The 109071-nt window shown below is 70.2% G+C and carries 115 protein-coding genes, 1 tRNA gene and 1 pseudogene (1 of these 117 only partly in view); 69 read left to right on the top strand and 48 right to left on the bottom strand.

The genetic code is table 11. The features are described 5' to 3' along the window. From pstA to pstS, 3 genes are all read right to left on the bottom strand, one after another. Nucleotides 1–1009 carry the 5' portion of a phosphate ABC transporter permease PstA gene (pstA, locus tag IEY79_RS29035; RefSeq protein ID WP_189110596.1) on the bottom strand. Its footprint begins 68 nt before the window's first position, so only the first 1009 of its 1077 coding nucleotides appear in the window; the start codon lies at nucleotides 1007–1009; the stop codon falls past the left edge of the window. Beyond that, entirely contained in the window at nucleotides 1006–2004 is a 999-nt protein-coding gene (pstC, locus tag IEY79_RS29030; protein WP_189110595.1) for a phosphate ABC transporter permease subunit PstC, read from the bottom strand. Before pstC ends, pstA begins: the two co-directional genes overlap by 4 nt. A gap of 100 nt (nucleotides 2005–2104) precedes the next feature. Then, nucleotides 2105–3238: a phosphate ABC transporter substrate-binding protein PstS gene (gene pstS / locus IEY79_RS29025; RefSeq protein ID WP_189110594.1), complete on the bottom strand. Its 1134-nt coding sequence runs from the start codon at nucleotides 3236–3238 to the stop codon at nucleotides 2105–2107. A 510-nt stretch (nucleotides 3239–3748) separates the two neighbouring features. Here pstS and IEY79_RS29020 point away from each other — a divergent pair. Both IEY79_RS29020 and IEY79_RS29015 read left to right on the top strand, forming a co-directional pair. Continuing rightward, a complete protein-coding gene (locus tag IEY79_RS29020; RefSeq protein ID WP_189110593.1) occupies nucleotides 3749–4195 on the top strand; it encodes a hypothetical protein in 447 nt (148 codons plus the stop codon). A 34-nt stretch (nucleotides 4196–4229) separates the two neighbouring features. After that, nucleotides 4230–4799, top strand: coding sequence for a hypothetical protein (locus IEY79_RS29015; RefSeq protein WP_189110592.1), 570 nt, complete (start codon nucleotides 4230–4232; stop codon nucleotides 4797–4799). A gap of 11 nt (nucleotides 4800–4810) precedes the next feature. Here IEY79_RS29015 and IEY79_RS29010 read toward each other — a convergent pair whose 3' ends face one another. The 7 genes from IEY79_RS29010 to mshD form a co-directional block, all read right to left on the bottom strand. Further along, complete coding sequence (locus tag IEY79_RS29010) at nucleotides 4811–5317, bottom strand: NUDIX hydrolase (RefSeq protein ID WP_189110591.1); 507 nt, start codon at nucleotides 5315–5317, stop codon at nucleotides 4811–4813. After that, nucleotides 5314–6435: a CHAD domain-containing protein gene (locus tag IEY79_RS29005; protein WP_189110590.1), complete on the bottom strand. Its 1122-nt coding sequence runs from the start codon at nucleotides 6433–6435 to the stop codon at nucleotides 5314–5316. The genes IEY79_RS29010 and IEY79_RS29005 overlap by 4 nt, the downstream gene beginning before the upstream one ends. Beyond that, nucleotides 6422–8647: an RNA degradosome polyphosphate kinase gene (locus IEY79_RS29000; protein ID WP_189110589.1), complete on the bottom strand. Its 2226-nt coding sequence runs from the start codon at nucleotides 8645–8647 to the stop codon at nucleotides 6422–6424. Before IEY79_RS29000 ends, IEY79_RS29005 begins: the two co-directional genes overlap by 14 nt. 303 nt (nucleotides 8648–8950) lie before the next feature. Then, the gene (locus IEY79_RS28995) at nucleotides 8951–9979 is read right to left on the bottom strand and encodes an ABC-2 membrane transporter-related protein (RefSeq protein ID WP_229701206.1); all 1029 of its coding nucleotides are present in this window, start codon (nucleotides 9977–9979) and stop codon (nucleotides 8951–8953) included. After that, nucleotides 9976–10875: an ABC transporter ATP-binding protein gene (locus tag IEY79_RS28990; RefSeq protein ID WP_189110588.1), complete on the bottom strand. Its 900-nt coding sequence runs from the start codon at nucleotides 10873–10875 to the stop codon at nucleotides 9976–9978. The genes IEY79_RS28995 and IEY79_RS28990 overlap by 4 nt, the downstream gene beginning before the upstream one ends. Beyond that, a complete protein-coding gene (locus tag IEY79_RS28985) occupies nucleotides 10872–11303 on the bottom strand; it encodes a GntR family transcriptional regulator (protein WP_189110587.1) in 432 nt (143 codons plus the stop codon). Before IEY79_RS28985 ends, IEY79_RS28990 begins: the two co-directional genes overlap by 4 nt. Before the next feature lie 99 nt (nucleotides 11304–11402). Next, on the bottom strand, nucleotides 11403–12323 hold the full coding sequence (gene mshD / locus IEY79_RS28980; protein ID WP_189110586.1) for a mycothiol synthase: 921 nt from the start codon (nucleotides 12321–12323) through the stop codon (nucleotides 11403–11405). Between the two features lie 299 nt (nucleotides 12324–12622). Between mshD and IEY79_RS28975 the strand changes: the two genes are divergently transcribed. Further along, a complete protein-coding gene (locus tag IEY79_RS28975) occupies nucleotides 12623–14443 on the top strand; it encodes a bifunctional metallophosphatase/5'-nucleotidase (RefSeq protein WP_189110585.1) in 1821 nt (606 codons plus the stop codon). 70 nt (nucleotides 14444–14513) lie between these two features. Here the strand turns inward: IEY79_RS28975 and IEY79_RS28970 are convergent, their stop codons facing one another. From IEY79_RS28970 to IEY79_RS28955, 4 genes are all read right to left on the bottom strand, one after another. Next, nucleotides 14514–14876 carry a DUF4180 domain-containing protein gene (locus IEY79_RS28970; RefSeq protein ID WP_189110584.1) on the bottom strand — a complete coding sequence of 121 codons (363 nt, stop codon included), beginning with the start codon at nucleotides 14874–14876 and terminating at the stop codon, nucleotides 14514–14516. Continuing rightward, nucleotides 14869–15354: a helix-turn-helix domain-containing protein gene (locus IEY79_RS28965; RefSeq protein ID WP_189110583.1), complete on the bottom strand. Its 486-nt coding sequence runs from the start codon at nucleotides 15352–15354 to the stop codon at nucleotides 14869–14871. The genes IEY79_RS28970 and IEY79_RS28965 overlap by 8 nt, the downstream gene beginning before the upstream one ends. A 99-nt stretch (nucleotides 15355–15453) precedes the next feature. After that, entirely contained in the window at nucleotides 15454–15891 is a 438-nt protein-coding gene (locus tag IEY79_RS28960; RefSeq protein ID WP_189110582.1) for a Cif family virulence factor, read from the bottom strand. A gap of 170 nt (nucleotides 15892–16061) precedes the next feature. Beyond that, nucleotides 16062–16523, bottom strand: coding sequence for an ATP-binding protein (locus tag IEY79_RS28955; protein ID WP_189110581.1), 462 nt, complete (start codon nucleotides 16521–16523; stop codon nucleotides 16062–16064). Between the two features lie 198 nt (nucleotides 16524–16721). Here IEY79_RS28955 and IEY79_RS28950 point away from each other — a divergent pair, with 198 nt between their 5' ends. The 5 genes from IEY79_RS28950 to IEY79_RS28935 all read left to right on the top strand — a co-directional run bounded on the left by IEY79_RS28950 (nucleotide 16722) and on the right by IEY79_RS28935 (nucleotide 19605). Further along, nucleotides 16722–17573, top strand: coding sequence for a Scr1 family TA system antitoxin-like transcriptional regulator (locus tag IEY79_RS28950; protein WP_189110580.1), 852 nt, complete (start codon nucleotides 16722–16724; stop codon nucleotides 17571–17573). Nucleotides 17574–17584: 11 nt separating this feature from the next. Further along, nucleotides 17585–17779 carry a DUF397 domain-containing protein gene (locus IEY79_RS28945; protein ID WP_189110579.1) on the top strand — a complete coding sequence of 65 codons (195 nt, stop codon included), beginning with the start codon at nucleotides 17585–17587 and terminating at the stop codon, nucleotides 17777–17779. 246 nt (nucleotides 17780–18025) lie between these two features. Continuing rightward, nucleotides 18026–18160 (top strand): hypothetical protein, encoded by a 135-nt coding sequence (locus IEY79_RS38080; protein ID WP_268240617.1) that lies wholly within the window; start codon nucleotides 18026–18028, stop codon nucleotides 18158–18160. Between the two features lie 163 nt (nucleotides 18161–18323). Further along, nucleotides 18324–18521, top strand: a complete 198-nt coding sequence (locus IEY79_RS28940; protein ID WP_189110578.1) for a hypothetical protein — start codon at nucleotides 18324–18326, stop codon at nucleotides 18519–18521. 148 nt (nucleotides 18522–18669) lie between these two features. Next, nucleotides 18670–19605 (top strand): phosphatidylinositol-specific phospholipase C, encoded by a 936-nt coding sequence (locus IEY79_RS28935; RefSeq protein ID WP_189110577.1) that lies wholly within the window; start codon nucleotides 18670–18672, stop codon nucleotides 19603–19605. A gap of 68 nt (nucleotides 19606–19673) precedes the next feature. Here IEY79_RS28935 and IEY79_RS28930 read toward each other — a convergent pair whose 3' ends face one another. Continuing rightward, entirely contained in the window at nucleotides 19674–20180 is a 507-nt protein-coding gene (locus tag IEY79_RS28930; protein WP_189110576.1) for an RrF2 family transcriptional regulator, read from the bottom strand. Between the two features lie 133 nt (nucleotides 20181–20313). On the opposite strand from IEY79_RS28930, the gene IEY79_RS28925 reads away from it, so the two are divergent. Further along, a complete protein-coding gene (locus IEY79_RS28925) occupies nucleotides 20314–21054 on the top strand; it encodes an SDR family oxidoreductase (protein ID WP_189110575.1) in 741 nt (246 codons plus the stop codon). 39 nt (nucleotides 21055–21093) lie between these two features. On the opposite strand, the gene IEY79_RS28920 is transcribed toward IEY79_RS28925, so the two are convergent. From IEY79_RS28920 to IEY79_RS28905, 4 genes are all read right to left on the bottom strand, one after another. Next, nucleotides 21094–22509, bottom strand: coding sequence for a sensor histidine kinase (locus tag IEY79_RS28920; protein WP_229701205.1), 1416 nt, complete (start codon nucleotides 22507–22509; stop codon nucleotides 21094–21096). Further along, on the bottom strand, nucleotides 22506–23264 hold the full coding sequence (locus IEY79_RS28915) for a response regulator transcription factor (protein ID WP_189110574.1): 759 nt from the start codon (nucleotides 23262–23264) through the stop codon (nucleotides 22506–22508). The genes IEY79_RS28920 and IEY79_RS28915 overlap by 4 nt, the downstream gene beginning before the upstream one ends. Before the next feature lie 76 nt (nucleotides 23265–23340). Then, the gene (locus tag IEY79_RS28910) at nucleotides 23341–24378 is read right to left on the bottom strand and encodes a S1C family serine protease (RefSeq protein ID WP_189110573.1); all 1038 of its coding nucleotides are present in this window, start codon (nucleotides 24376–24378) and stop codon (nucleotides 23341–23343) included. 105 nt (nucleotides 24379–24483) lie between these two features. Beyond that, the gene (locus IEY79_RS28905; protein WP_189110572.1) at nucleotides 24484–24924 is read right to left on the bottom strand and encodes an ATP-binding protein; all 441 of its coding nucleotides are present in this window, start codon (nucleotides 24922–24924) and stop codon (nucleotides 24484–24486) included. A gap of 154 nt (nucleotides 24925–25078) precedes the next feature. On the opposite strand from IEY79_RS28905, the gene IEY79_RS28900 reads away from it, so the two are divergent. Both IEY79_RS28900 and IEY79_RS28895 read left to right on the top strand, forming a co-directional pair. Then, complete coding sequence (locus tag IEY79_RS28900) at nucleotides 25079–25621, top strand: GntR family transcriptional regulator (protein WP_189110571.1); 543 nt, start codon at nucleotides 25079–25081, stop codon at nucleotides 25619–25621. Further along, a complete protein-coding gene (locus tag IEY79_RS28895) occupies nucleotides 25618–26403 on the top strand; it encodes a GntR family transcriptional regulator (protein ID WP_189110570.1) in 786 nt (261 codons plus the stop codon). Before IEY79_RS28900 ends, IEY79_RS28895 begins: the two co-directional genes overlap by 4 nt. Nucleotides 26404–26468: 65 nt before the next feature. Here the strand turns inward: IEY79_RS28895 and IEY79_RS28890 are convergent, their stop codons facing one another. Further along, nucleotides 26469–27374 (bottom strand): AraC family transcriptional regulator, encoded by a 906-nt coding sequence (locus IEY79_RS28890; RefSeq protein WP_189110569.1) that lies wholly within the window; start codon nucleotides 27372–27374, stop codon nucleotides 26469–26471. 143 nt (nucleotides 27375–27517) lie between these two features. Between IEY79_RS28890 and IEY79_RS28885 the strand changes: the two genes are divergently transcribed. Further along, nucleotides 27518–27835 (top strand): putative quinol monooxygenase, encoded by a 318-nt coding sequence (locus IEY79_RS28885; RefSeq protein WP_189110568.1) that lies wholly within the window; start codon nucleotides 27518–27520, stop codon nucleotides 27833–27835. A gap of 116 nt (nucleotides 27836–27951) precedes the next feature. Then, complete coding sequence (locus tag IEY79_RS28880) at nucleotides 27952–28911, top strand: alpha/beta hydrolase (RefSeq protein ID WP_189110567.1); 960 nt, start codon at nucleotides 27952–27954, stop codon at nucleotides 28909–28911. 43 nt (nucleotides 28912–28954) lie between these two features. Here the strand turns inward: IEY79_RS28880 and IEY79_RS28875 are convergent, their stop codons facing one another. Together IEY79_RS28875 and IEY79_RS28870 are read right to left on the bottom strand one after the other, a co-directional pair. Then, on the bottom strand, nucleotides 28955–29977 hold the full coding sequence (locus IEY79_RS28875) for a LacI family DNA-binding transcriptional regulator (protein WP_189110566.1): 1023 nt from the start codon (nucleotides 29975–29977) through the stop codon (nucleotides 28955–28957). 24 nt (nucleotides 29978–30001) lie between these two features. Continuing rightward, nucleotides 30002–30901 (bottom strand): response regulator transcription factor, encoded by a 900-nt coding sequence (locus IEY79_RS28870; RefSeq protein WP_229701204.1) that lies wholly within the window; start codon nucleotides 30899–30901, stop codon nucleotides 30002–30004. Between the two features lie 402 nt (nucleotides 30902–31303). Here IEY79_RS28870 and IEY79_RS28865 point away from each other — a divergent pair, with 402 nt between their 5' ends. The 7 genes from IEY79_RS28865 (at nucleotide 31304) to IEY79_RS28835 (ending at nucleotide 36017) form a co-directional block, all read left to right on the top strand. Continuing rightward, entirely contained in the window at nucleotides 31304–31558 is a 255-nt protein-coding gene (locus IEY79_RS28865) for a MoaD/ThiS family protein (RefSeq protein WP_189110565.1), read from the top strand. A 10-nt stretch (nucleotides 31559–31568) separates the two neighbouring features. Next, complete coding sequence (locus IEY79_RS28860; protein WP_189110564.1) at nucleotides 31569–32864, top strand: hypothetical protein; 1296 nt, start codon at nucleotides 31569–31571, stop codon at nucleotides 32862–32864. 253 nt (nucleotides 32865–33117) lie between these two features. After that, complete coding sequence (locus IEY79_RS28855; protein ID WP_189110563.1) at nucleotides 33118–33864, top strand: LmeA family phospholipid-binding protein; 747 nt, start codon at nucleotides 33118–33120, stop codon at nucleotides 33862–33864. Nucleotides 33865–34166: 302 nt separating this feature from the next. Then, on the top strand, nucleotides 34167–34274 hold the full coding sequence (locus tag IEY79_RS38465) for a putative leader peptide (protein WP_023540667.1): 108 nt from the start codon (nucleotides 34167–34169) through the stop codon (nucleotides 34272–34274). A gap of 144 nt (nucleotides 34275–34418) precedes the next feature. After that, nucleotides 34419–35258, top strand: a complete 840-nt coding sequence (locus tag IEY79_RS28845; RefSeq protein WP_189110562.1) for a sulfurtransferase — start codon at nucleotides 34419–34421, stop codon at nucleotides 35256–35258. An 84-nt stretch (nucleotides 35259–35342) separates the two neighbouring features. Continuing rightward, nucleotides 35343–35630 carry a DUF1416 domain-containing protein gene (locus IEY79_RS28840; protein ID WP_093800238.1) on the top strand — a complete coding sequence of 96 codons (288 nt, stop codon included), beginning with the start codon at nucleotides 35343–35345 and terminating at the stop codon, nucleotides 35628–35630. A 111-nt stretch (nucleotides 35631–35741) separates the two neighbouring features. Then, nucleotides 35742–36017, top strand: a complete 276-nt coding sequence (locus IEY79_RS28835) for a DUF3099 domain-containing protein (protein WP_189110561.1) — start codon at nucleotides 35742–35744, stop codon at nucleotides 36015–36017. A 46-nt stretch (nucleotides 36018–36063) separates the two neighbouring features. On the opposite strand, the gene IEY79_RS28830 is transcribed toward IEY79_RS28835, so the two are convergent. Further along, on the bottom strand, nucleotides 36064–36426 hold the full coding sequence (locus tag IEY79_RS28830; RefSeq protein ID WP_189110560.1) for a DsrE family protein: 363 nt from the start codon (nucleotides 36424–36426) through the stop codon (nucleotides 36064–36066). Nucleotides 36427–36717: 291 nt separating this feature from the next. Between IEY79_RS28830 and IEY79_RS28825 the strand changes: the two genes are divergently transcribed. The 3 genes from IEY79_RS28825 to ygfZ are packed head-to-tail and all read left to right on the top strand — an operon-like array spanning nucleotide 36718 to nucleotide 38773. Continuing rightward, nucleotides 36718–37290, top strand: a complete 573-nt coding sequence (locus tag IEY79_RS28825) for a heme-binding beta-barrel domain-containing protein (protein WP_189110559.1) — start codon at nucleotides 36718–36720, stop codon at nucleotides 37288–37290. Between the two features lie 43 nt (nucleotides 37291–37333). After that, nucleotides 37334–37771 (top strand): Fur family transcriptional regulator, encoded by a 438-nt coding sequence (locus IEY79_RS28820; RefSeq protein ID WP_189110558.1) that lies wholly within the window; start codon nucleotides 37334–37336, stop codon nucleotides 37769–37771. A gap of 21 nt (nucleotides 37772–37792) precedes the next feature. Next, complete coding sequence (gene ygfZ, locus IEY79_RS28815) at nucleotides 37793–38773, top strand: CAF17-like 4Fe-4S cluster assembly/insertion protein YgfZ (RefSeq protein WP_189110557.1); 981 nt, start codon at nucleotides 37793–37795, stop codon at nucleotides 38771–38773. A 60-nt stretch (nucleotides 38774–38833) separates the two neighbouring features. On the opposite strand, the gene dtd is transcribed toward ygfZ, so the two are convergent. Next, entirely contained in the window at nucleotides 38834–39271 is a 438-nt protein-coding gene (dtd, locus tag IEY79_RS28810; RefSeq protein ID WP_189110556.1) for a D-aminoacyl-tRNA deacylase, read from the bottom strand. Between the two features lie 124 nt (nucleotides 39272–39395). Between dtd and IEY79_RS28805 the strand changes: the two genes are divergently transcribed. The 3 genes from IEY79_RS28805 (at nucleotide 39396) to IEY79_RS28795 (ending at nucleotide 42390) form a co-directional block, all read left to right on the top strand. Continuing rightward, nucleotides 39396–40001, top strand: a complete 606-nt coding sequence (locus IEY79_RS28805) for an RsiG family protein (RefSeq protein WP_189110555.1) — start codon at nucleotides 39396–39398, stop codon at nucleotides 39999–40001. Between the two features lie 43 nt (nucleotides 40002–40044). Further along, the gene (locus IEY79_RS28800) at nucleotides 40045–41049 is read left to right on the top strand and encodes an asparaginase (RefSeq protein WP_373292642.1); all 1005 of its coding nucleotides are present in this window, start codon (nucleotides 40045–40047) and stop codon (nucleotides 41047–41049) included. Nucleotides 41050–41142: 93 nt separating this feature from the next. Beyond that, the gene (locus tag IEY79_RS28795; protein WP_189110554.1) at nucleotides 41143–42390 is read left to right on the top strand and encodes a GNAT family N-acetyltransferase; all 1248 of its coding nucleotides are present in this window, start codon (nucleotides 41143–41145) and stop codon (nucleotides 42388–42390) included. 42 nt (nucleotides 42391–42432) lie between these two features. Here IEY79_RS28795 and IEY79_RS28790 read toward each other — a convergent pair whose 3' ends face one another. Further along, on the bottom strand, nucleotides 42433–42603 hold the full coding sequence (locus tag IEY79_RS28790) for a hypothetical protein (protein ID WP_189110553.1): 171 nt from the start codon (nucleotides 42601–42603) through the stop codon (nucleotides 42433–42435). 245 nt (nucleotides 42604–42848) lie between these two features. Here IEY79_RS28790 and IEY79_RS28785 point away from each other — a divergent pair, with 245 nt between their 5' ends. The 4 genes from IEY79_RS28785 (at nucleotide 42849) to IEY79_RS28770 (ending at nucleotide 48017) form a co-directional block, all read left to right on the top strand. After that, the gene (locus IEY79_RS28785) at nucleotides 42849–43739 is read left to right on the top strand and encodes a GntR family transcriptional regulator (RefSeq protein ID WP_229701203.1); all 891 of its coding nucleotides are present in this window, start codon (nucleotides 42849–42851) and stop codon (nucleotides 43737–43739) included. A gap of 156 nt (nucleotides 43740–43895) precedes the next feature. Further along, the gene (locus IEY79_RS28780) at nucleotides 43896–44600 is read left to right on the top strand and encodes an HAD family hydrolase (RefSeq protein WP_229701202.1); all 705 of its coding nucleotides are present in this window, start codon (nucleotides 43896–43898) and stop codon (nucleotides 44598–44600) included. Between the two features lie 171 nt (nucleotides 44601–44771). After that, a complete protein-coding gene (locus IEY79_RS28775; RefSeq protein WP_189110552.1) occupies nucleotides 44772–45674 on the top strand; it encodes a GntR family transcriptional regulator in 903 nt (300 codons plus the stop codon). 201 nt (nucleotides 45675–45875) lie between these two features. Next, nucleotides 45876–48017 (top strand): aminoglycoside phosphotransferase family protein, encoded by a 2142-nt coding sequence (locus IEY79_RS28770; RefSeq protein ID WP_189110551.1) that lies wholly within the window; start codon nucleotides 45876–45878, stop codon nucleotides 48015–48017. Between the two features lie 3 nt (nucleotides 48018–48020). Here IEY79_RS28770 and IEY79_RS28765 read toward each other — a convergent pair whose 3' ends face one another. Together IEY79_RS28765 and IEY79_RS28760 are read right to left on the bottom strand one after the other, a co-directional pair. Then, entirely contained in the window at nucleotides 48021–48809 is a 789-nt protein-coding gene (locus IEY79_RS28765; protein ID WP_189110550.1) for an ABC transporter permease, read from the bottom strand. After that, complete coding sequence (locus tag IEY79_RS28760) at nucleotides 48802–49797, bottom strand: ATP-binding cassette domain-containing protein (protein ID WP_189110549.1); 996 nt, start codon at nucleotides 49795–49797, stop codon at nucleotides 48802–48804. The genes IEY79_RS28765 and IEY79_RS28760 overlap by 8 nt, the downstream gene beginning before the upstream one ends. Nucleotides 49798–49908: 111 nt before the next feature. Between IEY79_RS28760 and IEY79_RS28755 the strand changes: the two genes are divergently transcribed. Genes IEY79_RS28755 through IEY79_RS28745 form a run of 3 tightly spaced genes read left to right on the top strand, consistent with a single transcriptional unit; the run spans nucleotide 49909 to nucleotide 52820 of the window. Further along, complete coding sequence (locus IEY79_RS28755) at nucleotides 49909–50727, top strand: TetR/AcrR family transcriptional regulator (protein WP_189110548.1); 819 nt, start codon at nucleotides 49909–49911, stop codon at nucleotides 50725–50727. 16 nt (nucleotides 50728–50743) lie between these two features. Next, nucleotides 50744–52261, top strand: a complete 1518-nt coding sequence (locus IEY79_RS28750) for a carboxylesterase/lipase family protein (RefSeq protein WP_189110547.1) — start codon at nucleotides 50744–50746, stop codon at nucleotides 52259–52261. A 25-nt stretch (nucleotides 52262–52286) separates the two neighbouring features. After that, the gene (locus IEY79_RS28745; protein WP_189110546.1) at nucleotides 52287–52820 is read left to right on the top strand and encodes a GNAT family N-acetyltransferase; all 534 of its coding nucleotides are present in this window, start codon (nucleotides 52287–52289) and stop codon (nucleotides 52818–52820) included. Here IEY79_RS28745 and IEY79_RS28740 read toward each other — a convergent pair. Further along, nucleotides 52801–54234, bottom strand: a complete 1434-nt coding sequence (locus tag IEY79_RS28740) for an MFS transporter (protein WP_189110620.1) — start codon at nucleotides 54232–54234, stop codon at nucleotides 52801–52803. The genes IEY79_RS28745 and IEY79_RS28740 overlap by 20 nt on opposite strands. 292 nt (nucleotides 54235–54526) lie before the next feature. Here IEY79_RS28740 and IEY79_RS28735 point away from each other — a divergent pair, with 292 nt between their 5' ends. The 3 genes from IEY79_RS28735 to IEY79_RS28725 are packed head-to-tail and all read left to right on the top strand — an operon-like array spanning nucleotide 54527 to nucleotide 57853. Then, on the top strand, nucleotides 54527–55015 hold the full coding sequence (locus IEY79_RS28735; RefSeq protein WP_189110545.1) for a MarR family winged helix-turn-helix transcriptional regulator: 489 nt from the start codon (nucleotides 54527–54529) through the stop codon (nucleotides 55013–55015). A gap of 44 nt (nucleotides 55016–55059) precedes the next feature. Then, nucleotides 55060–55725, top strand: a complete 666-nt coding sequence (locus tag IEY79_RS28730) for a TetR/AcrR family transcriptional regulator (RefSeq protein ID WP_189110544.1) — start codon at nucleotides 55060–55062, stop codon at nucleotides 55723–55725. 43 nt (nucleotides 55726–55768) lie between these two features. Next, the gene (locus IEY79_RS28725; RefSeq protein ID WP_189110543.1) at nucleotides 55769–57853 is read left to right on the top strand and encodes a HelD family protein; all 2085 of its coding nucleotides are present in this window, start codon (nucleotides 55769–55771) and stop codon (nucleotides 57851–57853) included. Between the two features lie 39 nt (nucleotides 57854–57892). Here the strand turns inward: IEY79_RS28725 and IEY79_RS28720 are convergent, their stop codons facing one another. Together IEY79_RS28720 and IEY79_RS28715 are read right to left on the bottom strand one after the other, a co-directional pair. Then, on the bottom strand, nucleotides 57893–58789 hold the full coding sequence (locus IEY79_RS28720; protein ID WP_189110619.1) for an aminoglycoside phosphotransferase family protein: 897 nt from the start codon (nucleotides 58787–58789) through the stop codon (nucleotides 57893–57895). Continuing rightward, complete coding sequence (locus tag IEY79_RS28715) at nucleotides 58789–59235, bottom strand: cytidine deaminase family protein (RefSeq protein WP_189110542.1); 447 nt, start codon at nucleotides 59233–59235, stop codon at nucleotides 58789–58791. Before IEY79_RS28715 ends, IEY79_RS28720 begins: the two co-directional genes overlap by 1 nt. A gap of 137 nt (nucleotides 59236–59372) precedes the next feature. On the opposite strand from IEY79_RS28715, the gene IEY79_RS28710 reads away from it, so the two are divergent. Then, on the top strand, nucleotides 59373–59867 hold the full coding sequence (locus tag IEY79_RS28710; protein ID WP_189110541.1) for a GNAT family N-acetyltransferase: 495 nt from the start codon (nucleotides 59373–59375) through the stop codon (nucleotides 59865–59867). Here IEY79_RS28710 and IEY79_RS28705 read toward each other — a convergent pair. After that, nucleotides 59846–60544: a GNAT family N-acetyltransferase gene (locus IEY79_RS28705; RefSeq protein ID WP_189110540.1), complete on the bottom strand. Its 699-nt coding sequence runs from the start codon at nucleotides 60542–60544 to the stop codon at nucleotides 59846–59848. The genes IEY79_RS28710 and IEY79_RS28705 overlap by 22 nt on opposite strands. A 156-nt stretch (nucleotides 60545–60700) precedes the next feature. Here IEY79_RS28705 and IEY79_RS28700 point away from each other — a divergent pair, with 156 nt between their 5' ends. Beyond that, a complete protein-coding gene (locus IEY79_RS28700) occupies nucleotides 60701–61936 on the top strand; it encodes an epoxide hydrolase family protein (RefSeq protein ID WP_189110539.1) in 1236 nt (411 codons plus the stop codon). Nucleotides 61937–62058: 122 nt separating this feature from the next. Beyond that, nucleotides 62059–62415 (top strand): annotated as a pseudogene (locus tag IEY79_RS28695) (formylglycine-generating enzyme family protein); the annotation flags it as partial. A gap of 125 nt (nucleotides 62416–62540) precedes the next feature. Here the strand turns inward: IEY79_RS28695 and IEY79_RS28690 are convergent. Next, complete coding sequence (locus tag IEY79_RS28690) at nucleotides 62541–63320, bottom strand: SDR family oxidoreductase (protein ID WP_189110538.1); 780 nt, start codon at nucleotides 63318–63320, stop codon at nucleotides 62541–62543. Nucleotides 63321–63419: 99 nt separating this feature from the next. Between IEY79_RS28690 and IEY79_RS28685 the strand changes: the two genes are divergently transcribed. Further along, entirely contained in the window at nucleotides 63420–64355 is a 936-nt protein-coding gene (locus IEY79_RS28685; RefSeq protein WP_189110537.1) for a sigma-70 family RNA polymerase sigma factor, read from the top strand. 45 nt (nucleotides 64356–64400) lie between these two features. On the opposite strand, the gene IEY79_RS28680 is transcribed toward IEY79_RS28685, so the two are convergent. Both IEY79_RS28680 and IEY79_RS28675 read right to left on the bottom strand, forming a co-directional pair. Beyond that, nucleotides 64401–65234: a class I SAM-dependent methyltransferase gene (locus IEY79_RS28680; protein ID WP_189110536.1), complete on the bottom strand. Its 834-nt coding sequence runs from the start codon at nucleotides 65232–65234 to the stop codon at nucleotides 64401–64403. Nucleotides 65235–65363: 129 nt separating this feature from the next. Further along, the gene (locus tag IEY79_RS28675) at nucleotides 65364–65981 is read right to left on the bottom strand and encodes a helix-turn-helix transcriptional regulator (protein WP_189110535.1); all 618 of its coding nucleotides are present in this window, start codon (nucleotides 65979–65981) and stop codon (nucleotides 65364–65366) included. Nucleotides 65982–66099: 118 nt separating this feature from the next. Between IEY79_RS28675 and IEY79_RS28670 the strand changes: the two genes are divergently transcribed. Beyond that, the gene (locus tag IEY79_RS28670) at nucleotides 66100–67326 is read left to right on the top strand and encodes an MFS transporter (RefSeq protein ID WP_189110534.1); all 1227 of its coding nucleotides are present in this window, start codon (nucleotides 66100–66102) and stop codon (nucleotides 67324–67326) included. A 401-nt stretch (nucleotides 67327–67727) separates the two neighbouring features. On the opposite strand, the gene IEY79_RS28665 is transcribed toward IEY79_RS28670, so the two are convergent. Next, nucleotides 67728–68465: a hypothetical protein gene (locus tag IEY79_RS28665; protein ID WP_229701201.1), complete on the bottom strand. Its 738-nt coding sequence runs from the start codon at nucleotides 68463–68465 to the stop codon at nucleotides 67728–67730. A gap of 222 nt (nucleotides 68466–68687) precedes the next feature. Beyond that, nucleotides 68688–68957: a hypothetical protein gene (locus tag IEY79_RS28660; RefSeq protein WP_189110533.1), complete on the bottom strand. Its 270-nt coding sequence runs from the start codon at nucleotides 68955–68957 to the stop codon at nucleotides 68688–68690. A gap of 57 nt (nucleotides 68958–69014) precedes the next feature. Between IEY79_RS28660 and IEY79_RS28655 the strand changes: the two genes are divergently transcribed. From IEY79_RS28655 to IEY79_RS28635, 5 genes are all read left to right on the top strand, one after another. Further along, entirely contained in the window at nucleotides 69015–69770 is a 756-nt protein-coding gene (locus IEY79_RS28655) for a DUF4240 domain-containing protein (RefSeq protein WP_229701200.1), read from the top strand. A 125-nt stretch (nucleotides 69771–69895) separates the two neighbouring features. After that, nucleotides 69896–70936 (top strand): hypothetical protein, encoded by a 1041-nt coding sequence (locus tag IEY79_RS28650; protein ID WP_189110532.1) that lies wholly within the window; start codon nucleotides 69896–69898, stop codon nucleotides 70934–70936. Between the two features lie 900 nt (nucleotides 70937–71836). Further along, nucleotides 71837–72313 (top strand): helix-turn-helix domain-containing protein, encoded by a 477-nt coding sequence (locus IEY79_RS28645; RefSeq protein WP_189110531.1) that lies wholly within the window; start codon nucleotides 71837–71839, stop codon nucleotides 72311–72313. 17 nt (nucleotides 72314–72330) lie between these two features. After that, nucleotides 72331–73020 (top strand): hypothetical protein, encoded by a 690-nt coding sequence (locus tag IEY79_RS28640; RefSeq protein WP_189110530.1) that lies wholly within the window; start codon nucleotides 72331–72333, stop codon nucleotides 73018–73020. A 122-nt stretch (nucleotides 73021–73142) separates the two neighbouring features. Further along, complete coding sequence (locus tag IEY79_RS28635) at nucleotides 73143–73478, top strand: DUF2516 family protein (RefSeq protein ID WP_189110618.1); 336 nt, start codon at nucleotides 73143–73145, stop codon at nucleotides 73476–73478. A gap of 63 nt (nucleotides 73479–73541) precedes the next feature. Here the strand turns inward: IEY79_RS28635 and IEY79_RS28630 are convergent, their stop codons facing one another. From IEY79_RS28630 to IEY79_RS28620, 3 genes are all read right to left on the bottom strand, one after another. Beyond that, nucleotides 73542–74834 carry a PP2C family protein-serine/threonine phosphatase gene (locus IEY79_RS28630; RefSeq protein WP_189110529.1) on the bottom strand — a complete coding sequence of 431 codons (1293 nt, stop codon included), beginning with the start codon at nucleotides 74832–74834 and terminating at the stop codon, nucleotides 73542–73544. A gap of 348 nt (nucleotides 74835–75182) precedes the next feature. After that, nucleotides 75183–76331: a C40 family peptidase gene (locus IEY79_RS28625; RefSeq protein ID WP_189110528.1), complete on the bottom strand. Its 1149-nt coding sequence runs from the start codon at nucleotides 76329–76331 to the stop codon at nucleotides 75183–75185. A 202-nt stretch (nucleotides 76332–76533) separates the two neighbouring features. Next, nucleotides 76534–77406 (bottom strand): class I SAM-dependent methyltransferase, encoded by an 873-nt coding sequence (locus tag IEY79_RS28620; RefSeq protein ID WP_189110527.1) that lies wholly within the window; start codon nucleotides 77404–77406, stop codon nucleotides 76534–76536. 193 nt (nucleotides 77407–77599) lie between these two features. On the opposite strand from IEY79_RS28620, the gene mshA reads away from it, so the two are divergent. The 3 genes from mshA to IEY79_RS28605 all read left to right on the top strand — a co-directional run bounded on the left by mshA (nucleotide 77600) and on the right by IEY79_RS28605 (nucleotide 81321). Further along, nucleotides 77600–78943, top strand: coding sequence for a D-inositol-3-phosphate glycosyltransferase (gene mshA, locus IEY79_RS28615; RefSeq protein WP_189110526.1), 1344 nt, complete (start codon nucleotides 77600–77602; stop codon nucleotides 78941–78943). Then, nucleotides 78936–79496, top strand: coding sequence for a type III secretion system chaperone family protein (locus tag IEY79_RS28610; protein ID WP_189110525.1), 561 nt, complete (start codon nucleotides 78936–78938; stop codon nucleotides 79494–79496). Before mshA ends, IEY79_RS28610 begins: the two co-directional genes overlap by 8 nt. A 118-nt stretch (nucleotides 79497–79614) precedes the next feature. Then, nucleotides 79615–81321, top strand: a complete 1707-nt coding sequence (locus tag IEY79_RS28605) for a glycosyl hydrolase family 28-related protein (RefSeq protein WP_229701199.1) — start codon at nucleotides 79615–79617, stop codon at nucleotides 81319–81321. Nucleotides 81322–81325: 4 nt separating this feature from the next. Here the strand turns inward: IEY79_RS28605 and IEY79_RS28600 are convergent, their stop codons facing one another. Next, complete coding sequence (locus IEY79_RS28600) at nucleotides 81326–82759, bottom strand: MDR family MFS transporter (RefSeq protein WP_229701198.1); 1434 nt, start codon at nucleotides 82757–82759, stop codon at nucleotides 81326–81328. 157 nt (nucleotides 82760–82916) lie between these two features. Here IEY79_RS28600 and IEY79_RS28595 point away from each other — a divergent pair, with 157 nt between their 5' ends. Further along, nucleotides 82917–83678, top strand: a complete 762-nt coding sequence (locus tag IEY79_RS28595; RefSeq protein WP_189110523.1) for a phosphoglyceromutase — start codon at nucleotides 82917–82919, stop codon at nucleotides 83676–83678. Nucleotides 83679–83749: 71 nt separating this feature from the next. On the opposite strand, the gene IEY79_RS28590 is transcribed toward IEY79_RS28595, so the two are convergent. Together IEY79_RS28590 and phoU are read right to left on the bottom strand one after the other, a co-directional pair. Further along, nucleotides 83750–83899 (bottom strand): hypothetical protein, encoded by a 150-nt coding sequence (locus tag IEY79_RS28590; RefSeq protein WP_189110522.1) that lies wholly within the window; start codon nucleotides 83897–83899, stop codon nucleotides 83750–83752. Between the two features lie 185 nt (nucleotides 83900–84084). Beyond that, nucleotides 84085–84765 (bottom strand): phosphate signaling complex protein PhoU, encoded by a 681-nt coding sequence (phoU, locus tag IEY79_RS28585; protein ID WP_189110521.1) that lies wholly within the window; start codon nucleotides 84763–84765, stop codon nucleotides 84085–84087. Between the two features lie 282 nt (nucleotides 84766–85047). Between phoU and phoR the strand changes: the two genes are divergently transcribed. Continuing rightward, a complete protein-coding gene (phoR, locus tag IEY79_RS28580; protein ID WP_189110520.1) occupies nucleotides 85048–86307 on the top strand; it encodes a two-component system sensor histidine kinase PhoR in 1260 nt (419 codons plus the stop codon). Further along, nucleotides 86304–86984, top strand: coding sequence for a two-component system response regulator PhoP (gene phoP / locus IEY79_RS28575; protein WP_189110519.1), 681 nt, complete (start codon nucleotides 86304–86306; stop codon nucleotides 86982–86984). Before phoR ends, phoP begins: the two co-directional genes overlap by 4 nt. Before the next feature lie 209 nt (nucleotides 86985–87193). Here the strand turns inward: phoP and IEY79_RS28570 are convergent, their stop codons facing one another. Continuing rightward, nucleotides 87194–87964: a DUF461 domain-containing protein gene (locus IEY79_RS28570; RefSeq protein ID WP_189110518.1), complete on the bottom strand. Its 771-nt coding sequence runs from the start codon at nucleotides 87962–87964 to the stop codon at nucleotides 87194–87196. A 657-nt stretch (nucleotides 87965–88621) separates the two neighbouring features. On the opposite strand from IEY79_RS28570, the gene IEY79_RS28565 reads away from it, so the two are divergent. The 7 genes from IEY79_RS28565 (at nucleotide 88622) to IEY79_RS28535 (ending at nucleotide 96183) form a co-directional block, all read left to right on the top strand. Beyond that, nucleotides 88622–89104, top strand: coding sequence for a CarD family transcriptional regulator (locus tag IEY79_RS28565; RefSeq protein ID WP_003953493.1), 483 nt, complete (start codon nucleotides 88622–88624; stop codon nucleotides 89102–89104). 500 nt (nucleotides 89105–89604) lie between these two features. Continuing rightward, a complete protein-coding gene (gene ispD, locus IEY79_RS28560) occupies nucleotides 89605–90351 on the top strand; it encodes a 2-C-methyl-D-erythritol 4-phosphate cytidylyltransferase (RefSeq protein ID WP_189110517.1) in 747 nt (248 codons plus the stop codon). After that, complete coding sequence (gene ispF, locus IEY79_RS28555; protein WP_229701197.1) at nucleotides 90341–90886, top strand: 2-C-methyl-D-erythritol 2,4-cyclodiphosphate synthase; 546 nt, start codon at nucleotides 90341–90343, stop codon at nucleotides 90884–90886. Before ispD ends, ispF begins: the two co-directional genes overlap by 11 nt. A gap of 187 nt (nucleotides 90887–91073) precedes the next feature. Continuing rightward, on the top strand, nucleotides 91074–91481 hold the full coding sequence (locus tag IEY79_RS28550; RefSeq protein ID WP_189110516.1) for a PPOX class F420-dependent oxidoreductase: 408 nt from the start codon (nucleotides 91074–91076) through the stop codon (nucleotides 91479–91481). Nucleotides 91482–91665: 184 nt separating this feature from the next. After that, entirely contained in the window at nucleotides 91666–93087 is a 1422-nt protein-coding gene (gene cysS / locus IEY79_RS28545; protein ID WP_189110515.1) for a cysteine--tRNA ligase, read from the top strand. Nucleotides 93088–93245: 158 nt separating this feature from the next. Continuing rightward, entirely contained in the window at nucleotides 93246–94196 is a 951-nt protein-coding gene (gene rlmB / locus IEY79_RS28540; RefSeq protein WP_189110514.1) for a 23S rRNA (guanosine(2251)-2'-O)-methyltransferase RlmB, read from the top strand. 211 nt (nucleotides 94197–94407) lie between these two features. Continuing rightward, nucleotides 94408–96183, top strand: a complete 1776-nt coding sequence (locus IEY79_RS28535) for a DoxX family protein (RefSeq protein ID WP_189110513.1) — start codon at nucleotides 94408–94410, stop codon at nucleotides 96181–96183. Between the two features lie 220 nt (nucleotides 96184–96403). Here IEY79_RS28535 and IEY79_RS28530 read toward each other — a convergent pair whose 3' ends face one another. From IEY79_RS28530 to IEY79_RS28520, 3 genes are all read right to left on the bottom strand, one after another. Continuing rightward, a complete protein-coding gene (locus IEY79_RS28530; protein ID WP_189110512.1) occupies nucleotides 96404–97120 on the bottom strand; it encodes a nucleotidyltransferase family protein in 717 nt (238 codons plus the stop codon). Nucleotides 97121–97158: 38 nt separating this feature from the next. Continuing rightward, nucleotides 97159–97581 (bottom strand): hypothetical protein, encoded by a 423-nt coding sequence (locus tag IEY79_RS28525; protein ID WP_078076561.1) that lies wholly within the window; start codon nucleotides 97579–97581, stop codon nucleotides 97159–97161. 225 nt (nucleotides 97582–97806) lie between these two features. Then, nucleotides 97807–98946 carry an ABC transporter ATP-binding protein gene (locus IEY79_RS28520; RefSeq protein ID WP_189110511.1) on the bottom strand — a complete coding sequence of 380 codons (1140 nt, stop codon included), beginning with the start codon at nucleotides 98944–98946 and terminating at the stop codon, nucleotides 97807–97809. Between the two features lie 205 nt (nucleotides 98947–99151). Between IEY79_RS28520 and IEY79_RS28515 the strand changes: the two genes are divergently transcribed. Continuing rightward, a tRNA-Thr gene (locus IEY79_RS28515) sits at nucleotides 99152–99225 on the top strand. A 94-nt stretch (nucleotides 99226–99319) separates the two neighbouring features. On the opposite strand, the gene IEY79_RS28510 is transcribed toward IEY79_RS28515, so the two are convergent. Further along, a complete protein-coding gene (locus IEY79_RS28510) occupies nucleotides 99320–100522 on the bottom strand; it encodes a tyrosine-type recombinase/integrase (RefSeq protein ID WP_189110510.1) in 1203 nt (400 codons plus the stop codon). Beyond that, a complete protein-coding gene (locus IEY79_RS28505) occupies nucleotides 100522–101052 on the bottom strand; it encodes a helix-turn-helix domain-containing protein (RefSeq protein ID WP_189110509.1) in 531 nt (176 codons plus the stop codon). The genes IEY79_RS28510 and IEY79_RS28505 overlap by 1 nt, the downstream gene beginning before the upstream one ends. A 597-nt stretch (nucleotides 101053–101649) precedes the next feature. Between IEY79_RS28505 and IEY79_RS28500 the strand changes: the two genes are divergently transcribed. From IEY79_RS28500 to IEY79_RS28460, 9 genes are all read left to right on the top strand, one after another. After that, nucleotides 101650–102831 carry a hypothetical protein gene (locus IEY79_RS28500; RefSeq protein ID WP_189110508.1) on the top strand — a complete coding sequence of 394 codons (1182 nt, stop codon included), beginning with the start codon at nucleotides 101650–101652 and terminating at the stop codon, nucleotides 102829–102831. A gap of 205 nt (nucleotides 102832–103036) precedes the next feature. Next, a complete protein-coding gene (locus tag IEY79_RS28495; protein WP_189110507.1) occupies nucleotides 103037–103330 on the top strand; it encodes a hypothetical protein in 294 nt (97 codons plus the stop codon). Then, a complete protein-coding gene (locus IEY79_RS28490) occupies nucleotides 103327–103704 on the top strand; it encodes a hypothetical protein (RefSeq protein ID WP_189110506.1) in 378 nt (125 codons plus the stop codon). The genes IEY79_RS28495 and IEY79_RS28490 overlap by 4 nt, the downstream gene beginning before the upstream one ends. 66 nt (nucleotides 103705–103770) lie before the next feature. Further along, nucleotides 103771–104100: an HNH endonuclease gene (locus IEY79_RS28485; protein ID WP_229701196.1), complete on the top strand. Its 330-nt coding sequence runs from the start codon at nucleotides 103771–103773 to the stop codon at nucleotides 104098–104100. Between the two features lie 129 nt (nucleotides 104101–104229). After that, a complete protein-coding gene (locus IEY79_RS28480; protein ID WP_189110504.1) occupies nucleotides 104230–104475 on the top strand; it encodes a hypothetical protein in 246 nt (81 codons plus the stop codon). Further along, nucleotides 104475–104639 (top strand): hypothetical protein, encoded by a 165-nt coding sequence (locus tag IEY79_RS28475; RefSeq protein ID WP_189110503.1) that lies wholly within the window; start codon nucleotides 104475–104477, stop codon nucleotides 104637–104639. The genes IEY79_RS28480 and IEY79_RS28475 overlap by 1 nt, the downstream gene beginning before the upstream one ends. Then, nucleotides 104636–104914 (top strand): hypothetical protein, encoded by a 279-nt coding sequence (locus tag IEY79_RS28470; protein WP_189110502.1) that lies wholly within the window; start codon nucleotides 104636–104638, stop codon nucleotides 104912–104914. Before IEY79_RS28475 ends, IEY79_RS28470 begins: the two co-directional genes overlap by 4 nt. 293 nt (nucleotides 104915–105207) lie before the next feature. After that, nucleotides 105208–106410 carry a phage major capsid protein gene (locus tag IEY79_RS28465; RefSeq protein WP_189110501.1) on the top strand — a complete coding sequence of 401 codons (1203 nt, stop codon included), beginning with the start codon at nucleotides 105208–105210 and terminating at the stop codon, nucleotides 106408–106410. Between the two features lie 88 nt (nucleotides 106411–106498). After that, on the top strand, nucleotides 106499–109071 hold a 2573-nt coding region (locus tag IEY79_RS28460), incomplete at its 3' end, for a phage tail tape measure protein (protein WP_189110500.1).

Below are 109071 nucleotides of genomic sequence, written 5' to 3'. Positions count from 1 at the left end.
ACGCGATCAGTACGAGGGCCGCGCCCCAGGCGCGGTCGACCGCGGCGTCGGTGCCGACCGAGTACTGCTCGAACACGTACAGCGGCAGGGACGACTGGGCGCCTTCGAACGGGTTCGAGTTGATGAGCTTCGTACCGAAGACGAGCAGCAGCACGGGCGCGGTCTCGCCGGTGATACGGGCCACCGCTAGCATCACGCCTGTGGTGATGCCACCGATCGCCGTGGGCAGGACCACCTTGAGGATGGTGCGCCACTGGGGCACGCCCAGGGCCAAGGATGCCTCACGGAGCTCGTTCGGGACGAGCTTCAGCATCTCCTCGGTGGAGCGCACGATCACCGGCATCATCAGGATGGCGAGCGCCAGGGCGCCGGCGAATCCGGAGAAGCCGAAGTCGAGCATGACGATCCACGTCGAGAGGATGAACAGGCCGGCGACGATCGACGGGATGCCCGTCATCACGTCCACGAAGAAGGTGACGGCGCGGGAGAGCCTTCCGCGGCCGTACTCGACGAGGTAGACGGCGGTCAGCAGACCGATCGGCGTGGCGATCAGCGTGGCGATGGCGACCTGCTCGATGGTGCCGAGCAGCGCGTGGTAGATGCCACCGCCCTCGTCCGTGTCGAGGAGTCCGCTCATCGAGTGCGACAGGAAGTACCCGTCGACGACTCCGGCGCCCTTGCTGACGGTGGTCCAGGCGAGTGAGAGCAGCGGGACGACGGCCACGAGGAAGCAGACCCAGACGAGGCTGGTCGCCACCTGGTTCTTGGCCTGCCGGGGGCCCTCCACCTTGGCGGTGATCAGATAGGTGCCCGCGATGAAGATCAGCGCGGCCAGCAGGCCCCACTGGATCTTGCTGTCCAGCCCGGCCACCAGACCGATCAGGCAGCCCAGCACCGCGGAGCCGGCGGCGATGGCCAGGGGGGCCCAGCGGGGCATGCGCGCGTGGGAGAGCGAGCCTTGGGGGTCGTCGGCGACCGCGGGCCGCTTGTCCTGAAGCGTGTGGCTCATGCGTTGGCCCCCGAGTACTCCTTGCGGCGGGCGATGATCGCGCGGGCCGCGCCGTTGACCAGCAGTGTGATGATGAAGAGGACCAGGCCGGAGGCGATCAGCGCGTCCCGGCCGAACTCGTTCGCCTCGTTGAACTTGGCGGCGATGTTCTGCGCGAAGGTGCCGCCGCCCGCGTCGAGGATGTGGAAGTCGAGCAGGAAGCTCGGCGACAGGACGACCGCGACGGCCATCGTCTCGCCCAGCGCGCGTCCGAGCCCCAGCATCGAGGCGCTGATGATGCCGGAGCGGCCGAACGGGATCACGGACATGCGGATGACTTCCCAGCGCGTGGCACCGAGGGCCAGCGCGGCTTCCTCGTGCATCTTCGGCGACTGGAGGAAGACCTCGCGTATGACGTTGGTGATGATCGGGAGGATCATGATCGCCAGCAGGATGCCCACGGTGAACAGGTTGCGGGCGATTCCCTCGTTCGTTTTCTCGAAGATGTACGTCCAGGCGAAGTACTCGTTGAGCCATTTGTTGAGGCCGTCGAGGTACGGGACGAGGAAGACGGCGCCCCAGAGGCCGTAGATGATGCTCGGTACGGCCGCCAGCAGGTCGACCAGGTAGGCGATCGGGGAGGCGAGCCGGCGGGGCGCGAAGTGCGAGATGAAGAGCGCGATGCCGATGGCGATCGGGACCGCGATCACCATCGCGATGATCGAGCTGACGATGGTGCCGTAGACGAGGACGGCGATGCCGAAGGAGGACGGGTCTCCCTGCGGGTTCCACTCGAAGGTGGTGAGGAAGTTCGTCTCGTCCTTCGAGATCGCGAGGGCGGCGCGGTAGCTGAGGAACCCGGCGATGGCGGCCATGATGACCAGCAGGGTGATACCGGAGCCCCGGGACAGACCCAGGAAGATCCGGTCGCCGATCTGCTTCGGCCCCTTGCTCGCGCCGTGGTGCTCAAGGGTGGGGGGTGGTGGTGCGTCGTTGGGTGCGGCTTCTGTTTCCATCGGGTCTTCTCCGGTCTGCGGAGCCGGGGCGCGGCTCCTGGCGGCGGTGCACCGGAAGACGTGGCCGGTCCCTTTCACAGGGACCGGCCACGTCTTGGAGTCAGGACAGGGTGGGAACGATCTCGCGGACCTTGGCCGCGATCTCGGTCGGGAGCGGCGCGTAGCCGGCCTCGCTCAGGACCTTCTGGCCCTCTTCGCTGACGGTGTAGTTGAGGAACGCCTTGACGCTGGGCAGGGTCTCGGCCTTGTTGCCCTTGTCACAGGCGATCTCGTACGTCACCAGGATGATCGGGTAGGCACCCTCGGCCTTGGTGGCGTAGTCCAGTTCCAGGGCCAGGTCGCTGCCCGTGCCCTTGACCTTGGCCGCGGCGATCGCCTTGGAGGCGTTCTCCGTGGTGGCCTCGACCGGCGCGCCGGCGCCCGTGTCCACCTTGACGGTGGTCAGGTTGCTGGCGGTCGCGTAGGAGAGCTCGAAGTAGCCGATGGCACCTTCGGTGTCCTTGACGCTGGACGCGACGCCGGAGGAGCCGCTGGCGGCCTGGCCGCCCTTGGCCTCCCAGGACTTCGAGCTGTCGTCGTACTTCCACTCGGCCGGGGCCGCGGCCTTGAGGTACTTGTTCAGGTTCTGCGTCGTGCCCGACTCGTCCGAGCGGTGGAAGGCCTGGATCGCGGTGCTCGGGAGCTTGGCGTCCGGGTTGAGGTCGGCGATCGCCTTGTCGTCCCACTTCTTGATCTTCGAGTCGAAGATCTTGGCGAGGGTCGGGCCGTCCAGGACGAGGCTGTCGACACCGGGCACGTTGAAGCCGATGGCGACGGGGCCGCCGACCATCGGGAGGTTGATGCCCTTGCCGCCCTTGCAGACTTCCTCGGAGGCGGTGACTTCCTCGGGCTTCAGGGCGGAGTCGGAGCCCGCGAAGGCGACCTGGCCCTGAGTGAACTTGGTGATACCACCGCCGGAACCGATGGGCTGGTAGTTGATCTCGACGCCCGCACAGGCCTGCTGGAAGTTCTTGACCCAGAGGTCCATCGCGTTCTTCTGGGCACTCGATCCGGCGGCAAGGATCTGGCCCTTGGCGTCGTCACACTTGATGCTGGAGGCGGCCGCGGTCGTGTCGCCGCCGGCGGATTCCTTCGTGTTGTCGTCCGAGCCGCACGCCGAGAGAACCAGGGCGCCGGAGACGGCGAGGGCACCGAGCGCGGTGGCGCGCAGCCGGTTCTTGCGCTGAAGCTTCACTTCGGGTGTTCCTTCCAGAAGCCGCCTGTGTGCGTTTGTTCGCACTTCTACGGCGGCGTGCGTCGAGATGGTGGGTCCGGCGGTATGCCGGTCACCGTGTAAGGCCGAAATTAGGCAGATCAGGTGAAGTGGCTGACGGATGGGAGTGAACGGGAGGTGAACCGTGACAGTCAGCCTGGTGCGGCTCCGGCCCTGATAGCGGTTCGACACGGCGTAGCGCCCGAGAATGTGCGCCCCATGGCCTCGGGGGTCGTGAACCGGGCATTTCGCCTGGGTCCGGATCTCGTGCCGCGGGCCGCCGGGGTGATCGGCACGGAGGCCGCGCGGCCGGCTGCGTGGCTGGTTCGGCCGTCTTGCGGAGCGGATCCTTCGCGGGTCGCTCGCGCGGAGTGATTACATCCAGTTTCCAACTCCTTGCTATGGGTTGCCGGTTGAGGCGCGGCCAGACTCGGCGTAGCAGCGGCGTCTCGCGTCCGACGAGGCCGTCCGGCCAGGGAAAGAGGGAGTGCGATGGGAGTCAGGCACGAGGAAGCACGGCTCCGGGTGTGGATCGTGAGCTGCGTCGTCGGTCTGGCGCTCCTGACGGTGTTCGGCACATTCGTCTTCGGCGGCGCGGGGTGGATCACCGCCCCCTTCCGCGGTGCGGCGGAGGAGCGGGAGAACACCGTCGGGTCGGGCGCCTTCCGGCAGTCGAGCTACCAGGAGTTCTTCGATCTGTGCGAGGCCGCGCAGAACGCCGAGGGTTCGATCACGGCGCTCCAGGAGGAGCGGGACGCCGCGTCGGCCGCCCGCAGGAGCCAGATCGACCAGTCCGTCACCGCCTTGAAGGCGACGCGGACCGAGACGATCAACGAGTACAACTCCAAGGCCGCCCAGGAGCACCGCGCTCCCTTCCACGACAAGGACCTGCCGTACCGCCTGGACGCCCGTGCCGACAAGACGACGTGCGCCGACTGACCACCGTCCATCCGCGGAAATGGGGCAGCACAGCATGAAGACGATCACTCGTATCTCCGTGGCTTCGGCGGCGGCGCTCACCCTGGTGCTGGGTCTGACCGCCTGCGACGACGACTCCAGCCAGAGCAAGGAGACCGAGGCCAAGCAGAAGAGCTACGACCAGCTCGTGGCGAACCAGCCTGCCGGGAGGATGGCGTACTCGCCGACCCGCGAGGCCATCAACCAGTGGGTGAAGACCTGGGGCAAGAAGGGCAAGCTGAGTTACGTCTACATCCAGAACGCCAAGGGCGAGTACGGCTACTTCGTCATGAAGGGCATGCCGGTCGCGCGCTGCCAGATGCTCACCCCGACGGAGAAGGTGGACTCCTCGACCAACGGCAGGGTGGTCGTGGCGCTGCCGGGCATGGACGGCACGTACTCGTCGGGCTCGATGTGCGACGCGTACTACGGCTTCGACGCCACGACCGGCGTGTTCATGGAGTTCACGGTCGGGACGAACCAGTCGTTCTTCCTCTTCGACAGGCCCATGTCGATGCCGGAGTACGCCACCGCCAAGCAGCTGGGTCCGACCTCCGTGGAGGACGTCGCGGACGTGAAGGACTGACTGCCGCGGGCTCAGGCCTCCGGCTCGGTCCTCGGCGTACCCGGCCCGGTGCCCGGCACCGTTCGCGCGGGCAGTGTCTCCAGCAGCGCGTCCACCAGCAGGCGGTCGCGCGGCTGGGTCAGCCGGTCGCGGGCCGAGGGCGGGGGTAGCCAGAGGATGCGGTCCACCTCGTCGTTCGCCGCGAAGGCACCGTCCGTCGCCTCGGCCGCCCAGTAGATGACCTGCTTGGGGCGGCCGTTGGCGAAGTAGCTGACGGTGCCGAGCCGGGCGCCGGGGGCGCAGTGGTGGCCCGTCTCCTCCAGGACCTCGCGCAGCGCCCCGGCGAGGGCGTCCTCCGCGCGCTTCAGCTTGCCCTTCGGGTGCGACCAGTCGTCGTACTTCGGCCGGTGGACCAGGCAGATCTCCGTGCCGTCGGCGCGGTACGGGGACTTCCGCCACAGCACGCAACCCGCCGCGAGGACCGTGCCGAACCTGGGCGTCCGGAAGCCGTGGTCGGTGCCGCCGGCGCTGCCGGTCATGGGGCGGTCGCCGCCCTCCGCTGCCAGATCCGCTGGAACTCGTAGCGCGCCGCCTCGACCTCGTGGCGCTGGTCCGCGTGCAGCACGCCGAGCGCGTACGCCGTCGCGGGGGCGATCCGGGGGGTACGGGCCGCGTTCGCGGCGGCGGCGGCGGCCTCGGCCGCGTCGCGGTGCCGGTCCAGGGCGCGGCCCGCCTCGGCGAGCACCGGTTCGGGGGCGCTGCCCAGGTCGCGGACCTCCTGCGCGTACATGTGCAGTCTGAGCAGCAGCCGCACCTGGTGCCAGGGCGCGTCCTGGGCCTCGCCGTCCGACGGTGTGGAGAGGCCGTGGATCAGGGCCTCGGCGTTGTACGGGTGCGCGGCGCGGGCCAGTGGCAGCACGGACACCGCGTCGAGGAGTCTTCGTTCGGCCGCGCTCTGCGGCGCCGCGAGGATCTCGGCGGCGGGCGCCCCGGCGACCGGCGCCAGCGGGACCTCGGAGGCCAGTACGGCGACGGCGTCGGCCACCGCGTGGAAGCGGGACGAGCCCAGTGCCTGGAGGGCCGCGGAGTGCGCCCGCGTACGCGCGAGGGTCAACTGCCGCTCCAGCAGCGCCCCGGCGCGTGAGGCACCGACGGTCAGCGCGCCCGGAGCCGCCGAAGCGCCCGTGTCGCCCGTACCGCCGGCGCCACCCGTACCGCCCTCGCCGTTGCCGCGGGACCTCGGCACCGCCGCCGCTCCCGCCGGCCCCGCCCCCGAGAGGCGCCCCAGCGCCGACACCAGCCGGTGCAGCCGTGCCGTGCACGCGTACTCCTGCGCGAGGGTGCCGGACAGCCAGCCCAGTTCCGTCCGGAGCTGGTCCGCCCACACCGGGTCCAGCAGCACCCGGAACGTGTGCAGGCTGCCGCCGATCCGGCGCGCCGAGCAGCGCAGCGCGGAGGCCGCCTCCTCGGCCGCGGCCGTGTCCGAACCGCTCTCCCCGTACAGCCGCAGGCTGCGCAGGAAGTCCCCGCACCGGGTGTTCAGATACCCGGCGAGCACCTGCCCCGCGGTCGCCTCGAAGGCGTCGTTCGCGGGGGAGGGACCTGCCGGGCGGGCTGTACCGACCGAGCCGGCGGTGTCTGCTTCATGGTGCTGCACGCCGGCGCCTCCGGGCGTCAATGAGCATTTCCTGTACGTTCCGCAGCGGCTGCCCGTCGGCGTCGACGGAGTGCCGGGTCCAGTTCCCGTCGGCTCCCAGATGCCATGAGGAGGTGTCGTCCGCCATGCCGGTCTCCATGAGCCGGGTCAGGGCCGCGCGGTGCGCCGGGTCGGTGACCCGTACCAGCGCCTCGATACGACGGTCGAGGTTGCGGTGCATCATGTCGGCGCTGCCGAACCACACTTCGGGCTCGCCGCCGTTGCCGAAGGCGAAGAGCCGCGAGTGTTCGAGGAAGCGTCCGAGGATGGAGCGCACCCGGATGTTCTCCGACAGGCCGTGCACGCCGGGGCGCAGGGCGCAGATGCCCCGCACCCAGATGTCGACCGGTACGCCGGCCTGCGCCGCGCGGTAGCACGCGTCGATGACCGCTTCGTCGACCATCGAGTTGACCTTGATGCGTACGTAGGCGGGCCGGCCCGAACGGTGGTGTGCCGCTTCCTTGTTGATCCGCGTGATCAGTCCGTCGCGCAGCGACTTGGGCGCGACGAGCAGCCGGCGGTAGGTCTCGCGCCGCGAGTAGCCCGACAGCCGGTTGAAGAGGTCGGAGAGGTCGGCCCCGACGTGCGGGTCGGCCGTGAGCAGGCCGAGGTCCTCGTAGAGCCGTGCCGTCTTCGGGTGGTAGTTGCCGGTGCCGACATGGCTGTAGCGGCGCAGGGTCTCGCCCTCCTGGCGGACCACCAGCGAGAGCTTGCAGTGCGTCTTGAGCCCGACCAGCCCGTACACCACATGGCAGCCGGCCTCTTCGAGCTTGCGCGCCCACTTGATGTTCGCCTGCTCGTCGAAACGGGCCTTGATCTCGACGAGGACCAAAACCTGCTTGCCCGACTCGGCCGCGTCGATCAGGGCGTCCACTATCGGGGAGTCGCCGGAGGTCCGGTAGAGCGTCTGCTTGATCGCCAGCACGTCCGGGTCGCCGGCCGCCTGCTCCAGGAACGCCTGGACGGAGGTGGAGAACGAGTCGTACGGGTGGTGCAGCAGTACGTCGCGCTCCCGCAGCGCCGCGAAGATGTCCGGCGCCGACGCCGACTCCACCTCGGCGAGATCGCGGTGCGTGCCCGCGATGAACTTGGGGAACTTCAGCTCCGGCCGGTCGAGCGCGGCTATCCCGAACAGCCCGGTCAGATCCAGCGGCCCCGGCAGCGGATACACCTCGGCGTCGCGCACCTTCAGCTCGCGGACCAGCAGGTCCAGCACGTACGGGTCGATCGACTCCTCGACCTCCAGCCGCACCGGCGGGCCGAAGCGGCGCCGCATGAGCTCCTTCTCCAGCGCCTGGAGGAGGTTCTCCGCGTCGTCCTCCTCCACCTCCAGGTCCTCGTTGCGGGTGACCCGGAACATGTGGTGCGCCAGCACCTCCATGCCGGGGAACAGCTCCTCCAGGTGCGCCGCGATGACATCCTCCAGCGGCACGTACCGCTGCGGGGACGCCTCCAGGAAACGGGTCAGCAGCGGCGGCACCTTGACGCGGGCGAAGTGCCGGTGGCCGCTGACGGGGTTGCGGACGACGACCGCGAGGTTGAGGGAGAGACCCGAGATGTACGGGAAGGGGTGCGCGGGGTCCACGGCCAGCGGCGTCAGGACGGGGAAGATCTGCTGCCGGAACAGGGTGAACAGGCGCGCCTGCTCCTTCTCCGTGAGGTCGCCCCAGCGGATGAGGTGGATGCCCTCGTCGGCCAGCGCGGGGGAGACGTCCTGCTGGAAGCAGGCGGCGTGCCGGGCCATGATCTCCCGGGACCGGGTCCAGATCAGGTCGAGCACCTCACGGGGCTGGAGCCCTGAGGCCGAACGGGTGGCGACGCCGGTCGCTATGCGCCTCTTCAGGCCGGCGACGCGGACCATGAAGAACTCGTCCAGGTTGGACGCGAAGATGGCGAGGAAGTTCGCCCGTTCGAGTAGTGGGGTGGCCGGGTCCTCGGCCAGTTCCAGCACGCGTTCGTTGAAGGCGAGCCAGCTGCGCTCACGGTCGAGGAAGCGGTGCTGGGGCAGCTCCCCGTCCTCTCCGTCGCCGTCCTGCTCGTAGGAGTCGAGATCGCCGTCGAGGTCGGGCTCCAGATCGGACGTGGGTGCGCCGACCGCGTGGGGCCGGTGCGAGGCGATGGACCCGACGGACGGTTGCGGGTGTACCGGGATCTCGGCAGGCTGCTGGCTCATACCTCCATTGTTCCGCGCCGAGGGCACGACAGGCGCGTCGGAACCGGCGGGGGCGAGGTGGAACCTGCCGTTCGGAGTGGGGGGCACAGCGGGCTGCATTCCGAGAGGGTCGCAAGCGCGTCTGAATGGCCGGTAACGGCGACATGACGTGCAGGGAAGCGGGGCGGGGCTCCACGGGGTCGGGACACGGTCGTACGAGGTGGGAACGGGTGAACGTACGGAGTGATGTACGGGTCCCGCCCGCCCCCCGAGGCGGGCGGGACCCTGTCCCCGGCCGGTACCGGCCCCTGCGTGCGCCGGCGGTCAGCCGTGCCGCCGGCGCAGCACCGTGAACGCGGCGAGGACGCACGCCGCGGTCAGGGCGAGCACGATGCCCGTCTCGACCAGCTGGATCGGCCAGAAGTGCGAGCCGGGGTGGTGGTCCACGTACCGGCCCATGGCGCCCAGGTCGGCCAGGCACCGCGGTTCCTCCTGGAGCGCGTCGACGCAGTCCATGCCGCTGACGTGGTCGCCGTCGGTCGTGACGAGTCCGTCGTCCACCCACCACCAGGACCCGCCGATGGACGGATATCCGCCCAGGGATTCGGTGGCGGTCGCCGTCGGCCACAGACGGTCCCGTACCTGGTTCATGGCCAGGAACACCCCGCCGAGCGCCAGTACGGCGACGGACATCGCGGGGACGGTACGCGCGACCAGCAGCCCGACCAGCGCGCCGGCCGCGATCCCGAGCAGGGCGTACGCCGCGGGGGCGGTGCCGAGCGAGACGAAGGTGGTGGGCTCGTACCACGGCGTCGGCGGGTACGGGCTGCTGTCGGGGACCGACGAGGTGGCCCACGCGCGGACGGCCGTCAGTACCGGGACGAGCAGCAGCACGGCCGCCGCGGGCGGCAGCAGCTTGGAGGCGAGCCAGCGGGCCGGGCCGACCGACTGCGTCCAGGCCAGCTTGTACGTCCCCGACTCCAGCTCCCGCGCGACCATGGGACCGGCGACGAACGCGCCGATCACGGCGGGAAGGAACTGGAGGGCGTAGCTGCCGTACGTCACCACCTGGTCGAAGAAGAGCATGTCGTCGCTGAAGGCCCGAGACGTCGGGAAGCACTCCCGGCGGTCGGGTCCGGAGAGCGTGCAGCCCGTCGCGGCGAAGTCGTCCGCGACGCTCCCGGCCCAGATCCGGAGCGCGACGAGCACCAGTACTCCCGCGAGAAGCGCGCCCGCGCCGATCAGCAGGGCGACGCGGTGCTGCCGTACGGAGACCCGGAGCGGGCCGCGCAGTCCGGGTCGCGCGGCCGTGGTCTTTGGGGCGGGGGGCCTTTCTTCGAGGAGCGTGCTCATGCCGTCACCGCCGTGCGGCCGCTCTGCTCGGCGCTGGGGGTGAGGAGCACGGGCGCGTCGGGCGAGCGCAGATGGGCGAGCAACAGGTCCTCCAGGGAGGGGTGCAGGGTCCCCCAGTCGTCGTCGACCGGTCCTTCGGGGCGGATCAGCGCGGTGAGCTGGCGGCCGGTGGTCCGGGACTCGACGACCGTGTGCGGCGCGAGGTCACGGACGTGGCCGGTGACCAGCGTGTGGGCGGTCAGCAGGTCCTCGGTCTCGCCACCGAGCCGGATGTGCCCGCCGTCGACGAGCAGCAGGAAGTCGCAGGTGTCTTCCAGCTCGGTGAGGATGTGCGACGAGATCACGACGGTGGTGTCGTGGGTGGCGGCCTCGGCCATGAGCGTGCCCATCAGCTGGTGGCGGGCGAGCGGGTCGAGGTCGGCCATCGGCTCGTCGAGCAGCATCAGTTCGGGGCGTTTGCCGAGGGCGAGGGCGAGGGCCACACGGGTGCGCTGGCCGCCGGAGAGGGTACGCACGCGTACGGCGGGGTCCAGCCGGCCCTCGGCGACGATCCGCTCGGCGGTTTCGGCGTCCCAGCGGCCGGGGTTCAGCTCGTGCCCCATGCGCAGGGTCTCGCCGATCGTCAACTGCCCGTACAGGGGCTTGTCCTGGGCGACGTACGCGACGCGGTCGCGGGCGTCGCCGGGACGCTCGCCGAGGACGCGCATGCTGCCCTCGCTGACCGGCAGCAGCCCCGCGGCCTGGGCGAGGAGGGTGGACTTGCCGGCGCCGTTGGGGCCGACGAGGGCGCAGACACGGCCGGCGGGCACGCGGAACGAGCAGTCGCGCAGGGCCCAGCGGCCCTTTTTCCGGTAGCGCTTGCCGAGGCCGGTCGCCTCGATCGCCGCGGCGCTCATGAGGGGTCCCCCTGTTTCTGGTGGTCGGTGTTGTCCTGGCGGTCGAAGTGTTCGTCGACGACGGAGGTGAAGAGCGCGGTGACGTCGTCCTTCTCCAGCCCGCCCGCGCGGGCCCGTTCGCTCCACGCGGCGAGTTCGGCGCGCAACTCGGCGCGCAGGGCGCGGTGGTCGGCCGAGTCGCCGCCGAGGGTGCCGCGTACGAAGGTGCCGAGGCCGCGCCGGCCCTCCGCCAGGCCCTCGCGTTCGAGCTCGCGGTAGGCCTTGAGGACGGTGTTGGGGTTGATGGCGGTGGCCTCCACGACCTCGCGTGCCGTGGGCAGTTTGTCGCCGGGTTCGAGCAGGCCGAGCCTGAGGGCCTGTTTGGTCTGCTGGACGATCTGGAGGTATGTGGCGATACCGCTGCGCCGGTCGATGCGGAATTCGATCACCCGCAAGCACCCTTTCACTAGGGAAGTGGTGAAAGCATGAGACGAAGAAGGGGCGGTGTCAACTCCACCGCCCCTTCGGGTACTTGTTCCGGGGGGCTTCTACGACTCCGTGCGGTACATGAGGTCGACCTCGTGGGTCGCGAAGCCGAGGCGCTCGTAGACCGTCACGGCGGCCGTGTTGTCGGCGTCGACGTAGAGCATCGCGGTCGGCAGTCCCCGCCCGGCCAGGTGCCGCAGCCCGATCGCGGTGAGCGCCTTGCCGAGACCGCCGCCTTGGGCCTCCGGGCTGATGCCGACGACGTACACCTCGCCGAGCTGTTCCTCGGCGTGCACCTTGGTCCAGTGGAAGCCGACGAGCCGCCCGTCCCGCTCGGCCAGGAAGAAGCCCTTCGGGTCGAACCACGGCTCGGCCACGCGGTCGTCGAGATCGCGCTGGGTGAGTCCGCCCTGCTCGGGGTGGTGGGCGAAGGCGGCGGCGTTGACGGCGAGCCAGGCGGCGTCGTCCTGACCGGGTACGAAGGTACGGACGGTGACACCGTCGGGCAGCACCGGCTCCGTGATGTCCAGTGGCTCCAACGGCCGCCGCAACTGGCGCAGTTCACGGAACATGGACAGCCCAAGCACCTGCGCCAGATGCCGGGCGGCCGACTTGCCGCCGTGCGCCCACACCCGCAGCCGCTTCCCCGACGCGGCCAGCAACGCGGTCCCGAGCGCCCGCCCGTGCCCGCGCCCCCGGTGCGACGGATGTACGACCAGCTCGGCGGCCGGCGCCTCGACGGGATCGGTGTCCTCCAACTGGGCGTACCCCAGCAGCTCCCCGTCGACGGTCAGCAGGAAATGCCGCACCCCGACCCTCGGCCCCCCACGCAACTGCAACCGCCCCTGCTCGGACACGGCCTGCGCCCCGTCGGAACGGGCTGCCGCGTCGAGCAGTTCGAGGACGTCCCGTGCCTGCTCAGGGGTGATCTCGTCAAGGGTGTCGATCTGCCGGCCCGGGTCGGGGGCTGCCGTTTCATTCATGCGTCGAGGGTACGGCGCCCCCACGCGATCCCCCGGATTCGCGCCCGATCGCCGTCGGCCCCGGGGCGAGGGACGTTGCCGGCGATCCGGGCCGGATCGCCGGCACCGGGCATCAGTTCCGTGTTGACCTTGAGCTGGCCCGTACGTGCGCGCCGCGCACGAGACCGCCCCATGACGGCCATTGGCAACCAGGTCGTAACCAGAACACCCCTGTTGCTCTACGCGCGTGGACTTTAGGCTGCCGCTCGCAGCTCTTCTCCCTCGCACGGAACCTACAAGCGGAAGCAACAAGGGGACCGATGTCAGCGACACCACAGAAAAACCGCGCGGCCCGGCGGGTGCTGGCCGTCGTGGCCGGACTCGCCACGTTCGGCGCACTCGCCGCCGCCGCGCCCGCCGGGGCGCAGGGGTGGGGCGACGGGCACGGCCATGGGCACGGGCACCCCAAGCCCCGCACCGTGGATGTTCAGTTGCTCTCCTTCAACGATCTGCACGGGAACCTGGAGCCGCCGGCCGGGTCCTCCGGGAATGTCAACGAGATCCAGGCCGACGGCACGGTCAAGGCCGTTCCCGCCGGTGGTGCCGAATACCTGGCGAGTTCGCTGCGTACCGCGCGCAAGGGCAACCCGTACTCCATCACCGCCGCCGCCGGCGACATGGTCGGCGCGAGCCCGCTGCTGTCGGGGCTCTTCCACGACGAGCCCACCATCGAGGCGCTCAACAAGATGGACCTCGATGTCACGGCCGTGGGCAACCACGAGTTCGACGAGGGCTCCACGGAGCTGACCCGCCTTCAGAAGGGCGGCTGTCACCCGACGGACGGCTGCTACGAGAAGGGCAAGAAGTTCAAGGGCGCCGACTTCCCCTACCTGGCGGCCAACGCCACGTACGAGAAGTCCGGGAAGCCGGTCCTCAAGCCGTACACCGTCTGGAAGAAGAACGGCGTCAAGGTCGGCTTCATCGGAGTGACCCTGGAGGGCACCCCGAACATCGTCACCGCCGAAGGTGTCAAGGGCCTGAAGTTCCACGACGAGATCGAGACCGTCAACAAGTACGCCAAGGAGCTCGACCGCCAGGGCGTCAAGTCCATCGTCGCGCTGATCCACGAGGGCGGGGCCCCGGCCTCCACCTCGTACAACTACGACTGCGACAGCCCCGGCCCCGGTGACGGCATCTCGGGTCCGATCGTCGACATCGCGAAGGGCATCACGCCCAAGGTCGACGCGCTGGTCACGGGCCACACGCACCAGGCGTACGCGTGCACCGTGCCGGACCCGGCGGGCAACGACCGCATGGTGACCTCGGCGTCGTCGTTCGGCAAGGTCTACACCGACACCACGCTCACCTACGACCTGCGGACCAAGGACATCGTCCGTACGAAGGTGCAGTCGGCCAACCACGTCGTCAGCCGTGACCAGGCCAAGGCCAAGGACATGACCGACCTGATCGCCCGCTGGAACAAGACGGCGGCGCCGATCGCCGGTGCCCCGCAGGGCTTCATCTCCGCGGACATCAACGGCCGCGGCGCCGGCACCCCGGAGCAGCCCCTCGGCAACGTCATCGCCGACGCGCAGCTCGAAGGCCTGGCTCCGGCCGACAAGGGCGGCGCGCAGCTCGCGTTCATGAACCCGGGCGGTATCCGTGCCGACCTCGTGTACGCGGCGTCGGGCGGCGAGGGCGACGGTGTGGTGACGTACGGCGAGGCCTTCACCGTGCAGCCGTTCACCAACATGATGAACGTCGTCGACCTCACCGGCGCGCAGATCATCACCGCTCTTCAGCAGCAGGTCAGCGGCTCCAACGAGGCGTCCAACAAGATCCTCCAGGTCTCCAAGGGCTTCACGTACACCCTGGACATGACCAAGGCGGGCGCCGACCGGATCGTCACCGACTCGGTGAAGCTGAACGGCGAGGCGCTGGACCCGGCGAAGACGTACCGCGTCGCGATGAACGAGTTCCTCGGCGGCGGCGGCGACGGCTTCGCGGCCCTGGGCCAGGGCACGAACAAGCTGGTCGGCCCGGCCGACCTGGACCTGTTCAACGCCTACCTGGCGGCGCACTCCACGGCCGAGGCGCCGCTGGCGCCGCCGGCGACGGACCGGATCACCGTCATCAAGTAGCCAGTACCGCACGGCACGCCGGAGGGCGGCGGGACGGACATCCGTCCCGCCGCCCTTCCGCCTGCGTGGGCTATCCGGACAGCCGCGCGTCGAGTTCGTCCAGATCCGTCACGAACCAGACGTCCCGGCCGCGGTTCAGTTCCCGTACGAGGTCGGGCAGGGCCTTGCTGGCCCGCAGATGGCGCGAGATGTCACCGAACACCGCCAGCCGCAGCCGGTAGTTGGCGAGCTTCTGGAGAACCTCCCCGGCCAGACCGCTGCTGAGGTCGTAGAAGCTGTCGTCGAACCGCCCCGCCGGGACCGCCACCAGCTCCGCTCCCTCGTAGGAGGCGCTCACCAGGAGGTCGAGCGCGTCCTGCACGGTGGCGATCGGAGTGCCGTCGGCGTCGAGCACCAGCACGGACACGCCGTGCTTCTCCAGGGACTCAGGCACGGTCCGCCTCCCCCGCCTCGGGGGGCAGCAGATCGTTGTCCGGCCCGAGCACGCTGTCGAGCAGGCGCAGCACGTCGGCGGTCTCGGCGGCGTCACCGAGGATCACGATCTTCATACGGCCCCGTTCCTGGTCGTAGACGGTCTGGATACGCAGGGAGTGCGCCGCACCCCGCGCGGACTGCGCGCTCGCCGTCAGAAACGTGCTCAGCCGGCTCGCGGACTCCGGTCCGACCGAGTCGATCTGCACGATGCTCGACACCTCCACGTGCCGCGCCCGGGGCGTGGCGGCCGAGGCCCCCTCGCTCTCCGCGAGCCCGGCCAGCGCCTCGAAGTCCGCCCGGCTGATGCGGTACTGCTTGCCGATCCGCACAGCCTTCAGCCGCCCGTCGCGGACGTAGTTCCGCACGGTCCGCACATGCAACCCGAGTCGGTCGGCGACCTCGCCGACCGAGTACAGCTCGCGCTCATCACTCTCCATGCGTACGGATACTACCGTAAACGTCCTTTCTGAGTTCTCTAAGGGGAAGATAGGGAATGATGCGTCATTCGTCTCCGGGCGGGCGGCTCGCCGAGCCTGTCAGCGGAGGTTGTCGCCCCAGCCGCCCTGGATCATCGTCTGGAACGCCCACTCCCCGTTACGTTTGATCAACACGTCGGCGTAGCGCAGCTGTTGGGTCTCGCCACCGGCCGTCGTCATCGTGGAGTCGGTGAAGACGACGACCATGGCTGAGCTGAGGAAGACGGGCGTACGTACGGAGTCGAACGTGAGGTCCCCGTCCCCGCTCCCACCCATCACCTGCGTCATCGTCGCGACGAACTGCTCCCTGTCCCACTGCGCGGACGCGCCCTCGCCGGCCGAGTCGTCGCTGACGAGGTTGAGCGGAAAGACGGCGAGGTCCGCCATCCGTTCGATCTCACGCTTGGCGCTGTGGGCGTCGTACGCGGCGAACCAGGCATCGACAGAGGCGAGTTCGGCGGCCGAAGGGGTGTATCCGGTGTCGGGCAGAAGGGGCATGCATGTCTCCCATGTGTCATTGGTCAAGCTTGACTAGATCGCTCGCGTGGAGTGTATGCCCGCTCCGCCCACTAGTCAAACTTGATTAATTGAGATCCCAGCGGCGATCACGCCCAGAACGAGGGCGACAAGGAAGAAGTCCCCGTACGGGCTGGTGAGTTCGGCGAGCACTACACGGCCGCGTGTGGTCGCGCGAGGGTGAACCAGACGGCCTTGTGGCTGGGCGAGAGGCCCCCGTAGATGGTCGCCCCCCATGTCTCCGCGACGCTCTCCAGCAGGAACACGCCCTGGCCGCAGCCGAGTTCGTGCTCGGCGGGGGTGGTGTTGGGTACGGGCAGGGACCACGGCATGTCGTCGGTCACGTACACGGTGATCCGGCGCCGGTTGACGGTGACGGTCACGCCGATCAGGTGGGTTCGCGTATGCCGGTGTGCGTTCGTGACGAGCTCGGTGACGCAGAGGTGGGCGTCGTCCGTGAGCGCGTCGTGCCTGCTGACGCGGAGCAGTGTGCCGAGGAATTCCCGCGCGATCTTGGGTGCGGAGGCCGTGTTGGGTACGGCCAGCCGGTAGGTCTCCCCGCCTTGAGGAGGCGGGGGCGGTACGGGGGTTGGTGTGAGGGTGGTGGGCGTCATGTCGTCGTCTCCCAACGCGGGGGCCGGACTTGGGCGCGCTTGCGCGGCGGCACTTCGAGCCGGTGACGCGTGGCGCGGTGCTGGGAGGACAGTACCCTGCATCCATAACGTGTTGTACCCAACTCGATATACTGGGTAACCAAGTGGATTGTGGTGTGGGTCGCAGGCCAGACTGAAGCCCGACAAAAGGAGAGGTCGATGGCACCGAGGAAGGCACTCACGGCGCGACAGCGCCGCCTGGGTACCGAGCTGCGCAAGATCCGGGAGCACACCGGCCTTTCCATGACCCAGGCCGCGGAGGTGCTGGGTACGGACCGCACCACCATCAGCAACACCGAATCGGGCCGCTTCGGCGTGAGCCCGGAACGCGTGCGCACCTGGGCCGGCCACTACGCGTGCCCCGATGCCGCGTACGTGGACGCACTCGCCGCGATGGCCGCGGAGCGCATCACCGGCTGGTGGGAGGACTACCGCGGGGACTTGGCGAGCGGGGCGCTCGATCTGGCGGAGCTGGAGCACCATGCGGTGGCAATTCGTGCGGTGCAGATCATGCATATGCCGGGTCTGCTTCAGAACGAGGATTATGTGCGAGCAGTCTTCGCCGAGGCCGTGCCGACACTGAGTCCGGCGAGCCTGCGCCGTCAGCTGTCCCATCGGCTGAAACGGCGTGACGTCCTGGACCGGGAGGCTCCGCCGACCTGCACGTTCCTGATTCATGAAACCGCACTGCGCATGACCTATGGGGGCTCCAAAGTGGCTCGCGCGCAGCTCGACTACCTGCTGACGGAGTCGGAGCGGGACAATGTCACCGTCCGGGCGATCCCTTTCTCCGCAGGCGGATTCCCGGATGCGGGCAGTTCGACACAATACGTGTACGGGACAGTGGCGCAGCTGGACACCGTGCAGACAGACAACGCGACAGGGATCGCATTCCTGGATGCCGAGACGCGTCTTGCGAACTATCGAGCAAAGCTGAACCGGACCGAGGAGCGATCGCTTGATCCGGAGAGCTCGCGGGACTTCATCCGTAGAATCGCACAACAAGTATGAAGGCGTGAGAAATGGATATTCAGTGGCGCAAGTCTTCTAAATCAACCGATGCTGAAGGTAGCAACTGCCTCGAACTGGCAGAGCACGACGGCGAGATCCTGATGCGTGAGAGCGACAACCCCGGCGTGGTCATCCACACCACCCGGGCCAAGCTCCGCGCCTTCCTCGACGGTGCCAAGGAGGGCGAGTTCGACAGTCTCGCCTGACGCGCGGCGCGTTCACGACGGGCGGTTCCCACCGGCGCAGGTGGGGGCCGCCCGTTGGTGGTTTCTGTATCACCCGTTAGAGGTCAAACACTTGATACGCGGACACAGCAAACGCTAACTTCGACCCATCGCTCCCCGCTTCTGCGCCAGTTGGGGAGGGATTCGAAGGGCCGCCCCCTGCTCGCCGCTCGTCACGCCGGCCGCAGGCAGGGGGCGGCTACCCGCCGCGTACCCAGGAGCCCCGGCATGCGTGAACCGCGTCAACCCGGCCCGCCGCTCACCGCGTTCTGGTGCGAACGGGTTGGACGTGCGCTCGGTGAGGAGTTGCCGCCCGTCGAGCGGGATCGTGCGCTGCCCCACGCGTCGTCACGGCTCGGCTGAGAGAGCCGAAGACCGTCAGACGTCCGCCCCGGCCGGTGGGAACCCTGGACAGGTCGCATGGCCGGGGCGGATGGCCAGCCCGTGGGGCTCAAGCCTCACGGTTCACCGGTCACGCCGTCGACCGTACGGCGGCGCGGCCCTTTATGAAAGAGGAGGTCGGCGTATGAGCGCAGGGACCCTCGACACCTACGAGACGCGCACGCCGGACGCCGAGGAGTGGCGGGGCGTTCCGTTCCGTCACGCGCGGGACATGCCCGGCGGAGTCAGCCTCGCGGCCGACGACGGCGGCAAGCACGACGGAGGCCCCAAGCCTCCCGAGGCGCCGCGCGATCCCGCCCCGAGCGGTGGTGGCGGCAAGTAACCGCGCCCGTCAGCTCGGGCTGACGGTGATGCCCCGGGTCCGCCGTGCGAGTGCTCGGCGGGCTTTGGGGAGTGGGCCCTCCGGTGTGAGCCGATCGCCGTCCGCCGACCCTGTCCGGGTGTGATGTGAACACGCCATAATTCGGCGCATGGTCACAGACAGCGGATCAACACCCCCCACCAGCAACGGACTTGGCCGCCGAGGGATCCTCGCCGGCGCCCTCGCGCTCTCCGCCACCGCACTCGTCGGTACGGGCTCCGCGACCGCCGCCCCCAGCGCCTCACGCGCGAAGGTCCGGCGTGCTCTCGCCCCCTCCGACTGGCTCGCCGGGATCGGCGACTCCACCCCCGTACAGCGCCTCACCCTCCCCGGTACGCACAACTCCGGCGCACGCGTCGGCGGTGCGTACGTCGCCTGTCAGGGGACCACCGTCGCCGAGCAGTTGAACACCGGCGTCCGGTTCCTGGACGTGCGCTGCCGGGCGTTCGAGAACGCCTTCCCGATCCACCACGGCGCGTACTACCAGAATCTCAACTTCGACGATGTCCTCGGCGCCTGCCGGGACTTCCTCCGGGCGCATCCCTCGGAGACCGTCCTGATGCGTCTCAAGCAGGAGTACTCGACGGAGAGCGACGCCGAGTTCCGGCGGATCTTCGACACCTATCTGGACGGGAAGGGCTGGCGTTCCCTCTTCCGGCTCGACAGCGACCTGCCCGCGCTCGGCGAGGCGCGCGGCAAGGTCGTGCTGCTCGCGGACAGCGGCGGGATGCCGGGGGTGCGGTACGGGGACGGCGGGCTCTTCGACATCCAGGACGACTACATGGCGGAGCCGGGCGCCAAGTACCCCAAGATCGAGGCGCACTTCCGTAAGGCCGTACAGCAGCCGGGCAAGCAGTTCATCAACTTCGTCAGCACGGCGGCGCTCCTGCCCATCCGCTGGAACTCCGACCGGCTGAACCCGCGGGTGCACACGCTGATCGACAGTTCGGAGGCCGCGGGCTGGCGCGGTCTCGGCATCGTGCCGATGGACTTCCCGGAGACCAGGGGCGGGCTGGTGGACTCACTGATCCGCCACAACGGCTGACACACGTACGCAAGTCGGAGGGCTCGTCCGACCGGGCGGCCCTTCCGGAGGACGGGCCGGCGCGGCGATCAGCGCGTGGGAAGCGACGCGTCACCGTCGCCCGGCCCGGTCAGCCAGGCGCGGATTCCCCCGAGCGCGCCGGCGCCGTAGTCCTCCTCGACGCCCTTGGCGAGGTCCGCGACGGATATCGCCCGCAGTGCCTCTCGCCAGGCGGCGTCGGCGCCCGCCATCGCGCGGGAGATCGCGCAGGGCCGCGTGCAGGCCTCCGGCGGCGAGGCCAGCGGGCCGCGCTGCCGGATCTCCGTGCAGACGAACGCGGGCCGGTCGCCGTCGACCGCCGTGACCACATCGAGGACCGTGATCAGCTCCGGGGCCCTGGTCAGGACGTATCCGCCCGCCTTGCCCTGGACCGAGGTGACGAGTCCGGCGCGGGAGAGCGCCTGCAGCTGTTTGGCGAGATAGCTGCCGGACACATCGTGCAGTTCCGCGAGCCGTGCCGCCGGCACCGGCTCCGTCCCCGTGGTCAGAACCACGCAGCAGTGCAGCGCCCACTCGACTCCGCCTGACAACTTCATACGCTTGCGCCTCCCTCCGCTTGACTCGGACAAAGGATATCCGACTATCATCTCGGACAAGGAGTATCCGAGTTAAGGGTGCGTCCCGCGCGCACCCCGTGCGCCCGTCGGCGTGCCGTGAGAGGTGGCAGAGATGAAGTTCACGGTGATCGGCGGGACCGGACTGATCGGTACGCAGGTGGTCAGGAAGCTGACCGACGCGGGACACGAGGCCCTCCCCGCGGGGCTGTCGACCGGCCTCGACCTGCTGACGGGGAAGGGCCTGGACGAGGCGCTGGAGGGTGCCCAGGTCGTGGTCAACCTGGCCAACTCGCCGACCTTCGACGACAAGTCCCTCGACTTCTTCCGCACCTCCATGGGCAACCTGCTCGCCGCGGGGGAGAAGGCCGGCGTCGGGCACCAGATCATCCTCTCCATCGTGGGCGTGGAGCAGGTGCCGCAGCTGGACTACTACCGGGCCAAGGCGCTCCAGGAGGAGCTGCTGCGGCAGGGGCCGACGCCGTACTCGATCGTCCGCGCCACCCAGTTCTTCGAGTTCATGAACGCGGTCATGTCCTGGACCTCGGACGACGAGACCGTCCGGCTGCCCGTGACCCCGATCCAGCCGATGGCCTCCGCGGACGTCGCGTCGGCCGTCTTCGAGGTCGCCACCGGCGCGCCGCTCGGCGGAGTCCGCAATATCGCGGGACCCGACCGCTTCCCGCTCGACGAGCTCGGCAGGATCACCCTGGAGGCACAGGGCGACACGCGGAACGTCGTCGTCGACGACCAGGCGGGCATGTTCGCGGTGATCGACGGAGAGGTGCTCCTTCCCGGGCCGGACGCGCACCTGGCGGCCACGCACTACCGGGACTGGGTCCGCGAGGCGCACTGACCGCGCCGCCCGCTCGGTGAGCGGGCGCGCCGACCGGGCCTATGTGCCCGGCCGGCCCGGCGGCGGGGTAGCCGCGCCCGGGATGCGGATCGCCGCCACCGTGCCGCCGCCCGCCGCCGGGCGCAGTGCGACCTCGCCACCCGCCTGCTGCACCGTGCGCGCCACGATCGACAGCCCGAGGCCCGAACCGGGCAGCGCTCGCGCGGAGGGCGAGCGCCAGAAGCGTTCGAAGACGTGCGGGAGCTCCTCCGCCGGGATGCCGGGGCCGTGGTCCCGTACCGTCAACTCGCCCTGGGCGCTGAGCGCGACCTCGACGGCCGCGCCGGGCGGGCTGAACTTCACCGCGTTGTCGAGGACGTTGACCAGTGCCCGCTCCAGCGCGGCCGGCTCCGCCCGTACGTACCAGGGCCGCAGCGTCACCTCTATCGTCAGGTCCGGCCCGCGCAGCCGGGCGCGTTCCAGCGCGCTCTCCACGATCGTGTGCAGCGCGACGACCTGGAGCGGGCCGGGATCGGAGGCGTCCGGCCTGGACAGCTCCTGGAGGTCCCCGATCAGCGAGGCCAGCTCCGTCATCTGCGCCTTCACCGACGCCATCAGCGCCGTACGGTCCTCCGGGGGGATCGCGCGGCCGGTCTCCTCGCTGCGGGCGAGCAGTTCGACGTTCGTACGCAGCGAGGTCAGCGGCGTACGCAGTTCGTGGCCCGCGTCGGCGATGAGCTGCGCCTGGCGGTCGCGCGAGGAGGCGAGCGCGGCCGTCATCGAGTTGAAGGAGCGGGAGAGACGGGCGATCTCGTCCTCGCCCTCGGCGGGGATACGCAGGCTCAGGTCCTCGGTCCGCGCGACGTGTTCGACCGCGCGGGTCAGCCCGTCGACCGGCCGCAGACCGGTCCTGGCGACCCAGAGCCCGGCCGCGCCCGCCCCGACGACACCGATGCCGGCGACGGCGGTCAGCAGCAGGGCGAGCCGGTTCAGGGAGGAGTCGATCTCGCCGAGGGGGCGCGAGACGGAGACGGTGACCTGCTCGCCGCCCCGGCCGACGATGACCCGCTGGGTGTGTACGCGCACCGCCGCGCCGTCCGCGGTGGTGGAGTCGTGCAGCGTGCTCTGCTGCGAGCCGCGGGCCACGGCCACGTCCGAGGACAGCACCTTCACCGGCTGGGACGAGGCGTCCACGCACCGGCCGCCGTCGAGGAGGACGATCTGGACGTAGGCGAAGCCGGAGCTCTCCGGGGAAGTCTCATGCACGTTGCACCTGCTCAGCGCGTCCGTCACCAGATTGAGGGGCGCCGAGGTGTTGCGGAGCGAGTTGTCGAGCTCCGCCTCCAGCTGCGCGCGGGTCAGCAGCCAGCAGGCGACGGCCGCCGCCGCCACGGCCACGGCGACGGCGGTGGCGACGAGCATCGCGAGGCGGGAGCGGAGGGGCAGCGTACGCAACCGCCGGGCGAGAGAGGTCACTCGGAACCGCCGTGGCCGCCGGCCCCCGAGGGCGCGCCGTCCGCGCGCAGCGCGTAACCCACCCCGCGCACCGTGTGCACCAGCCGCGGCTCGCCGCCGCTCTCCGTCTTACGCCGCAGATACATCACGTACACATCGAGGGAGTTGGAGCTCGGCTCGAAGTCGAAGCCCCAGACGGCCTTGAGGATCTGCTCGCGCGTCAGCACCTGGCGCGGGTGTGCGAGGAACATCTCAAGAAGGGTGAATTCGGTACGGGTCAGCTCCACCCGGCGGGTGCCGCGCGTGACCTCGCGCGTCGCCAGGTCCATCCGCAGATCGGCGAAGGCCAGGACGTCGTCCTGCGGCAGCTCGCCGCCCGCCGAGCCCGTGTACGAGCTGCGGCGCAGCAGCGCGCGGATACGGGCGAACAGCTCGTCCAGCTCGAAGGGCTTCACCAGGTAGTCGTCGGCGCCCGCGTCGAGCCCGGTGACGCGGTCACCGACCGTGTCGCGCGCGGTGAGCATCAGGATCGGCACGGTCGATCCGGTGGCGCGCAGCCGGCGGGCCGCCGTGAGGCCGTCCATGCGCGGCATCTGGATGTCGAGGACGATCAGGTCGGGCTGGTAGGCGGCGGCCTTCGCGAGGGCGTCGACACCGTCGACGGCGACCTCGGTCCCGTACCCGTCGAAGGCGAGGCTGCGCTGGAGCGCCTCGCGGACGGCGGGCTCGTCGTCGACGATCAGGACGCGTTGCGGATCGCCTTCGGCGGGGCTCATGTCGTCGCTCTTTCTCTCACGGCCTGGGGTCTCTTGCGCGCTTCAGCCTCGCACGTCAGGTGCGCCTCGGCCGCTGTTACCCGGCGCGCAGCTCGCTCAGGTCGGCCTTGACCGTGTTGACCGGGATGGAGAAGCCGAGACCGACGCTGCCGGCCGTCGAGCTGTCGCCGCCGGACCCGCTCGCCGAGAACATGGCGGAGTTGATGCCGATGATCTCGCCGTTCATGTTGATCAGCGCACCACCGGAGTTGCCCGGGTTGAGCGACGCGTCGGTCTGGATCGCCTTGTACGTGGTCGTGGACGAGCCCGTGTCGCCGTTGAACTGCTGACCGCCGAACTCGAACGGCCACCGGTCGCCGCCGCCACCGCCCTGCTGTTGCTGCTGCCCGCCCTGCTCCTTCGACACGGTGACGTCCCGGTCGAGCGCGGAGACGATACCGCTGGTCACGGTCCCGGTCAGACCCTCGGGCGAGCCGATCGCCACGACCTCGTCGCCGACCCTGACACTGTCGGAGTCGCCGAGGGCCGCCGTCTTGAGACCGCTCGCGCCCTGGAGCTCGATCAGCGCGAGGTCCTTGTCGGGGCTGGTGCCCACGACGTCCGCGGTGTAGGTCCTACCGGTGCTGAGCTGCACCTTCACGGTGTCGGCGCCCGCGACGACGTGGTTGTTGGTCACGATCTCGCCGTCACCGGTGATGACCACACCGGAGCCGGTGGACTGCCCGGAGCCGGACGCGGCGGTGATCTCCACGATGGCGGGGGACACGGCCGCGGCCACGCCCGCGACGGTGCCCTTGCTGCTCTGCGACACGGTCGTACCGCTGACGGTGCTCGTGGCGGCGTCCGCGGAGTTGTTGGTCAACGTCTCGGTCAACGCGGCGGTCCCCCCACCGACGACGGCCGCGACGAACGCGGCGGCGGCGAGCAACCCGACAGGCCGCTTGGCGCGCCGGGCATGAGCGGGAACATGCGCCGGAGCGCCGGCCGACCACCCCCAGTGCGGGTGCTGCGGCGCCCCACCCGGGTGGTACGGAGGCGGCGGCGGGTACGCCTGACCGCCGTGGACCTGCTGGTTCGCGTCTTCGTCGCCGCCGCGACGGTAGTTGTCGTCCATGTCTCCGAGAGTCCGCCCGCAAGATGAGAGCAGTCTGAAAACGCCCTGAGAAGCCCGACAGAACCGTGTATGTCCCATGTAAAGGGCCTGCGGCGACCCGGCAGGTCAGACACCGCGGCCGCCGCCGTCCCCGCTGCCGGGGGAGCGCCACACCGCCCAGACCATCTTGCCGACGCCGGCCCGGTCGGAGACGCCCCACGCGTCGGCCGCGTCCACGATGGGGAGACCACGCCCGTCGCATGCGTCCGGATCTTCTGTTCGCCGGTACGGCCGCAGGGCGGAGGCGTCATGCACCTCGATCCGCAGTCCATCGGGGGCCGGGAGCCCCGACGGCAGGAAGCGCGTCTCGATCTCCCGGCCCGTTGGTACGCGAGCGTGCCGCACCGCGTTGGTGACCAGCTCCGACAGCACCAGGACCGCCGAGTCCTCCAGTGCCGACAATCCCCACACGGCCAGCGCCTTGCGCAGCTCAAGGCGCGCCAGTCCCACCGAACTCGGATGCCGTCGCCACCGCAGCACCACCGCGCCGCCCTCGACCTGCCCCATCAGCCGACCTCCCGAACTGGGTTGTACGATGCCGGAAACCGTACCGCTATTCACGAAAAGCAGCAAGGTCGCGACGCGGGCTGAGGGCGAGCCGAGTCGCTTACTGTGTAAAGCGGCAAGGTCGGGATCCCGGTCAGCAGCACAGGAGGACGTCATGAGCGCCGGCGCGTGGGTCAGTACCTCGATGCCGTATCTGACACCACAGGGTGAAAACCGACCCGACGCGTGGGGCGGCGAGTTGGCGGCCCGAGGGCTGCGGGGTGGGCAGCGGATCGTCAGTGCGGGCGAGGTGGGCGCGTCGCACGAGGTGGCCGAGCTGTTGGGGGTCACCCCGGGCGAGGTCGTCGTCGTGCGGAGGCGGGTGATGTTCCTGGAGGACGAGCCCTGCGAGCTGACCGACACGTACTACCCCGCATCGATCGCGCGCGGTACGCGTCTCGCCGGGACGGCGAAGATCCCCGGCGGCGCCGTCACCCTCCTCGCCGAACTGGGGCACACCGGCGTACGCGTCCAGGAAGACGTGACCGCCCGGATGCCCGACGAACAGGAGCGCGAAACGCTCCGTACCGAGCCGGGCGAGCCGGTGCTCCGGCTGGTCCGGGTCACCTTCGACGCCGCCGAACGGCCCATCCAGGCCGATGTGATGACCATGCCCGCGCACCGGCAGCGGCTGCGCTACGAAATCGGGATCGGATGACGACCGTGCCGCGCGATGACGAGAGCAGATACGACCGGCGCTCCCTCCACGAGCGGATCGCCGCCGATCTGCGTGAGGAGATCATGACCGGCGATCTCGCCCCCGGCGCCAGCCTGCCGTCCACCGCGCGGCTCAAGGAGAGATTCGACGCCTCGAACGCCACAGTGCAGAAGGCCCTGCAACTCCTCAAGAGCGAGCGGTTGGTCGTGGGTCGCGCGGGAGCCTCCGTCACCGTACGGGAGCACAGGCAGTTGACCGTCCGCGCCGCCGACTCCATGGCCCCGGCCGCGAGCGGCGCCGACCCCTATCCCTGGCTCGCCGAGACCGCGAAACGAGGCGGCGAAGCCCGGAGCACGCTTCTCGCCGTCAGGGAGGTGACGCCGCCGGCGGACGTCGCGGCGGCCCTGCGCCTGCCCGCCGAGGGCACGGCGGTCCTTCGACAGCAGGTGCTCACCCTCGACGGCGACCCGGTGGAGCTGGTCCACGCCTACTACCCGCCCGACATCGCCCGCGGCACCCCGCTGGCCGAGCACCGCCGGATCAAGGGCGGAACACCCACCTTGCTGACGGCGCTCGGCCATCCGCCCCGGCTCGGCGTCGACCACGTCTCCGCGCGCATACCGACGCAGGAGCAGTACGAAACACTCCAACTGCCCGGCTCCCTGCCCGTGTTGCGGACGCTGCGCGTGGTGTACGGCGACGACGAGCGGCCCGTCGAGGTAACCGTGATGGCCAAGGCGGGCCATCTCTACGAGTTGCGGTACGAGTTCACACCCGAGTGACCCGGAGCGAGCGAGTCCTGACCGGTGAAGTCGGTCATGGCCGCCGCCACCCGTTTTAGCAGTGCTCAGGTCATGGCGCCCGCCGGAGTGCGTACCGCGCCGCGCAGGCGGGCCGCGTCCTGGCTCGGGGGTGAGCCGAACTGGCGGCGGTACTCGCGGCTGAACTGTGACGGGTTGTCGTAGCCCACGCGGAGGCCGACTCCCGTCACGTCGCCGGGGTGGGTGGCGAGCAGCAGCCGGGCCTCCTGGAGGCGGATCTGCTTCTGGAACTGGATGGGGCTCAGCGCGGTCACCGCCTGGAAGTTGCGGTAGAACGCGGAGGCGCTCATGCCGGACCGGCGTGCCACGTCCTCGACCCGGAAGGGTTCGGCGTAGTGCTCGCGGATCCAGCGCACGGCGCGGGAGACATGGCTGAGACCGCTGTCGGCAAGGCCCAGCTGGCGCACCGCCGCGCCCTGCTCGCCGGTGATCAGGCGCCACAGGATCTCGCGTTTGACCAGCGGGGCCAGCACGGCGCGGTCGCGGGGTTCGTCCAGCAGGCGCAGCAGCCGGACCACCGCGTCGAGCAGCGCGGGCGGCGCGTCGCCGACGGCGATCCCCGACGGTGTGCCCGCGCCGGCGCGCGGGGTGTCACCGGGCCCCGCCTGCAACAGGAGTTCGGCGACGGCGGACGGCTCCAGCAGGAGCCCGAAGCCGAGGGCCGGCTGCTCGGGGTCGGCCCGGAGGAACTGTCCGGTTACGGGCAGGTCGACGGAGGCGACCAGGAACTGCCCCGGACCGTACTCGTAGACCCGGTCGCCCAGCGCGAGCCGTTTGGCGCCCTGGGCGATGACGGCGAGCACCGTGCCGGACATGGAGGGCGCCGGCGGATCCGCCCGGTCGACCTTCGAGATGAGGACGCCGTCGACGGCGGTGGTCCAGTCGGGGCGGGCGTGCCGGGTCAGCAGGCTGCGGAGCTCATCGAGGGGCATGTCTCCATTGCAGCACCATTTCCCGCCGTGGTCCTCAAGCTTGCGAGGATTGTGCAAGTGGAAGGAAGGATAGTTCTAACATTTTCGCAGGTCAGGGAAGTTCAATGGAATCAGTTCACTCCACCACCGAGGAGAAGATTCCCATGACTGTCACCTACGGATTCAACGCCACCCTGACCGCCCGCACCGGGATGGGCGACCGCCTGGTCGACCTGCTGCTGACCGGTCTGGACGAGGGGAGTCCGGGCGCGAGCGAACACTGCGTCGTCTACCTCGTCTCGCGTTCCGCGTCCGATCCCGACGTCGTCCACGTCACCGAGGGCTGGACCAGCGAGGAGGACCACCACCGGGTCTTCGCCGGTGAGGCCGCGCAGCGCATCGTGGCGCGGATCGGCGGACTGCTGGCCGAGGAATCCGCGTACACCGACTACGTACCGGTGCGCGGCAAGGCCGCCTTCTGACCCCCCGGGGATTGATCCCCGGTCCGCCGTCCCGGCTCCCGTCGTCCCGGCTCCCGTCGTCGACGGCCGCACGCCCGCCCGAGCGTCCCGCACCATCCCATGGAAGGCCAACGGCCATGACCGCAGCACGCCCCGCCCTGGACCCCGAACTCCGCGACCTGCTTGCCGAGATGCCGCTGATGTCCCAGCTCAGCACGGAGATTCTCGCGCAACTGCGCCAGTACCCCTCGCCCCCCGTCGACTCCCTCCTCGCCGACCGGAACGCCGATCTGCGCGAAGTGACCGTGCCGGCCGATGACGGCACGCCGATCCCCCTGTCGGTCTTCACGCCCACCCACCGCGACCGCACCACCGCGGCCCCCTGCGTCTACTGGATGCACGGCGGCGGAATGGTCATGGGCGACCGCTTCTCACAGATCGACATCCCGCTGGAGTGGCTGGACGAGTTCGGCGCTGTCGTCGTTTCCGTGGACTACCGGCTCGCTCCGGAGGCCACCGGCACCACCCTCGTCGACGACTGCTACCAGGGACTGCTCTGGGTCATCGAACACGCCGCCGAACTGGGCGTCGATCCCGCCCGGATCGTCGTCGCGGGCGCCAGCGCGGGCGGCGGTCTCGCCGCCGGTGTCTCGCTGCTGGCCCGCGACCTGGGGACCCCCGCGATCGCCGGTCAGATGCTGATCTGCCCGATGCTCGACCACCGCAACACCACTGTCTCCAGCCGCCAGTTCTCCGGTGACCCGGGCGTCTGGACCCGCGAGATGAACGAGTTCGGATGGCGCTCCGTCCTCGGCGGTCTCAGCGACGGCGAGGTGCCCGCGTACGTCTCACCCGCGCTGGCCGAGGACCTCTCGGGCCTGCCGGCCACCTACATCGACACCGGTTCCGCCGAAGTGTTCCGCGACGAGGACACCGACTACGCCTCCCGTATATGGGCAGCCGGCGGCCAGGCCGAACTCCATGTCTGGGCAGGGGGATTTCATGGCTTCGACGCCCTGTATCCGCAGGCGGAGATCTCGGCGACGGCCCGCCGGACCCGCACCCACTGGCTCGCCCGGCTCCTGCGCTCCGCGTAACGCCGCCGACGGCGGACCCGCCCCCGCGGGGGCGGTCACGCGCTCAGGAACAGCCGCACGAGCGCCTGACGATCAGCGCCGACGGGAACTGCTTCACCCGTTCCCTGCGGGAACCCGCCACCCGCAGGCCGTCGTCCAGCACCAGGTCCACGGCCGCCCGGGCCATCGCCGGGCGGTCGGAGGAGACTGTCGTCAGTGGGGGGTCCGTGAGGCCCGCCTCCTTGACGTCGTCGAAGCCGGCCACCGCCAGTTCGCCGGGGACGTCGATGCGCAGTTCGCGGGCCGCGCGGAGGACGCCGATCGCCTGGTCGTCGGTGGAGCAGAAGATCGCCGGGGGACGGTCGGGGCCGGCCAGGAGGGTCAGCGCGACGTTGTAGGCGTCGTAACGGTTGTAGAGCGCCTTGAAGAGCCGGCCCTCCGTCGACAGCCCGGCCTCCCGCATCGCCCGGCGCCACCCCTCGACGTGGTCGGTCACCGGGTCGCCGACGACCGGGGTCGACTCGACGCCGCCGAGGCACGCCACGTACGGATAGCCGTGCTCCAGCAGATGGCGGGTGGCGAGCTGGGCGCCCCCGATGTCGTCCGTGACGACGGCGACGTCGTCGATGCCCTCGGGCCGTTCGTGCAGCAGTACGACGCGGGCGTCCCACGCCTCTATCTCCGCCGCCGCCCGCTCGCTCGGGCCCTGGCTGACCAGGATCAGCCCGGAGACCCGCATGCCGAGGAAGGCCCGCAGATAGTGGACCTCGCGCTCGTTGCGGTAGTCGGAGTTGCCGACGAGCACCATCTTTCCGCGCTCGGCGGCGGCCTGTTCGACCGCGTGCGCCATCTCCGCGAAGAACGGCTGGCGCGCGTCGGGCACGACGACCCCTATGAGGTCGGTCCGCCGCGACGCCATCGCCTGCGCGACCCGGTCGGGCCGGTAGCCCAACTCCTTGATCGCGGCGAGTACACGCTCGCGCGTGGCCGGGGCGACCGGCCTCGGTCCGTTGTTGATGACGTAACTGACGACCGCGGTCGAAGTTCCCGCCAGTCGTGCCACGTCGTCCCGCGTCACCTTGGCCACGCGCGGCAGTCTACGCGTGGTGAACTACCTCCCGGCAGGCCGGACGGCCCCTTCGCGTACGTCGGACGTGTCAACCGAATGAGTGGTGTCGTCGTCCGCGGCCCGCGACATGCTCCGGACCGCCTCGCGGGAGCCTTCTCCCCCATCATCCGGCGCCTGTTCGCGCGCCTCGGCCGGGGGCCGCGTCGCCTTCACCTTCGCCGCCGCTTCCGCGATGGCCTTCGCCTTCGCCTCCTCGGCCGCGCGCTCGACCTTCTCCGGTGTGACGAAGCGGTACCCGACGTTGCGGACGGTCCCGATCAGCGACTCGTGCTCGGGGCCGAGCTTCGCGCGCAGCCGCCGTACGTGCACGTCGACCGTCCGCGTACCGCCGAAGTAGTCGTAGCCCCAGACCTCTTGGAGCAACTGGGCGCGCGTGAACACCCTGCCCGGGTGCTGCGCCAGATACTTGATCAGCTCGAACTCCTTGAAGGTCAGGTCCAGGACCCGCCCCTTCAGCTTCGCGCTGTAGGTCGCCTCGTCCACCGAGAGATCACCGTTGCGGATCTCCATCGGGGAGTCGTCCGTGGAGATCTGCTGGCGCCCGGTGACCAGCCGCAGCCGTGCCTCGACCTCGGCCGGGCCCGCGGTGTCGAGCAGGACGTCGTCGAAGCCCCAGTCCGCGGTGACGGCGGTGAGGCCGCCCTCGGTCACCACGAGGACCAGCGGGCAGCCGGGTCCCGTGGAGCGCAGCAACTGGCAGAGCGAGCGCACCTGGGGCAGGTCGCGCCGGCCGTCGATCAGTATGACGTCGGCACCCGGGGTGTCGACGAGGGCCGGTCCCTCGGCCGGGGCCACCCGCACGTGGTGGAGAAGGAGTCCGAGGGCGGGCAGCACCTCCGTCGACGGCTGGAGAGCGTTGGTGAGCAGCAGCAGAGAACTCATCGCCGCCCACCTGCCTGGGTCGGACAGTAATCACATGTCTGCATCGTTGGTTCGCCCATTACGTCGGTTCCTCCTCGGTCCCTGCAAGGGGGCACCTCCCACACCGGTGAAGGGGTGGGGGCGTATGTGGCACCACTGACCGGCCCGCGCCCTGGGGTCGGAAAGCGCAAAAGGACCCGGGGGCTACATTGCCCGGATCCTCTTCCGGAGGAGAATAACCCACGGACGCTCGCTGTCAGAGGGTGCGGACAGCGAGTCATCGGTTCCGCCGGCCGGCCCCCGGGAGACCCCGGCGGCCACGGATGCCATGGCGGGGCTGGGGATCGGCCATCATGGAGTCCCGACGGAGGCGAACAGAATCCGACGGGAATATTGCCGAGAAATTAGCGGGAGGAGTGCGCCATGGCAGCGGGAACCATCCGCTACTGGGCCGCGGCCAAGGCGGCGGCGGGCGTCGCCGAAGAGCCTTACGCGGCGGACAACCTGGCTCAGGCGCTCGACGTCGCACGGGAGAAACACCCGGGTGAGCTGGTCCGCGTACTCCAGAGGTGTTCGTTCCTCGTCGACGGTGACCCCGTCGGGACCCGCGGGCATGAGACCGTACGGCTTGCCGAGGGCGGCACGGTCGAAGTGCTCCCGCCGTTCGCAGGAGGGTGAACAGCAGAGCATGAGCAACGACCAGCACGACCAGCATCGCGGGTACGGACAGCAGGGTCACGGGCAGCAGGGCCCGGGCCGTCACGGTCACGACCGGAGCTACGACTCCGGGCAGTACGGGCAGCAGCAGTACGGCGTACCGGGACCGGCCCAGTCGTACGAGCCCCAGCAGCAGCCGTACCAGGACCCCTCGTACCAGGACGGCTCGTACCCGCAGTCCTCGTTCCCCGAGCCCGCGCACCAGGAGCCCGGCAACGGGCAGGGCGCGCAGACCTGGGAAGGCCAGACCTGGGACACCCAGTACCAGCCGCAGGTCCAGTACCAGCAGCCCCACCCGCAGCAGCCCCACCCGCATCAGGCCGCCGCCGACACGGCCTATCTGCCGCAGCAGTCCGGCGCCTACCCGCTGCCGCCGGAGGTCCCGGCCAACGGCCACCCGCCCTACCAGCAGTCGGCCCAGTCGCCGGCTCCGGCTCCGGTCCCGGCCGCCCCCGCCCCCACTCCCGCCGCCGACAGCTACAGCCCGCCCACCACCATGGGCAACGCACGCATCACCGACGCCCAGCGCGCCCGCGCCGAGGGCCGGTCACCGATCATCCCGCCCGGCATCCAGCCCGCCGGGCTCACCGCCGTGCTCGGCCTGCTGCTCGCGGGCGGCGCGGCACTCGGCCCGTACGCGCTGGTCGTCCCGCTCGTCATCCTCCAGGCCGTCACCGCCGCAGGCTGGTTCCGGCTGAACGGCATGTGGCCCGCCCGTCAGGGCATCGCGCTCGCCTTCGCCGGCGCGCTCGTCGCCGATGCCGCGGTGCTCGCGGTCGACGAGGAGCACGCGCTCGCGGCGATCCTCGGCACGCTCGGCGCGTGGGTGCTGCTCACGGTCGTCCTGCAACTGCGCAGTTACGCCGGTGCCGACGAACGCATGCAGGGCCTGATGGCCACCGTCGCCTCGGCCTCGCTCGCCATCATCGCCACCGGGAATCTCGCCGTCACGCCGGACGCCGTGACCGTCGGCGCGATCGCCGTCGCCGCAGCGACCGTCGCCCGCGCGCTCCCGCTGCCGGGCTTCGTCTCGATCGTGGTCGCGCTCGCGGCCGCCGCCGGAGCCGGAGTCGCGGTGGGCGGACTGACGGACATCGGCGGCCAGGGCGCGCTCCTGGGCCTCGGCGCCGGTGTGTGCGCGCTGATCGGGCTGCGGGTGGCGAGCTACGACTACCCCTCGCGCTTCGTGCACATGACGGCCGGGGTCGCGCTGCCGCTCACGGTCGCCGTCCCCGCGATCTACCTGCTCGGACGGGCGCTGGCCTGACCCGGAGCCACCGCCGGACGGGCCGCGCACGCGGCCCGTCCGAGAGGTTGAGCACGACGGCCCCGGGAACCGAACCACCGCCACGGACGTCGAGCCAGATGCGGTTCGTCGCACGACCGCGTTCGAGTTGAACCGAGTTCAACCGAGATCACCGAGTTCATCCGAGATCCGCACGTCCAGAGCGATCAACGCTGCCGTTAGGCTCACGGTCGTCATGGGGGCTGGGTACGACCAGGGTGGGGGACACCGAGCAATGCGCGCACTGCGAATTCTTCTGATCGTCGTCGTGATCCTCGGCGGGCTGTTCGTCGCCGCCGACCGGGCCGCGGTGTACTTCGCCGAGAGCGAGGCGGCGAGCAAGATCAAGAGCAGTCAGGGCCTCAGCAGCGAGCCCGACGTCTCCATCAAGGGCTTCCCCTTCCTCACCCAGGTGCTGTCCTCGTCGCTGGACGAGATCGAGATCAGCATCGGCGGGATAACCGCCACCACCGAAGGCCGCGAGGTCGAGGTGACAGAGGTGCGGGCCGAGCTCCGCGACGTACGCGTGAACAGCAGCTTCTCCTCCGCGACCGCGGGCAGTGCCGAGGGCTCGGCGCTGATCTCCTACGAGGACCTCACCAAGTCCGCGCCGAAGGGCGCGACGGTCGGCTACGCCGGGCCCGAGCGGGCGGCGAAGGGCCAGGTCAAGGTCTCGGGGCCGCTGGACGAACTGGTCGAGGGCGCGGGCATCGAGGTGCCGGACGCCTTCAGGGGGCTGCTGAAGGAGAACTTCACGACCTACAGCACGGTCTCGCTGGAGAAGGGCGACAAGGTCCGGCTGCGCGCCGAGGACCTTCCCAAGCTCCCGGTGCCGGGCGTGGACGAGAAGCTGAAAGAGGTCGTGGACTACGACCTGACGATCGACGGGCTGCCGTCGACCATCACGCTCGACCAGGTCACCGCGGCGCAGGACGGCCTCCGGTTCTCCGGCACGGGCAAGGACGTCGACCTCACGAGCTGACGGGCTCACCGGCCGGCGGCGCCGACGTGCCGACCTCACCGACCGCGCCGGGCACGGGCAGAGGCACGGGCACAGGCACGGAGCCCGCACGCGCCGCGCCCGCCAGGCACCGGGCACACGCACCCATTCGCCGTATCGTGAGACGCGGATGTCCATCCCGTAGATACGACAGCCGTACGAGAGGCGCCGGGACCGTGCCGCGGCCATCCGGAACGCCCAGCCGTCCCGCATCTTGGACCATCACGTCTCATCATCCGACACATCGGTGACACCGCACCGTATCCGTCCCTACGATCGGACGCATGCAGTGCTTCATCAGCGGTCTCCAGCAGCGGGGACAGGCGAACCTCACGAAGCGGCGGGCAGTCGACCTGTGCCGCGTCGCCGCCATGCTCTGTCGCACCGCCTGAGCGGGACACGTCCACCCCGCCACCTCTCCCGGCCCTTCGACCACGTCAGGGCCACCCCGTGCCGTACGCAGCCCGCCGCGCCCCCGTGCCCGGAAGGCGCCGCCGCCCGCACCACCCGCCGCACACTGCCCCGGAGGAGAACACATGAGCCGCAGCGACGTCCTGGTAGACGCCGACTGGGTCGAGGCCCACATCGACGACCCGAAGGTTGTCATCGTCGAGGTCGACGAGGACACCTCGGCGTACGAGAAGAACCACATCCGTAACGCCGTACGCATCGACTGGAAGAAAGACCTCCAGGACCCGGTGCGCCGCGACTTCGTCGACCAGGAGGGCTTCGAGAAGCTCCTGTCCGCGAAGGGCATCGGCAACGACGACCTCGTGATCCTCTACGGCGGCAACAACAACTGGTTCGCGTCCTACGCCTACTGGTACTTCAAGCTCTACGGCCACGAGGGCGTCAAGCTCCTCGACGGCGGCCGCAAGAAGTGGGAGCTGGACTCCCGCGACCTGGTCGACGCGGTGCCCGAGCGCGCGGCCACGCAGTACAAGGCCAAGGCCCAGGACACGTCCATCCGCGCCTTCCGTGACGACGTCGTCGCCGCGATCGGCAGCCTGAACCTGGTCGACGTGCGTTCGCCCGACGAGTTCAGCGGCAAGCTGCTCGCCCCCGCGCACCTCCCGCAGGAGCAGTCGCAGCGCCCCGGCCACGTGCCGAGCGCCCGCAACATCCCGTGGTCGAAGAACGCCAACGACGACGGCACCTTCAAGTCGGACGACGAGCTCAAGGCCCTCTACGAGGAGGAGCAGGTCGACCTGGCGAAGGACACCATCGCCTACTGCCGCATCGGCGAGCGCTCCGCGCTCACCTGGTTCGTGCTGCACGAGCTGCTCGGCCAGGAGAACGTCAAGAACTACGACGGTTCGTGGACCGAGTACGGCTCCCTCGTCGGCGTGCCGATCGAGCTCGGCGCGGCGAAGTAAGCCTGCCCTGCCCCGTCGGACGCCCCGATCGGGCGCCCGAACCACCCCGCGAGACCAGCTGCCTGACTCGGAGGACAGATCCCTATGTGCGGAGCGAAGGCCGGCGGCCCGGACGCCTCGACGATCAAGCCCGGTGAGACCACCATCCAGGGTTCCGTGACCCGTGACGGCGAGCCCGTCACCGGCTACGTGCGCCTGCTGGACTCGACCGGAGAGTTCACCGCGGAGGTCCCGACCTCGGCGACCGGCCAGTTCCGCTTCTACGCGGCGGAGGGCACGTGGACCGTGCGCGCGCTCGTGCCCGGCGGTACGGCGGACCGTACGGTCGTCGCGCGGACGGGCGGTCTGGCCGAGGTGGCCATCGCCGTCTGAGCCGGATCACTGGTCCGGGCGTGACATGAGCGGCCGGAGGGCCGCGCCCCACGGGAGTTGGACGCTTCCGGACACGGGGCGCGGTCCTCCGTGCCGTCGTAAGGTCGATGTATGTATACGCGACGCCGTCGCCGCTACTTCTTGCTGATGGGCGGGTGTATCGGCCTGTTCGTCTCGGCGTGGGCGTTCGTGCGCCTGTGGTCGGTGCCGGCGGCGATCGGGATGTGCGTGGTCGCCGCGGTCATCCCGCCGGTCGCGGCGATCGTCGCGAACAGACGCGGCCCCGACGACCGCTGGTGGGACGACCCGTCGGGCGACCCGAAGTCGGACGAGTGGTGGCAGGAGCTGGACGGCAGGAAGAAGCCACCGCCACCGCCACCGAAATGACATCCGCGCGTCACGGCGCTACGCGACCACGGGGCCCACAGGCGCGTCAGTACACGAGCGCCTGTACGTCGTCCGCCATCGCCTCGCTGACGAAGACCTGGGCACCCGCGATCCGTACGCCCTCCAGTACGTCCTCCTCCGCGATGTCCCGCCGCGCCGCGCACTGCGTGCAGAGGGTGATCCGGCCCGCCGACTGGATCGACTCGATCAGGTCCGGCAGCGGCGCCGCGTGCGGCAGCTCGAACGTGGCGGCCCGGCCCGGCAGGGCGAACCACGCCGCCTCGCCGGTCAGCCAGAGGGAGACCTCCACACCACTGGCCACGGCGACCGCGGCCACGGTGAAGGCCTGCGAGCAGCGCTCCGGGGCGTCGGCGCCGGCGGTTACCTTGATCACGAGCTTCTTGGCCATGTCCCGACTGTAATGCGCGCCCGTACGCCCGGCCGCCGGGCCCGATCCCACCGGCCGTACCTCGCAGTGAGCGGCCCGTCCCCACCCATTAGGCTGGGGTCGGCCGTTACGCCCCGACGCTCTTCGAGGAGCACCCCGTGCTTGAGGACTTCTTCACCGCCCTACTGGCCCTGATCGTGGTGGGCGTGCTGGCTTTCTCCGGGCTGGTCGTGAAGAAGCTGTACCAGGGGCAGAGCTGACCGCGCCCCGCTCCTCGCCCACTCGAATCCCTACAGATCGCCTGAGCTGCTCATGATCGAGATCCCGTCCGACCTCAACCCGGACCTTGTTCCGCTCGCCTTCCTCCTCGGTGACTGGGAGGGCGTGGGTGTCTTCGACTTCCCCGGCGAGGAGAAGGCCAACTTCGGCCAGGAAGTCTCCTTCAGCCATGACGGCCGGGACTTCGTCGAGTACGTCTCGCACACCTGGGCGCTGGACGCCGAGGGCAAGAAGCTCCGCCCCATCGAGTCCGAGTCCGGCTTCTGGCGCATCGACAAGGACCGCAAGGTCGAGGTCGTCATGGTGCGTGACCAGGGCGTCGTGGAGATCTGGTACGGGGAGCTGGCCGACCAGAAGCCGCAGATCGACCTTGTCACGGACGCGGTCGCGCGTACGGCGTCCGCCGGTCCGTACAACGGTGGCAAGCGGCTCTACGGCTATGTCAACAGCGACCTGATGTGGGTCGGCGAGAAGTCCACCCCCGAGGTCCCGATGCGCGCGTACATGTCGGCGCATCTGAAGAAGGTCGTCTCGCCGGAGCAGGTCGCGGCCTGGGCGAAGGACCTCGGCGACCTCCCCGACGACGGCATCGCGTTCTTCAAATAGCCGGACCGGCCCCATCGCGGCCCGCGCTGCCTACACTGGACGCGTGGTGAGCACCGACTGGAAGAGCGACCTGAGGCAGCGCGGATACCGCCTGACCCCGCAGCGCCAGCTTGTCCTCGAAGCCGTCGACACCCTGGAACACGCGACGCCGGACGACATCCTGGTCGAGGTCCGCAGGACGGCGTCCGGCGTGAACATCTCCACCGTCTACCGGACGCTGGAGCTGCTGGAGGAGCTGGGCCTGGTCTCCCACGCGCACCTGGGGCACGGCGCGCCGACGTACCACCTCGCGGACCGGCACCACCACATCCATCTGGTCTGCCGCGACTGCACGAACGTCATCGAGGCGGATGTCTCGGTCGCCGCCGACTTCACGGACAAGCTCCGCGACACGTTCGGCTTCACGACGGACATGAAGCACTTCGCGATCTTCGGCAGCTGCCGGAACTGTGCCGCCCGTGCGGCGAGCGGTGATTCGTAGCCGGGTCGTACGCTTGTCGGTATGCAGCGACAGTCAACGACCAGCCCGCTCCTCACCCTGCCCGGTGCCGTGGCCGCCGAAGGACAGGACGAAGGTGTCGCCGCGCACTACGGCGATCTGTTCCGCGAACAACGCGCGCTCGCCGACGGCAAGGGCCTGGTGGACCTCTCGCACCACGGCGTCGTCACCGTCTCCGGCGACGACCGGCTGAGCTGGCTCCATCTGCTGCTCACCCAGCACGTCAGCGAGCTGCCCGCCGGGCAGGCCACGGACGCGCTGATCCTCACCGCGAACGGCCACATCGAGCACGCCCTGTATCTCGTGGACGACGGCGAGACGGTGTGGGCGCATGTCGAGCCCGGCACGCGGGAGGAGCTGATCGCGTATCTGGAATCGATGAAGTTCTTCTACCGCGTGGACGTCGCCGACCGCACGGACGACTTCGCCGTGGTCCATGTCCCAGCCGGGTCCATCGCGGAGGTCCCGGAGGGTGCCGTCGTACGGGAGACGCCGTACGGCCGCGACGTCTTCCTGCCGCGCGCCGACCTGGAGTTGTACGCGCGGCGATACGGCCCGCCGGCCGGGATCCTCGCGTACGAGGCGCTGCGCGTCGAGGGCCACCGGCCGCGGCTGAACTTCGAGACGGACCACCGCACCATCCCGCACGAGCTGGGCCTGATCGGTACCGCCGTCCATCTGGAGAAGGGCTGCTACCGGGGGCAGGAGACCGTCGCGCGCGTCCAGAACCTGGGGAAGCCGCCGCGCCGGCTGGTCTTCCTGCACCTGGACGGGAGCGAGGTGCTGCTGCCGGGGCACGGCACGCCCGTACGGCTCGCCGCCGACGGCGAGGAGGGCCGGCCGCTCGGCTTCATCACCACGTCGGCCCGCCACCACGAACTGGGGCCGATCGCGCTGGCCCTGGTCAAGCGCAACGTGCCGCTGGACGCGCCGCTGATGGCGGGGAACACACCGGCGGCGCAGGAAGCGGTCGTGGAGGCCTGAGCGGGCCTGCCTCGCGCGTGCAGCGGCACGCGCTCACGTCCCCACGCGCATCCCCCCGCGTCACATCTCCAACTGCACCGTGAACGGGCCGTGGTTCGTGAGCGAGACACGCATGTCCGCTCCGAACCGGCCCGTCTCCACGGTCGCCCCCAGCTCGCGCAGCCGCGCCACGACCTCGTCGACCAGCGGTTCGGCCAGCGCTCCCGGCGCCGCCGCGTTCCAGGTGGGACGGCGGCCCTTGCGGGCGTCCCCGTAGAGAGTGAACTGAGAAATCACCAGGAGGGGTGCGTTCACCTCCGAACAGGACTTCTCGCCCGCGAGGATCCGCAGCGTCCAGAGTTTGCGGGCCAGTTGGGCCGCTTTCTCCTTCGTGTCCTCGTGGGTGACCCCCACCAGCACACACAGCCCCTCGCCGGCGATCTCGCCGACCGTCTCGGTCCCGGACTCCGTCACCACGGCGACGCTCGCGCCGTCGACTCTCTGCACCACTGCTCGCATACGGACCAACCTATCCAGCGCCCGACGTGCGCCCATCCAGGGCCGAACGGGTGCAGATCGCCTGCAGGTGCACGTGCAGGAGTGGCACGATGCACGCAGGCGGAGCGAGGGGAAGTAGGCGCGCATGAGTACATCCGGTGCCGGGCAGTCGCCCGGTCCTGTACCGATCACCGGCAGTACGACGTCCGGCAGGGGCGCCGGTGCCGGTGCCGGTGCCGGTGCGGCGACGGTCCGGCCGCCGGCACAGCGGGCACCGGGCGGTGAGAACACCCTGCGGCTGCCGGAGTTGAGGGCGCTGCGCCGGGACGCGACGCGCGACGAGGCCGACCTCAGCTATCTGCGCAGACTCCTTCAGGGCCGTATCGACATCCTGCGCGCCGAACTGGCTCGGCGGGCCGCGCCCGAGACTCCGGTCGTCGACCGGCTCTCCGAGATCCTGGCGGACACTCCGTCCCTCCACCGGTCGTCGGCACGGCATGTGACTCTTTCCACACCGCGGAACGAGGAGTTCCGGCTGCTGGCCGCCGAAGCGCTCGCCGAGGTGGAGCTCTCCGACCTCGCGGCCCGTACGGACGAGGAGTTGCACGCCGCGATGGGCCGGCTCATCAGGCATGAGCAGCAGGTTTCGCGGCGGCGGCATCTTCTCCAACGGACGGCGGACGAGTGCAGCGCGGAGATCGCGCGCAGGTACCGTGAAGGCGAAGCACAAGTAGACGACCTGCTCACGTAATGCCATGACTGCCTTCCGGAGCGGTCCCCCGCCCGGAAGGCCGATGATGACGACTCGCAGGACCACGACCGACGGCACCGGCTCCGTGCCCCCCTCCCTTCCCGATTCCGTGACCCCGGTCCTGGCGGAGGTCGTGCGGTCCGGGTTCGTTGAGGGCAGGCACCGGGGCTCGCTGGTGCTGCTCGCGGCGGACGGCAGTGTCGAGTTCGCGCTCGGTGACGTGGACGTGCCGGTCTTCCCGCGCTCCAGCAACAAGCCCCTCCAGGCGGCCGCCGTGCTGCGCGCCGGGGTCGAACTGTCCGATGAGCGGCTGGCGTTGGCGGCGGCGAGCCATTCCGGCGAGTCCTTCCACCTCGATCTCGTACAGAAGATGCTCTCCGAGTCGGGGCTGACGGCGGACGATCTGCTGAACCCGGCCGATCTGCCGCTTGACCGGGTGGAGGCCGAGCGGTATCTGGCGGCGGGGCGGGTCAGGGACCGGGTCACCATGAACTGCTCGGGCAAGCACGCGGCGATGCTGGCGGCCTGCGTGCACAACGACTGGCAGCTCGGTACGTATCTGGAGCCGTCCCATCCGTTGCAGCGGCTGGTCGCCGAGGTCGTCGAGGAGGCGTCGGGGGAGCGGATCTCGGCGGTCGGTACGGACGGCTGCGGCGCCCCGCTGATGGCCATCGGCCTCACCGGACTCGCCCGCGCCTTCCGCCACTTCGTCCTCGCGGAGCCCGGCACGGCCGAGCGCCGGGTCGCGGACGCGATGCGCGCGCATCCGGAGTACGTGGCCGGTACGCGCAGGGCCGACACCTGGCTGATGCGTGAGGTGCCGGGCACGCTGTCGAAGATGGGCGCGGAGGCCGTGCAGGCGGTGGCGCTGGCGGACGGCCGCGCGCTGGCGTTCAAGGTGGACGACGGCGGCCTGCGCGCGCTGGGCCCGGTACTGGCGCGGGCGCTGGGGCTGCTGGGGGTCGAGGGACCGGTGGTGACCCGGATCGGACGGGCGCCGCTGATGGGGGGCGACGCGGAGGTGGGCGAGGTCCGGGCGGTGTTCTGAGCGCCCGCCCCACCGGCTCGTCGCCACCGGTTCGTCGGTGGCCCGCGGAAATCCGCACGACTTTTGTACCTTCCTGTGTTTAGCGTACGGAGCATGGCCATCGACGTCCGAGTGATCAGCGAATCCGAATTCCCCGACTGGCTCCGTGCCGTGAACACCGGTTTCCTCAGGGCGCCGACAGTGAGCGAGAAGGACCTCGAAGACCGCCGGACGTATCTGGACCCGAGCCGTATGCGGGGCGCGTTCGACGACGGCCGCTGCGTGGCGACGTACCGCACCTTCCCGCAGGAACTGACCGCCGTCGGCGGCGCCAGGCTGCCGGCCAACGCGGTCACCGGCGTCACGGTCTCCGCCACGCACCGCCGCCGGGGGCTGCTCAGCCGGATGATCAACGAAGATCTGGCCGAGGCCAAGGAGCGCGGCGACGTCGTGTCCACGCTGATCGCGGCGGAGTACCCCATCTACGGGCGGTACGGCTTCGGCCCGGCCGCCTGGATCACCGAGTGGTCGGTCGACGTACCGCGCACCGGCCTGGACCCGCGCCGGAGCGGACAGCCCGACGACGGCGGGCGGGTCGACCTGGTCGACGGCGCGGAGGTACGGAAGCTGGGCCCCGAACTGCACGACCGGCTGTGCTCGGTCCGCCATGGCCTGATCAGCCGCAACGAGCGCTGGTGGCAGGTCCTCACCGGCACGGCGACCTCGCACGGCGGGCCGTGGGTCGAGCCGTTCCACGCGGTGTACCGGGACGCGTCGGGCGAGGTCCAGGGCCTGCTGACCTACCGGGCGGACGAGGTGTGGGGCGACGCCAAGCAGCCGCTGAACACGGCGACGGTGGTCGACGCGATCGCCGTGACCCCGGCGGCGGAGCGCGCGCTGTGGCGGTACGTCTGCTCGATCGACTGGATCAGCACGGTCCGCACCGGCTACCGCGCCCCCGACGATCTGCTGCCCTTCTTCCTCCCCGACCCCCGCGCGGCCAGGATCGTCACGCAGGCGGACTTCCTGTGGGTGCGGATCCTGGACACCGTACGAGCGCTGGAGTCCCGTACGTACGCGGCCTCCGGGACCCTGGTCCTGGACATCCACGACCGCTCGTCCCTGGCCTCGGGCCGCTACCGCCTGGACGCCACCCCCTCGGGCACCACCTGCGCCCCGACCACCGAGTCACCCGATCTGACGCTGGACGTGAGGGAGTTGGGCGCGCTCTATCTGGGCGACGAGTCGGCGGTCCGACTGTCGGCGCTGGGCACGGTGACGGAGGAGAAGCCGGGCGCGGCGTCCCGGACGGACGCGCTGTTCCGCACCTCCCGCCGGCCGTGGTGCCCGGACATCTTCTGATACGGCTTCCGACGGGCCGGCCCGGTGGGGGCCGGCCCGCGGTCAGCCCATGCCCGGCTGCATGAAGAGCAGGGCCAGGACGACGGCGCCGATTCCGGCGCAGGTGGAGCTCCTGAACCTGATACCGCCGGTGAGCATGAGGAACGCTCCCGCCCCCAGGACGCCGTATTTCAGCTGGACGGCTTGTTCTAGTACAAGGGTGAACACTGGCATGACGGCCCCTCCAGGCAGAGTGGAGAACTCAGAGCTGTGCGGATGCGTGGCACGTGGCGTGAGGGACGCGACTGGAAGCGCGTGACGCGGGCCCGTACGACAGTGGACGGGCGACGAGTGGAGCGAGTAGTTCCGCCAAGTTCTTTAACTTGGTTGCCAACTAAGAAAGTTGTTCCCAGTTATCGGGAAAAGTAACCAACTCCGTGTGCCTGACGGGAGATGGCCATAAGTTGTAACGTTCTTGTGTGAACTCTGAACGCAGTGCGGTGAACGGCACGGACAAGCCGACGTCGGAAGAGGTGGCGAAGGTTCTCCGTGACCGGATGGACTCCGGTGAACTCGCCATCGGCGACGCCATGCCGACGCAGGCTGCCCTGGTCGAGGAGTTCGACGTGCAGCGCACCGTCGTGCGGCAGGCCTTGAAGCTGCTCCAGCAGGAGAGACGGCTCACCGAGCCCACCCGAGGAGCGCCGGCCCGCGTCGCCGACCCCTCCTCCGGCACGGAGGCGGCGGACGGCACTCCCCGGGAGACGATGGTCGCGCTGGGCCCCCGGATCGACGCGGCCTTCGACGCCGTGGACGTCCGGATAGACGCCCTCTGCCTCACGGCGGAGTCGCTGAGCGCGGCCTTCGGCGAACAGCGCAGGCGCATCCACGCCCGGGACTCCACGCCAGCCACGGTCCGGGTGCGCGTGCTGATGCCCAACCGGGACATCGATCTGGCCTTTCCCCGGATGATCAGCAACCCCGAGGAGGCGGACCCGGTCCACCACCGCTGGCTCCAGATGCGCAACGCGCACGGCACGGTCCTCAGCGACCATCTGCGGGGACTGGGCGCGGCGCACGGCATCGACGTGGACGTGGAGTTCAAGGCGCTGCCCTTCACGCCTCCGGTGAAGCTGTATCTCCTCAACGGCACGGAGGCGCTGTTCGCGTACTACCGGGTCACGGAGCGCGAGGAGCAGATCAACCGCAAGCCGGTCGCGATGTACGACGCGCTGGGGGGCGAATCGCCCCTCTTCTCGTTCGGGGCGGGTGCCGGGCAGGCCAACCGGGACCACGCGTTCGTTGTGCAGTCGCAGGCTTGGTTCGACGCGCTCTGGACGACGATCGCCACCGACCTCAACCTGGTCTGACGCTGCGAGATCAAGGGAGAGGGGGGACTTACTGAATGGTGACGAGGTAGCGTTCCTCTGCGGTTTCCCCGACGGCTGAGCCGATCGAAGGTCCTCCCGGCTCGTAACGGATCGCCGAGGTGCAGTTGTGGACCCACTGTCGACGGACGGAACGATGTGGCTGACCTGCGCGAACTCTTCGATTCGACGACATGTGTGCTGTTCGACTTCGATGGTCCCGTCTGCCGGTTGTTCGCCGGATACCCCGCGGACGGGGTGGCCGCCGACCTGGTGAGCTGGCTCCGCCGGCAGGGCCGGGAGGGCCTCCTGACCGGGGACGAGGCTCGCTCCGGCGACCCGCACGCGGTACTGCGGGCGGTCGCTCTCGCCGCTCCGGACAGCGGGTTCCTCGCGGAGCTGGAGGCCGAGCTCACCGAGCACGAGCTGCGTGCCACGGATACGGCGGAGCCCACCCAGTACGCGGACGAGCTGATCCTGGCCCTCCGGTCGGCCGGGCGGGGGCTGGCCATCACGACCAACAACTCGGCCCCCGTCGTGGCGCGTTACCTGACCGCTCGCGGGCTCATCGACTGCTTCGGCCACCACATCCACGGCCGTACGCGCGACCTGCACCGACTCAAGCCCGACCCGGACTGCCTGCTGCGGGCCCTGGACTCCACCGGTGTCGCCGCTGGGCGAGCGCTGATGATCGGGGACACCCCCGCGGACTGCGTGGCGGCCCGAAAAGCCGGCGTTCCCTTCGTCGGCTACGCGCGTAACCAGCGCAAGCGGAACCTGCTCCTGGGCGCGGGTGCGACCACCGTCGTCCCGTCGATGAAATCGGTGTTGATGGTGGTCGGGTCCGACCTGGAGGCGCAGTGACATGACCGATCCCTCCTTCATCCGAACTTGCCGACCAGTCAACTGGTGAGTCGTCAGTCAAGTTGTCTTGGTGTTCCCCTCTTTGACTGATCGGTTAACTGCTTGGGGCTCTCCACTGTGATTTGGCTGAAACCGTGAGTGCCAGCCGGTCTGGAGTTGTACGGTCAAGTCATGGAAGGTGACCGATCCGAAAGCGGCGAGGGCTGGGAGTTCCAGCGCATCGCCGACGTGCTGCGGGCGGAGATCGGGGATGGGATATATCCCGTAGGCGGTTATCTGCCGCCCCAGATGCAACTTGCCGAGCAGTTCGACGTCTCGCGTGACACCATCCAGCGAGCGCTTCGAGTTCTGATCGCGGACGGCGTGATCGAGTCGAAGCAGGGCATCGGGTCGAAGGTGCTCCGCCAGCAGGCCGAGGACCGGCAGCAGGTGCATACAAGTTCCGCACTGCGGACGTCCGCCGGCCGTCCGGCCCTCGGGCCCTTCATCGCGGCTGCGTTCGAGGCGAAGGACGTCACGCTGGACGTGGCCACGCTCACCTCCGAATCGCTGGACACCCACATCCGGCTACAGGCGGAACGGGTGCGGGGAGGGCTGATCCACCCGGAGAGCATTTCGGTCCGCATGCTCCTGCCTACTCAGGGCGTCACGCTCGCCTACCCTCGGCTGAAGGACAAGAACAACACGGAGGACGCGAGACCCCTCGACCGGCTGCGCCGGATCACCGAACGGCACACGGACTCCCTGCGAGCTGCGCTGGAGGATCTCCGCACGGAGAAGCTGGTCAATCAGGTAGACGTCGAGGTCAGGACGGTGCCCTTCACGCCCACTTTCAAGCTCTACCTGCTCAACAAAACCCAGGCACTGCACGGCCTGTACCTGCTGGTGGAACGGGCGATGCGGCTCGACGACGGGGAGGAGGTCAACGCGCTCGACGTACTGGGACTGGGTGCGACGCTCTTCCATTACGCCAAAGACCAAGACTTGGAATCCCAGGGATCGCTCTTCGTCGACTCCGCGCAAACCTGGTTCAACAAGCACTGGGCCATGCTTGGCGAGGAGTCGCCGGTTTAGACCGCGACGTCCATCCGGCCCAATCGGAAGCCACGTCGGGGTGTTCCGGCCAAGTGGCTGATGTGGTCTGTGGGTTGATGGTTAGGATGAATTCCCCACCGTCTGTCGGTCATTCACCAAGCGCCGCCTCCGTGGGCAGTTCCCGTGAGGTGCAGAGTTCAGGTGTCCGAAAACGAGCGGTCGGGTCCGTACGGTAACTTTGTGCGGTACGCCCTGGCTGAGGGCGTCCGGCAGCGAGGTCATCACAACGACAACTTTCTGGTCGCGCCGACGGCCGAACTCGCAGCACCGCTCGGTCTGGAGCCCGGGGCCCAGGTCATGCTCCGAAGGAGGCACCCGGGTGTGCTGCCCGTGGTGCTGCGGACCTGGCTGGACGAGTCGGAGATCCTCCGCTCCATCAAGGGCCGGTTGAAATACGTCCCCGAATGCCTTGTCAGGATGGACGAGTTCGCCGTACACAGCTACGTGGAGGGTGTTCCGCTCTCCACGATCTGCTCCGACGACAGGCCGGTCGACTCGCGGCTGCTCCGCGCGTTGGCGGGTGTGCTGGCCGAGATGACCGCCGTACGACGCGCGCATCTTCCCGGGCTGCCCGCCTCTTGGCCGCGGGACGGCGCGACCCGTTCCTTTCTGCGGACCCTCGCGGTGCTGACGGACCGACAGGTCCGGCAGCCCAACCGGGCAGAGTTCGGCGGGCTCTTCGCGGCCCTCGGTGTGCCCGAGGAGGTCATGGGCGATTTCGCAGGGAGGGTACCGACGATGCAGCCCAGGCCATTCAGCCTGTTGCACACGGACCTGCACCGCGACAACGTGATCCTCTCTTACTTCAAACCCAAGGCGCCGTTGATCTGCGTCGACTGGGAGTTGGCCTCCTACGGGGATCCGCTGCACGATCTCGCCACCCATCTCGTACGGATGCGCTATCCGGCGGAACAGTGGGACGACGTCAAGGAAGCGTGGGCGCTGGCGATGCGGGACACCCGCCCGCAGGCTGCGAACGGCCTGGAGACGGACCTTCAGCATTACCTGGATTTCGAGCGGGCCCAGTCCGTCTATCCCGACGTGATGCGAGCGGCCCAGTCGCTCGGTCGTGCCCCCGAGCCCGTCGGCCTTGAACGGGCCACCGAAGCCGTACGAGCGGCTCTCGAACTGGCGCGTGGCCCACTGCGGCTCAGTGCTATCCCGCAGCCCGCCGAGATCGGCAAAGCCCTCTACCGCTGGTACGCGGCACAGCCGGGCCGGGCGGCCCAGGTGCTCCATCCCGTGGGAGTGGTGCCCTGGGTGGCTGACGAGGAAGTCCTTCGGTGGAGCGGGTATCCCATGGAAGCCGTCTCACAGGTGCTGTCCGCTGAGGGAGCGGCCGGGGCCGAGCACGTTTTCAAAGGCACCGGGCACCTCAGCACCGTCGTCAAGGCTGGCCGGGGCGGCGAGACCGTGGTGGTAAGGCGCAGGCTCGACGACAGCAACCGCAGGGAGCGCCGCTTCCTGGACGAGCATCTCGTGCTCCACGCACTCGAACCCGTAAGGGCCAGGGTGCGCGCTCCGGAAGTTCTGGCGCGTGGCATCAGCGGCTTTGACGACCAGTTCGTCATCCACTCCTACGTCGGGCCGGCCGACGGCACACCGCCCGAGCATCCCGTCGACGGGCTCGGTCTGCGCGAGGCGGACGATCTGGTTGACCAGCTGTGCGCGCTGACGGACGTCCCGACCCACGGGCTCGGTCCCGACGTGGTACACGGCGACTTCTACCAGTGGCTCAGCGGCCGGCTCATCGAGATGGTCGCCGACCTGCCGAAGGAGTCACTCCGTCTCGCAGGTGCGCTCGGGCTGCCCAACGCGAACCGGCTCCATGAGCTGCTCGTGGGACGGCGGTACGTATCCCCCCGCACTTCCGCGCTGCTGCACGGGGACCTCAATCCCTGGAATCTCATCAGGAACGAGACACACGACGGCCTGACGATTATCGACTGGGAAATGGCGATGGTCGGCGACCCCTTGTACGACCTCGTCCGGCATCTCCATCTGACGCCGCACGGGGCGCAGACTCGGGAGCGGATGCTTGGCCGGTGGAGTAAGCGACTCGATCCAGAGTTCACCAGGGGCTGGGAGGAGGACTGGCGTTTCTACCGCTGGATGGAGATCGTTCGCTCCGCCTACATCGATCTGGACCGGCTGCTCACCGGTGAGAGCCTCGACACGCCCAACGTCCGCAGGGCGGTTGACTCGTACTCCCTGACGCTCTCCAGCGCCACCGCGTCGCTGGGATTGCGGGCCAGACTCCTCGCCAATCCGTATCTCGCGCGGGCGCTGCCGGGCGGCGATCTGATCGGAGCCGACGGCTGACTGTCACGCCGTACGGTTCCTGAACAGCCGCCCCGACAGCCCCACCGCCACCAGCAGAATCCCCCCGCACCAGGCCAGTGCCACCCACGGGTCCGTGCCCACCGGCTGGTTCAGGAGGAGGCCGCGGAGGGATTCGATCACCGGGGTGACCGGCTGGTTGTAGGCGAAGCCGTGGATCCAGGACGGCATCGTGGCGATCGGGGCGAACGTGCTGCTCGGGTACGTCAGGAACATCATGAAGAACGAGAACGCCCCCGCCGCCTCCGGCGATCCGGTGAGCAGGCCGACCGCCGCCGCCAGCCAGGAGATCGCGATGATGAAGGCGAGCAGCAGGCCCGCCGCCGCCAGGGCCCCCGGAAGGGTCGGGGTGGGGCGGAAGCCGATCAGGAGCGCGACGCCGAGGACCAGGACCGTCGAGACCACGTTGCGGACCGCGCTCGAAGCGACATGGCCGGCGAGGATCGCCGCGCCCGCGACGTCCAGCGAGCGCAGCCGGTCGATGATGCCGCCCTTCATGTCCTCGTTGACGCTCACGGCCGTGCCGGACGAGCCGAAACCGGCACAGAGCAGCAGCACGCCGGGGACGACGTAGGCGACGTACGGCTCGCCCGTACCGGTGCTGATCGCGCCGCCGAACAGATAGACGAAGATCAGCATCAGCATGATCGGCAGCATGAGCGAGGTGAAGACGGCGTCGACGTTACGGCTGCTGAGCCGGAGCGAACGGGCCGTCATGACAAGGGAGTTGTTCAGTGCCCGGCCGCCCGGGGACATCGTCGCCGCGTCAGACATGGGTCGGCTCCTTGGTGGTTTTCGCCCGGCCGGTCAGGGCCATGAACACATCGTCGAGCGACGCGCTGTGCACGGTGAAGCTCACGACGTCCCGGCGTTCCGGGTCGATCTCGTCCAGCAGCGCCCGTACCCGCGTCGCCGTGCCGTCCGTCGGCAGACCGAGCGTGAGCGTGTCGGCCGAGCGCTGGACGGCGAGCGGCGCGAGGCGTTCGTACGCCGCCGCGTCGGCCACCACCACGTCCAGCCGGTGCCCGGAGACGCGGCTCTTCAGCTCGGCCGCGGTGCCCTCGGCGACCAGCCGGCCGCCGTCGAGCACGGCGATACGGTCCGCCAACTGGTCGGCCTCCTCCAGATACTGGGTGGTGAGGAAGACCGTGGAGCCGCCCGCCGAGAGATCGCGCACCACCCGCCACAACTCCTGCCGGCTGCGCGGGTCGAGCCCGGTCGTCGGCTCGTCGAGGAAGATGACCTCCGGCTCGCCGACCAGCCCCGCGGCCAGGTCCAGCCGCCGCCGCATCCCGCCCGAGTACGTGCCGGTGAGCCGCCGCCCCGCGGCCGTCAGATCGAACCGCTCCAGCAGCTCGGCGGCGCGGCGGCGGGCCGCCGGGCGTGAGAGACCGCCGAGCCGCGCCATCATGCGCAGGTTCTCCTCGCCGGTCTGCTTCTCGTCGACGGAGGCGAACTGGCCGGTCAGACTGACCGCCCGGCGCACCTGGCGCCGCTGGGTGCGTACGTCGTAACCCGCCACCCTGGCCGTGCCGCCGTCGGCGTCGGCGAGCGTGGCGAGGATCCGTACGGCGGTCGTCTTGCCCGCGCCGTTGGGGCCGAGCAGGGAGAAGACCGTGCCGCGCTCGACGGTGAGATCGATGCCGTCGAGCACCTTCACCCGCCGGTCTCCCCGCCCGTAGGACTTCTCCAGGCCGATGGCGCTGATCGCTCGCGTGCGGCGTTCCGGGTCGGCGACTTCCAGGGGTCTCTCGGGGCTCATGGCCACCGCTCCTCCGTTATGCGTATGGCTTACGCTTGATGTGTAAGGGTTACGCATTACCTAGGATGGCGTCAAGCGCGGACAGTCGTGGGCGGAGTCGGAGGCGGAGACGTGACGGACGAGAACGGCGACGGTGACGCCGGCGGCGCGTCGGACACCGGGCTGCCGGCCAGCATCGAAGCCGCCTGGGGCCTGCGCGAACGCCCGACCAAGGGCCGTAAGCCCGGCCTGACCCTCCAGCGGATCGTCGACACGGCCGTCACCGTCGCCACGACCGAGGGGCTGCCCGCCGTCTCGATGGGCCGGATCGCCAAGAAACTCGGCGTCTCGCCGATGTCGCTCTACCGGTACGTGGCGGCCAAGGACGAGCTGTACGTGCTGATGCAGGAGGCGATCATCGGCGACCCGCCCGCGCCCCCCGCTCCCGGCACCGACTGGCGTACGGCGATGGCGCGATGGGCGTGGGGGATGCGCCGGATCTTCTACGAGAACCTCTGGGCGCTCCGTATCCCGGTCTCCAGCCCGCCCGCCACACCCCGGATGGTGGCCTGGTGGGAGTCGGGGCTGGTGGCGCTGGAGGGGACGCGGCTCGACTGGGGCGAGAAGCTGTCCGTGATCCTGATGGTCAACGGCTACGTACGGCACGAGGCGACGCTCATGGCGGACCTGGCGGCAGCCGTGACGGCGAGCGGCAGACCCGCGGACGCGGTGCTCGCCGGATACGGGCGCACGATCCAGCGGCTGGCCGACCCCGCGCGCTACCCGTCCGTCGCCGAGATGCTGGCGTCCGGGGTGATGGAGATCCCGGACGAACCGGAGGGCCCGGACTACGAGTTCACCTTCGGACTCGAACGCATCCTGGACGGCATCGACGTGCTGGTACGGGAACGCGGCGGGGACAGCGGCGTCGGGGGAGCGGACAGAACCTAGGACCTACAGTGCGGGCGTGGATCTCTTTCCGACGGTGAACGGGCAGGTACGGGGACGGCGGACCGCCTCCGATGTCGTCGCGGTGCTCGGTATCCCGTACGCCGCACCGCCGTTCGGGGCCGACCGCTTCAAGGCCCCCCGGCCCGCGCCCGCCTGGCAGGGCGTACGGGAGTGCGTCGCCTTCGGGCCGGTCGCGCCGCAGTCGGCGGAGCTTCCGGGCGCGCCCGCGTGGTCGCCCGGCGACGAGGACGTACTGAGCCTCAACGTCTGGACGGACGGGAACGCGGCGGGGCGGCGGCCCGTGCTCGTCTGGATCCACGGCGGCGCGTACACCTTCGGCTCGTCGGCCCAGCCCGACTTCGACGGTACGGCGCTGGTCCGCGCCGGGCTGGTCGTCGTCACCCTCAACTACCGGCTCGGCTTCGAGGGGTTCGGCCATGTCCCGGACCCCGGCTGCCCCGACAACCGTGGTCTGCTCGACCAGATCGCCGCGCTGGAGTGGGTGCGCGACAACATCGCTGCCTTCGGCGGCGACCCGGCCGGCGTCACCGTCGCCGGGCAGTCGGCGGGGGCGGCGTCCGCCGCGTGCCTCACGGTGATGGAGCGGGCGCGCGGACTGTTCCACCGCGCCGTCGTCCACAGCGTGGTCGGTCCGGTCTTCTCCTCTCGACTCGCCGCCGACACCACGCGTCTGGTGGCGGACGCCGCCGGAGTCCCGGCCACGGCCGAGGGGTTGACGGCGGCGTCCCCGTACGACCTGGTCCACGCCTCCGACCAGGTCGTCGCCCGCCTGCGCGAGGACCCGGCGGCGGGAGCGCGCCACTACGACCCGGTGCTGTACGGCCCGGTCGCCGACGGTGATGTGCTGCCCGCCGATCCGCTCGCCGTCGACGCGGCCGACCGCGCCGACGTCGACCTCCTCGTCTGCCACACGACGGAGGAGTACTGGCTGATGGACGCGGTCGGCAGCAGCAAGAAGTTCACGACGGACGATCAACTCTCCGCGTTCGCGGGGGACTTCGGGCTGCCCGACGATCTCGTACCGGCCTATCGGGCGCTGATGCCCGACGCGCCGGTGCTCGACGTGTACCTCGCGATCCACGGCGACATGTCCTTCGCCGAGTACAGCAGCCGCCTCGCCGAGCGGCACGCCCGCGCGGGCCGCCGGACGTATCTCTCCCGCTTCGCCAGGCGGCGCGTCACGGAGAGCGGTGTCGTACACCCCTGGCACAACGCCGACGTCCCCTTCGTCTTCGGCAACCTCGGCGTCCCCGCACTCGCCTTCCTCATCGGCGGCCCGCCGTCGGCCGAGGACCACGAACTGTCGCGTCGCATGATCCGGGCGTGGGCGGACTTCGCGGCGACGGGGGACCCGGGCTGGCAGCCGCTGGACGCGGCCGGCGAGGCGGAGACCGTACGGATCTGGGCGACGGGCGTCACCGGCGGCGGAGCCTCGCCGGACGGCGACGGCGATAGGCACGACGCCTTCCGCGCCGCCTGGCGTGCCGTGGACTACGCGGTCGTGCACCCCTGACCACCACCCCTGACAGGATGGGCGCATGACCGAGATCCGCACGCCCCGCCTCCTCCTCCGCCGCTGGACCGACGACGACCTCGCCGCCATGGCCGAGATCAACTCGGACCCGCAGGTCATGCGCTGGATCGGCGACGGCTCGGTCCGCGACCTGGACGAGACGGCCGAGGACATCGAGCGCTGGGAGGAGGAGTGGGACGAGGAGGGCTTCGGGCTCTTCGCCGTCGAACTGCTCGCCTCGGGCGAACTGATCGGCGTCGCCGGCCTCTCCGTACCCGAGTATCTGCCGGAGGTGCTGCCCGACGTGGAGATCAGCTGGCGGCTCGGCGCGCAGTTCTGGGGCCAGGGTTACGCCTCCGAGGCCGCCCACGCCGTGCTGGAGTTCGCCCTCCAGGACCGGGGTCTGGAGCGTGTCGTCGCCGTGAACCGGGTGGGCAACGACGAGTCCGAGAACGTGATCGGCAAGCTGGACATGGTCCTCGACCGGGAGACGAAGCACCCGGTGTACGGCTTCGCGCTGAACATCCACACCATCGACCTCACCGAGTACGAGGCCTGAGCACCGCGTACGCCACCACGAAAGCGGTCACGAGCAGTCCGGCCCCCACGCCGAATGCCAGGTGGTAGCCGGCGGTCAGCGCCTCGGCCTCGCTCGCGCCGTCCGTCAGCAGGCGCTCGCTCCGCGAGGCCGCCAGCGTCGACAGAACGGCGACGCCCACCGCCATCCCGATCTGCTGAGTGGTGTTGAAGAGCCCGGAGGCGAGCCCCGCGTCCTCTTCCCCGGCGTCGGACATCCCGAGCGACGTCAGGGCCGGAAGGGCCAGCCCGAAGCCCGCGGCGAGCAGCATCAGAGGCAGCACGTCGGTCGCGTAGTCCGCGTCGGCGGGTATCCGGGTGAGCAGCACGAGGAGCGTGATCAGCAGCAGGAGGCCGGTCAGCAGGACGTTGCGCTCGCCGAAGCGGGCGTTCAGCCGGGCGGAGACGCCCAGTGACACGGCGCCGATGACGATCGCGGCGGGCAGCATCGCGAGGCCGGTCTCGCCGGCGCCGTAGCCGAGCACCCGCTGGAGGTGCAGCGCCAGGATGATCTGGAACGAGAACAGCGCGGCGACCATCAGCATCTGGACGGCGTTGGCTCCGGCCACCGCGCGCGAACGGAAGATCCGCAGGGGCATGAGCGGGGTCGCGGCGGTCGCCTGGCGGGCGACGAACGCGCCGATCAGGGCGGCGGCGAGGGCGCCGAGACCCAGCGTGTGCGCCGAGACCCAGCCGTACCGCTCGACCTCGACGACGGTGTAGATGCCCAGCATCAGACCGGCCGTGATGAGCAGCGCGCCGATGATGTCGGCGCCGGCGGCGAGGCCGCGTGTGCCCGAGCCGGTGGCTTCGCTCGTGACCCTGCCCGTGCCGGTGCGCTTGCCGGTGCCCGTGCCGATGCCGGTGCGGACGCCGGTGCGTGTGTCGCCGGGCAGGACGCGGACCGCGAGGGCGAGGGCGGCGAGCCCGATCGGCAGGTTGATGAAGAAGATCCAGTGCCAGCTCATCGCGTCGGTGAGGAGCCCGCCCGTCACCTGGCCGATGGACGCCCCGGCCGCGCCGGTGAAGCTGAAGACGGCGATGGCCCTGGCCCGTTCCGCCGGCTCGGTGAAGAGCGTGATGAGGATGCCGAGGCTGACCGCCGCCGCCATCGCGCTGCCGATGCCCTGCAGGAACCGCGCCGCGATCAGTACGGCGGGGGAGCTCGCGGCACCCGCCAGGAGCGAGGCGGCGGTGAACACCCCCGTACCCGCGAGGAACACGCGCTTGCGCCCCAGCAGGTCGCCGAGCCGCCCCGCGAGGAGCAGCAGGCTGCCGAAGGCGATCAGGTACGCGTTCACGACCCAGCTCAGTCCGGCCGGGGTGAAGCCGAGGTCGTCCTGGATGGCGGGCATCGCGACGGTGACGATGGAGCCGTCGAGAACGATCATCAGCATGCCCGAGGCGAGGACGCCGAGGGCGAGTGAGCGGGCGCCGGCGGAGAGGGGCGGGGGAGGGGGTGGCGTGCCGGTGCGGACGCCCGTGTCTGTCCCGGTGCCTGTGTCTGTTCCGGTGTCTGTTCCTGCGGCGGTGTCTGACTCGGACATGGGTCTCTCCTGTCGATGGATCGCCTCGATGGGCCGACGGGAAAGACCTTAGCGGATAGTTCTGTTGCGGACTATCTATCTCGGACTCTGATTGGAGCCTTCCGGATAATCCGTCACGGACCGAATTGTTACGCTGGTGAACATGACCGCCATGACGCCCACCCGCTCGGAACCGGACCTCTCCTACCTCCTCGACCACACCAGCCATGTCCTGCGCACCCGCATGTCGGCCGCTCTCGCCGAGATCGGGCTCACCGCGCGTATGCACTGCGTGCTGGTGCACGCCCTGGAGGAGGAGCGCACCCAGATCCAGCTCGCCGAGATCGGCGACATGGACAAGACCACGATGGTCGTCACCGTGGACGCCCTGGAGAAGGCCGGGCTCGCCGAGCGCAAGCCGTCCAGCACGGACCGGCGCGCGCGGATCATCGCGGTCACGGACGAGGGCGCCCGGCTCGCCGTACGGAGCCAGGAGATCGTCGACGGCCTGCACCGGCAGGCGCTGGCGGGGTTCTCCGACGCCGACCGCGACACCTTCCTGCGGTTCATGAACGGCCTGGCCGAAGGGGAGTTGGCGGTGCCGGCCGAGACTCCGGGAGCGGCGCGGCGGGCGCGCCAGCGCGAGAAGTAGCCGACGGGGCCCGTGCCCCGGTCCGCTGCGTACTCTTCATCCCCATGAGCGAGACGACCGAGGACGGCGCGGACGGTCTGCGCGAGCGCAAGAAGCGGCAGACGTACGAGCGCCTGTCGGAAACGGCGATCGGGCTCTTCCTGGAGAGGGGTTTCGAGAGGGTGTCGGTGGCCGAGATCGCCGCCGCCGCCGAGGTCTCGAAGCCGACTCTCTTCCGCTACTTCCCCACCAAGGAGGACCTGGTCCTGCACCGTTTCGCCGACCACGAGGACGAGGCGGCGCGGGTGGTGACCGGCGCGCGCGGGGCGGGCTCCGCGCTGGACGCGCTGCACGCGCACTTCGCCGACGGGCTGGCCCGCCGGGACCCGGTGACCGGGCTCAGCGACGATCCGCGGGTGCTGGCCTTCCACGGTCTGCTGTACGGGACTCCGTCGCTGGTCGCGCGGGCGTACGCGTATCAGGGCCGGTCGGAGGACGCGCTGACGGGCGCGCTGACGGGCGCGCTGACGGGCGCGCCGGGCGGTGCGCCGGCGGGGGTGGCCGCGCGGCTCGCGGCCGGGCAGATCGTCGCCGTGCAGCGCGTGCTCGCCGAGGAGAACTGGCGGCGGATCGCGGCCGGCGAGAGCGCCGACCAGGTCTACGCGGACGCGGTGGTGGCGGCGGAGCTCGGGTTCGGGCAGCTGAGGGACGGGCTCGCACTCGCCGACTGATTCTCGGTAACAAACTTTACTCGGTTACGTTATTCTCGATGGAATGACGTCACTCGACCATGAGCTGAGCCATGCGCTCGGCGAAGAGCGGGCCTACCACGACAGCTGCCGTACGGCCCTGAAGGGCATGATCGACGGAGCCGGCGAACGGGTCGCCACCGGCGCGGACGTCTCCGCCTCCGGAGCGGACGCGGAGGTTCTCGGCTATCAATTCCGCAGTCACGCCAAGGAGTTGGCCGAGCTTCCGGAAGGCCCGCTGTTCTTCGGGCGGCTCGACTTCGGCACGGAGGACGGCGCCGGAGACGACGGTGCGGGAGATCTCGGCGCCGGGGACCACGCCGGGCAGAGCTACCACATCGGCCGAATCCGCGTCAGCGAACACCCCGCGTCCCCGCCCCTGGTGATCGACTGGCGCGCCCCGGTCTCGCGGGCGTTCTACCAGGCCCGCGCCGCCGACCCGCAGGGCGTCGCCGTCCGTCGCCGGTTCGGCTGGGCGCCGTGGAGCAAGGGACAGCCGGAGGACCTGACGGGCCTGGAGGACGAAGTGCTCCGGCGGGCAGGGCCGCCCGGCACCGTCCGCGCGGACGCGGCCCCCGGCGCGATCCTCGCCGGTGAGATCGAGCGCCCGCGCGTCGGCCCGATGCGCGACATCGTCGCCACCATCCAGCCCGAGCAGGACGATCTCGTACGCGACGAGGTCGCCGTGTCCGTCTGCGTCCAGGGCGCCCCCGGCACCGGCAAGACCGCTGTCGGCCTCCACCGCGCCGCGTATCTCCTCTACACCCACCCCGACCGGATCAAGCGCGGCGGACTGCTCATCCTCGGACCCAACCGCACCTTCCTCTCCTACATCGCCGAGGTGCTGCCCTCTCTCGGCGAGACGGGCGTCCGCCAGTCCACGATCGAGGACGAGGTCGCCCGCCACCCGGTCCGGGCGGAGGACGACGCGGCCGCCGCCCTCGTCAAACACGACGTGCGGATGGCGGCCGTGCTGCGCCGCGCGCTGTACGGGCGGGTGCGGAATCCCGTGGGCCCCCTTGAGGTGCCGGACGGTTCGTACCGCTGGCGGGTGCCGGCGGAAGAGCTGGCGCGGATCGTCGCCGACGTACGGGAGGAGGCACCGCCGTACGCGATCGGCCGTGAGCGCGTCCGCACCCGCGCCGTACGGCTGATCCAGCGGCAGGCCGAACGGCGCGCGGGGGTCACGAACAACGCCTGGCTCCAGAAGATCTCCCGCGCCCGGCCGGTGTCCGCGTTCGTAAACGAGGTCTGGCCGAAGGTGAGCCCGGAGGAGGTGGTGGCGGAGCTGCTGTCCGATCCGGCCGGGCCGGCCGACGGCATCCTCGACGCGGACGAACTGCGGGCGCTGACCTGGTCACGGCGTCGTTCCGCGCGTACGGCCCCGTGGTCGGCGGCCGATCTGCTCCTCCTGGACGAGGTGGCCGGGCTTCTCGAACGGCAGGAGAGCTACGGCCACGTCGTGGTGGACGAGGCGCAGGACCTCTCCCCGATGCAGTGCCGCGCCATCGCCCGCCGCGCCGGATTCGGCTCGCTGACCGTGCTCGGCGATCTGGCGCAGGGCACCACCCCGTGGGCCGCCCGCGCTTGGCGGGAGCACCTCGCGCATCTGGGGGCGCCCGATGCCCCGGTGGCTCAACTGACCGTGGGATTCCGCGTTCCGGGCGCGATCGTGGCGCTGACGAACCGGCTGCTCGGCACCCTGGGGGTGGATGTGGCGCCCGCCACGTCGCTGCGCGCGGACGGTGACCTGCGGATCGAGAAGGTGCGCGACGCGGCGGGGATGGGCGCGGCCGTGGTCGACGCGGTCCGTGCGGCGCTGCCGTACGAGGGGTCGGTCGCCGTCATCGCCGCCGACAGCGACATGGCGCGGCTGCGCGAGGCGCTGACCGGGGCGGGGCTGGCGCCGGCGTCCCCCGGCGAACTGGGCGCCCGCGTCACGCTGTTGCCCGCCTCGCTCGCCAAAGGCCTCGAATACGACCATGTCGTGGCCGTCGAACCGGCCACGATCGCGGCAGCGGAAGGACGCGGCGCGCACCGGCTGTATGTGGTGCTGACGAGGGCCGTGTCCCGGCTGCATGTCCTGCACAGCGCCGAACTGCCGTTCTGAGTGCGCCGACCGGCTTGGTCCAGCCCGGCCCCGGCCCGCCTACGACCGGCGGTGGCGGTGGTCGGCCAGGACCTCGCGGATCACATGGCGTGCGTTGGCCGCCATCCCCGGGTTCGTGTGCCGGTAGTACGGGAGCTGGATCAGCGCCATCGACAGCGCCCGGCCGCGCCCACGCGCCCACGTGGCGTCGTCGGCGTCCAGGGCGGTGCGGTAGGTGTCCCGTACTCCGGCCGGGAGGAGGTTCCAGGCGGGGATCAGATCGGATGCGGGGTCGCCCACCCCCGTCGTGCCGAAGTCGATGACGCCGGTGAGCCGTCCGCCGTCGACCAGCAGATTGCCCGGCATCAGGTCCGAGTGGACCCAGACGGGCGGGCCGTCCCAGTCGGGTGCGAGCAGATCGGCGTCCCATGCGGCGGTCGCCCCGTCGGTGTCGATGATCCCGCCCAGTGCGCGCAGCTCGGAGAGGGCGGCGCGGGTCGGCTCGTCGTCCTCGGCCAGCGGCCCGCTGCGGTAGGCGGGCGGCGCGTCCGTGATGTCGAGCCGGCGCAGTGCCCTGACGACGCCGGCCAGGTCCGCCGCCAGCGGCCCCGGTGCGGTGAGGCCGCCGGCCTCCGGGTGCGTCCCGTCGAGCCAGCGGTTGACCGACCACGGCCAGGGATAGCCCTCGGCGGGCGTGCCCAGGCCGAGGACGGTGGGGATGGGCACCGGCAGGCGCGGGGCGAGCCACGGCAGCCACCGGTGCTCCTTGGCGATGTCGGCCACGCCGCCCTCGATACGGGGGAGCCGTACGGCCATGTCGTCGCCGAGCCGGTACACCGCGTTGACGGTGCCGCCGGACGGGAACTGCTCGACGGGGAGCCCGGCCCACCGCGGGAACTGCGCGGCGAGCAGCCGGCGCACGAGGCCCACGTCGGTCGGCACCTCGTCGGCGTGCATCATGCGGGGTCCTCGGGATCCTCGGTGTCTGTGTGCGGAGAGTTGTTCTCGGCGACCTCGTAGGCGTACGGCAGCAGCTCCCGTACCGGCACCGTCCGGGGACCGTCCGCCGTCGGCACGACCACCCCGACCAGCGGGAAGTAGTCCAGCAGCACCTGTCGGCAGCGCCCGCAGGGCGGCAGCACGCCCCGTCCGTCGCTCCCGACGGCCACCACGGTGACCAGGTCGTACGCGCCGACGGCCGCCGCCGCGCCGATGGTGACCAGCTCGGCGCAGGGGCCACCGGTGAAGTGGTACACGTTCAGACCGGTGACGATCCGGCCGTCACGGTCACGGGCGGCGCAGGCCACGGTGTGGTCGTCGCCCCTGGCACGGTCCACGACGAGCCGGGTCGCCACGGCGACGAGTTCCTGGTCGGCCAGGTCGTGATCGAGGTCTGCTGTCACGCGACGGAACGGTACTCGCGGCCGGTCGGCCGGCCCACCGGAATACGGCGTCGGGGGAACCGCGCCCCCCTCGACGTGACACCTGCCGGGAGAAATTCCGGGCCATGACCCGGACGGGTCCGGGTAGCGTGCCGGGCATGGCCGACATTCAGCTGCTCCGCCTCGACCACGCTCCCGCACTGCTCGCGTTCGAGCAGGAGAACCGGGCCTACTTCGCCGCGTCGATTCCCGACCGTGGTGACTCGTACTTCTCCGCCTTCGCCGAGCGGCTCGGCGATCTGCTCACCGAGCAGGCCGCCGGCCTGCACTTCTTCCATGTGCTGGTGAGCGGGGACGGCGGTTCGACGGACGAGATACTCGGGCGCGTCAACCTCGTCGACGTGACGGACGGCTCCGCCGAGCTGGGCTACCGGATCGCGGAGAAGGCGGCGGGCAAGGGAGTGGCGACGGACGCGGTGCGGAGGCTCTGCCTGCTGGCGGCCGAGACGTACGGGCTGACCGCGCTGCACGCGAGGACGACCCTCGACAACCCCGCCTCGCACGCCGTACTGACGCGTGCGGGGTTCGTGTCCACCGGCGAGATCGACATCAGCGGCCGCCCGGGTAGGAGCTATATCCGCACGCTGAGCTGAGCGCCCAGCTCCCGGAAGCCGAGGCTCGCCGCCACCCGCCGCGACGCGTACGGCCGGGCCCGCCACTGCGGCAGCAGACCGGCGTCGAGCGCGTGCGAGACGGCGGCCGATGCCACGATCCGGGCCAGGCCCCGGCGCCGCCGGTGCGGGGCGACGAGGACGCTCATATGGGCGACCGACCGCGGCCAGGCCATGTAACCGGCCGCCGCCACCACCTCCCCGCCCTCGCGCAGCAGGAACGCCGGTGAGGTGATCTCCTCCAGCCCGCTCTCGTCCGCGTCGGCCGTCCCGACGGCGGCCAGCAGCGCGGCCGGCGCGCGGTCGTCGTCCGCCACCCGCTGGTCGGGCACGGGGGTGGACCCGTCCCCGCCCCGTTCCGGATAGAGGAGCGCGGCGGGCCCCAGCACGTCGAGCACGGGGGCGGTACCGCTCAGCGCGTCGCGGAGCCGGGCCGGGTCGACCAGTTCCCGGCACGACAGCTCCCTCGCCGCCTCGCGCATCGCCTCGGCGCCCCGCGCGTCGGGCGCGGTGACGACGGCGGTGTCGCCGATCCGTACGATCCCGGCCCACCCCGGCGGACAGAGCAGCGAGTCGGGCGCGACCGCGACACCGGCGGGGGAGGCGAACTCGACCTGGACTCCGGCGAGTTCGGTCCACAGCGCGCGTGCGTTGCTCACGGCCGATGCGGCGGGGCGGGATCGTGGCGGGTCATGTGCCGACGGTAGGGCGGAAAGCGGGCGCGCCGCGACCGACTTTGCGGAGGTTCCCCGCCTCACGCCGCGTGGTGAATATTCGCGACGCGCCCGACGGCGCAGGCCCTAGCATGCGCGGCTATGAGCACCGACCCGCCCGCCAGTCCGTCCCGTATCGACCGGAACCGCATGGACCCGTACCGCGTCGACATCCCGCAGGGCGATCTGGACGATCTTCATGACCGCCTCGACCGCACCCGCTGGCCCGACGAACTGCCGGGCGCGGGCTGGGACTACGGCATCCCGGGCGACGAGCTCCGGGCGCTGGCCCACCACTGGCGGCACACGTACGACTGGCGGGCGGCCGAGGCCGAGCTGAACCGGTGGCCGCAGTTCACCACCACCGTCGACGGCGCGCACATCCACTTCGCGCACATCAGGTCCCCGGAACCGGACGCGACGCCGCTGATCATGACGCACGGCTGGCCGGGCTCGATCGTCGAGTTCACCGACGTGGCCGGCCCGCTCACCGACCCCCGCGCGCACGGCGGCGACCCGGCCGACGCCTTCCACCTGGTGCTGCCGGGCATCCCCGGCTTCGGACTCTCGGGCCCCACGCGGGAGAAGGGCTGGGAGTACCGGCGGGTGGCCGGGGCGTTCGCGGTACTGATGGAGCGGCTGGGGTACGAGCGGTACGGCACCCAGGGCGGTGACTGGGGAGCGGCCGTCTCCCGCGAACTGGGCCGTATCCGGCCCGGCCGGGTCGTCGGCGTACACCTCAATCTGCTGCCGGGCGGCGGCGCGACGCATGAGCCGACCGAGCCCGAACTGGCGGCGCTGAGCCCGGAGGAGCGCCGGCGTACGCGGGAATCCTGGGAGCGGGGGCGGGAGTTCGCCCGCGACCGCCAGGGGTACGCCGACATCCAGGCGACGCGCCCGCAGACCCTGGCATACGGTCTGCACGACTCGCCCGTCGGCCAACTGGCCTGGATCGCCGAGAAGTTCCACGAATGGACCGACACGACGGACGGCCGCCCCTACGGCGCCGTCGACCGCGACCGGCTGCTCACGAACGTGATGCTGTACTGGCTGACCGGCACGGCCGGCTCGTCCGCCCGCATCTACTACGAGCGGGCCCACGCCGACTACTGGACTTCACCACCCGAGCCGTCCCCGGTCCCGACCGCGCTGGCCGACTTCCCGCACGACAACTTCATCCCCCTGCGCCACATCGCGGACCGCACGAACAACATCACGCGCTGGACCTCGTACGACAGGGGCGGCCACTTCCCGGCCCTGGAGGTCCCGGACCTGCTGGTGGCCGACGTACGGGCCTTCTTCCGCACACTCCGGGACCGAACCGGCGACGCCGCCTGATGGTGGCCGCTCTCCTCGCCGCCTGGTCCCGAGGTCCTTGTCGTCGTAGGTCCAACGCCCGATGAGCCGTGCGGGCGTTGGGGTGATCATGAGGGCAGGCCGAGCGAGCGGTGGAGGCGGCGATGCCGGTGGAACAGGTGGACTGGGTCGGGATCCCGGCCGGGGTGCTGCTGCGCGGGACGCCCGTCGACGAGGTGGCGGAAGTGGCGCACCGGTACGCCGACACGGGGGTGCCGGTGGAGTGGTACGCGAAGGAGGCCCCGCGTACGGAGATCCACCTCCCGGCCTTCCGGATCGCCCGCACCCCTGTCACCGTCGGGCAGTGGACGCTCTTCGCGCGGGCCACGGGCAGGACTTCGCCGCGGACGCCGGAGGACCATCCGGTCGTCGGGGTCACCTGGGGCGAGGCGGTGGCCTACTGCCGGTGGCTCGGTGAACGGCTCGGGGGGCTTGAGGTGCGGCTGCCCACCGAGGACGAAGTCGGGGACGGGGTGGGTGCGGGGGCTGTTCACGGGCTCACTGTGCCGGAGGAGGTGGCGCGTGGCCACGCAATATGCCGCGCACGCCGGGGCCGCGCACGGAGCACTCTCCTACCGCTGCCTCATCAGCGACCGCCGACCCGCTCCGCGAGGAAGTCCTCCCAGGTCCGCGTTCCGAGGTCGGCGCCGTCGAGGGTCAGATTGTCCTCGGCGCGGTACGCCCGGCCCACCTTGCCCGGAACCCGGAAGGGCAGTGCGGGCCGCCGCGTCGGCCGGCCGTTGCCGCGTGCCCGGAGGTATCCGCGGCTCAGCTCGGCCAGCGCGTACACCTCGGGGCCGGCCAGATCGGCGACCCGGCCGGCCGGTTCGCCGAGCGTCAGTTCCACGAGACGGTCCGCCACGTCACGCGCGTCGACCGGCTGCATCCGCACCCCGCCGGGCGCGGGGATCACCGGCAGTCTCGCCATGGACCGCGTCACGGTGAGGACCAGGTCATGGAACTGCGCCGCCCGCAGCGTCGTCCACGGCAGCCCCGAATCCTCCACGGCCCGCTCGGCGCCCAGCTTGGACCTGAAGTAGCCGAGCGGCATCAGGTCCGCGCCGATGACCGAGATGTGGACCAGATGCCGTACGCCCACACGCGACGCGGCCCGCACCAGATTCCTGGTCGCCTCGTCGTCCCCCTTGGCGGCGCCCGCGAGATGCAGCACGGTCTCGGCGCCGTCCACCGCGGACTCGATCCCCTCGCCCTTGAGCAGGTCGGCGGTGACGTACTCGACGCCGTCCTTCGCGTCGCGGCCGTGCCGGCTGAGCACCCGTACCTTGTGGTCCGTGTCGCGCAGCAGCGGCGTGACAAGGCGTCCGAGGGTGCCCGTACCGCCCGTGACCAGGATCGACGACGTCATGGCTTCTCCAAGCTCTCGCGGACCGGCTGCTCGCCGGTCACATCGACGGGGTTGAGAGGGTCTACTTCAGTGACACCGGGCGAACGAGGAATGTGACCGATGGACGAGAGCACGCGGCTGCTGGAGCGTTTTGAGGAGGACCGGCCTCGGCTGGGCGCGGTGGCCTATCGGATGCTCGGCTCCGCGAGCGAGGCCGACGACGCCGTCCAGGAGACCTGGCTGCGGCTCGACCGCGCCGACACCGGCGAGGTCGAGAATCTGCGCGGGTGGCTGACCACGGTGGTGGCGCGGGTGTGTCTGAACATGCTGCGTACGCGCGCCTCCCGGCGCGAGGAACCGCTCGACGCGCCGGACCGCGCACCGATCGGCGTATGGACCGGTGTACCGGGCGGCCCGGCCGGCCGGCCCGATCCGGCCGAGGGGCGCGGCGACCGGAGTGACCCCGAGGAGGAGGCGCTGCTCGCCGACTCGGTCGGGCTGGCGCTGCTGGTCGTCCTCGACACGCTGGCACCGGCCGAGCGGCTGGCCTTCGTGCTGCACGACATGTTCGCCGTGCCGTTCGACGAGATCGCGCCGATGATCGAGCGCTCCCCGGCGGCGGCCCGCCAGCTCGCGAGCCGTGCGCGCCGCCGGGTCAAGGGGGCCTCACCCGTACCCGAGCGGGATCTGGCGCGCAGGCGCCGGGTCGTCGACGCGTTCCTCGCGGCATCCCGGGGCGGGGACTTCGAGGCGCTGGTCGCGCTGCTCGACTCGGACGTGGTCCTGCGGGCCGACCGGTCGGCGGGGCCGACCCGCGGACCGATCACGCTCCGTGGCGCCCAGAACGTGGGCAAGGGCGCGTCCATGGCCGCGGAACGGGTCAGGTTCACGCAGCCCGCCCTGGTGAACGGCTCGCCGGGGCTCGTGATGGCGCCGGGCGGACGGCTGTTCCTCGTTCTCGCGTTCTCGATCGAGGACGGCAAGGTGACGGAGATCGACATCATCGCGGACGCGGAGCGGCTGGCGGGGGTGGAGGTGGCGGTCCTCGACGCGTGAGGCGGTGCCACGCTCGTTCACCTTCCCCGCCGAAGGTTGCTGTTGTCAGATCCGGCGTGCGGCCCACACCGAGCGCTCGGTACGGACCGTCAGATCGTCGCGGCGCACGATGCTGTGGGGGCCGTCGGTGTCGATCAGTCGGTCGAGCGCGGTGAGGTCTTCCGCCGCCAGCTCCTTCGCGACGCCGCCGCGAAGACGGGTCAGGGTGCTGACCGCGTAACGGCCGACGGCCTCGGTGTGGGGCGGCCCCAGGTTCACGGTGACGGTCCGCTCGCCCTCGACGGTGAAGCCGGCGGCGGCAAGCTTCGCCCCCCAGTCGGCGCCGCGGTGGGGCAGGTGCTCGGCGTGGTGCCGGTCGACTGCGGCGTGGCAGCGTTCTTCGAGCCCGGGACGGTCGGCCGGTGCGTCCTCGGGCAGGAAGCGCGGGAAGCCGGCCAGCTCGACGACGGCGAACAGCCCGCCGGGGGCGAGCGTCTCGTGGACCTGGCGCAGGGTGCGGTCGGGGTCGGCCATGTGGTGCATGGAGGCGGACGCCCAGACCAGTTCGGGTGTGCCCAGCTCGGGCCAGGCCCCGTCGAGGTCGGCCTGAACGGTGCGTACCCGATCGGCGAGACCGGCAGCCCCGGCCTTGTGCCGCAGCCGGTGCAGATGGCTGGTCGAGGAGTCGACGGCGGTGACGTGGGCGTTCGGGAAACGCTGGAGCAGGGCGAGGGTGCCGGCGCCGGTTCCGCAGCCCAGATCGACGATGTGGCGGGGGTCCGTCCTGACGGGGAGCCAGGAGGTGATGGAGGCGATGTGTTCCGCGAGTACCTCGGCGTCCAGATCGAGGATCTCCGACTGGTCGTCGTCGTGGTCCGCGTGTGAGGAGGTGTCTGTCATGCCGGCCACGCTATGGGGATCACGGGCGTACGGCCCGGTCGCTTCCCGGAAGAGCAAGAGGGTGGTGCCTGGCGTGCTCGCCGCGCAAGAAACGGGTGTACGGGGGGGCGTGCGGGTCTGGCCTCGGGATCAACGGGAGGGACCCTTCTGGTCCCCGGCGGCCCCGGCCCCGTCCCCGCCGCCGTCGATCCCGCGCTGATGGCCGCGGCGCGCGTCGCGGTCGAAGATGCCGAGGACGTCGCACGGCCCGCCCTCGGCGCCGAGGGCGTGCGGGAGCATCGTGGGGAACTCGGCGGCTTGGTTGGTCTCCACGCGAAAGCGCCTGTTGCCCAGGAGCAGGACGGCCGTGCCGGAGAGGACGACGAACCATTCGCGGCCCGGGTGGGCGCGCATACGGGAGGGGCCGTCGGGCGGCGGGTCGGTCAGACGCTGCCGTACGACGGTCATGCCCGGGTCCGCCCGGACCGGCCAGCGCATCTGCTGATGCGCGGCGTCGATCGTCGGGCTGGAGATGACATCGTCCGCGGCCGTCTCGACGAGCTGGTCGAGGGTGGTGTCCAGGGCGCGGGCGAGGGTGACGAGCTGATCGAGCGCGAGGCGGCGCCGGCCGTTCTCGATCCGGCTCAGCGTGGAGGGACTGAGCCGGGCGCGGCCGGCCAACTCGTCCAGGGACCAGCCCTGCGCCACGCGCAGCGCGCGGATCCGTTGGCGTACCAGGCTGTCGAGATCCCCATCGTCTTGCGTCATAGGCAAGATGATATGCCTCATGCGCAAAGGCCGCTGGGTGTCGGCCGCGCGCTCGTCCCGGCACCAGGGAGGCGGAAAACCGCACAGGGGTACCGGGCATGCCCCGAGACTTCGGCGCATGCGCAGCTACCGCTCCCTGTTCCATACCCCGGAGTTCACGCCGTTCCTGCTCTCCTTCGCCGCGTTCGCCGCCGCCCAGACGATCGGTGGCCTGGCGCTGGGCACGCTGGTCTTCCGGGCCACCGGATCCCCGTTCCTGTCGGCGATGGGCATGTTCGGCCCGCAGGTGGCGCAGTTGGCCGGAGCCACGTTCCTGCTGTCGGCCGCCGACCGCCTGCCGCCGCGGGCGATCCTGTCCGGTCTCGCCCTCGCCTTCGCCGTCTGCACGGCCGTTCTGGCGCTGCCCGGCCTGCCCCTTTGGGCGGTCTTCGCCGTGCTGCTTGCACAGGGCCTGGTCGCCTCGCTGGGCGGGGGAGTGCGCGGGGGGCTGCTGAACGAGATCCTGTCCAAGGACAACTATGTGCTCGGCCGTTCGGTGTACAGCATGCTCTGGGGCCTGACACAGATGGCCGGGTTCGCGACCGGCGGCGTACTGCTGACGCTCTTGTCCCCACGGACCTGTCTGCTCCTCGCGGCGGCGCTGTACCTGGCGTCGGCCCTCGTCACCGGAGTGGGCCTGACGGCGCGCCCGCCACGCGCCTCCGGCCGCCCGTCCGTCTCCGCGACCCGGCGCACCAACGCCCTGCTGTGGTCCTCACGCCCCCGCCGCCTGGCGTACCTCGGCCTGTGGGTCCCCAACGGCATGATCGTCGGCAGCGATTCGCTGTACGTCTCCTACACCCCCGAAGCCGCCGGCACGCTCTACGCGTGCGGGGCGCTGGGCATGTTCCTGGGCGACATGGCGGTGGGCCGCCTGCTGCCGCCGGCGCTGCGCCCCCGGCTCGCGACCCCGCTCCGCCTGCTGCTGGCGGTCCCCTATCTGCTCTTCGTCCTGCGGCCCGGAGTCGCGGTGTCGGCCGTGGCCGTCACCGTCGCCTCGGCCGGCTTCGCCGCGAGCCTGATCCTCCAGGAACGCCTGCTGTCGCTCACCCCCGACGACCTCACGGGCCAGGCCCTCGGCCTCCACGCCACCGGCATGGCGGCCCTGCAGGGCATCGGCGCCGCCCTCGCCGGCGCACTGGCCCAACTGACCTCCCCGGCAACGGCGATGACACTGATGGCGGCGGGATCGGTCACCGCGACGCTGACTCTCGCGGCACTCGGCAGCCCCGAGGAACGACGCCCGACCGTCCGTCCCTCGGGATCGTCCGGGTGCGCAAGCGGGCGGCCGGAGGCGGGATCCTGAACTCGCACGCCATGGAAGAGATCGTCAGGCTCGGAGAGGTCAACTGCCCGTCCGGGACCCTGGTCGTCGTCCGCCCATGGCGGCATGCCGGAGCAGGGTGGGCGTCCCTGATTCGGGAGCGGCCGGCCATGTCCTGGAGCACGGAGGTCACCGAACCCCCACAGCGGCACTCCGAGTACCCACGTCTCGTGGTCCCACAGGAACCGCGCCATAGAAGGCGCTGACGCGATCCAGGGTCCACCAATCGCGCACTTCGGTGGGGAGTGCCGCCCCGAGGTCTGCCTCGATCGCGCGGAGCCGACCCTGCTCCGCAGCGGCCCTTACCGGCGTCCGGTGGAGACGATCTTTGAACCAGGCGTCGATGCGGTCCCACGACTTCCGCACTCCGTGATCAGTCGGGGTCATGGCCGGGAGTCTCTCAAGGAGCTCTGACAGGTGCGTTCAGGGCCCGCGAAGCCGGCCCCGGTCAGGGAAGCCGGGTCAGCCGCGATGGCATAGCCGATCGCGGCGGCTGCGTCGGCGATGTCCGCCAGAGATGCCTTGTCGTTCAAAGCGGTGACCACATCCTGGGTCAGTGGGCGGATGGCATACACGTGGCGCACCGCGTCGATGTCGACCGGGACCTCGTAGTAGTCCTCAGCGAACTTCTGGAATGCCTCCGGCGATGGGTCGACCAGCAAGTGAAACAGCCAACCCGAGCCATCAGGATCGGCGCTGTCCTCAGGGAAGTCGATTTTTCCCGCCTGCCAGTGCTCGCTTCCTGCCTCACGCCACACGCAGGCCGTCACCCTGGGCATTCCGTCGTCGGTGAAGGCCGGCTCTTCAACGCAACTGCGGAACACCTCAGGGACCGAGTCCACGACGCCCGGCCAGGGCTCGTCGTCGACATACGGGCTCATCGCCGACTCATGGTCGAAGCCTCGGACATACGCGCCCGCCGGAGAGAAGACGACGTCGAACTCGTCCCCCGAGCCGTTGCGCATGGAGGCGATCTCCTCCGTCTCGGACCAAGCCCGGCTGAACGAGTAGTAGCGCTCGCCGTCAGGGTTCAGCACGGCCTCCAGCATGGCCATCGACCGACACCGGTCCCGCAGCGTCGGGATGTCAGGAAGCGCCTCGGCAACATCGTGAACGGTCATGGCGCCCATCGAAGCGCACGCCACTGACACCACCCCCCCTGCGGGGGCTTCCGGTGACAACAACTGCTGGAAGGTGACAGGTAGCGCTGTGTCCCGTCTCAGTAGAAGTGGACCCTCGCGCGACGACCTCGTTGACGCGAGCGGTCAGGCCCGGGATCCGGGGAGGTCGTGAGCGGAACGCCAGGCCGGCGTCGCGTTCGACGTCATCGGTATTCTCCCCTTTCATGAGCCCGTCCCCTCGTGGTCTCCGGAGCCATCGTCCGGGGCTGGACCAAGCCTGCGGCGGGCCGCTTCCAGGCGTTCGGCGTAGTCCGCTGAAAAGATCCCCGGTAGCGACTTATCGAGCGTTCCGGCGATGCGGTGTAGGGGTGCCCAGACCGCGGCATCGTCGACGAGACGGCCGAGGTCCGTCATCTGCACTCGCTCCTGCCAGTCCGACAGGACCAGCGCCTCGTCCGGGGTGAGTTTGATGATGATCTCCGGGTTTTCCACCGCTCGAACGCAGCCCGTGGACTGCGCGTTGTCAGAGGTGCTTGGCACAGTGCCGCCGTGGATATCGATTCCTTCTGGGAGCTCATCGAGGAGTGCCGACGGCAGGCACAGGGGCGGGACGAACGGCTCGCGTGGCTCCGTGGCGCACTGTCGCAAAGGTCGCTGGCAGAGGTCGTGCGGTTCCAGGTGCGCTTGGACGAGGTGACGCACGAAGCATTCACGTGGGATCTGTGGGCAGCTGCGGACCAGATCTTCGGCGGCTGGTGTTCAGATGACGGATTCTGTTACTTCGGCCTCTGGATGGTGGGCCTCGGCCGGGAAGCCTTCACTCAGGCGGTGGCTGATCCCGATGTGCTGGCGGCCACTCCGGAGGTCCAGGCCCTGGTGGGTCGTCCGCGGGAGGTATGGAACGACGACTGGCCCGAGTGGGAGTCGCTCGACTACGTCGCCATGGAGGCGTACGGGATCCTGGCTGGTGTGGACGAGAAGTGCGGCGAAGCCTTCTACGAAGCCGTTCACGCCGAGCAGGGTGATGGAGGTGACAACTCCGGACCGCTCGGTGAGCGGTGGGACGGGCGGCGCGAGGATGAGGCAGCGCGCAAGCTGCCGAGACTGCGCCGATGTTTCCCCTGCGATAGTGACCCGGTGGCGCGAGCGGGCGCAGACCGCCGCATTAATTTCCAGAGCCCGGCTGAGACAGACGGCCAGATGGTTCAGACAGACCGGGAATGGTCAGCCTTCAGCGCGACACGTCAGGTGACAGGTAACGCTGGTGTCCTGTCTCGGATAAGTCCGGGCGTGGCAGGTCCCTGAACTGCAGTGCCCGGACTCGGCTGAGACGTTGAGAGCCGATGCGTCTCACTCAAGCCCGGGCATGTCTCGGAATCGTCCTGGTGCGCATGCAGGCGGCCGGAGGGGCGATCGTAGACTCGCGCGCCATGGAAGAGATCTTCAGGCTTGGAGAGATCAGCTGCCCATCGGGGGTTCTGGTCATCGTTGACGGCGGTCATCTGGGGTTGTGGAGCGGTGAGCGGTCGCCGGCGGAGATCGATCCTGCTCTGCTTGGCGTTGACGACCCGGTGATGGCTGCCGAAGTGCTCAACTCGGTCGACTTTGCCGTGGTCGGCCCGGACGCCTCGGCAGCGGCCCGCGGCTTCGACCGGCAGCCAGGTGCCATGCTCCACGACATCCCTGCCTCCCGGGCAGCGGAGCTTGGGGCGATGTTCGACGAGCACTGCCGGGCTGCTGGCCTGGACGCCCGTCTGGAGGCCGTGCCGGGCCGCGAACCGCATGCCCAACGCGTGCGCCGGACTGCCACTGAAGGCGGCGGCAGTTTCCTGATGTTTGGGGTGCCCGTCGTCGCAGTGGGAGGGATGCCCCGTGACCGTCATCTGCCAGTGTTGGCTTCGCGGGTCGACTTCGGTGACGGTATCGGGCCGCGCTGGTCAGAGATGTCGGTTCGGATGAGCGACGCCCCAGCGGAGTCATCCGTGCTGCTGGGTAACATCGGCATCGACTGGGCCCGGGTGCTCTTCGGCGATGCCGATGCTTTGAATGCCTGGCAGCACGACGAGCCTGTGGACGGCTTGGCCGACGTCGCGTTCTGGGGTGCTGCCGCAGAGGAAGCGGCCGCGATGTTCGCAGCACCGGAGCTGGGCGAATCCGGTGAGGACGGTGTCCGCGGGTGGACTGGGCTGGCGGTGGCGGAGGCGATGGAGAAAGCTCGCGCTGTGCAGAGCTGGAAGGAAGAGACCGGGCGCCGCATGGTGGTGGACTTCCGGCCCCACTCCCATCACTGGCAGGTCATGCGACAGATTCGCGCCTCTGAAGTCGAGGTCGGAACTGTGGATGTCGGCGACGCCCGAATGCTCTGCGCGATGACGAGTTGGGGAGACGGCTACTTTCCTGTGTCGGCTGACCTGGATGGGGCGGGCGCTGTGGTCGCGGTGCGGCTGAGCTTCTCCGACGCGACTGCGTAGCCGTTCCGCTTCCGTGGCGTCCTGTCTCAGATGAGTCCGGGTAGTGCAGGTTTCTCACCTGGGGTGCCCGGACTTGGTTGGTATGTTTGGGTCTGAGTTGTTTCGGACGACTCCGGGTATTTCGGTACGGGTATATGCCATCAGGGCGCCTTCGCGCTCCTCGGCCGCGCTGGATCATGGGGACCGGTCTTCCGTGGTCCAGCAAGGTGTTCAGTCCTCGCCCACTTGCAGGAGACACGACAACGAATCCGTTTCCCCGGCCAGCGACTACGCCGTCGAAGGTGTGCCTGGTGACGGGATTCCATGTGCGTCCGTTCGTCCAGGGGCCGTCGACGTTGGAGAACCATTCCGACCCAGGGCCCGGAATCGCCGTCGTCTTCGTGGCAGCTCGCCTGGCATGGGGGCGGTCGCGTCGCGGGTGTCCGGGGAATACCAGGCTGTCGGTGGAGAGGTTGACCATCAGCTCAGTCGCTGTGTCGTGTGGGACCGGGCGGAGGGCCGTCTCGATCTCCTTGATCGTGGTCGGTCCGGTGGCGCCCCTTACCGCCTCGTGAGCCCAGTCGGCTTCGGCGGTCTTGGCGAGGTTCTGGACATGGTGTGCGAGGTCAGCTCCCGAGCTCCAGCACCAGCGCGAGTAGACGGTCTCCTCGCTGGCCAGGGAGGAGACGAGCGTTTCGAGGAGGTCTGCACAGCCGCGGCGGCGTAACCGGAGAAGACCGAGACACCCCACCAAATGCCCGGACCTGACTGAGACGTCGCCCCACTTCCCGGAGATCTCCGAGACTGCCCGGACGTCACAGAGACAGGACAGCTGGATGTCACAGCGGTCACCCATGTTGCGCGGAACACTTTTGCAAGCGGGTGCTTGCAAAAGTTAGCAAGTGTGGGCACTCTGGAGCCATGGCATCACTCAACGTCGGCAATCTCGGTGAGTACCTCCGCGAGCAGCGGCGCAACGCGCAGCTGTCGCTGCGGCAGCTCTCCGAGGCCGCCGGGGTGTCCAATCCGTATCTCAGTCAGATCGAACGCGGTCTGCGCAAGCCCAGCGCGGACATCCTGCAGCAGCTCGCCAAGGCGCTGCGGATCTCCGCCGAGACGCTGTACGTGCAGGCCGGGATGCTCGACGAGCGGGAGCGCGAGGAGTTGGAGACGCGTGCCGTCATCCTCGCCGACCCGTCCATAGACGAGCGGCAGAAGCAGGTGCTCCTGCAGATCTACGAGTCCTTCCGCAAGGAGAACGGGCTCGGTACCGAGAACACGGAAGCGAAGGCGACCGCGGGACCGGCCGGTAAGGGCGCCGGTACCGGTATCGGGGACGCCGACGAGGACACGCCCGGTACCGCCGGCGGCGGTGCTGGAACCCCACCCTCACACTGATCCGGAGGACCACAGTCATGGCAATCGCCGATGACCTGCGCAAGACGTTCAGCGACCCGACCCCCCTCTACTTCGCGGCCGGTACGGCGGATCTCGCCGTCGAGCAGGCCAAGAAGGTTCCCGGGCTGATCGAGCAGCTGCGCGCGGAGGCCCCGGGCCGTATCGACGCGGTGCGCAACGCCGACCCCAAGCGGGTCCAGGACAGGGTCGCGTCACAGGCCAAGGAAGCGCAGACGACCGTTCAGTCCAAGGTCACCGAGGTGCTCGGGTCGCTCGACACCGACCTGAAGAAGCTCGGCGAGACCGCTCAGGACCTGGCGCTGCGGAGCGTCGGTGTGGCCGCGGAGTACGCGGTCAAGGCCCGTGAGACGTACGAGAAGGTCGCCGAGCGCGGCGAGCAGTCCGTACGGACCTGGCGCGGCGAGGCCGCGGACGGTGTGGCGGAGATCGCCATCGCCGTCGAGCCCGAGTCCACGTCGAAGCAGACGACCAGGCCCGCGCCCGCCAAGCCCGCCGCGGCGAAGCCGGCGCCCGCCAAGCCCGCGCCCGCCAAGCCCGCGCCCGCCAAGCCCGCGGTCAAGAGCGAGACCAAGGCCAAGCCGGAGGCCAGGGCCAACGGTACGAAGCCCGCCGCGCGGAAGTCCACCGGCGCCGCGCGCAAGCCGTCCGCCCCCGCGAAGAAGGCCACACCTCCCGCGGGCAAGTAGGCGAACACTCGCCAAGGGACAGCGATATCGACGGACCGGGCACCACAGAGGTGTCCGGTCCGTTGTACGGGTACCTTGGCGGCACATGATGGGGACAGAAAGGGGCGGTGGGCGACGTGTTGATGGCCGGCTTCGACGGGCTCGTGGCGCTGTTGAGTATCCCGCTGACCGTGTTCGGCTGCTTCGCGCTGGTCGACGCGTTCATCCGGCGTGAGGACGCCTTCCGTGCGGCGGACAAGCAGACAAAGCCGTTCTGGCTGATCATTCTGTCGATCGCCCTCGTGGTGAGCCTGATCTTCCCGATCCTCAGCTTCCTGCCGATCATCGGGCTGATCGCGATCATCGTGTACTTCGTCGACGTGCGCCCCGCGATCAAGCAGGTCGGCGGCGGTGGCGGCGGTCGCCGCGGCGGCTCCAGCAGCGACGGACCGTACGGGCCGTACAACGGCGGTCGCTGAGCCGGACCGGGCGGCCCTTTGGACGGGACGGCCCGACCCCGGCCCCCCGCGCGATCCGCCCGCTCAGACCCTGACCGCCGCCGTGTCCGGCACCTGCTCCACCGCGTGCCGGCGGTCAAGCAGCAGCACGGCCACGTCGTCCGTCAGCTCGCCGCCGTTCAGCTCCCGCACCTGAGCCACCGCTGCCTCCAGCAGTTCCTCGCCGCTCAGTCCCCGTGCCAGCTGGGCGGTGATCATCTCGACCATGCCGTCCTGGCCGAGCCGCTGCTTCGTACCCGCCCCGACACGGCCCTCTATCAGCCCGTCCGTGTACATCATCAGGCTCCACGCGTCACCCAGCTCGACCTCGCGGCGCTGCCAGCGGGCGCGCGGGAGCAGGCCGAGCGCGGGGCCGCCCTCCTCGTACGGCAGCAGCTCCGGCGGCCGCCCGTCGCGGACGACCAGCGGTGACGGATGGCCCGCCAGACAGAGCCCCGCCCGCCGTCCGTCCGGCGCGATGTCGACCGTGCAGAGCGTCGCGAAGATCTCCTCGCTCTCCCGCTCGTGCTCCAGGACCTTCTGGAGCGTGGTGAGCAGGACGTCCCCGCTGAGCCCGGCGAAGGTCAGCGCCCGCCAGGCGATCCGGAGCTCCACCCCCAGCGCGGCCTCGTCCGGACCGTGGCCGCAGACGTCGCCGATCATCACGTGGACCGTGCCGTCCGGCGTACGGACCGTGTCGTAGAAGTCGCCGCCGAGCAGCGCACGGGAGCGGCCGGGGCGGTATCTGGAGGCGAACCGCAGATTCGAGCCCTGGAGGAGCGGCGTGGGCAGCAGACCGCGCTCCAGCCGGGCGTTCTCCTGTGCCCGCAGCCGGGATTCGGTGAGCTGACGCTGAGCGACGTCCGCGCGCTTGCGTTCGACGGCATAGCGGATGGCGCGGCTGAGCAGCCGGCTGTCGAGCTCGTCCCGGTAGAGATAGTCCTGCGCGCCCACACGCACCGCCGCGGCTGCGCGCTCGCTGTCACCCTCCGCGGCCAGCGCGAGAACGGCGTGCCGGGGCGCGAGCCGCAACACATGCTTGAGCGGCGCGAGGCCGTCACCGTCGTCGTCGCCCCGGCCCGGCAGGGCGAGGTCCACGAGGATGCACTGGATGTCGTCGGTGAGCAGCCGCTCGGCCTCGGTGAGGTTGCGCGCGGTACGGATACGGACCCGGGTACCGGCCGCGTCGGGGAGTTCCGGTGCGCTGAAGGTGCCCGCGGGGTCGTCCTCGATCACGAGGAGCGTGAGGTCGCCCCCTCCGCCGGAGGTCTCCGGGGCGGGCGCACTCTCGACTGTCGAGGCGGTGCGCTGTCGCGGCACCGGTACAGGTACGGCCATCGGTCTGTGAGTCCTTCCCTCCCCCCGAGGGCGCGGTGGAGCGACGATCGACGCCCCACCGACCGGGACCCTAGCGGTAGCCGACGCCCGAAAGGAATGGCGTTCGGAAGGCCGTACGGAGAAGATCCCGCGCCATATGCCGCTTCCCACCACGGATCCGGCGCGATCGGCCCGCTCGGAGGGCCCGAAAGGGCCATGACAAACATCACGTGGGAGCCGAGGCGGAGAGAGGGGAGGCGGGAGGGGGTGACGGGGACGAGAGGGGCGAAACGGATACGAGGGGTGTACGGGCCTCACGGGCCCGCGCCCACCTGGGGTGCGCGCGAACCCGTCCTCCTTCTTCGGCCCCTACTTGTCCGGCCTCACGACCCCGAGAATCAGCATCGAGCCCGCTCCCGTCAGCGTCACCTGCCGGCCCGGCCGCGGTGCGTGGACTATCGAGCCGTTGCCCACGTACATGCCCACATGGCTCGCGTCCCCGTGGTAGATGATCAGATCACCCGGCCGCATGTCCGCGATCGGCACACGGGGGAGCAGCCGCCACTGCTCCTGCGAAGTGCGCGGGATGACCTTGCCGGCCGCCTTCCACGCCTCGGAGGTCAGCCCCGAGCAGTCGAACGACGACGGGCCCTCGGCGCCCCACACGTACGGCTTGCCGATCTGCGCCGTCGCGTACGCGATCGCCGCCCTGCCCTGGGCGCTCGCCCTGCCGTTGATGTCCTTGAGCTCGCCCGAACCCAGCCAGGCCGCCTGCGCCTTGGCCGCTTCCTGCTGCTCCAGCATCAGCAGACGGTCGCGCTCCTGCTTCTCCAGCCCCGCCTCGATCTTCTTGGCGGCCTTGATCTGCCGGCTGATCTCCTTCTTCGCCTTCGCCTGCTTGACCCTGTTCGCTTCGAGCTTGGTCCACTCGATGCCGGCCTTCGTCGTGTACGCCGTCAAGTCGTCCTGCGCCTCGGTCATTTGACCGAGGAGGTCCTTCGTCGCCTTCTGGCCCCGCTGGACCCGGCCGGCCCCGTCCAGGAAGAGCTGCGGGTCGTCGGTGAGCAACAGCTGGGCCTCGGGCGGCAGTCCGCCCGCGCGGTACTGGGCGCGGGCCGCCGCGCCGGCCTGGCGCTTGAGCTTGTCGATCCTCACCTGGCCGTTGACCATCTGACTGGCCAGCTTGACCAGTTCGGCCGACTGGTTGTCGGCGCGCGCCTCGGCGAGGTTGTACGCGTCGGTGGCCGAGGCGGCCTTGCTGTACAGCCCGTCGATCTTCCTGCGCGTCTCTTCGAGCTTCGAGTCGTCCGCACCGGTCACCTGGTCTTCCGCTCCGGGCGGCAGGGACCGGTCGAACGGCCTTGGCGCGACCGGGGGATCACTCGGCGAGACGGGAGCGGTGGGGGATGCCGGAGACGCCGGCGCCGCGTACGCCTGGTTCAGCAACGCCGGTGACGTGAGCACCGACAGAGCGCAGACGACGGTGATCGCGGCTGTGACACAGCGGCGTCGGTTCACGAGCTCCCCCTCCGGACAGCTGTCGACAACTCCTGTTGCGTACGGCCGAGAACAGCTGACTCAAGCATCTGATACATACATCTGACTTACTGTCAGTAACTGTTCTCCGCCGACGTGATCGTGCCATGCCGACCCCCGGAACGACAGAGGGCACGGCCGGTTGACGGTCGCATCTACCCGGGAGGGACGAACAGCCAGCCGCTCACGTTCCCTTGGACGCGTCCGTTTCGCCAGAGTTCGGCTTCAGCGCCGCCCATTCCACCGTTACTTCACCCTGCCGCCATCTGCTCCGTCCGCCACCCGCCGCCGCGCCGGCCAGCGGCCAGTCCGCCGACAGCTCCTCCACGGCCCTGATCCACCGCTGCCGCGCGCCCAGCGAGGCGTACGGGGCGGCCGCCGCCCACGCCCGGTCGAAGTCCCGCAGGAACGCGTGCACCGGCTCCCCCGGCACATTGCGGTGGATCAACGCCTTCGGCAGCCGCTCCGCCAGGTCGGAGGGACGGTCCAGCGAGCCGAGCCGGGTCGCGAAGGTGACCGTGCGCGGACCCTCCTCACCGAGGGCGACCCAGACATGGCGCCGCCCGATCTCGTCGCACGTCCCCTCGACCAGCAGCCCGCCGGGCGCGAGCCGCGCGCGGAGCCGGGCCCAGACCTCGGCGACCTCGCTCTCCTCGTACTGCCGCAGCACGTTCGCCGCCCGGATCAGCAGCGGACGGCGCACCTCGCCACCCGGCCCCGCGGCATCCGGCAGCGGGATCTCGAAGCCGCCGTGCACGAAGCCGAGCCCGTCCTCCTCATAGGGAAGCGCCGCCTCGACCCGCGCGGGGTCGATCTCGACGCCCACCACCTCGGTACGCGGCTCGGCCGCCCGCAGCCGCCGCAGCAGTTCGACGGCGGTCCAGGGCGCGGCGCCGTAACCGAGGTCGACGGCCACGGGGTCGGCCGAGCGGCGCAGCACGGGCCCGTGCACGGCGGCGATCCAGCGGTCCATGCGGCGCAGCCGGTTCGGATTGGTCGTGCCGCGCGTGACCGTGCCCACGGGACGGCGGGGCGAGGAGGGCTGGCGCGCGGGCATGCGCGTGAGCCTAACGACCTGACTCGACGCCCGGCCCCACATGTGGGTACGCGCATCCGCCGCCGATGGTTGAGCGGGCGACCTTAACGATTGGGCAAAGCCGGAAATGAACTGAGGCCACTCCGGTGTTGGCGGGGGATAGAGGGTCCCCCACGCCCTCCTCTAGTCATGCTCCGAGCGAGAGGCCGTCGACGTGAGCCAGTACGTGTCCAGGCTTGCCGGCACCCTGGTGTCACCACCCCGGCTCCGGATCCCCGGCCATCCCCGCAAACCGCGGCGGGTCGCCATGCTCAGCGTCCACACCTCTCCGCTGCACCAGCCGGGGACGGGCGACGCGGGCGGCATGAACGTCTACATCGTCGAGCTGGCCAAGCGCCTGGCCGCCATCAACATCGAGGTCGAGATCTTCACGCGCTCGACCACCGGCGGGCTTCCCCCGATCGTCGAGCTGGCGCCGGGCGTGCTCGTACGGCACGTGGACGCCGGTCCGTACGAAGGGCTGGCCAAGGAGGAGCTGCCCGCGCAGCTGTGCGCCTTCACGCACGGCGTGATGCAGGCCTGGGCGGGCCAGCGTCCCGGCCACTACGACCTGGTCCACTCCCACTACTGGCTCTCCGGCCATGTCGGCTGGCTCGCCGCCGAGCGCTGGCGCACGCCCCTCGTCCACGCCATGCACACCATGGCCAAGGTCAAGAACGCCGCGCTCGCCGAGGGCGACACACCCGAGCCCGCGGCCCGTGTCATCGGCGAGACGCAGATCGTGCGCGCCGCCGACCGGCTGATCGCGAACACCTCCGAGGAGGCCGACGAACTCGTCCGCTTCTACGACGCCGAGCCCGGCAAGGTCGCGGTCGTCCACCCCGGCGTGAATCTGGATCTCTTCCGCCCGTCCGACGGCCGCGCGGCGGCGCGTGCCCGCCTCGGGCTGCCGCAGGACGCGTTCGTCCCGCTCTTCGCGGGCCGTATCCAGCCGCTCAAGGCTCCCGATGTCCTGCTGCGCGCCGTGGCCGTCCTGCTGGACCGCGACCCCACCCTCCGTAAGAGGCTGGTCGTCCCGGTCGTGGGCGGCCCGAGCGGCAGCGGTCTGGCCCGGCCGGAGGGGCTGCACAAGCTCGCGGCCAGGCTCGGTATCGCCGATGTCGTACGGTTCTGTCCGCCGGTCGGCCAGGAGGCGCTCGCCGACTGGTTCCGCGCCGCGTCCGTGCTGGTCATGCCGTCGTACAGCGAGTCCTTCGGGCTCGTCGCCATCGAGGCGCAGGCGACGGGGACCCCGGTGGTCGCGGCGGCTGTGGGCGGCCTTCCGGTCGCGGTACGCAACGGGAAGACCGGCTTTCTGATCCCCGGCCACGACCCGGAGGCGTACGCCCAGGCGCTCGCCCGCTACATCGACCGGCCCGAACTCGTGGAGCGGATGGGGGAGGCGGCCTCGCGGCACGCCCAGTGCTTCGGCTGGGACACGGCGGCGTCGGCGACGGCGGACGTCTACACGGCCGCCGTGCATGATCACCGCGGTCGCGTACGCTCGGATCATGGCTGACGAAGCGCGGGCCGACGCGAGCGGGAGCACCGGAGCGAGCGCCCAGGGGCCCGCCAGAGCCACCGATCTCGTCGAGCGCAGCCTGAAGTCCGCCGCGCTCGACTCGGGCCTGGAGTGGGAGAGCCCCGGCCCCGGCTCCTTCGTCGTCACGCTCCCCGGCACCCGCAAACTCTCCACGACCTGCTCCCTGCGCGTCGGCCGGCACTCCCTCTCCGTCAACGCCTTCGTCGTCAGGCACCCGGACGAGAACGAGCAGGGCGTCCACCGCTGGCTGCTGGAGCGCAACCTCAAGCTGTACGGGGTCGCGTACGCGGTCGACCGGCTCGGCGACATCTATCTCTCCGGCAGGCTGCCGCTGCCCGCCGTCACCGAGGACGAGGTGGACCGGCTGCTCGGGTCCGTGCTCGAAGAGGCCGACGGCTCCTTCAACACCCTGCTGGAGCTGGGGTTCGCGAGCGCGATCCGCAAGGAGTACGCGTGGCGGGTGTCCCGTGGCGAGTCCACGAGGAACCTTGACGCGTTCACACGTCTGACCCAGCCCTCGTCGAGCTGACCGCCACTCCTCCCTGACCGCCACCCCCTGCACGACTCTTCCCTACCTCAGTCGCACCGTGGCATGCTCACGATGACCGCAGACCTGAACTTGGTTCACATATGTGGAGGTTGAGATCGTGGGGAACGTTCGACGGACCATCAGCAGACGAGGTCTGCTCGCCCGTGCCACCGCCGTGGCGGCGGCCGGAGTCACGGCCACCGGAACGGGTTTCGGCGTCGGCCCGGCGTCCGCGGCGACCCCGCGACCGGCGGGTGCCCCACGCACCTCCGCGCTCTGGCGTGAGTTCGCCAGGTCGCCCTTCACCCACCCCCAGATCCCCTACGTCGGGCGGGCCGGCCAGCGTGCCGGCTCCGACCGGTTCCCGCGCCCCCGCGTGGTCGCCGACGTCCGCGCGTACGGCGCCAAGAACGACGGCTCCGCCGACGCCGCCCCCGCCATCAACCGCGCCATCGCCGACGCGGGCAGGCGCGGCGGCGGCACGGTCCTGGTGCCCGCGGGCACCTACCGCATCGACGACATCATCCGTATCTCGTACAGCAACGTGGTGCTGCGCGGCGCCGGCAGCAAGCGCACCAAGCTGTACGCGACGAAGAACCTCACCGAGCTGATCGGCCCGTACGGCAGCCGCTTCGGCGGCGACAAGTCGAGCTGGTCCTGGGCGGGCGGCCTCATCTGGCTCGCGCCGGAAGCACGGCTCAACTCCCTCATCGAGGCGATCAAGGCCAAGCACTGGCCCGTGGAGGGCTGGACGGGCAACGAACGCACGGAGTTCGAGCCCCTCACCGCCGTCGCACCCGCCCGTCGCGGCGACCGCACCGTGACGGTCGAGGACGCGTCACGGATCAAGCGCGGCGAGATCGTCCTCCTCCGTGTCGCGGACGACGCCGACCACACGCTCCTGGAGCACATGTCGGGCGGCGGTCCGGCGACGCAGGCGTACGACTGGTCGGACAAGTCGAAGCTGCTGAGCTACGTCCCGTACGAGTGGCCCGTACGCGTCACCTCTGTAAGAGGACGCGAACTCACCCTGGAACGCCCGCTCCCGGTGGACATCCGCCCCGAGTGGAACACCATGATCACCACGCTCGTCACGCCGCTCACCGGCTCCGGTGTGGAAGGGCTGACGCTCGAAGCGGTCGAGACGCCGCAGTCGGCGCATCTCCTGGACAAGGGCCACAACGGCGTCACCTTCCAGTGCGCGTACGACTGCTGGGCCGACGACGTCACCGTCCGGCACGCCGACAACAGCTTCGGCCTCGTCGCCGCCTCCGCCTGCACGCTGCGCCGTACGCGCGTGGAGGGGCGCGGTTCGCACCATCCGTACTTCTGCCGCGAGGCCTCGCACGACAACCTCGTCGAGGACTTCTTCATCGGCGCGCGCACCGTCCCGGCCCCCGCGGGCACCCAACTGCACGGCATCAACGTCGAAGGGCTCTCCAGCTACAACGTCTGGTCGCGCGGTGTGATGGAGATGGGCACCTTCGACACCCACCGCGGGCTGCCGTTCGCCAACCTCCGTACGGAGATCACGGTCGACAACAACGGGACACACGGCGGCGACGCGTCCGCCGGACCGCTCTACGGGGCGCGGTTCACCCACTGGAACATCAGGGTGCTCAACGAGCGCGCCGGACTGATCAAGATCGACGGGATCGCGCCGTACAGCGCCACGGCCGGCATCAGCGAGGTGCGCGAGTTCGGGCAGATCGATGTGCCGGACTTCCAGGGCGAGTTGAACGCGCGACTGGAGTCGTACGGCAGGCCGCAGGACGTGCGGCCGGTCAATCTGTACGAGGCGCAGCGCGAGCTCAAGGTTCGCTGAGCGCCTACGGGGCTGGCTCCACCGGCTTGACGGACTTCGCCGGTTCCACGGGCGGTACGGGCTGAGCGGGCGGTACGGGCTGGACGGGCGGCACCGGCTGAACGGGCAGTACGGGCAGTACGGGTACGGGCTCCGGCCGCGCCGACGGCGCGCGGTCGGCGCCCGCCGCGTCCGAGCCGCCCAGGTCGCCCAGGTCGACCGATTCGGGCGAGCCGGCAGGGCCGCCCTCCCCCAACCCCTTCATCAGCAGCCAGTAACCACCCGCCGCCACCGTCCCCAGCACCGCACACGTGCCCCACAGCCAGTCCGCGCCGTAGTGGTCGATCACGAAACCGGACATCAGCGGCGCGACCAGCCCGGCCACCGCCCACGACATCGTGTACATGCCCTGGTAGCGGCCCCGCCCGTGGACCGGCGACAGCCGCACCACGAGGCTGGTCTGCGTCGGTGCGTTGATGATCTCCGCCATGGTCCACACGCACACCGCCAGCGCGTAGACCGCCAGCGACCCCGCGAAGGCCGTCAGTCCGAAGCCGTACCCCGCGAGCGCGGAGGAGAGGATCAGCAGCCCGCGGGTGTCCCGGTGCTCGATGAACCGGGTGACCGGGATCTGGAGCGCCACGATCAGCACACCGTTGAACGCGATGATCATCCCGAAGCCGGAGCTGCTGAACCCGTCCGTGCCCATCGCCACCGGCAGCCCCACGAACCCCTGCTGGAAGATCAGCGCCACGATGAACGACAGCACCACCACGCTCATGAACCGGCCGTCCCGCAGGACCGTCCGCATCCCGATCTCCGGCTGGCTCTTCCCGTCCACGAGGACGCGTCCGGGCCGGGACTCGGGCAGCTTCAGGAAGACCACCACGGCGCAGGCCAGCGTCATCGCGGCCTCACCCAGGAATCCGGCGAGATAGCTGAACTCGGCGATGAAGCCCGCCGCGACCGACGAGATCGCGAACCCCATGTTGATCGCCCAGTAGTTGAGCGAGAAGGCACGCACCCGGTCCTCGGGCTTCACGATGTCCGCCATCATCGCCTGGACGGCGGGGCGCGAGGCGTTGGAGGTCATGCCGACGAGGAACGCGACGGCGGCGATGGCCGCGGGGTCCTGCATGAAGCCGAGCAGCGCCACCGAAGCGGCCGTCGACAACTGCGAGATCAGCAGCGTGGGCCGCCGCCCGAGCCGGTCGGTCAGCACACCCGCGCCGACGGAGGAGATGACCCCGCCGAGGCCGTGGAGCGAGGCGACGAGACCGGCGTACGACGCCGAGTAGCCGCGCTCCATGGTGAGATACAGCACCATGAAGGTGGCGACGAAGGCGCCGAGCCGGTTGACCAGGGTACTCGTCCACAGCCACCAGAACTCACGGGGCAGCCCCGAGACGCTCCGTCTGACGCTCTCGCCCGTGGCGCGTCCCAGTCCGGCGATGGACATCGTCGTTCCCCCCGAGGGTCGGCGGGCCGGCCCGTGGGGACCGGCACTGGCGGTGTAAGTGGCCGACTGGCCAAATGCAACTTACGTACGCGCGTCGCCGAGTCGCCAGTCAATTGACGGCAGGCGTCAATCGGGAACGTTCGATTAGGCTCGGGCCATGGCCGACGCACCGTACAAGCTGATCCTCCTCCGCCACGGCGAGAGCGAATGGAACGCGAAAAACCTGTTCACCGGCTGGGTGGACGTCAATCTCACGGAAAAGGGCGAGAAGGAGGCCGTGCGCGGCGGTGAGCTGCTGAAGGACGCCGGTCTGCTGCCCGACGTCCTGCACACCTCGCTGCAGAAGCGCGCGATCCGCACCGCCACGCTGGCGCTGGAGTCCGCCGACCGCTCCTGGATCCCCGTCCGCCGCTCCTGGCGCCTGAACGAGCGGCACTACGGCGCGCTCCAGGGCAAGGACAAGGCGCAGACGCTCGCGGAGTTCGGCGAGGAGCAGTTCATGCTCTGGCGCCGCTCGTACGACACCCCGCCGCCGGAGCTGGAGGACGGCGCCGAGTTCTCGCAGAGCGACGACCCGCGCTACGCGACGATCCCGCCGGAGCTGCGCCCGCGCACCGAGTGCCTGAAGGACGTCGTGGTCCGCATGCTGCCGTACTGGTACGACGGCATCGTCCCGGACCTGCTGACGGGCCGTACGGTCCTGGTCGCCGCGCACGGCAACAGCCTGCGCGCGCTGGTGAAGCACCTGGACGGCATCTCGGACGCGGACATCGCCGGTCTGAACATCCCCACGGGCATCCCGCTCTCCTACGACCTGGACGCGGAGTTCCGCCCGCTGAAGACGGGCGGCACCTACCTGGACCCGGACGCGGCGGCGGCGGCGATCGAGGCCGTGAAGAACCAGGGCAAGAAGAAGTAGCCCAGCCGTTCGGAATGTTGCAGGGCCCGGTCCGGGTGGAGGTCCACCACCGGACCGGGCCCTTGTCATGGTCAGCCGCAGCTGCCCCCGCAGGCGCACGGTCCGCCCGACTGGCAGCCGCAGCCGCAGCCCGAGCCGCAGCCGCAGGCGCCGAGGATCGGCAGCCGTGCCCGTTCGAGAGGCGCTTCCTGCTCGGTTTCGGTCATGGGGGACTCGGCCATGGTTTCCTCCTCGAAGGCGTGCAAGGGAGTACGGGGTGGCGTCTTCGCCCATTGCATCCCCCCGGTGGCGGGCGCATCAACGGCGCATGCGCGCAGGCGCTCTCCAGTACCACCCCGATACGCCCCCTGCGCCCCCCGGCCACGGCCCGCGAAGCCCCCGAGGCCCGGCAGTTCGAGCCCGGCCGTCAGGCTCCTTCGACCGGCGCCTCCGCCTGCTGGATCTCGTCCGCGTGCTCACCCGTCACCAGGTACACCACGCGCTTGGCCACCGACACCGCGTGGTCCGCGAACCGCTCGTAGTACCGGCCGAGCAGCGTCACATCCACCGCCGTCTCGATGCCGTGCTTCCACCGGTCGTCCATCAGGTGCTGGAACAGCGTGCGGTGCAGCAGGTCCATCTCGTCGTCGTCCTGCTCCAGCTGGAGCGCCAGGTCGACGTCCTTGGTGATGATGACCTCGGCCGCCTTCGCCATCAGCCGCTGCGCGAGCTGCCCCATCTCCAGGATGGTCGCGTGCAGGTCGTGCGGCACGGCGTGGACCGGGAAGCGGAGCCGGGCCAGCTTGGCGACGTGCTGCGCCAGGTCGCCCGAGCGCTCAAGGTCCGCGCTCATCCGCAGCGACGTGACCACGATCCGCAGATCGGTGGCGACCGGCTGCTGCCGCGCCAGCAGTGCGATGGCCCTGGCCTCCAGGTCGTGCTGGAGGTCGTCGACCTTCTGGTCGGCGGCGATCACGTTCTCGGCGAGCTTCAGATCCGCGTCCAGCATGGACGTGGTGGCGCGCCCGATCGCCGACCCGACCAGCCGGGCCATCTCGACCAGGTCCTCGCCGATCGAGTCAAGTTCCTCGTGGTACGCGTCCCGCATGGGGTGTCCCTCTCTGGATTCTCGTGCTGGTGGTCCGGGGTGTCCAAGTAGGTGTCATGGCCCCCTACGGCGTCGTCCTTGTCACACGGACCGCCGACGGACCGCCAGGGGCAGGGGTGTCTTCCGAGCCCCCTACGGTGCCACGTTCGGCCCGTCAGGAGTCCGGATGCTCCCTCCCAAGTGAACCGGCACTTTCCCCTCAGTGAACTCTGGGCGACGAGTGTTCCAGGAGACACCGGTACGGCTGGGAGAGTGTCGCCCACCCCGCATAACCTGGGAAGCATGGACGTGAACGCGGCAGTCGCCGCATTGGCAGCGATCGCCGGGGCGTGTACCGGCGTGATCGCCATGCTGGCGTTCCGCTGGAGCGAGCGCGACCAGGCCAGGCCCACCCGTAGCTCACTGCATACGGAGGCTGGTCTTCCGCCAGGTGTCGACACCGTCCTCTCCGTCCTCCGTTCCTCCGCCGTCGTGCTCGACGAGAGCGACTCGGTGGTCAAGGCCAGCTCCGCCGCGTACGCGCTGGGCCTGGTCAGGGGCGGCAAACTGGCCGTCGACCCGATGCTGCACATGGCGCGCGACACCCGCCGCGACGGTGAGATACGTCAGGTGGAGCTGGACCTGCCCAGGCGCGGCACCGGCCGGGGCGAGGCCCTGGCCGTCTCGGCCCGGGTGGCACCGCTCGGCTCCCGTCTCGTCCTGCTGCTGGTCGAGGACCTCACGGAGGCGCGCAGGATCGAAGCGGTCCGGCGTGACTTCGTGGCGAATGTCAGCCATGAGCTCAAGACCCCCACCGGGGCGCTCTCCCTGCTCTCCGAAGCCGTCATGGACGCTTCGGACGACCCCGAGGCGGTCACCCGCTTCGCGGGCCGTATGCAGATCGAGGCGACCCGGCTCACCAATCTCGTACAGGAACTCATCGACCTCTCGCGGGTGCAGAACGACGACCCGCTGGAGGACGCCGAACCGGTACGTGTGGACGAACTGGTCGCCGAGGCCATCGACAGGTCCCGGCATGCCGCGTCCACGAAGCAGATCACGATGGCCGCCGGCGGCGCCGCCGATCTGCGAGTCTGGGGTAACCGCGGCCAGCTGGCCGCCGCCCTCGGCAATCTCGTCGAGAACGCCGTCAACTACTCCCCGGCCCGCACACGTGTGGGCGTCGCGGCCCGGCACGTGGCCGCGCCCGGCGGGGATCTGATCGAGATAGCCGTCACCGACCAGGGGATCGGCATCTCCGAGAAAGACCGTGAGCGGGTCTTCGAGCGGTTCTACCGCGTCGATCCGGCCCGCTCCCGAGCCACCGGTGGTACGGGCCTCGGCCTGGCCATCGTCAAACACGTGGCCGCCTCGCACGGCGGGGAGGTCACGATGTGGAGCTCCGAAGGCCAGGGCTCCACCTTCACCCTGAGGCTCCCCGAGGCGGGCGCCGGACGGGACCGCACACCCACCGGCCCGGACGAAGTCGCCCAGCGCCGCTTTCACGACGTCAACGATCTTGACCAATCGACTGAGATCCCTGCCCCGGAGGTCCTTCCGTGACCCGAGTGCTCGTCGTCGAGGATGAGGAATCCTTCAGCGACGCTCTTTCCTACATGCTCCGCAAGGAAGGCTTCGAGGTCGCGATCGCGACCACCGGGCCCGCGGGGCTCGACGAGTTCGAACGCAACGGCGCCGATCTCGTCCTCCTCGACCTGATGCTGCCCGGTCTGCCCGGCACCGAGGTGTGCCGGCAGCTGCGCGGCAAGTCCAATGTCCCGGTGATCATGGTGACCGCCAAGGACAGTGAGATCGACAAGGTCGTCGGCCTGGAAATAGGAGCCGACGACTATGTGACCAAGCCCTTCTCCTCGCGGGAGCTGGTGGCGCGCATCCGCGCCGTCCTGCGCCGCAGGGGCGAGCCGGAGGAGGTCGCGCCGGCCGCTCTGGAGGCGGGGCCGGTCCGGATGGACGTGGACCGTCATGTCGTGACGGTCTCCGGCGGCAAGGTCGACCTGCCGCTGAAGGAGTTCGACCTCCTGGAGATGCTGCTGCGCAACGCGGGCCGTGTGCTGACCCGTATGCAGCTCATCGACCGGGTCTGGGGCGCGGACTACGTGGGGGACACCAAGACCCTCGACGTCCACGTCAAGCGGCTGCGCGCCAAGATCGAGCCCGATCCGGGGGCGCCCCGGTATCTGGTGACGGTGCGCGGTCTCGGCTACAAGTTCGAGCCGTAAACCGCCCCACCCTCCAGTCCCCAGGCCCCTGCTTCGACCCGTGTCCGCCGCGGGCGTGAGCGCGGGTCCAGGTGTCGCGCGCGCGTGGGGCGGCACTTGCACGGCGTTACGCGCAGGAGGGCGCCGCACCGGGATGTCCGGTGCGGCGCCCTCACGCGTACGGCTGCCGGTCCACGGCGTACGGTCCGCGGCTGCCCTGCCGGTCCGTGTCAGTGCTCGGTGTTCGCCGACGCGGACGCGGCGTCCGTCGCCGGGGTGTCCTCCTGGTCGGTGCCCTCGTCCGCGCCCTCGACGGTGCCCTCATCGGCGTTGTCGCCGGGTGCTCCGCTCTCCTCGGCCGTCCCGCCGTCCGTCACTCCGTCCGAGGGCGCGTCCGTCTCTCCGTCCGAGGGCGCGCCGGACGCGCCCTCGGTGGCGGCGGGGGATCCGCTGGGCTCTCCCGACTCCTCGGCCGGCGGTGAAGGCAGCGCGCTCGGCCCGAAGTCGGTGAAGGGGCCGGTCGCCGGCACCACGAAGGCATCGAGCGCGACATCGCCGGTGTCGCTGAACTGGAAGACGACCCGCTGGGCGTCGCCGTTGCGCGCTTCCTCGCCGCCGCTCTCGATCACTGCGGAGGCGTTGCCCTCGCCGCCGATCAGGACCGAGCCGTTGGCGGGCACGGTGAGCGCGCCCTTGCCCTTCGCCGGGGTGATCTTCACCGTGGCACCGCTGTCCGGCAGCGTGATCGCGTCGAGCGTCTGCTGGGTGCGGCCGTTGTTGAAGACCTTCGCCGTGACGACGGCGGGGCCCTCGTCGGTGGCCTTCGGCTGGGTGACGACCGTGGCGTTCTGGACGGTGATGTCACCGATCGAGGTCGCGGCGTTGTCAGGTCGGACGCCGAGCGTCTGCGCCTCGATGCCGGCACCGCACGCGGCGAGCGAGGCGATCGAGAACGCGATGGCAGACGCGGCGAGGGTGCCGCGTCGAAGGCTGCGGCTCACGGCGGCGGCAACTCCTTGGACGTACGGACAGGCTAATGACGGGTCAACGATGGTTCAGCGGGCCCAGGTTACCGAGCCCCCCTCGCGCCTTCGCACCCGACCCGCCCTCAACGGCGCCCGGCCCACGGCGGTCCCCGCCGTCGGTCCTTCTCGGCGGAGTACGCGAGTGAGTGTCGAGGACATGTTTAGTACGCCGTTCACATAAGTCCGGTGATCAATTCCCCGACCCGACACACATTCCTTACGAATAGCGCCCGACGGCTTCCGAAACCCATGCCGTACGCAGTGCGATACGCCACTTCATACCCGCCCGATACGTCGCGGGTGAGGAGCCCGGTGATCAAATTCCGATTGGGTTCACACTTCCGTCCGTACGTGCGACCGGCGTCCGAACGGAGTATGGGAAGTTCCACCCTTGGAACCAGACAAATGGGGACGTTCACCCCCGCGGGACAGGGTTCCGGGTGGTGGAACACGTGTGTTTCCGTGCGGCTTCGTAGCCGCTCCCACCTGCGAATACCCGCTTCCGGAAGGCGTTCGCAGCACGTTCCTATTGCTGTTGTCAAGCCCCGAGAACCGTCCTGACCTGCGAAAACGCCATTCAGAAGAAGCCGTTCCCGTGTTACCCTGGATAGCCACGGAAGGGGTACCTGTCACATGACGTTCAAGGTTGGCGACACCGTGGTCTATCCCCATCACGGGGCCGCGCTGATCGAGGCTATCGAAACTCGTCAGATCAAAGGCGTGGACAAGACCTACTTGGTGCTCAAGGTCGCCCAGGGCGACCTGACGGTTCGTGTCCCCGCGGACAATGCGGAGTTCGTCGGAGTACGCGATGTGGTCGGTCAGGATGGGCTGGACCGGGTCTTCGAGGTGCTGAGGGCGCCGTACGCAGAAGAGCCGACGAACTGGTCCCGGCGCTACAAGGCAAATCTTGAGAAGCTCGCCTCCGGCGATGTCATCAAGGTCGCCGAAGTGGTCCGCGACCTCTGGCGTCGGGAACGAGAGCGTGGACTCTCCGCAGGTGAGAAGCGCATGCTCGCCAAGGCGCGCCAGATTCTGGTGAGCGAGCTGGCTCTCGCGGAGAACACGAACGAGGACAAGGCCGAGGCCCTGCTGGACGAGGTTCTCGCGTCCTGACCGGGGCCTGACCCGGATGTCCCGGCTGCTCCACACGGACGGTGTGCGCGACAGCACACACCCGCCCGATCAGCAGCCGGGCGTGAACAGGACCACGCATGAATGCCGCGGTGCCCGCTGACCAGCAGTGATTCCATTTGGATTTCAACGTTGCGTCGCCGGGCACTGCGGCATGCCCATCGCGGCCGGCCTGGGAAATCCCACGGGCGGAATCCCATGCGTGGAATCTCTTCGGGCCCTGATTCAACGGTCTCGTCTGGCCCTAAGATCTACTCTCGGCTGTGACACCCCGTCACACCAACCGAATTTCCCGCAGTCCCCGTGTCCGCACGCGCATCCGGCACACACGCCTGTGCCGGTCCTGGTGTGCCGGGCCCGGGGCAGCTGGCGCAGCTGGTCTCAACCAGTGTCACGGAAGGGTCCGGTCAAGGTGCCGCGCCCGGCACGTTTGGGGCCATACCCATGTCGGCCGAGGAAACAAACCTGCCGGAGTGCAACCGATGTCAGACGAATCGAGCCGACACCGCACCGCCGCCGTGATCCCCGCGGCGGGCCGTGGCATACGGCTCGGCCCCGGCGCCCCCAAGGCGCTGCGTGCCCTCGGGGGCACCCCGATGCTGGTCCACGCGGTACGGGCCATGGCGGCCTCCCGCGCCGTCTCCCTCGTGGTCCTGGTGGCCCCGCCCGAGGACACCGCGGCGGTGAGGCTGCTCCTGGACGAGCACTCGCTGCCCACGCGCACGGACTATCTCGTGGTGCCCGGCGGCGGGACCCGCCAGGAATCCGTACGGCTCGGCGTGGAGGCCCTGCCGGACGACATCACGACCGTTCTCGTCCACGACGCCGCCAGGCCGCTCGTGCCGGTCGACACGGTCGACGCGGTGGTCGACGCCGTACGGGCCGGCGCGCCCGCCGTCGTACCCGCCCTGCCGCTCACGGACACTGTCAAAGAGGTGGAGCCAGGCGAGCGGGACCAGCCCGAGCCTGTCGTGGCCACTCCCGAGCGCGCCCGGCTGCGCGCCGTACAGACTCCGCAGGGCTTCGACCGGGAGACGCTCGTACGCGCGCATCTGACCGTGCCCCTGGCCGGCCAGGGCGCGACGGACGACGCGGGGCTCGTCGAGCGGCTCGGTGAGCCCGTCGTGGTCGTACCCGGCCACGAGGAGGCGTTCAAGGTGACCCGGCCGCTGGACCTGCTGCTCGCCGAGGCCGTACTCGCCCGCAGGAGGGCCAACGATGGATTCTGACTCCGCCTCCCGGCCGGGGGCCCAGCTTCCGGCGGGTCCGCCGCTCACCGGTCTGCCGCTGATCGGCATCGGTACGGACGTGCACGCCTTCGAGGCCGGTCGTGAGCTGTGGTGCGCCGGCCTGCTGTGGGACGGCCCCGAGAACGACGGCCACGGCCTCGCCGGGCACTCCGACGGCGACGTCGCCGCCCACGCCGCCTGCGACGCGCTGTTCTCCGCCGCCGGCGCGGGCGACCTCGGCGCCCACTTCGGGACCTCACGGCCCGAGTGGTCCGGCGCCTCCGGCGTCACCCTCCTCAAGGAGGCGGCCAGGATCGTCCGCGCGGAGGGCTTCGTCATCGGCAACGTCGCCGTCCAGGTCATCGGTGTACGGCCGAAGATCGGCAAGCGGCGCGCCGAAGCGACGAAGGTGCTGTCGGAGGCGGTCGGCGCGCCCGTCTCCGTGTCGGGCACGACCACCGACGGGCTCGGGCTGACCGGGCGCGGCGAGGGCCTGGCGGCGATCGCCACGGCGCTGCTGGTGCGCGCGGGCTGAACGCCGGCGCGGCTTGTGACGCGCCGCGCGGACCGGCACCAGCGCGGACCGGCACCCGTGCGCGCCGACCCGGGCCGCGTGCGGACAGGACCGCGCGGCCCGAAATACCGTGGGGCCGGAGCCGGTTGACGAATCATCACCGGGTCCGCGTACCGCAGTGGCCCCCCTCCGTAGGAAGGCATCACCCATGGCACCCTCCCTTCTCTCCGAGGAGCTGAAGAAGCTTCTCGACGGCCCCGTCTTCGTCGCCATCGCCACCATCCAGCCCGACGGCAGCCCCCAGGTCTCCCCGGTATGGGTGAAGCGTGACGGCGAGGACATCCTCATCTCGACCGCGGAGGGCCGCCGCAAGACGGAGAACCTGCGCCGCGACCCGAGGGTGACCGTGATGCTCCAGCCCTTCGACGCCCCGTACGCGTACGCCGAGATCCGCGGCACGGCCACCCTCAGTACGGAGGGCGGACAGGAGCTCATCGACGAGCTGTCGGTGAAGTACACCGGCAAGGTCTACGCCGACTTCAACCCCGGAGGGGCGGGGGAAGGCCGGCGCGTCGTCGTCCGGATCACACCCCGCAAGGTCGTCGGCCGCATCTGACGCCACCGTGCTCCCTCCGCCCGGCGCCACGCCGCTGTCCGATGACGGACAGTGCCCGGGCGGACGACCGCCGGCGCTCCGACCACCTCTGACGAGGGCCGTCCGGCGCGCCCAACGTCACGCTTCGGTGTCCCGTGGCCCCAAGGGGCCCGGGGCACTGCCTCCGGAGCACTACCCTTGTTGCGTGACCATTCGGCTGTACGACACCGGCGCCCGGCAGACCCGTGACTTCTCCCCGCTCGTCGCGGGCTGTGTCTCGATCTACCTCTGTGGCGCCACCGTGCAGGCCGCCCCGCACATCGGGCACATCAGGTCGGGGCTCAACTTCGACATCCTGCGGCGCTGGTTCTCCTACCGCGGCTACGACGTGACCTTCGTACGGAACGTCACGGACATCGACGACAAGATCATCGCCAAGTCGGCCGCGCAGGACCGCCCCTGGTGGGCGATCGGGTACGAGAACGAGCGCGCCTTCAACAGCGGTTACGACGTCCTCGGCTGCCTGCCGCCCACGTACGAGCCGCGCGCCACCGGCCACATCCCCGAGATGATCGAGATGATGCGCGGCCTCATCGAGCGCGGCCACGCGTACGCGAGCGAGGGCAACGTCTACTTCGACGTCCGGTCCTTCCCCGAGTATCTCCAGCTCTCCAACCAGGACATCGACGATCTGCGCCAGCCCTCCGCCGAGGGCGAGACCGGCAAGCGCGACCAGCGCGACTTCGCCATGTGGAAGGCCACCAAGCCCGGCGAGCCGTCCTGGGAGACCCCGTGGGGGCCCGGCAGGCCCGGCTGGCACCTGGAGTGCTCCGCCATGGCGCACAAGTACCTCGGCAGCTCCTTCGACATCCACGGCGGCGGCCTCGACCTGGTCTTCCCGCACCACGAGAACGAGATCGCGCAGGCCAAGGCGTACGGCGACGACTTCGCCCAGTACTGGGTGCACAACGCCTGGGTCACCATGAGCGGCGAGAAGATGTCCAAGTCGCTCGGCAACTCGGTGCTCGTGAGCGAGATGGTGAAGCACTGGCGGCCCATCGTCCTGCGCTACTACCTCGGCACCCCGCACTACCGGTCGATGATCGAGTACAGCGAGGAGGCCCTGCGCGAGGCCGAGTCCGCCTTCGGGCGGATCGAGGGCTTCGTCCAGCGCGCCACCGAGCTGGCGGGCCACACCGTCGAGCCGGCCGACGAGGTGCCGCCCGCCTTCGCCGAGGCGATGGACGACGACCTGGGTGTCCCGGGTGCCCTCGCGATCATCCACACCACGGTCCGGCAGGGGAACTCGGCGCTCGGCGCCGACGACAAGGAAGCCGCGGTCGCCCGTCTCGCCGAGGTCCGCGCGATGCTGGGTGTTCTCGGTCTGGACCCGCTGGACGCACACTGGACCGGAGCGGGCGCGGGCGAGGACGGCCTCGACGGGCAGGTCACCACCCTGAACGGGGTCGTCGACAAGCTCGTACGGCTGGTGCTCGACCAGCGCGAGGCCGCGCGTGGCCGCAAGGACTGGGCCACCGCCGACGCCATCCGCGATCAGCTCCAGCAGTCCGGCCTCCTCATCGAGGACAGCCCGACGGGTCCCCGGTGGACCCTGGGCCCGCGCTGAGCGGGACCGACGCCGCGACCTCCTGAAGAGGCGGAGCCGCGGCGATTCGAAGGGCCCCGGCCGGGGCCCCGATTGTGCTGTCCGGCCGCCGGACGGCACACTCGCGTGAACGAAGTGACGTGTTCACGAACCGACGAAAGCAACGAAACAGGTAGGTCATGGCCGGGAACAGCCAACGCAGGAACCGCCGCACGTCCAACAAGAAGGGCGCGCAGGTCGGCAGCGGTGGCAAGCGACGCCGCGGCCTGGAGGGCAAGGGCCCCACGCCGCCCGCGTCCGCCCGCAAGGGGCATGTGCAGAACCGTGCGGCCAACTCCAAGGCCAAGCTGACCGCCCGCCGCCAGGTCGCCCGCCGCGGCGGCAAGGGCACCAGCGAGATGGTCGTCGGCCGCAACCCGGTCTTCGAGGCGCTGCGTGACGGCGTACCGGCGACGATGCTCTACGTACAGCAGTACATCGAGAACGACGAGCGCGTGCGCGAGGCCCTTCAGCTCGCCGCCGACCGCGGTGGCATCCACCTGATGGAAGCCCCTAGGCCCGAGCTCGACCGTATGACGAACGGCCTCAACCACCAGGGCATGGTGCTCCAGGTCCCGCCGTACGAGTACGCGCACCCGGAGGACCTGGCCGCCGCCGCCTTCGACGAGGGCGAGGACCCGCTGATCGTCGCGCTCGACGGCATCACCGACCCGCGCAACCTCGGCGCCGTCGTCCGCTCCGTCACCGCCTTCGGCGGTCACGGCGTCGTCGTGCCCGAGCGGCGCGCAGCCGGGATGACCGCCGGCGCGTGGAAGAGCTCGGCCGGCACCGCGGCCCGTACGCCGGTCGCCCGCGCCACCAACTTGACCCGCGCGCTGGAGGGTTACCGGAAGGCCGGCCTGACCATCGTCGGTCTCGCCGCCGACGGCGAGACCGAGGTCGGCGACCTCCCGGCGCTCGGCGGACCGGTCGTGATCGTGGTCGGCAGCGAGGGCAAGGGCCTGTCCCGGCTGGTCGGCGAGACCTGCGACTTCCTGGTGCGGATCCCGATGCCGGGCGGCGCCGAGTCGCTGAACGCGGGCGTCGCGACCGGAGTGGTGCTGTACGAGGCGGCGCGCCGCCGGGCCTGACCCGGAGACCGGCCCGTCGGCCGGTCGCGGGGGGTCGGGCGCGCGGGATCGGGGTGGGCGTGCGCCCGGCGCGGGGCGGTCGGGCCGGGCGGCCGGTTGTGGGCCGGATGGCCCGGCCTTCGTACGAATGTCCCCATCCCGCCACTCTTGACGGGTCTCGGACATTTATCGGCCGTCAAAGCAGTGTCCTAAACACAAGTCACTCGGTTAGATGAGTGTGGACACCAGAAAGCCCCGGCCCGGGTTCGACGAACAGCCCCCGCTGAGCATGGTCAAGGTGGACTGCGATCCCGCGCAGGTCATCGTGAACCACGCCAGCTTTCGGGTGAAGCTCTCACCGAGCCAGCGCCCCAGCCCCGCACGCGCCACGGCGGACACCGCGCGGATCCCCGCGATGGGCGGCCCCCGGGGCGCGGCGCGCCGCCGGGCCCCCGTCGTCTGGAGCGGCAGGTCGGAGCCGGGCGACCTCGGAGCCACCGGGCTCCTCCAGGCCGTACGGAACTCCTCGGCGTCCGCGGTCGGCGGGAGCCTCGCCGACACGGCGGGCCGCTCCTACGACCGAGGGGTCCCCGGCTCCACCCAGGTCATCCCGCGGATCGACCTGGGCGACGACACCATGCCGACCCCCCGCGTACCGCACCACGGCGGCGGCCCGGGGCCCGGCACGCCCCTGCTGCCTCCCATGCGGCGGGCCGTGGGCGCGTACGACGCCCCGGAGCACGACACCTACGGCGACACGGTCGACCTGTACGGCGCGGGCGGCGCACGCCACCGCGGCGAACACGACGACCGTGACGACCGCGAGTACGAGCGCGACTTCGGCCGCGACGGCCACCACGGCCACGACTACGACGACCCGCGCGGACAGCACTACGACATCTCCGGCGCGCAGGCCACCGACGCCGCCGTACGGCACGCCTACTACCCGGGCCGGCGCATGAACCTCGGAGTGGTGCTCCTGCCGCTCCGCGTCTTCCTCGGCCTCATCTCCATCTACGCGGGCATGGGCAAGCTCTGCGACCCCGTCTACTTCGACGGCGGCAAGCGCGGCTCCATGGTCACCTGGCTCAACTCGCTCCAGCCGTGGGCACTCGCCGAACCGCTGCGCGACTTCGCCCTCTCGCACCCCGTCGGCGCCGGACTCAGCGTCGCGTTCCTCCAGGTCGCCGCCGGTGTCCTCACCGTCCTCGGCCTCTGGCAGCGACTCGCCGCCTGCTTCGGGGCGCTTCTCTCGGCCGCGCTGATCCTCACCGTCAGCTGGCGCACCGTCCCCGCGTACGACGCGCCCGACATCATCTATCTGGCCGCCTGGTCCCCGCTGATCATCGCGGGCGCCCCCGTCTACTCGATGGACGGTCGCCTCGCGGGCGAGGCCTGGCGCAAGCTCGGACCGCGCTCCCACCTCAGGGACCTGCGGCGCCGCGTGCTGCGCCGCGGCGCGGTCGTCGCGACCGTCGTGATCGGCCTGACACTGCTCATCGGCTCCATCCTCGGCGGAGCCGTACGGTCCACGGACATGGTGACCGTGCCCGGACCGAACAACCCGGTGAACCAGCTGCCCGGATCGCCCCTGCCGCAGAAGTCCGGCAAGAGCAGCGCGTCCGGCACGCCCACCGGCGAGGCCAAGGACAGCGGCGGCAGCGCCGCCCCGACGGCCGGCCAGTCCAGCGGCCCCGCGGCCGAGCAGTCGGCGCCGGGTGAGGAACCGGCCGATCAGCCCGGCCGGACCAGCACGGGCGGGCAGCCCAGCCAGTCGCAGGGCACCGGCCAGGCGCCCCCGCAGACGTCGCAGCAGGCACCCCCGCCGTCCAGCAGCCAGGGCCCCGCCACGAGCGGTGGCGGCTCGACGGGCGGCGGCGGCTCCGGCGGTGGTACGACCGGCGGAGGCGACGGCGGCGGCACCACGGGCGGCGGAGGCGGCTCGTCCACCGGCGGCGGTGGCAGCGGCGGCGGCGCCCAGAACCCGATCGGCGGCCTGCTCGGCTGACGCGGCGGAGAATCCGCATTGAACGGGCATGTACGAGGGCGGCCACCCGGCAGGATCGGGTGGCCGCCCTCGTACGCGTGCTGTGCGCCCGTCTGCGGGCCTGGGACGTCCGGTACGGCGCCCGAGCGCGTGGGCGCCGTCGGAAGCGCTCTGGGCCGACGTCACGTTGTTTGTCGCGCCGGCACGTCGTCGGCACGTCGTTGTCATGTCGACGCGGGCGTCAACGAGCGGCGCCGGCCAGCTCCTTGGCGGCCTCGGTGAGGTCCTTGGCGGTGTCGATGGCACGCCAGTACGCGCCCTGCGGCAGCGGAAAGCCCGCCAGCCTCCGCTCGCGCGCCAGCCGGGGAAAGGTCGTGCGCTCGTGGTCGCCGTGGTCGGGCAGCAGATCCGCGAACGCCGAAGAGAACACGTACACACCGGCGTTGATCAGATACGGCGACGGCGGCGACTCGATGAAGTCCAGGACATGGCCGAACTCGTCGGTCTCCACGGCCCCCCAGGGGATCCGCGGCCGGGCGAGGGCCAGCGTCGCGATGGCATCGCGCTCGGCGTGGAACGCCGCCATCTCGCGCAGCGAGAAGCGCGTCCAGATGTCGCCGTTGGTGGCGTACCAGGGAAGAGCGGGGTCGGGCAGCCGGGCGGCGGCGTACTTGAGGCCGCCGCCGCGCCCCAGAGGTTCGTTCTCCACCACGGTCGTGACACGCAGCGGGAGTTCCGACGCGTCCAGCCACTCCTGGAGCACCTCGGCGAGATGGCCGCACGAGATCACGGCGTCCGTGACACCCTCGGCGGCCAGCCAGGCGAGCTGATGGCCGATGATCGGGGTCCCCGTCCCGGGGATCTCGACCATCGGCTTGGGACGGTCGTCGGTGTACGGGCGCAGGCGCGACCCCTGGCCGCCCGCGAGGACCACGGCCTGCGTCGGAAACGTCATCATGCCGTGAACGATAGGCGGGGCGGTCGGGGAGCCGGCGCTCAGTGCCCCGCGGTCTGCTGGGAGACCCCGTAGGCGAACGAGGTGTCGCAGACGGGGCGGGAGAACGACTGCGCGCGGGTGGGTCCGTAGTGCGCGACAGCGGCCCGGCCGAGCGCGCGGGCCAGGGACATGCAGTGCTTGGCGAGCGAGGGGCGCTCCTCGATCTGGCGCTGGAGGTGGGTCAGGGCGATGCCCGGGTCCTTCTCCTGAAGCTCCACGAGCAGCTTGTCGCGGAGAACGTCCTGCGGAGCGCGGGACTTGGCGCGCACGGACGCCTTGTCCGAGGAAGCGGTGAGAATCTGTGCCTCGGAGTTCTTCGCCGCCCACGGGACGGTGGCGACCGCCAGGGTTCCGGAGAGTACGAGGACGACGGGCAGTACGAGGGCGAGAGTTCGGCCGATTCGGCGGGCTGTGTGGGTCACGCAGGCGAGCGTAGCGGTCAGTGATGATTTGGCGACATTTAGTCACCCGGCCGAGGGATGGTTCGACAGGTCTTTTCGAATCGGGTGTTGACGCACGCTATTCGAAATGGCCGGTATGCCGGGGTATTTGGGCGCTCGTGCGCCGAAAGGGCAAACGGCCCCGCACCGAAGTGCGGGGCCGTTAGTACGTTCTTCGGGTCGGTCGCTTCAGGGCCTCCGGAGAGGTCAGTCGCTGAGGCGCTCGCCCGTGGACGACGCGAACACGTGCGTCTCGCCCGGACGCGGCACGACGTGCAGCTTGGCGCCCTTCTCGGGAACGGCACGGCCGTTGACGCGGACCACCAGGTCCTTGTGCTCGCCGCCGACCTGCGCGTCGCCGTAGACGTAACCGTCGGCGCCCAGCTCCTCGACGACGTTGACGGTGACGGCCAGACCGGCCGGCGCGTCCGCCGTGTCCTTCGACAGCGAGGTCGCGGCCTCGCCGCCGCCCTGCTCCACGATGTCGAAGTGCTCCGGGCGGACACCGACGGTGACGGTGCTGTCACCGCGGTCGGCCGCGGCGGAGAGCGCCTCGCGGGAGATCGGGACGACGCTGTTGCCGAACTTCACACCGCCGTCGGTGATCGGGACCTCGACCAGGTTCATGGCCGGGGAGCCGATGAAGCCGGCGACGAAGAGGTTGGCCGGACGGTCGTACATGTTGCGCGGCGAGTCCACCTGCTGGAGCAGACCGTCCTTGAGGACGGCGACGCGGTCGCCCATGGTCATGGCCTCGACCTGGTCGTGCGTGACGTACACCGTCGTGATGCCCAGGCGGCGCTGGAGCGAGGCGATCTGCGTACGGGTCGACACACGGAGCTTGGCGTCGAGGTTCGACAGCGGCTCGTCCATGAGGAACACCTGCGGCTCACGCACGATCGCGCGGCCCATCGCCACACGCTGGCGCTGACCACCGGAGAGCGCCTTCGGCTTGCGGTCCAGGTACTCGGTGAGGTCGAGGATCTTCGCGGCCTCTTCGACCTTCTTACGGATGTCGGCCTTGTTGACGCCGGCGATCTTCAGCGCGAAGCCCATGTTGTCGGCGACCGACATGTGCGGGTAGAGCGCGTAGTTCTGGAACACCATCGCGATGTCCCGGTCCTTCGGCGGCAGGTGCGTGACGTCGCGCTCACCGATGCGGATGGATCCGCCGTTGACGTCCTCCAGACCCGCGAGCATGCGCAGGGAGGTCGACTTGCCGCAGCCGGAAGGCCCGACCAGTACGAGGAACTCGCCGTCCGCGACGTCGAGCTCGAGCTGGTCGACGGCGGGCTTGGTGGAACCCGGGTACACACGGGTCGCCTTGTCGAACGAGACAGTGGCCATGGTGATGTGGTCCCTTCACCGGCAGGAACGTGCCGGACGATCCGAGTAAAGGAATGGCTCCCCCGCCTTGGGGCGGAGGATGGGTCTAGTCCACCTGGATGAACTTGAGGTGACGGTACCCCCCGTTTCAAGATCTGTCAGTAGCTGGACGACCCTGAAATTCCCGTCTGACCGGTGATCGGCGCCGGTTATAGTTTTCACGCGCGCCTCCTTAGCTCAGCTGGCCAGAGCAACGCACTTGTAATGCGTAGGTCGTCGGTTCGAATCCGACAGGGGGCTCAAGGTTAACCACGCAGGTCAGAGGTGGTACGCGACTGACCCCCGGCAAGATCCCCGCCGGGGGCCAGTACGCATTTAGTACGCATCGCTTCGATCAGGCAGGAGCGGTGACCGGCGCATCGGCCATGGCCAGTGCGACGAGTCGGCCCGCATCAAGGGCATCCGCGACCTCGTCGAGCCGGTCCGGGAACAGGTGTCCGTAGATGTTGAGCGTCATCGACGCGTCCTTGTGCCCCAGCATCAACTGGATGACCTTCACGTCCGCGCCGGCCGCGATCGCCAGCGAGGCGGCCGTGTGTCGGAGCTTGTGCGGCGTGATGCCCATGCCTGCCAGGCCGGCCGCCTTCACCGCTGGATCGAAGATGCGGTTCCGGAAGTTGGCGTACCGCAGCGGGCCGCCCTCCGGGGCCGTGAACAACAGGTCCCCCTGCCCCCTGTCGCGGGCCAGGGTGCCCAACTCGTCAGCGAACGAGCGGGGGAGAGGAACGGAGCGCTTCTCGTGGTTCTTCACAGGCCCCAGCTCCAGCACGCCGCGGACGTCGGTGTAGTTCTGCACGATCCGGATGCGCCGCTTCGGTACGAGCAGGCGGCCGGTCTTGATGGCGGACGCCTCCGCCCAACGGATGCCGCAGTACCCCAGGGTGAGGATCAGGAGTCGGTACTCGCCCGCCGCGAGCGCCAGTCGCTCCAGCTGGTCGTAGGTGAGATAGACGTGCTCGTCCTCGTCGTCCTGACGGGGGAGTTCATGGTCGTGGCACGGGCTGCCAGAGATCCGCTTCGAGAACACCGCGTGTTTCATGACCATCGACAGCACCCGGTACGCCTTGATGACGCGCGCCGGTCCCAGCTTCCGCCCCGACTTGCCGGGCTGCGTCTCCAGCTCGGTGAGCCACGCGGAGACGTCCTCCCACTGGATCGCCCCGACCTGCCAGTCACCCCACTTCGGGATCACGTAGTTGTCCAGCAGGTCCCGGTAGTCCCGCCGGGTGGTCCGGCCGATCTTCCGCTTCGAGGTGAACCACTCCTCGGCAACCAGCTTCGTGGCGGCCTTCCCCGACTTCGGGTCGCGGTACGACCCCTTGTCGAGCTTGGCCGTGATGGCGTGCATCTCGGCTTCCGCCTGGGGGAGCTTCCCGAACGTGCGCGCCTTGTCCTTGCCGTCCGGCCCGTACCAGCGGACCCGCCAACGACCAGGCGGCTTCCGCTTGCTGCCTCCGCGCTTCGCTTCCTGCCAGCTCTCCATCGCCTCCCGGTAGTCGGCGTGGTTCTCCCTGTCCTCGATCCAGACTCGGGCCATCAATCCTCCTCATTCATCTGAATCCGGATTGACTGACCGTCGTCGATGATGTTCGCGCCGTCGTTCTGCATCAGCTGACGGGAAGCCGCGTCAGCGACCTTGTATCGCCGCCGGAACTTCGGTCGTGCGTGTAGTTGGAAGTCGGCGTAGGCAGATCCGTCATCGCCTTTTGGGACCCGCAGGGGTCGCTCGCCGTCGGCCCACTCCCAGAGGGTCTGGGCGTTGATGCGGCCGACCCCTGTCACCTCGAAGTCGCCCTCGGTTGTCGCCGGCAGCAATAGAGCAGATGGGTTCACCCGAAGCGTCGCAGCCAAGGCCAGCAGCTCATCCGCCGTCACGTGTCGCTCGGCCTTCTCCATCCGTGTGATGCCGGATGGAGACAGGCTTCGGCCGATGTCCTCCAAGGCGGCGGACAGCTGCCTTGTGCTGAGGCCGCGCGCCTTCCGCAGTCGAGCCAGGTTCTCCGCGACTGTCCTGCCGGTCGGCCCGATCTCGACTGCGCGACGTCCGTACTGCTGCTGCTCACTCATGTCAGTCAGCCTATGCAGGAACGCGGCCCTTGCGTATCGGCTGGTTTGCGTTACGATCTCGTCCATGTGCATCACCATAGGCTCATGTGCGCCTTACGTGCAACGGTTGCGACCCAAGGAGGCGCAGTGAAGGAAGCTCGACGCGTGGACGACGTTCTGTCATCGGCGCAGGTGTGTGAGGAGTACCCGCTCTTCCGGAGTGCTCAGTCCCTTGCCGAGCTCCGCTGGCGAGGCACGGGGCCGGACTACATCAAGACGCATCCAGGACGTAGTGGGCGCGTCTATTACCGGCGATCGGCCATCGAGAAGTGGCTGGACGAGCGAACCGTGAGCAACGGGGGCGCCGCCGCATGAACCAGGACGCAGAAACGCCCCGCGGACTAGGCGGGGCGTTTCAGGAATTCAGCGCGACGGGCGCGAGGCCCACTGTAGCGCTGGTGGCTCGCCCCGTCACCGTCGCCACTGCGGGTCGGCTGGAGTTCGCCGCTCGCTGCCCGCAATGCCGCAACTGGCACCGGCACGTGTCTCTCGGCCGCAAGGCCGCGCCCTGCGGCGCCCGGTACCTCCTGGAGTTCAAGAGCAGGCGGGGGCGGCGAGATGGGCAGTGAACTGCGCCGACAGTTGCGCGAGGTCCTGGGGCCGGACATCAAGGGCCTACAGCGGGCCGTCGCTCTGGAGATCGCCGATGACGCCCGGTACAACGACGCGTGGGGCTACGACCCGACGGGGCGTCGCAGCAAGGCGCGGCTCGCGGACCTCGTGCGCTGGACGGCCGCGAAGGACGAGCTGAGCGTGCGCGAGATGCTTCGGCGCCTCTCAGTCGCCGGCTGGGAGTTCCGCCTGCCGATCGGCACGGGCAGGGACGGGCGCCCGCTGTACGCCGTGCCTGGCACCGCGATGCAGTTCCGTGTGCCCGACTTCAAAGCCCCAACCGTGGTTGGGCCTATGGAGTCAGAAGGGCCAACGGTGGTTGGGCCTATGGACGCACAAGGCCCAACCGTGGTGGCACAAGGCCCAACCACAGTGGGTGAAGGCCCAACCGTGGTTGGTAAAGGGCCAACGGTGGTTGGGCCCCCATCTCTTGTACTTCTCCCTGTATCTCCAAAGACATCTCCCACCACCTCCGTGGCCGAGGTCTCGTCGATCGCCCTCGGGCGCGAGTCGGGAACTGAGGAGGAGGGAGGGGGAGGCGATTCCTCTTTTCCAGACACCAGCAAGGCGAAAGCCCTCGTTGACGCGCTCGACTACCGGGGACGGCCGCCGGGGAAGAAGCGGCAGCAAGAGATCACCGCTCTCGCTGCTGCCGCTCTTGCCTCTGGGTGGACCGAGCAAGACCTCAAGGTCTACCTCGACCTCGGCGGCGCCGCTGTGCAGTCCGCTGCGGCCGTGTACGCCCACCGGCTGGCCCCTGACGAGCTGCCCGACGCGCAGAGCTGGCAGGCGGCCCGCAGACCCGCCCTCAAGGGCACTGACGCGATCGTCGCGGGCTGGATGGACATCGCCAACGACCTTGCGGCCGAGGCGGACGGCGGCATGTGGGGGCGGGCCATGGGTAGAGCCAAGGCCCGTAGCGGCTACCGGCCGAGTGACCCGAACGCGGTGTGGGAGCGCATGGCCGCACAGACGGCAGCAGGGGCGGCGCCCGACGGGGCCGAGGGCGTCCCGCCATGCGGCGATCCCGACTGCGACCCCATCACCCGCACCCGCGAGAAGGAAGAGAGCAACGGCCTCAAGTCCGCCGTGCCGTGCACCCGCTGCCACCCGGCAATGCGGTTCTGAGAGGAGATCCGATGGCCCACACCCGTAGACGACAGCCCTTGGGGCACTGCGGGGCATGCGCCCGACGCCTGCGCGTTGGGGGCTACCTGATGTGCCCCCATGGGTGCGGGGAGCGGCTGTGTGCCACCCCCCGGCGGTGCCTCACCGCGCACTCCCCCTACAACTGCCCCGTCTACCAGGCCGAGCACGGCGTCGAGGAGGCATCGTGAGCACCCTCAACTTCACCCGCATCATCCTGCGGTGCGACGGCTGCCTGAAGCGGCACGGCGACCCGCACGGGCACGGCTCGGCACGTGAGGCCCGCGTTGCCGCCTACATCGACGGCTGGCGCTTCCCGTCCACCGCGCGGGCGGACGGGAGCCCCGGTAGCGGCTCGTCGGACGTCTGTCCGGACTGCCTGCCCACCTGGGAGCCCCAGGGGTACCTGGCCCGCCCCAGCCGCAGCAGGCGCCTCAGGGTCGACGAATCACCCCGCCCCACATCGGAGAGCAGCCCATGACCAACGTCAACGACATCGTCAACGACCAGATAGCGGCGGCCAGGCGCAAGCACAAGGCGCAGCAGCAGAGGCGGGATGAGCTCGCCGAAGCACGCAAGCACGGGCTCGTCGCACGGCACCGCAACAAGCTGGCACGCATAGGGCAGACCGAGCAGCGCGCCATGCGCGTGGCTCTCGCAGCCCTCAGGCGCGATCCTCAGGGCGTAGCGCTGGCTCTCAGCTCCGTACCCACCCCAGAGGTGCGGCAGGTCGCCAGCGTCGCCCTGGCGGCCCTTGCCGAACTCGCCCTGACAGCCCCCCCGGGCAACATCGGGACGACCGTGGAGGCCCTGACGCGCATGGCCGACAGCGGGCCGACCGGACCGGCGGCGTGAGGAGCGGGCATGCCGACAGCACCACCGAGCAGATGCACTGACCCTGAGTGCCATGAACTCTCCACAGTGCGCGGCCGATGCGATGAGCACCAGCCCATCGCGTGGGCCAACAGACCGGGCAAGCAGGAGCGCTACGGCATCAGCTCGGGCGAGTGGCGCAAGCTCAAGCGGCTCGTCGGCCGGCGCGACCACGACACCTGCTACGTCTGCGGCGGCGAAGCAGACGAGGACGAAGGGCTGGAGCTCGACCACATCACGCCCGTGGCCGAGGGCGGGGCCGTCAGGGACCCCGACAACCTCGGGCTCATCCATCCCGAGCCCTGCCACGCCGACAAGAGCAGACGCGAGGCTGCCCGCGGCAACGAGCGGCGCCACGCGAGAGGAGTGAGGCCATGAGGGGGAGAGGTGTCGCCATCACCAGCGTGATCGCCTGGGGACCCGGCGCGGTAAACACGGCGCACGCGCACTCAGAAAAACGAACCGGGGGTGGGTGGAGAAATGACCTGCCGTAAGTGCGGGACCGCCTTGCCTGCCCGCCCTGGCCCCGGCCGGCCCGCGACGTACTGCTCGAAGGCGTGCCGCCGCGCGGCCGAGTACGAGCTCCGTCGGATTCAGGCGGCGCTGGAGACGGTGGAGGGGCAGATCAGATCATGCCGTTTCGGGTGGGGTGGCCGCTCGATGGAGCGCGACTTCCCCAAGTACGAGGCTGAGCGGGTGCGCTTGGAGGCACGCCTGCGTGAACTGCTGGACGACGGAAGCGAGGACGACTGATGGACGAGGACGACGACCAGCCGGCGGCCGAGGACCCGATGCGGCCACGGGCCACGGTGGTCCCGATCGGGCCGCCGCGGTGGGACGGCGGCAAGCGGGAGACAGCGACCGGCGACCCCATCGACTTGCAGGACTGGGACTACAGGGCATGGAGGCGGAGATGAAGGTCAAGGCGATCGACGGGAAGCAGGCCGCGGGCGTGGGCCTACTGACGGTGGTGCTTGAGCACGCGTCGTCCGGCGTGATGCCGGAAGGCACGTGGATGTCGGAAGCCATCGAGGGGCGGCTGATGGACCCTGAGCGCTCCGTCTGGCTGATCGAGGATGGCGGCCTGGCCGTCAGCCGGGTGCGTCTCCTCTCGTGCCCCTGTGAGTGCGCCGAGGTGACGGTGTACGTGGACGGGGCCGAGGTCTCCCGCGATGTCGCACCCTCCCGGTAGAATGTCTCCAGGTTGATCGACGGCCAGCGAGCGCCAGCGTGACACCGTCCGTGAGCAGGGCCCACAGGGGAATGGTGGCGGCCATCGGTAACCAATCCGCCCGCCAGTCACCTTCCCTCGTTGGTAGGCCCGCTCACCAGCGGTGAACGTCCGCGAATCTCGTCCGCTTCAGTCGGCGCGCCGCCGGTGTAGGCCCATAACCAGGGTTCCGGTCCGTCTCCTTGTGAGGCCAGCCGTAGAGCCGTCCGTTCAAGTCCGCCGGAAGTTGATCACTACTTCCCGAAGGACGACCCATGGACATCAAGGCCATACGCGCCGAAATGAAGACCGCCATCGACGCCGGCAAGGCGCTCCTGGCGAAGGCTGACACCGAGGGGCGCGAGCTCACGGAGGGCGAGAACGCCGAGCTGAAGCGTCAGCTCGGCATCGCGACGGACTGCAAGAACCGCATCGAGCGGGCCGCGGAGGACGCGTCCACCCGGGACGCACTGAAGGCGATCGGCGATGACATCGCCGCGAGCACCCGGCCCGTGCGCGTCGGTCAGCACCCGGTCGTGAAGGCGTCCGGTGGCACCGACTGGGGCGAGACGGTGCTGCGCTCGGTGTCGGGCGCGACGGGCTTCAAGGGCCTGCTGGAGTCCGGCTCCATCCCCCTGACGGTCCCGCTGAAGCCGGAGCCGATCAGGATGGGCGTGCCCGTCCTGGCCCTGCGTCAGCTCATCCCCGCGGTTCAGGGGCCGGCGAACTTCGGCTACATGCGGCAGACCGTGCGGACGAACAACGCGGCCCCTGTGGCGCGCGGCGCCAAGAAGCCCACGAGCACCTACACGTGGAAGCGTGTCGACGACCGGACGCGGACGATCGCCCACATGTCGGAGCCCCTGCGCCGGCAGGATCTCCGCGACGCTCCCTCCCTGGAGCGGATGATCGACCTTGAGATGCGGCTCGGTGTCGAGCTGGCCCTCGAAGCGCAGATCATCAACGGCAGCGGCTCGGGCGAGAACATGACGGGCATCGCCAACGTCTCGGGCTCGCAGTCCCAGGCGTGGGACACGGACCTGCTCACCACGCTGCGCAAGGCCAAGACGAAGCTCGAAGTGTCGAACTGGCTCGACGGCGCCGCCTACGTCGTGCACCCGAACGACTGGGAGACGGTGGAGCTGCTGGCGAACAACGAGGCGGACTACTACCTCGGCGGTCCCGTGCAGACGGTGGAGGTGTCGTCTCGTCGGGTGTGGGGCCTGCCCGTGGTGAGCACGTCCTCGCAGACGGCCGGTACCGCGCACCTGGTGAACTTCGGCGTCGCCACGGAGTTGCAGATCGCCGAGAACATCGAGCTCACATGGCGCGACACGGTGTACGACCCGGACGCGCTGGGCGAGGGCGTGGGCGCGTCGGACTACGAACTCAACCTCCTGCGCTTCCGCGCCGAGATGGACGCCGGGCTGAAGATCTTCCAGCCCTCCGCCATCGTCGAAGTCGACCTGAGCGAGTAGGGCCCCGGCGATGCCCAACGTGGGCTTCGCCACCATCTCCATCATTCCGAGCGTCCGCGGCATCGGCAGGGAACTCCAGCAGCAGCTGGTGGGCCCTGCCGCCGACGCGGGATCGAGCGCGGGTGAAGCAGCTGGTAGCGGGCTGAGCGACAGTCTCAAGGTCGGCGCCGCCGCGGCAGGTATCGCGGCCGGCGCCCTGCTGACAGATGGCATCACGGAGGCTCTGGAACAGAGCAACATCACTTCGAACCTCCAGGCTCAGCTAGGCACGACGGGCGGCGTAGCAGCTGCTCAGGGAAAGGTGGCGGGCAAGCTCTTCAGCTCGGGCGTGGCCGGCTCGTTCCAGGAAGCCGCCGACGCCATCAAGGCCGTGGTGCAGGGCGGCCTGGCGCCGCCGGACGCGACGGAGGCGCAGCTACAGAAGATCGCCACCAAGGCATCCGACGTGGCGAACGTCTTCGGCCAGGACTTGGGCGGCGTCACGAACGCCGTGTCGCAGATGATGCGCACCGGCCTGGCGAAGAACTCGACCGAGGCGTTCGACCTGATCACCAAGGGGTTCCAGGGCGGCGCCGACAAGGGCGGGGACTTCCTCGACACGATGAACGAGTACGGGACCCAGTTCCGCAAGCTCGGCATCGACGGCCCTGCGGCTATCGGCCTGATCAACCAGGGCTTGAAGGGCGGCGCGAGGGACGCGGACATCGTCGCGGACTCGATCAAAGAGTTCAGCATCCGCGCGATCGACGGCTCGAAGACGACTGCCGACGGCTTCAAGGCCCTTGGCCTGGACGCCGGGAAGATGGCCGATCAGATCGGCGCCGGCGGCAAGGGCGCCTCGCTCGGGCTCGACACCGTCCTCGACAAACTCCGTGGGATCAAGGACCCGGTCAAGCAGGCCGCCGCGGCGACCGCCCTGTTCGGTACGCAGAGCGAGGACTTGGGCAAGGCACTGTTCGACCTTGACCCATCCAAGGCCGCGGGGGGTCTCGGCAAGTTCGGCGGCGCCGCCGACAAGGTCGGCAAGACCATCCGCTCGGGACCGTCGCATGAGATCAGCGTCTTCACGCGCGGCCTGAAACAGGGCTTCGTCGACATGCTCGGCGGCACGGTGCTGCCCATCATCAGCGATGTCGCCGGGTTCCTGAGGGACAACCTCGGGCCTGCCACGGCGGCCGTGGGTGACGCGTTCGGCGCCACGGTGAACTGGTTCAAGGAGTGGGGTATCTGGCTGGCCCCGCTCGGGATCCTCATCGGCGGGATCGCTCTGGCGCTCGGCGCGCAGGCCATCGCGTCCGGTCTGGCGACGGCCGCCCTGTGGGTGCAGGTGACGGCCCTCGGCGCCGCGCAGGCGGTCGCCGGCGGGTTCGCCGCGGTGATGGGTGTCGTGAACGCCGTGATGGCGATCAACCCGTTCGTGCTGGTGGCCATTGCCGTGGTCGCCCTCGGTGCCGCGCTCGTCATCGCCTACCAGCGGTCCGAGACGTTCCGCAACATCGTGATGATCGTCTGGGAGTCGATCCAGACCGCAATCTCGTTCGCGTGGAACAGCGTCATCAAGCCTGCGTTCGGGGGCATTCTCGACGGCCTGAAGGCCATCGGCTCGGGCGCCGCGTGGCTGTGGTCGAGCGTCATCAAGCCGTCATTCAGCGCCATCGGCACCCTCGGCAAGTGGCTGTGGAACTCAGCAATCAAGCCTGCGTTCAACGGGATCCGCACGGGCATTTCGGCCGTCGGCACCGCAGGTGTGTGGCTGTGGCAGAACTCGATCAAACCGGCGTTCAACGGCGTCCGGAGCGTCATCTCAGGCGTCTGGAACAACGGCATCAAGCCCGTGTTCAACGCACTGAAGACAGCTGTCCGCCTGGTCGGGGAGTCCTTCGGGAAAGCGAAGGACGCCATCAAGATCGCCTGGGACAAGCTGAAGAGCATCGCCCGGGGCCCCGTCGAATTCATAGTCAATACGGTGTATGGGAAGGGAATTCGCCCGACCTGGAACGCCGTCGCCAAGGCGTTCGGGGCCCCCTCATTGCCTGCCGTCAAGTTCGCCCGGGGCGGCGTCCTGCCCGGCTACACACCCGGTAGGGATCCGCATAAGTTCTACTCGCCCACCGGCGGAGCCCTGGAAATGTCCGGCGGCGAGGCCATCATGAGGCCGGAGTTCACCCGCGCGGTCGGCTCCGGGTTCGTCGGCCACATGAACAAGATCGCCCGCACGCGTGGTGCGGGCGGCGTCAAGGCTGCCCTCGCCCCGGTGTTCGGCGGCAACCCGAACACCCCGACGCAGCGCTTTGCCGACGGCGGCATCTTCGGCTGGATCGGCAAGACCGTGTCCGGTGCCGGATCGGCCGCCTGGGACGGCATCAAGAAGACCGCGGGCTGGCTGAAGGACGGCATGGAGGCGTCCGCACGCGCCGGCGTCCAGCATGTCGTCGACCCGCTGCTGCGGTCGTTCCCCGGCATGGACACCGGCTTCGGCCAGATGATCCGCAAGATCCCCACAAGCATCATCGATGCCCTGTTCGGCTACAGCAAGGAAGCCGACAAGAGGGGCGCCGGGGGCATCGGCGGGCCGCGGGTCCAGAAAGCCCTCTCGTGGGCGCGCACCCAGGCCGGCAAGAAGTACCAGTGGGGCGGCAACGGCAACCCGTCGTGGGACTG

The organism is Streptomyces camponoticapitis (assembly GCF_014646115.1).
Taxonomy (GTDB): domain Bacteria; phylum Actinomycetota; class Actinomycetes; order Streptomycetales; family Streptomycetaceae; genus Streptomyces; species Streptomyces camponoticapitis.
The sequence above is the reverse complement of the archived record's forward strand: the minus strand, read 5'-3'. Positions and strand labels throughout refer to the sequence as shown.

What these genes read in the sequence shown, in the direction of transcription:
- IEY79_RS28600 (WP_229701198.1), bottom strand. Translation starts at nt 82,759, where the DNA reads ATGTCCATCGCCGGACTGGGACGCGCCACGGGCGAGAGCGTCAGACGG.
- IEY79_RS28790 (WP_189110553.1), bottom strand. Translation starts at nt 42,603, where the DNA reads ATGCCAGTGTTCACCCTTGTACTAGAACAAGCCGTCCAGCTGAAATAC.
- IEY79_RS29020 (WP_189110593.1), top strand. Translation starts at nt 3,749, where the DNA reads ATGGGAGTCAGGCACGAGGAAGCACGGCTCCGGGTGTGGATCGTGAGC.
- IEY79_RS28765 (WP_189110550.1), bottom strand. Translation starts at nt 48,809, where the DNA reads ATGTCTGACGCGGCGACGATGTCCCCGGGCGGCCGGGCACTGAACAAC.
- IEY79_RS28930 (WP_189110576.1), bottom strand. Translation starts at nt 20,180, where the DNA reads ATGAAGTTGTCAGGCGGAGTCGAGTGGGCGCTGCACTGCTGCGTGGTT.
- IEY79_RS28960 (WP_189110582.1), bottom strand. Translation starts at nt 15,891, where the DNA reads ATGCCCCTTCTGCCCGACACCGGATACACCCCTTCGGCCGCCGAACTC.
- IEY79_RS28825 (WP_189110559.1), top strand. Translation starts at nt 36,718, where the DNA reads ATGATCGAGATCCCGTCCGACCTCAACCCGGACCTTGTTCCGCTCGCC.
- IEY79_RS28915 (WP_189110574.1), bottom strand. Translation starts at nt 23,264, where the DNA reads ATGAGCCCCGCCGAAGGCGATCCGCAACGCGTCCTGATCGTCGACGAC.
- IEY79_RS28530 (WP_189110512.1), bottom strand. Translation starts at nt 97,120, where the DNA reads ATGATGACGTTTCCGACGCAGGCCGTGGTCCTCGCGGGCGGCCAGGGG.
- IEY79_RS28610 (WP_189110525.1), top strand. Translation starts at nt 78,936, where the DNA reads ATGGCTGACGAAGCGCGGGCCGACGCGAGCGGGAGCACCGGAGCGAGC.
- ispF (WP_229701197.1), top strand. Translation starts at nt 90,341, where the DNA reads ATGGATTCTGACTCCGCCTCCCGGCCGGGGGCCCAGCTTCCGGCGGGT.
- IEY79_RS28645 (WP_189110531.1), top strand. Translation starts at nt 71,837, where the DNA reads ATGGCATCACTCAACGTCGGCAATCTCGGTGAGTACCTCCGCGAGCAG.
- IEY79_RS28885 (WP_189110568.1), top strand. Translation starts at nt 27,518, where the DNA reads ATGACTGTCACCTACGGATTCAACGCCACCCTGACCGCCCGCACCGGG.
- IEY79_RS28690 (WP_189110538.1), bottom strand. Translation starts at nt 63,320, where the DNA reads ATGACGTCGTCGATCCTGGTCACGGGCGGTACGGGCACCCTCGGACGC.
- IEY79_RS28800 (WP_373292642.1), top strand. Translation starts at nt 40,045, where the DNA reads ATGATGACGACTCGCAGGACCACGACCGACGGCACCGGCTCCGTGCCC.
- IEY79_RS28900 (WP_189110571.1), top strand. Translation starts at nt 25,079, where the DNA reads ATGAGCGCCGGCGCGTGGGTCAGTACCTCGATGCCGTATCTGACACCA.
- IEY79_RS28500 (WP_189110508.1), top strand. Translation starts at nt 101,650, where the DNA reads ATGGGCAGTGAACTGCGCCGACAGTTGCGCGAGGTCCTGGGGCCGGAC.
- IEY79_RS28805 (WP_189110555.1), top strand. Translation starts at nt 39,396, where the DNA reads ATGAGTACATCCGGTGCCGGGCAGTCGCCCGGTCCTGTACCGATCACC.
- IEY79_RS28935 (WP_189110577.1), top strand. Translation starts at nt 18,670, where the DNA reads ATGGTCACAGACAGCGGATCAACACCCCCCACCAGCAACGGACTTGGC.
- IEY79_RS28680 (WP_189110536.1), bottom strand. Translation starts at nt 65,234, where the DNA reads ATGACAGACACCTCCTCACACGCGGACCACGACGACGACCAGTCGGAG.
- IEY79_RS28730 (WP_189110544.1), top strand. Translation starts at nt 55,060, where the DNA reads ATGAGCGAGACGACCGAGGACGGCGCGGACGGTCTGCGCGAGCGCAAG.
- IEY79_RS28550 (WP_189110516.1), top strand. Translation starts at nt 91,074, where the DNA reads ATGGCACCCTCCCTTCTCTCCGAGGAGCTGAAGAAGCTTCTCGACGGC.
- IEY79_RS28595 (WP_189110523.1), top strand. Translation starts at nt 82,917, where the DNA reads ATGGCCGACGCACCGTACAAGCTGATCCTCCTCCGCCACGGCGAGAGC.
- phoR (WP_189110520.1), top strand. Translation starts at nt 85,048, where the DNA reads ATGGACGTGAACGCGGCAGTCGCCGCATTGGCAGCGATCGCCGGGGCG.
- IEY79_RS28950 (WP_189110580.1), top strand. Translation starts at nt 16,722, where the DNA reads ATGGCACCGAGGAAGGCACTCACGGCGCGACAGCGCCGCCTGGGTACC.
- IEY79_RS28880 (WP_189110567.1), top strand. Translation starts at nt 27,952, where the DNA reads ATGACCGCAGCACGCCCCGCCCTGGACCCCGAACTCCGCGACCTGCTT.
- IEY79_RS28630 (WP_189110529.1), bottom strand. Translation starts at nt 74,834, where the DNA reads ATGGCCGTACCTGTACCGGTGCCGCGACAGCGCACCGCCTCGACAGTC.
- IEY79_RS28620 (WP_189110527.1), bottom strand. Translation starts at nt 77,406, where the DNA reads ATGCCCGCGCGCCAGCCCTCCTCGCCCCGCCGTCCCGTGGGCACGGTC.
- IEY79_RS28835 (WP_189110561.1), top strand. Translation starts at nt 35,742, where the DNA reads ATGTATACGCGACGCCGTCGCCGCTACTTCTTGCTGATGGGCGGGTGT.
- IEY79_RS28860 (WP_189110564.1), top strand. Translation starts at nt 31,569, where the DNA reads ATGAGCAACGACCAGCACGACCAGCATCGCGGGTACGGACAGCAGGGT.
- dtd (WP_189110556.1), bottom strand. Translation starts at nt 39,271, where the DNA reads ATGCGAGCAGTGGTGCAGAGAGTCGACGGCGCGAGCGTCGCCGTGGTG.
- IEY79_RS28710 (WP_189110541.1), top strand. Translation starts at nt 59,373, where the DNA reads ATGGCCGACATTCAGCTGCTCCGCCTCGACCACGCTCCCGCACTGCTC.
- IEY79_RS28635 (WP_189110618.1), top strand. Translation starts at nt 73,143, where the DNA reads ATGGCCGGCTTCGACGGGCTCGTGGCGCTGTTGAGTATCCCGCTGACC.
- IEY79_RS28840 (WP_093800238.1), top strand. Translation starts at nt 35,343, where the DNA reads ATGTGCGGAGCGAAGGCCGGCGGCCCGGACGCCTCGACGATCAAGCCC.
- IEY79_RS28865 (WP_189110565.1), top strand. Translation starts at nt 31,304, where the DNA reads ATGGCAGCGGGAACCATCCGCTACTGGGCCGCGGCCAAGGCGGCGGCG.
- IEY79_RS28895 (WP_189110570.1), top strand. Translation starts at nt 25,618, where the DNA reads ATGACGACCGTGCCGCGCGATGACGAGAGCAGATACGACCGGCGCTCC.
- IEY79_RS28735 (WP_189110545.1), top strand. Translation starts at nt 54,527, where the DNA reads ATGACCGCCATGACGCCCACCCGCTCGGAACCGGACCTCTCCTACCTC.
- IEY79_RS28940 (WP_189110578.1), top strand. Translation starts at nt 18,324, where the DNA reads ATGAGCGCAGGGACCCTCGACACCTACGAGACGCGCACGCCGGACGCC.
- IEY79_RS28700 (WP_189110539.1), top strand. Translation starts at nt 60,701, where the DNA reads ATGAGCACCGACCCGCCCGCCAGTCCGTCCCGTATCGACCGGAACCGC.
- IEY79_RS28760 (WP_189110549.1), bottom strand. Translation starts at nt 49,797, where the DNA reads ATGAGCCCCGAGAGACCCCTGGAAGTCGCCGACCCGGAACGCCGCACG.
- IEY79_RS28965 (WP_189110583.1), bottom strand. Translation starts at nt 15,354, where the DNA reads ATGGAGAGTGATGAGCGCGAGCTGTACTCGGTCGGCGAGGTCGCCGAC.
- IEY79_RS28870 (WP_229701204.1), bottom strand. Translation starts at nt 30,901, where the DNA reads ATGAGTTCTCTGCTGCTGCTCACCAACGCTCTCCAGCCGTCGACGGAG.
- IEY79_RS28510 (WP_189110510.1), bottom strand. Translation starts at nt 100,522, where the DNA reads ATGGCCCGAGTCTGGATCGAGGACAGGGAGAACCACGCCGACTACCGG.
- IEY79_RS28685 (WP_189110537.1), top strand. Translation starts at nt 63,420, where the DNA reads ATGGACGAGAGCACGCGGCTGCTGGAGCGTTTTGAGGAGGACCGGCCT.
- IEY79_RS28890 (WP_189110569.1), bottom strand. Translation starts at nt 27,374, where the DNA reads ATGCCCCTCGATGAGCTCCGCAGCCTGCTGACCCGGCACGCCCGCCCC.
- rlmB (WP_189110514.1), top strand. Translation starts at nt 93,246, where the DNA reads ATGGCCGGGAACAGCCAACGCAGGAACCGCCGCACGTCCAACAAGAAG.
- IEY79_RS28990 (WP_189110588.1), bottom strand. Translation starts at nt 10,875, where the DNA reads ATGAGCGCCGCGGCGATCGAGGCGACCGGCCTCGGCAAGCGCTACCGG.
- ygfZ (WP_189110557.1), top strand. Translation starts at nt 37,793, where the DNA reads ATGCAGCGACAGTCAACGACCAGCCCGCTCCTCACCCTGCCCGGTGCC.
- IEY79_RS28650 (WP_189110532.1), top strand. Translation starts at nt 69,896, where the DNA reads ATGGAAGAGATCTTCAGGCTTGGAGAGATCAGCTGCCCATCGGGGGTT.
- IEY79_RS38465 (WP_023540667.1), top strand. Translation starts at nt 34,167, where the DNA reads ATGCAGTGCTTCATCAGCGGTCTCCAGCAGCGGGGACAGGCGAACCTC.
- IEY79_RS28945 (WP_189110579.1), top strand. Translation starts at nt 17,585, where the DNA reads ATGGATATTCAGTGGCGCAAGTCTTCTAAATCAACCGATGCTGAAGGT.
- IEY79_RS28520 (WP_189110511.1), bottom strand. Translation starts at nt 98,946, where the DNA reads ATGGCCACTGTCTCGTTCGACAAGGCGACCCGTGTGTACCCGGGTTCC.
- IEY79_RS28465 (WP_189110501.1), top strand. Translation starts at nt 105,208, where the DNA reads ATGGACATCAAGGCCATACGCGCCGAAATGAAGACCGCCATCGACGCC.
- IEY79_RS28720 (WP_189110619.1), bottom strand. Translation starts at nt 58,789, where the DNA reads ATGCACGCCGACGAGGTGCCGACCGACGTGGGCCTCGTGCGCCGGCTG.
- IEY79_RS28475 (WP_189110503.1), top strand. Translation starts at nt 104,475, where the DNA reads ATGGACGAGGACGACGACCAGCCGGCGGCCGAGGACCCGATGCGGCCA.
- IEY79_RS28565 (WP_003953493.1), top strand. Translation starts at nt 88,622, where the DNA reads ATGACGTTCAAGGTTGGCGACACCGTGGTCTATCCCCATCACGGGGCC.
- IEY79_RS28535 (WP_189110513.1), top strand. Translation starts at nt 94,408, where the DNA reads ATGAGTGTGGACACCAGAAAGCCCCGGCCCGGGTTCGACGAACAGCCC.
- IEY79_RS28955 (WP_189110581.1), bottom strand. Translation starts at nt 16,523, where the DNA reads ATGACGCCCACCACCCTCACACCAACCCCCGTACCGCCCCCGCCTCCT.
- IEY79_RS29010 (WP_189110591.1), bottom strand. Translation starts at nt 5,317, where the DNA reads ATGACCGGCAGCGCCGGCGGCACCGACCACGGCTTCCGGACGCCCAGG.
- IEY79_RS28845 (WP_189110562.1), top strand. Translation starts at nt 34,419, where the DNA reads ATGAGCCGCAGCGACGTCCTGGTAGACGCCGACTGGGTCGAGGCCCAC.
- IEY79_RS28490 (WP_189110506.1), top strand. Translation starts at nt 103,327, where the DNA reads ATGACCAACGTCAACGACATCGTCAACGACCAGATAGCGGCGGCCAGG.
- IEY79_RS28745 (WP_189110546.1), top strand. Translation starts at nt 52,287, where the DNA reads ATGACCGAGATCCGCACGCCCCGCCTCCTCCTCCGCCGCTGGACCGAC.
- IEY79_RS28830 (WP_189110560.1), bottom strand. Translation starts at nt 36,426, where the DNA reads ATGGCCAAGAAGCTCGTGATCAAGGTAACCGCCGGCGCCGACGCCCCG.
- IEY79_RS28675 (WP_189110535.1), bottom strand. Translation starts at nt 65,981, where the DNA reads ATGACGCAAGACGATGGGGATCTCGACAGCCTGGTACGCCAACGGATC.
- mshD (WP_189110586.1), bottom strand. Translation starts at nt 12,323, where the DNA reads ATGAATGAAACGGCAGCCCCCGACCCGGGCCGGCAGATCGACACCCTT.
- pstC (WP_189110595.1), bottom strand. Translation starts at nt 2,004, where the DNA reads ATGGAAACAGAAGCCGCACCCAACGACGCACCACCACCCCCCACCCTT.
- IEY79_RS28740 (WP_189110620.1), bottom strand. Translation starts at nt 54,234, where the DNA reads ATGCTGATGATCGTTCTCGACGGCTCCATCGTCACCGTCGCGATGCCC.
- IEY79_RS28665 (WP_229701201.1), bottom strand. Translation starts at nt 68,465, where the DNA reads ATGACCGTTCACGATGTTGCCGAGGCGCTTCCTGACATCCCGACGCTG.
- phoU (WP_189110521.1), bottom strand. Translation starts at nt 84,765, where the DNA reads ATGCGGGACGCGTACCACGAGGAACTTGACTCGATCGGCGAGGACCTG.
- ispD (WP_189110517.1), top strand. Translation starts at nt 89,605, where the DNA reads ATGTCAGACGAATCGAGCCGACACCGCACCGCCGCCGTGATCCCCGCG.
- IEY79_RS28910 (WP_189110573.1), bottom strand. Translation starts at nt 24,378, where the DNA reads ATGGACGACAACTACCGTCGCGGCGGCGACGAAGACGCGAACCAGCAG.
- IEY79_RS29000 (WP_189110589.1), bottom strand. Translation starts at nt 8,647, where the DNA reads ATGAGCCAGCAGCCTGCCGAGATCCCGGTACACCCGCAACCGTCCGTC.
- IEY79_RS28670 (WP_189110534.1), top strand. Translation starts at nt 66,100, where the DNA reads ATGCGCAGCTACCGCTCCCTGTTCCATACCCCGGAGTTCACGCCGTTC.
- IEY79_RS28775 (WP_189110552.1), top strand. Translation starts at nt 44,772, where the DNA reads ATGGAAGGTGACCGATCCGAAAGCGGCGAGGGCTGGGAGTTCCAGCGC.
- IEY79_RS28995 (WP_229701206.1), bottom strand. Translation starts at nt 9,979, where the DNA reads ATGAGCACGCTCCTCGAAGAAAGGCCCCCCGCCCCAAAGACCACGGCC.
- IEY79_RS38080 (WP_268240617.1), top strand. Translation starts at nt 18,026, where the DNA reads ATGCGTGAACCGCGTCAACCCGGCCCGCCGCTCACCGCGTTCTGGTGC.
- IEY79_RS29015 (WP_189110592.1), top strand. Translation starts at nt 4,230, where the DNA reads ATGAAGACGATCACTCGTATCTCCGTGGCTTCGGCGGCGGCGCTCACC.
- IEY79_RS28470 (WP_189110502.1), top strand. Translation starts at nt 104,636, where the DNA reads ATGAAGGTCAAGGCGATCGACGGGAAGCAGGCCGCGGGCGTGGGCCTA.
- IEY79_RS28795 (WP_189110554.1), top strand. Translation starts at nt 41,143, where the DNA reads ATGGCCATCGACGTCCGAGTGATCAGCGAATCCGAATTCCCCGACTGG.
- IEY79_RS28905 (WP_189110572.1), bottom strand. Translation starts at nt 24,924, where the DNA reads ATGGGGCAGGTCGAGGGCGGCGCGGTGGTGCTGCGGTGGCGACGGCAT.
- IEY79_RS28855 (WP_189110563.1), top strand. Translation starts at nt 33,118, where the DNA reads ATGCGCGCACTGCGAATTCTTCTGATCGTCGTCGTGATCCTCGGCGGG.
- IEY79_RS28725 (WP_189110543.1), top strand. Translation starts at nt 55,769, where the DNA reads ATGACGTCACTCGACCATGAGCTGAGCCATGCGCTCGGCGAAGAGCGG.
- IEY79_RS28505 (WP_189110509.1), bottom strand. Translation starts at nt 101,052, where the DNA reads ATGAGTGAGCAGCAGCAGTACGGACGTCGCGCAGTCGAGATCGGGCCG.
- IEY79_RS28925 (WP_189110575.1), top strand. Translation starts at nt 20,314, where the DNA reads ATGAAGTTCACGGTGATCGGCGGGACCGGACTGATCGGTACGCAGGTG.
- IEY79_RS28590 (WP_189110522.1), bottom strand. Translation starts at nt 83,899, where the DNA reads ATGGCCGAGTCCCCCATGACCGAAACCGAGCAGGAAGCGCCTCTCGAA.
- IEY79_RS28640 (WP_189110530.1), top strand. Translation starts at nt 72,331, where the DNA reads ATGGCAATCGCCGATGACCTGCGCAAGACGTTCAGCGACCCGACCCCC.
- IEY79_RS28975 (WP_189110585.1), top strand. Translation starts at nt 12,623, where the DNA reads ATGTCAGCGACACCACAGAAAAACCGCGCGGCCCGGCGGGTGCTGGCC.